The organism is Curtobacterium sp. PhB172 (genome assembly GCF_003752545.1).
Lineage (GTDB): Bacteria > Actinomycetota > Actinomycetes > Actinomycetales > Microbacteriaceae > Curtobacterium.
The window spans coordinates 288,358-371,001 of sequence record NZ_RKIF01000006.1; the positions used below are offsets into that span (position 1 = coordinate 288,358).

The 82,644-nt window shown below is 70.7% G+C and carries 71 protein-coding genes and 1 tRNA gene (1 of these 72 only partly in view); 57 read left to right on the forward strand and 15 right to left on the reverse strand.

The genetic code is table 11. From position 1 onward, the window contains the following. The 5 genes in view from pyrF to EDF42_RS05715 are tightly spaced (at most 27 nt apart) and all read left to right on the forward strand, a layout consistent with a single transcriptional unit that may run on beyond the window. Positions 1–238 carry the final stretch of an orotidine-5'-phosphate decarboxylase gene (pyrF, locus tag EDF42_RS05695; protein WP_260235145.1) on the forward strand. The gene continues 647 nt to the left of window position 1, outside the view, so the window shows 238 of its 885 coding nt (coding positions 648–885); the start codon falls outside the window, past its left edge; it ends in the stop codon at positions 236–238. After that, positions 235–1,173: a guanylate kinase gene (gene gmk, locus EDF42_RS05700; protein ID WP_123671710.1), complete on the forward strand. Its 939-nt coding sequence runs from the start codon at positions 235–237 to the stop codon at positions 1,171–1,173. The genes pyrF and gmk overlap by 4 nt, the downstream gene beginning before the upstream one ends. A 27-nt stretch (positions 1,174–1,200) precedes the next feature. Next, complete coding sequence (gene rpoZ / locus EDF42_RS05705; protein ID WP_114849971.1) at positions 1,201–1,464, forward strand: DNA-directed RNA polymerase subunit omega; 264 nt, start codon at positions 1,201–1,203, stop codon at positions 1,462–1,464. 5 nt (positions 1,465–1,469) lie between these two features. Further along, complete coding sequence (metK, locus tag EDF42_RS05710) at positions 1,470–2,681, forward strand: methionine adenosyltransferase (protein WP_111083919.1); 1,212 nt, start codon at positions 1,470–1,472, stop codon at positions 2,679–2,681. Positions 2,682–2,689: 8 nt separating this feature from the next. Beyond that, positions 2,690–4,696, forward strand: coding sequence for a primosomal protein N' (locus EDF42_RS05715; protein WP_123671711.1), 2,007 nt, complete (start codon positions 2,690–2,692; stop codon positions 4,694–4,696). Between the two features lie 80 nt (positions 4,697–4,776). Here the strand turns inward: EDF42_RS05715 and EDF42_RS05720 are convergent, their stop codons facing one another. Then, positions 4,777–5,232, reverse strand: coding sequence for a DUF4383 domain-containing protein (locus EDF42_RS05720; protein ID WP_123671712.1), 456 nt, complete (start codon positions 5,230–5,232; stop codon positions 4,777–4,779). Between the two features lie 96 nt (positions 5,233–5,328). Between EDF42_RS05720 and EDF42_RS05725 the strand changes: the two genes are divergently transcribed. Both EDF42_RS05725 and EDF42_RS05730 read left to right on the forward strand, forming a co-directional pair. Next, a complete protein-coding gene (locus EDF42_RS05725; protein ID WP_123671713.1) occupies positions 5,329–6,264 on the forward strand; it encodes a methionyl-tRNA formyltransferase in 936 nt (311 codons plus the stop codon). Then, a complete protein-coding gene (locus EDF42_RS05730) occupies positions 6,261–7,841 on the forward strand; it encodes an RsmB/NOP family class I SAM-dependent RNA methyltransferase (protein WP_260235146.1) in 1,581 nt (526 codons plus the stop codon). Before EDF42_RS05725 ends, EDF42_RS05730 begins: the two co-directional genes overlap by 4 nt. A 16-nt stretch (positions 7,842–7,857) precedes the next feature. On the opposite strand, the gene EDF42_RS05735 is transcribed toward EDF42_RS05730, so the two are convergent. Then, positions 7,858–8,511, reverse strand: a complete 654-nt coding sequence (locus EDF42_RS05735) for an NAD(P)-dependent oxidoreductase (protein ID WP_123671714.1) — start codon at positions 8,509–8,511, stop codon at positions 7,858–7,860. A gap of 62 nt (positions 8,512–8,573) precedes the next feature. On the opposite strand from EDF42_RS05735, the gene EDF42_RS05740 reads away from it, so the two are divergent. The 17 genes from EDF42_RS05740 (at position 8,574) to EDF42_RS05820 (ending at position 27,915) form a co-directional block, all read left to right on the forward strand. After that, positions 8,574–9,176, forward strand: a complete 603-nt coding sequence (locus EDF42_RS05740) for a TetR/AcrR family transcriptional regulator (protein WP_123339704.1) — start codon at positions 8,574–8,576, stop codon at positions 9,174–9,176. Positions 9,177–9,223: 47 nt separating this feature from the next. Continuing rightward, the gene (rpe, locus tag EDF42_RS05745) at positions 9,224–9,883 is read left to right on the forward strand and encodes a ribulose-phosphate 3-epimerase (protein ID WP_123339703.1); all 660 of its coding nucleotides are present in this window, start codon (positions 9,224–9,226) and stop codon (positions 9,881–9,883) included. Between the two features lie 59 nt (positions 9,884–9,942). Then, positions 9,943–10,206 (forward strand): phosphoribosyl-ATP diphosphatase, encoded by a 264-nt coding sequence (locus EDF42_RS05750; protein WP_111084162.1) that lies wholly within the window; start codon positions 9,943–9,945, stop codon positions 10,204–10,206. Positions 10,207–10,275: 69 nt separating this feature from the next. Further along, a complete protein-coding gene (gene hisG, locus EDF42_RS05755) occupies positions 10,276–11,115 on the forward strand; it encodes an ATP phosphoribosyltransferase (RefSeq protein WP_111083926.1) in 840 nt (279 codons plus the stop codon). Beyond that, a complete protein-coding gene (gene hisF / locus EDF42_RS05760; protein ID WP_243650048.1) occupies positions 11,112–11,897 on the forward strand; it encodes an imidazole glycerol phosphate synthase subunit HisF in 786 nt (261 codons plus the stop codon). Before hisG ends, hisF begins: the two co-directional genes overlap by 4 nt. A gap of 43 nt (positions 11,898–11,940) precedes the next feature. After that, positions 11,941–12,387, forward strand: coding sequence for a phosphoribosyl-AMP cyclohydrolase (gene hisI, locus EDF42_RS05765; protein ID WP_123339702.1), 447 nt, complete (start codon positions 11,941–11,943; stop codon positions 12,385–12,387). Then, positions 12,384–13,928, forward strand: coding sequence for an anthranilate synthase component I (locus tag EDF42_RS05770; protein ID WP_123671715.1), 1,545 nt, complete (start codon positions 12,384–12,386; stop codon positions 13,926–13,928). The genes hisI and EDF42_RS05770 overlap by 4 nt, the downstream gene beginning before the upstream one ends. Further along, positions 13,925–14,590: a Trp biosynthesis-associated membrane protein gene (locus tag EDF42_RS05775; RefSeq protein WP_123339700.1), complete on the forward strand. Its 666-nt coding sequence runs from the start codon at positions 13,925–13,927 to the stop codon at positions 14,588–14,590. Before EDF42_RS05770 ends, EDF42_RS05775 begins: the two co-directional genes overlap by 4 nt. Continuing rightward, complete coding sequence (locus EDF42_RS18860; RefSeq protein WP_159571188.1) at positions 14,587–14,826, forward strand: HGxxPAAW family protein; 240 nt, start codon at positions 14,587–14,589, stop codon at positions 14,824–14,826. Before EDF42_RS05775 ends, EDF42_RS18860 begins: the two co-directional genes overlap by 4 nt. A gap of 16 nt (positions 14,827–14,842) precedes the next feature. Beyond that, positions 14,843–15,628: an indole-3-glycerol phosphate synthase TrpC gene (trpC, locus tag EDF42_RS05785; RefSeq protein WP_123339898.1), complete on the forward strand. Its 786-nt coding sequence runs from the start codon at positions 14,843–14,845 to the stop codon at positions 15,626–15,628. A 64-nt stretch (positions 15,629–15,692) separates the two neighbouring features. Then, the gene (gene trpB, locus EDF42_RS05790; RefSeq protein ID WP_123339699.1) at positions 15,693–16,907 is read left to right on the forward strand and encodes a tryptophan synthase subunit beta; all 1,215 of its coding nucleotides are present in this window, start codon (positions 15,693–15,695) and stop codon (positions 16,905–16,907) included. Continuing rightward, positions 16,904–17,698, forward strand: coding sequence for a tryptophan synthase subunit alpha (trpA, locus tag EDF42_RS05795; protein WP_123671716.1), 795 nt, complete (start codon positions 16,904–16,906; stop codon positions 17,696–17,698). Before trpB ends, trpA begins: the two co-directional genes overlap by 4 nt. Before the next feature lie 98 nt (positions 17,699–17,796). After that, on the forward strand, positions 17,797–18,795 hold the full coding sequence (gene lgt, locus EDF42_RS05800) for a prolipoprotein diacylglyceryl transferase (protein ID WP_123294331.1): 999 nt from the start codon (positions 17,797–17,799) through the stop codon (positions 18,793–18,795). 202 nt (positions 18,796–18,997) lie between these two features. Beyond that, complete coding sequence (gene gltB, locus EDF42_RS05805) at positions 18,998–23,515, forward strand: glutamate synthase large subunit (protein WP_123671868.1); 4,518 nt, start codon at positions 18,998–19,000, stop codon at positions 23,513–23,515. A gap of 114 nt (positions 23,516–23,629) precedes the next feature. Beyond that, positions 23,630–25,087 carry a glutamate synthase subunit beta gene (locus EDF42_RS05810; protein WP_123671717.1) on the forward strand — a complete coding sequence of 486 codons (1,458 nt, stop codon included), beginning with the start codon at positions 23,630–23,632 and terminating at the stop codon, positions 25,085–25,087. 157 nt (positions 25,088–25,244) lie between these two features. Further along, positions 25,245–26,690 (forward strand): pyruvate kinase, encoded by a 1,446-nt coding sequence (gene pyk, locus EDF42_RS05815; protein ID WP_123294333.1) that lies wholly within the window; start codon positions 25,245–25,247, stop codon positions 26,688–26,690. Positions 26,691–26,820: 130 nt separating this feature from the next. Continuing rightward, on the forward strand, positions 26,821–27,915 hold the full coding sequence (locus tag EDF42_RS05820; protein WP_123671718.1) for a VIT1/CCC1 transporter family protein: 1,095 nt from the start codon (positions 26,821–26,823) through the stop codon (positions 27,913–27,915). A 3-nt stretch (positions 27,916–27,918) separates the two neighbouring features. Here EDF42_RS05820 and EDF42_RS05825 read toward each other — a convergent pair whose 3' ends face one another. Further along, entirely contained in the window at positions 27,919–28,458 is a 540-nt protein-coding gene (locus EDF42_RS05825; protein ID WP_165901426.1) for an HdeD family acid-resistance protein, read from the reverse strand. Positions 28,459–28,639: 181 nt separating this feature from the next. Between EDF42_RS05825 and EDF42_RS05830 the strand changes: the two genes are divergently transcribed. Genes EDF42_RS05830 through EDF42_RS05840 form a run of 3 tightly spaced genes read left to right on the forward strand, consistent with a single transcriptional unit; the run spans position 28,640 to position 31,810 of the window. Next, the gene (locus tag EDF42_RS05830) at positions 28,640–30,181 is read left to right on the forward strand and encodes an aldehyde dehydrogenase family protein (RefSeq protein WP_123671719.1); all 1,542 of its coding nucleotides are present in this window, start codon (positions 28,640–28,642) and stop codon (positions 30,179–30,181) included. Next, the gene (locus EDF42_RS05835; protein ID WP_111083940.1) at positions 30,181–30,579 is read left to right on the forward strand and encodes a DUF779 domain-containing protein; all 399 of its coding nucleotides are present in this window, start codon (positions 30,181–30,183) and stop codon (positions 30,577–30,579) included. Before EDF42_RS05830 ends, EDF42_RS05835 begins: the two co-directional genes overlap by 1 nt. 52 nt (positions 30,580–30,631) lie before the next feature. Continuing rightward, the gene (locus tag EDF42_RS05840) at positions 30,632–31,810 is read left to right on the forward strand and encodes a GAF domain-containing protein (RefSeq protein ID WP_123671720.1); all 1,179 of its coding nucleotides are present in this window, start codon (positions 30,632–30,634) and stop codon (positions 31,808–31,810) included. 79 nt (positions 31,811–31,889) lie between these two features. On the opposite strand, the gene EDF42_RS05845 is transcribed toward EDF42_RS05840, so the two are convergent. Continuing rightward, on the reverse strand, positions 31,890–32,372 hold the full coding sequence (locus tag EDF42_RS05845) for a hypothetical protein (RefSeq protein WP_123671721.1): 483 nt from the start codon (positions 32,370–32,372) through the stop codon (positions 31,890–31,892). Between the two features lie 147 nt (positions 32,373–32,519). On the opposite strand from EDF42_RS05845, the gene EDF42_RS05850 reads away from it, so the two are divergent. The 5 genes from EDF42_RS05850 to EDF42_RS05870 all read left to right on the forward strand — a co-directional run bounded on the left by EDF42_RS05850 (position 32,520) and on the right by EDF42_RS05870 (position 36,167). Next, entirely contained in the window at positions 32,520–33,203 is a 684-nt protein-coding gene (locus tag EDF42_RS05850; protein ID WP_243650050.1) for a response regulator, read from the forward strand. After that, a complete protein-coding gene (locus tag EDF42_RS05855; RefSeq protein WP_123671722.1) occupies positions 33,200–34,708 on the forward strand; it encodes a HAMP domain-containing sensor histidine kinase in 1,509 nt (502 codons plus the stop codon). Before EDF42_RS05850 ends, EDF42_RS05855 begins: the two co-directional genes overlap by 4 nt. Positions 34,709–34,720: 12 nt before the next feature. Continuing rightward, positions 34,721–34,802, forward strand: a tRNA-Leu gene (locus tag EDF42_RS05860). 182 nt (positions 34,803–34,984) lie between these two features. Further along, positions 34,985–35,590, forward strand: a complete 606-nt coding sequence (locus EDF42_RS05865; protein WP_071291723.1) for an ANTAR domain-containing response regulator — start codon at positions 34,985–34,987, stop codon at positions 35,588–35,590. A 106-nt stretch (positions 35,591–35,696) separates the two neighbouring features. Further along, the gene (locus EDF42_RS05870) at positions 35,697–36,167 is read left to right on the forward strand and encodes a GNAT family N-acetyltransferase (protein WP_123671723.1); all 471 of its coding nucleotides are present in this window, start codon (positions 35,697–35,699) and stop codon (positions 36,165–36,167) included. Between the two features lie 12 nt (positions 36,168–36,179). On the opposite strand, the gene EDF42_RS05875 is transcribed toward EDF42_RS05870, so the two are convergent. Together EDF42_RS05875 and EDF42_RS05880 are read right to left on the reverse strand one after the other, a co-directional pair. Next, positions 36,180–36,554, reverse strand: coding sequence for a VOC family protein (locus EDF42_RS05875; protein ID WP_123339689.1), 375 nt, complete (start codon positions 36,552–36,554; stop codon positions 36,180–36,182). A gap of 29 nt (positions 36,555–36,583) precedes the next feature. After that, entirely contained in the window at positions 36,584–36,952 is a 369-nt protein-coding gene (locus EDF42_RS05880) for a PaaI family thioesterase (RefSeq protein ID WP_111084165.1), read from the reverse strand. 100 nt (positions 36,953–37,052) lie between these two features. On the opposite strand from EDF42_RS05880, the gene polA reads away from it, so the two are divergent. The 7 genes from polA to EDF42_RS05915 all read left to right on the forward strand — a co-directional run bounded on the left by polA (position 37,053) and on the right by EDF42_RS05915 (position 47,625). Continuing rightward, positions 37,053–39,722 (forward strand): DNA polymerase I, encoded by a 2,670-nt coding sequence (gene polA / locus EDF42_RS05885; protein WP_123671724.1) that lies wholly within the window; start codon positions 37,053–37,055, stop codon positions 39,720–39,722. A 117-nt stretch (positions 39,723–39,839) separates the two neighbouring features. After that, on the forward strand, positions 39,840–41,519 hold the full coding sequence (locus EDF42_RS05890) for a DUF885 domain-containing protein (protein ID WP_123671725.1): 1,680 nt from the start codon (positions 39,840–39,842) through the stop codon (positions 41,517–41,519). A 160-nt stretch (positions 41,520–41,679) separates the two neighbouring features. Beyond that, on the forward strand, positions 41,680–43,158 hold the full coding sequence (gene rpsA, locus EDF42_RS05895) for a 30S ribosomal protein S1 (RefSeq protein ID WP_111083948.1): 1,479 nt from the start codon (positions 41,680–41,682) through the stop codon (positions 43,156–43,158). Positions 43,159–43,249: 91 nt separating this feature from the next. After that, a complete protein-coding gene (coaE, locus tag EDF42_RS05900) occupies positions 43,250–43,852 on the forward strand; it encodes a dephospho-CoA kinase (RefSeq protein WP_123671726.1) in 603 nt (200 codons plus the stop codon). Continuing rightward, positions 43,849–44,892, forward strand: coding sequence for a BPSS1187 family protein (locus tag EDF42_RS05905; RefSeq protein WP_148067627.1), 1,044 nt, complete (start codon positions 43,849–43,851; stop codon positions 44,890–44,892). Before coaE ends, EDF42_RS05905 begins: the two co-directional genes overlap by 4 nt. Positions 44,893–44,914: 22 nt before the next feature. Beyond that, positions 44,915–46,417 carry a class I adenylate-forming enzyme family protein gene (locus EDF42_RS05910; protein WP_123671728.1) on the forward strand — a complete coding sequence of 501 codons (1,503 nt, stop codon included), beginning with the start codon at positions 44,915–44,917 and terminating at the stop codon, positions 46,415–46,417. After that, positions 46,414–47,625, forward strand: coding sequence for an acyltransferase (locus EDF42_RS05915; RefSeq protein WP_123671729.1), 1,212 nt, complete (start codon positions 46,414–46,416; stop codon positions 47,623–47,625). Before EDF42_RS05910 ends, EDF42_RS05915 begins: the two co-directional genes overlap by 4 nt. Positions 47,626–47,879: 254 nt before the next feature. On the opposite strand, the gene EDF42_RS05920 is transcribed toward EDF42_RS05915, so the two are convergent. Beyond that, entirely contained in the window at positions 47,880–49,208 is a 1,329-nt protein-coding gene (locus EDF42_RS05920) for an MFS transporter (protein WP_123671730.1), read from the reverse strand. 193 nt (positions 49,209–49,401) lie between these two features. On the opposite strand from EDF42_RS05920, the gene uvrB reads away from it, so the two are divergent. The 11 genes from uvrB to EDF42_RS05975 all read left to right on the forward strand — a co-directional run bounded on the left by uvrB (position 49,402) and on the right by EDF42_RS05975 (position 63,615). Beyond that, complete coding sequence (gene uvrB, locus EDF42_RS05925; protein WP_123671869.1) at positions 49,402–51,474, forward strand: excinuclease ABC subunit UvrB; 2,073 nt, start codon at positions 49,402–49,404, stop codon at positions 51,472–51,474. After that, a complete protein-coding gene (locus EDF42_RS05930; protein WP_123671731.1) occupies positions 51,464–52,381 on the forward strand; it encodes an SDR family NAD(P)-dependent oxidoreductase in 918 nt (305 codons plus the stop codon). Before uvrB ends, EDF42_RS05930 begins: the two co-directional genes overlap by 11 nt. Before the next feature lie 49 nt (positions 52,382–52,430). Next, positions 52,431–55,457, forward strand: coding sequence for an excinuclease ABC subunit UvrA (gene uvrA / locus EDF42_RS05935; protein WP_228505224.1), 3,027 nt, complete (start codon positions 52,431–52,433; stop codon positions 55,455–55,457). Continuing rightward, positions 55,458–57,542, forward strand: a complete 2,085-nt coding sequence (uvrC, locus tag EDF42_RS05940) for an excinuclease ABC subunit UvrC (RefSeq protein ID WP_123671732.1) — start codon at positions 55,458–55,460, stop codon at positions 57,540–57,542. A gap of 103 nt (positions 57,543–57,645) precedes the next feature. Next, a complete protein-coding gene (gene rapZ, locus EDF42_RS05945) occupies positions 57,646–58,545 on the forward strand; it encodes an RNase adapter RapZ (protein ID WP_123671733.1) in 900 nt (299 codons plus the stop codon). A gap of 75 nt (positions 58,546–58,620) precedes the next feature. Beyond that, the gene (gene whiA / locus EDF42_RS05950; protein WP_111083957.1) at positions 58,621–59,601 is read left to right on the forward strand and encodes a DNA-binding protein WhiA; all 981 of its coding nucleotides are present in this window, start codon (positions 58,621–58,623) and stop codon (positions 59,599–59,601) included. Between the two features lie 280 nt (positions 59,602–59,881). Then, positions 59,882–60,886 carry a type I glyceraldehyde-3-phosphate dehydrogenase gene (gene gap, locus EDF42_RS05955; RefSeq protein WP_111083958.1) on the forward strand — a complete coding sequence of 335 codons (1,005 nt, stop codon included), beginning with the start codon at positions 59,882–59,884 and terminating at the stop codon, positions 60,884–60,886. A 3-nt stretch (positions 60,887–60,889) separates the two neighbouring features. After that, the gene (locus EDF42_RS05960) at positions 60,890–62,107 is read left to right on the forward strand and encodes a phosphoglycerate kinase (protein WP_123294371.1); all 1,218 of its coding nucleotides are present in this window, start codon (positions 60,890–60,892) and stop codon (positions 62,105–62,107) included. Next, positions 62,104–62,883, forward strand: coding sequence for a triose-phosphate isomerase (tpiA, locus tag EDF42_RS05965; protein WP_111084168.1), 780 nt, complete (start codon positions 62,104–62,106; stop codon positions 62,881–62,883). The genes EDF42_RS05960 and tpiA overlap by 4 nt, the downstream gene beginning before the upstream one ends. Before the next feature lie 108 nt (positions 62,884–62,991). Next, positions 62,992–63,243: a preprotein translocase subunit SecG gene (gene secG / locus EDF42_RS05970; protein ID WP_017887256.1), complete on the forward strand. Its 252-nt coding sequence runs from the start codon at positions 62,992–62,994 to the stop codon at positions 63,241–63,243. A 3-nt stretch (positions 63,244–63,246) separates the two neighbouring features. Then, on the forward strand, positions 63,247–63,615 hold the full coding sequence (locus EDF42_RS05975) for an RNA polymerase-binding protein RbpA (RefSeq protein WP_027465686.1): 369 nt from the start codon (positions 63,247–63,249) through the stop codon (positions 63,613–63,615). Between the two features lie 462 nt (positions 63,616–64,077). Here EDF42_RS05975 and pgl read toward each other — a convergent pair whose 3' ends face one another. The 6 genes from pgl to tkt form a co-directional block, all read right to left on the reverse strand. Continuing rightward, positions 64,078–64,848 carry a 6-phosphogluconolactonase gene (pgl, locus tag EDF42_RS05980; protein WP_123671734.1) on the reverse strand — a complete coding sequence of 257 codons (771 nt, stop codon included), beginning with the start codon at positions 64,846–64,848 and terminating at the stop codon, positions 64,078–64,080. Positions 64,849–64,946: 98 nt separating this feature from the next. Continuing rightward, on the reverse strand, positions 64,947–65,891 hold the full coding sequence (locus EDF42_RS05985; RefSeq protein ID WP_111083961.1) for a glucose-6-phosphate dehydrogenase assembly protein OpcA: 945 nt from the start codon (positions 65,889–65,891) through the stop codon (positions 64,947–64,949). Further along, on the reverse strand, positions 65,888–67,426 hold the full coding sequence (gene zwf, locus EDF42_RS05990; protein ID WP_111083962.1) for a glucose-6-phosphate dehydrogenase: 1,539 nt from the start codon (positions 67,424–67,426) through the stop codon (positions 65,888–65,890). The genes EDF42_RS05985 and zwf overlap by 4 nt, the downstream gene beginning before the upstream one ends. Before the next feature lie 22 nt (positions 67,427–67,448). Next, on the reverse strand, positions 67,449–69,047 hold the full coding sequence (locus tag EDF42_RS05995; protein WP_123671735.1) for a glucose-6-phosphate isomerase: 1,599 nt from the start codon (positions 69,045–69,047) through the stop codon (positions 67,449–67,451). Further along, positions 69,047–70,159 (reverse strand): transaldolase, encoded by a 1,113-nt coding sequence (gene tal, locus EDF42_RS06000; protein ID WP_123294374.1) that lies wholly within the window; start codon positions 70,157–70,159, stop codon positions 69,047–69,049. Before tal ends, EDF42_RS05995 begins: the two co-directional genes overlap by 1 nt. Positions 70,160–70,287: 128 nt before the next feature. Continuing rightward, positions 70,288–72,381, reverse strand: a complete 2,094-nt coding sequence (gene tkt / locus EDF42_RS06005; protein ID WP_123671736.1) for a transketolase — start codon at positions 72,379–72,381, stop codon at positions 70,288–70,290. Positions 72,382–72,826: 445 nt separating this feature from the next. Between tkt and EDF42_RS06010 the strand changes: the two genes are divergently transcribed. Continuing rightward, the gene (locus tag EDF42_RS06010) at positions 72,827–73,753 is read left to right on the forward strand and encodes a heme o synthase (protein WP_111083966.1); all 927 of its coding nucleotides are present in this window, start codon (positions 72,827–72,829) and stop codon (positions 73,751–73,753) included. 424 nt (positions 73,754–74,177) lie between these two features. Here the strand turns inward: EDF42_RS06010 and EDF42_RS06015 are convergent, their stop codons facing one another. After that, positions 74,178–75,155 carry a heme A synthase gene (locus tag EDF42_RS06015; protein WP_123671737.1) on the reverse strand — a complete coding sequence of 326 codons (978 nt, stop codon included), beginning with the start codon at positions 75,153–75,155 and terminating at the stop codon, positions 74,178–74,180. 252 nt (positions 75,156–75,407) lie between these two features. Between EDF42_RS06015 and sufB the strand changes: the two genes are divergently transcribed. The 5 genes from sufB to EDF42_RS06040 all read left to right on the forward strand — a co-directional run bounded on the left by sufB (position 75,408) and on the right by EDF42_RS06040 (position 79,601). Then, positions 75,408–76,826 carry a Fe-S cluster assembly protein SufB gene (gene sufB / locus EDF42_RS06020; protein WP_123339675.1) on the forward strand — a complete coding sequence of 473 codons (1,419 nt, stop codon included), beginning with the start codon at positions 75,408–75,410 and terminating at the stop codon, positions 76,824–76,826. Then, positions 76,827–78,092: a Fe-S cluster assembly protein SufD gene (gene sufD / locus EDF42_RS06025; RefSeq protein ID WP_123339674.1), complete on the forward strand. Its 1,266-nt coding sequence runs from the start codon at positions 76,827–76,829 to the stop codon at positions 78,090–78,092. It abuts the gene before it with no gap. Further along, positions 78,092–78,418, forward strand: coding sequence for a non-heme iron oxygenase ferredoxin subunit (locus EDF42_RS06030; RefSeq protein ID WP_123671738.1), 327 nt, complete (start codon positions 78,092–78,094; stop codon positions 78,416–78,418). The genes sufD and EDF42_RS06030 overlap by 1 nt, the downstream gene beginning before the upstream one ends. A gap of 71 nt (positions 78,419–78,489) precedes the next feature. Next, positions 78,490–79,272 (forward strand): Fe-S cluster assembly ATPase SufC, encoded by a 783-nt coding sequence (gene sufC, locus EDF42_RS06035; RefSeq protein ID WP_111083971.1) that lies wholly within the window; start codon positions 78,490–78,492, stop codon positions 79,270–79,272. After that, positions 79,272–79,601 carry a metal-sulfur cluster assembly factor gene (locus EDF42_RS06040; RefSeq protein WP_111083972.1) on the forward strand — a complete coding sequence of 110 codons (330 nt, stop codon included), beginning with the start codon at positions 79,272–79,274 and terminating at the stop codon, positions 79,599–79,601. Before sufC ends, EDF42_RS06040 begins: the two co-directional genes overlap by 1 nt. A gap of 220 nt (positions 79,602–79,821) precedes the next feature. Here the strand turns inward: EDF42_RS06040 and EDF42_RS06045 are convergent, their stop codons facing one another. Beyond that, positions 79,822–80,421 carry a biotin transporter BioY gene (locus EDF42_RS06045; protein ID WP_123294377.1) on the reverse strand — a complete coding sequence of 200 codons (600 nt, stop codon included), beginning with the start codon at positions 80,419–80,421 and terminating at the stop codon, positions 79,822–79,824. Between the two features lie 115 nt (positions 80,422–80,536). Here EDF42_RS06045 and EDF42_RS06050 point away from each other — a divergent pair, with 115 nt between their 5' ends. After that, entirely contained in the window at positions 80,537–82,135 is a 1,599-nt protein-coding gene (locus EDF42_RS06050; RefSeq protein WP_123294378.1) for an ABC-F family ATP-binding cassette domain-containing protein, read from the forward strand. Positions 82,136–82,644 lie beyond the last annotated feature (509 nt).

Sequence of the window (82,644 nt, forward strand, 5' to 3'; positions counted from 1 at the left end):
TCACCTCGACGACTTCGGCATCGACGCGGACGCGATCGGCACCGCGCCGGTGCTCGCCCCGGGCTTCGGTGCCCAGGGCGCCCGGATCGAGGACCTCCGTGCGCTGTACGGTGCGCGCGCCGAACAGGTGCTCGTCAGCGAGTCGCGCGGTCTGCTGACCGACGGTCCGGACGGGGTCGCGGCACTCGTGTCCGACCGCGCCGACCGGATCCGCGCCGCCCTCGGGGCCGCAGCATGACCACCGACGGCGACCGCACCGACGGCACCGACCTGCCGGCCCACCGCACGCCACCGCAGGTCGACCGCGTCGCGGCGGCCCAGGCAGCGGTCGCCGCGCGACGCGCCCGGGCTGCGGTCAAGTCTGCGATCGCGTCGGGGGAGCGCTCGGCGCTCGAGGTCGCACGGTCTGCATGGGATGACGCCCTCGTCGACACGACCTCGGCGGAGCGCTCGCTCCGGGTGCGCGACCTGCTCGTCAGCCTGTCCGGCATCGGTCCGGCACGTGCCGAGTCGATCATGGGCACGCTGCGCATCGCGCCGTCGAAGCGCCTCGGGGGCCTCGGCACCCGGCAGCGCACGGCCCTGGCCGACTGGCTCGCCGCCCGCGGTCGCAAGCGCGGTGCCTCGAAGCTCGTCGTCCTCGCCGGGCCGACGGCGGTCGGCAAGGGCACGGTGAGCGCGTACATCCGCGAGCAGTACCCGGACGTGAACCTCAGCGTCTCCGCCACCACCCGGAAGCCCCGCCCGGGCGAGGTCGACGGCGTGCACTACTACTTCGTCGACGACGCTGAGTTCGACCGGATGATCCGCGAGCGCGAACTGCTCGAGTGGGCCACGGTGCACAATTCGTACCGGTACGGCACCCCGCGGCCGCCGATCGACCGAGCGCTCGACGCCGGCGAGCGGGTCATGCTCGAGATCGACCTGCAGGGTGCTCGCCAGGTCCGTGACGCCATGCCCGAGGCCGTGCTCGTGTTCCTGCTGCCCCCGACGTGGGAAGAGCTGGTGCGTCGACTCATCGGCCGCGGCACCGAGTCGCCCGAGGAACAGGCGCGTCGACTCGACACCGCGAAGGTCGAACTGGCCGCCCAGGACGAGTTCGACGTCCGCATCGTGAACTCCGATGTCGGCACCGCGGCACGACAGGTCGTAGACTTGTTCTCTGCGCCCTGACGGGTGCACCGACGACGAGGAGACTCCATGGCCAACCCCCAGGGCATCATCGACCCGCCCATCGACGACCTGCTGAGCAAGGTCGAGTCGAAGTACGCGCTCGTCATCTTCGCTTCCAAGCGTGCGCGTCAGATCAACGACTACTACGCCGACCTGCACGAGGGCTCGCTCTTCGACAACGTCGGCCCGCTCGTCGACTCGACGATCGACGACAAGCCGCTGTCCGTGGCTCTCCACGAGATCAACGAGGACAAGCTCACCGTCACCAAGCAGCAGCAGCCCTCCGACTGATCCCGGTGACTGCAGCTGCTCTGCGCCTCTTCACGTCCGAGTCGGTGACCGAGGGGCACCCCGACAAGATCTGCGACCAGATCTCGGACAGCATCCTCGACGCACTGCTCACGGTGGACCCGCACGCTCGGGTCGCCGTCGAGACGATGGTGACGACCGGGCTCGTGCACGTCGCCGGCGAGGTCACGACCTCGGGCTACGTCGAGATCCCCAAGCTCGTCCGTGACGTCATCACGGGCATCGGCTACAACTCGTCGGACGTCTCCTTCGACGGCGCCACGTGCGGCGTCGAGGTGTCGATCGGTGCGCAGTCGCCGGACATCGCGCAGGGCGTCGACGAGTCGCTCGACTCCCGCACCGGCGCGGTCGACCCGCTCGACCGCCAGGGTGCCGGCGACCAGGGCATCATGTTCGGCTTCGCGACGAACGAGACCCCCGAGTACATGCCGGTCGCGATCTGGCTGGCGCACCGCCTGGCCGAGCGTCTGGCCGCCGTGCGCAAGTCCGGCGAGCTGGCGTTCCTGCGCCCGGACGGCAAGACGCAGGTCACCGTCGGCTACGACGGCGTCGTGCCGAAGACCGTCGAGACCGTCGTCCTGTCGACGCAGCACTCGCCGAGCGTCACGCTGGAGCAGCTCACCGCCGAGATCACCGAGCACGTGATCCGTCCGGTGCTCGACCTCGTCGACCTCGACTCCTCGCACGTCGACGTCATCGTCAACCCGACGGGTCGCTTCGAGATCGGTGGCCCCCAGGGCGACGCCGGACTCACCGGCCGCAAGGTCATCGTCGACACGTACGGCGGGGCCTCCCGTCACGGTGGCGGCGCGTTCAGCGGCAAGGATCCGTCGAAGGTCGACCGCTCGGCGGCGTACGCGCTGCGCTGGGTCGCGAAGAACGCGGTCGCCGCAGGCCTCGCCGACCGGCTCGAGGTGCAGGTCGCCTACGCGATCGGCCGCGCGAAGCCCGTCGGGCTCTACGTCGAGACCTTCGGCACCGGACACGTCGACGACGCCACGATCGAAGCCGCGATCCGCCAGGTCTTCGACCTGCGTCCGGCCGCGATCATCCGCGACCTCGACCTGCTCCGTCCGATCTACGCACAGACCGCGACGTACGGACACTTCGGCCGCGAGCTCCCCGGGTTCACCTGGGAGCAGCTCGACCGCGTCGAGGAACTCCGCGCCGCCGCAGGGCTCGTCACCGCCGCCGTCTGAGGCACCGCGTGACCACCGTCGCGCGCGTCGTCCTCGACTCGCCGCTCCCGCAGTTGGACCGTCTGTTCGACTACCGGGTGCCGGCCGAGCTCGAGGACGACTGCGTGCCGGGGGTCCGCGTGAAGGTCCCGCTCCGCACCGGGGCCCGGATGTCCGACGGCTACGTCGTCGAGATCGTCGACGAGGGCGACTACCCGGGTGAACTCAGCGCGATCGAGACCCTGGTGTCACCCGTCCCGGTCCTGGCGCCGGAGATCTGGAAGCTCGCCCGCGCCGTGGCCGACCGCGCCGCCGGTGTTGCGTCCGACGTCCTGCGCCTGGCCGTGCCGACCCGCCAGGTCCGCGCCGAGAAGGCCTGGCTCGCGCGCGACAACTCGTGGTCGCCGCCCCCGGTGTCCGCACCGCCGGTGACCGGCTACACCCCGGGCATGCTCGAAGGCGTGATCGCCGAGCACGATCGCGCTGCGGTCGCCGCGGTTCCCCACCCGGTGGCGCTGGCCGGGCCCACCAGCGACGAGGGCGACGGCGACTCCGATCCGATCTGGGTGCCCGGCTGGGCGGCGACCCTCGCCCAGGCCGCCGCCCACACGCTGGCGAGCGAGCAGTCCGCCGTCATCGCCGTCCCCGACTTCCGCGACGTGATCGACCTCGAGCGCGCGCTGCTCGCGGTGCTGCCGCCGGAACGGGTCGTGCGCTTCGACGCCAAGCAGACGAACGGGCAGCGGGCCAAGGCACTGCTGCAGGCGCGGACGCACCCCGTCGTCGCGATCGGCAACCGCACGGCGGTGTACGCACCGGCGACCGACCTCGGGCTCATCGCGATGTGGGACGACGGCGACGCCTCGTTCATCGAGCAGCGCGCGCCGTACGTGCACACGCGTGACGTCGCCCTCGTGCGGGCTGCGCAGTCGGGTGCCGCACTGCTGTTCCTCTCGCACGCCCGCAGCACCGACGTGCAGCGGCTCGTCGAACTGCACTGGCTGCAGGACGTCACGCCGTTCCGGGTGAAGACCCCGAAGGTCATCCCGACCGTGCAGCAGACCTCGGCCGAGGGGTACGCCGCGCAGGCACGCATCCCGAGCTCCGCGTGGCGTGCCGCGCGCGAGGCCAGCCAGCACGGCCCGGTGCTCGTGCAGGTCGCGAGCCCCGGGTTCGGCACCGGACTGGTCTGCGCAGAGTGCGGTGAGCGGGCGCACTGCCGGATCTGCGGCGGTCCGCTCGGCAGCCCGCATCGCGGTGCCACGCCGCAGTGCCGGTTCTGCGGTGCCCTCGCCGTGGGGTTCCGCTGCCCGACGTGTGGCAACGGCACCGTGAAGCCCGTGGGACAGGGTGCCCAACGCACCGCCGACGAACTCGGGCGGGCGTTCCCCGGCACCCGGATCGTGGTGGCCGACGGCTCGCGCCCGCTCGACGAGGTGCCCGCGCGGCCCTCCGTCGTCGTCGCGACCCGCGGTGCTGAGCCGAACGTGCCCGGGGGCTACGCGTGCGTCCTGCTGCTCGACGGCGAGAAGATGCTCGCGCGCGAAGGGCTGCGCGTGCAGGAGGACGTGCTCCGGTTCTGGACGAACGCCGCCGCGAAGGGCGCTCCCGGGGCCGAGGCGTACCTGGTCGGCATCGGCGGCAAGCTCGCGACGGCGATGGCGCTCTGGCGGCTCGACGGTCCCGCGCACGACGAACTCACCGATCGGCGCGAGCTGCACTTCCCGCCGGCGGTCCGCGTGGCGACGATGACCGGCACCGACGAGGCCGTGACCGCTGCGGTCGAGGCCCTCGAGGGAGCGACCGCCGGCCCGGTGCTCGGCCCGGTGCCCGTCGAGGACGACGCCCTGCCGGGCACGGTCCGGGCGATCGTGCGGTTCCCGTACGCCCACGGTGCCGAGGTCGCGGCGACCCTGAAGGCCGAGGTCATCCGGCGGTCGTCGACCCGGCGAGTGCTCAAGGGCGGCAATCGGCGTCGTGCGGCACCGACGCTGCGGGTCCGGCTGGACGACGCCGAGCCCTTCAGCGAGGTCTGACCCGGTCGACTCCGACGCAGAACGACACCCTCGACGTCGTACGACGACGAGGGTGTCGTTCCGAGTCCGCGGCAGCAGCGTCAGGCCCGCACGGCCCGCCCACCGACGCGCGGGAACACCACGCCGAGCGCGACCATCCCGACCGCGAGCACGAGGTGCAGCCAGTTGTCCGCCCAGTTCAGCGGCACGAAGTTCGCGCCGAACGAGTGCCCCGCGGTGAACAGCCCGTAGACCCAGAGCACGAAGTAGACGACTCCGCCGAGCACCAGGTACATCCGCGAACCGGTGGCGTACCCCGCCGCGAGCACCCCGACGACCCCGAACAACAGGTGCACGACGTTGTGCAGCACCGACACCTGGAAGACCCCGAGCAGCATCGCCATCGACCCGTGGCCGGCGCCCCCGAGGTCGCCCGTGGTCAGCCCGGGCACGAACCCGGCGATCCCGACGAGCAGGAACACGACGCCGACGAGCAGCGCGACCTTCTGAATACTGGACCCTGCGAAGCGGTCGGTGGACGTGGTGACGTCGGACATGTGAACCCCTCTCGTGCTGTGCCGCAGACCGTACCCACCCGGCGCGGGCCCGGTTCGGGTCAGTCCACCGAGCGCGCGCGTGGGAGGATCGAACCCATGCGTCTCGTCGTCGCCGGCAGCCCCGCTGCGGCCGTTCCCACCCTCCGCCGCCTGGCGGCGTCCGACCACGAGATCGCTGCGGTCCTCACGCGTCCGCCGACACCGCAGGGCCGGAAGCGGGTGCTGACGCCGACGCCGGTCGCGCAGGTCGCCGCGGAGCTCGGACTGCCCGTCATCGAGGCGAGCCGCGTGGACGACGACGTCACCGCGCGCATCGCCGCGCTCGACGTCGACCTCGGTGTCATCGTCGCCTACGGGGCGCTGCTCCGCCGCCCGGCGCTCGATGCCCCACGCCTCGGCTGGGTGAACCTGCACTTCTCCGACCTGCCGGCGTACCGTGGCGCCGCGCCGGTGCAGCGGGCCGTGATGGCGGGGCACACCCGCACCGCCGCGTCGGTCTTCCAGCTCGTCGAGGCGCTCGACGCCGGCCCGGTGTTCGCGGCGGACCCGTTCGAGATCGACCCGGAGGCCACCGCCGGCGAGGTCCTCGCCGCCATGGCCGAGTCGGGTGCCGAGACCGTCGCCCGGGTGGTCGACCACATCGCCGCCGGCACGGCCGTCGCGACCGAGCAGACCGGTGAGCCGACGCTCGCACCGAAGACGACCATCGACGACGGGCGCATCGACTTCGACGCTCCGGCTGCGGTCGTGCACGCCCGTCTGCGCGGAGTCACCCCCGAGCCCGGCGCGTACGCCCACCTCGGCGAGACCCGCGTGAAGCTGCTCCGCAGCAACCGCCTGACAGGAGGCCCCGCGGACCCCGCCCCGCACCTCGCGCCCGGTGCGCTGGCACTCCACGGCGGTCGGCTGCTGGTCGGGACCGGTGACACTCCGCTGGCGCTGCTCGAGGTGCAGCCGGCCGGCAAGAAGGCGATGGACGCCGCAGCCTGGGCCCGTGGCCTGGGCGAACTGGACGGGAAGGTCCTCGCATGAGCCAGCCGACGAACACCCGGGGCGCCCGCCGCGGTCCCCGCCCCGCGAACGCCCGTCGTGTCGCGTTCGACGTGCTCCGTGCCGTGCAGGTCGACGACGCGTACGCGAACCTGCTGCTGCCGACACGCATCCGTCGTGCCGGCCTCACCGCGCGCGACGCCGCGTTCGCCACCGAGCTCACCTACGGCTCGATCCGGATGCTCGGTCGCTACGACGTCATCATCGCGCTGGCGTCGGGTCGTCGGCCGGAGAACATCGAGGCCGACGTCCTCGACGTGATGCGGCTCGGCGCCCACCAGCTGCTCGCCATGCGCACCCCGACGCACGCCGCGGTCGACGCCACGGTCGAGCTCGCCCGCGAGGTCGGTGCCCGCCGTGCCACCGGCTTCGTGAACGCCGTGATGCGCAAGATCGCCGCGCGTACCGACGACGAGTGGGACGGGCAGATCACCGAGGGCCGTGGCGGCGACGCCCTGCTCGCCACGCGGTGGTCGCACCCGGTCTGGGTCGTCTCGGCACTGCGCGACGCCCTCGCCGCCGAACGCACCCGCGACGAGCTCGCCGCCCTGCTCGCCGCCGACAACGCCGCGCCCCGGGTGCAGCTCGCGGCGCTGCCCGGGCTCGCCACCGACGAGGACATCGCCACCGCGACGGCGCGCACGGTGCCGGACGCAGACGACGACGCCGATGCCGATGCCGCGTTCGCCGACGCGACGGGCGCGGCGGACGTGCCAGCGGCCCTGGTACCCGCCGACGACGAACCGGAGGCCGACGGCGCGACCGGCACCGTGCCTCCCGTCCGGACCGCCGACCCCGTGCCGGCCGCCGACGCCCTGCCGGTCTCGCCCGTCGGGATCCGCGGCATCTCCGGTGACCCCGCGCGCGTGCCGGGCGTCGCCGCCGGGCGCCTGCGCGTGCAGGACGAGGGCTCGCAGCTCGCCGCCCTCGCGCTGAGTCGGTCGTCCGCGGTGCGCGAGGGCGAGCGCTGGCTCGACATGTGCGCCGGCCCCGGCGGCAAGGCCGCGTTGCTCGCGGCCGAGGCGCAGCAGGGCGGCGCGACCCTCGTCGCGAACGAGCTCGTGCCGGCACGTGCCGGACTCGTGCGGAACGCCCTCGGGGTGTTCGGCGACCACGTCCGCGTCGTCGAGGGCGACGCCCGGCGCTACGGCCGCGACGGCACCGGGATGACCTTCGACCGCATCCTGCTCGACGCACCGTGCACCGGCCTCGGCGCCCTGCGTCGGCGTCCGGAAGCACGCTGGCGGAAGACCCCCGAGGACGTCCAGGAGCTCGCGGCGCTGCAGACCGAGCTGCTCGACGCCGCGGTCCGGGTGCTCGCACCGGGTGGGACGCTCGCGTACGTCACGTGCTCGCCGCACCTGGCCGAGACGCGCGGGCAGGTCGACGCGCTGATGGGGCGGCACGGGGGAGTCCTCGAGCAGCTCGACACCGCGACGATCGTGCGCGGCGTCGCCGCGCGCGACCCGGAGATCGCGGACGGCAACACGGCGCAGCTGTGGCCGCACCGGGTCGGCACCGACGCGATGTTCATCGCGTTGTTCCGTCGCGTGGGCTGAGCGCGTCGCCCGGCGTTCAGGCCGCTCGCCGGTAGGCGCTGCCGTCGCAGGTGTGCACGGCCGAGTCGTCGAACAGCGCCCGCAGGTTGTACGCGGCACAGTCCCGGAACGTGCCGATGCTGATCCACCGCGCCGACCGGCGGAGCTCGCCCTTCGTGGGACCGTCCGAGCCGATGCCGGCCCGGTGGACGGTCCAGGCGATGTCCTGCGCGTCGGCGTCGAGGTAGCGCATGACCGCCTCGTTGTCCGCGTGCTGGCCGCGGTAGTCCCGCGCGAGCGTCGACCGGACGACGCGGAGCACGGGGGCGAGCCGCTTGCCGGGAGGGGCGCTCAGCCCGCCGGCCTGGTACAGCAGGCGCCGGGTGCCGCTCCGGCGCATGGCGGGGACGAGGGCGCGGACGAACTGCGTGTTGACGGGTCGCTCGCGTTGCGCGGCGACGTCCCCGAGCATCACGACGACGCCCGTCACGCCGTCGAGCAGTGCATCGAGGTCGAGGTCGTCGGTGACCGAGCCCTGCACGACCTGCAGGTCGTCGTGCTGGACGGCCAGCTTCGACGGCGTCCGTGCGACTGCTCGGACGCGGTGCCCGGCGTCGAGTGCGAGTCGGGTGAAGTGCTGGCCGGTCTGGCCGGTCGCGCCGAACACGAGGAGGGTCTGTTCCGAAGGCATGTCGTCAAACTAGGCGTTGCCTAGAAAATAGTCAATGCCTAGTTCGGGAGTAGGATGTCCTCATGACCGAGCGGCCCTTCCACCACGGGAACCTGCGGGCGGTGCTCCTCGACGAGGCCGTGGCGGTGCTGCGGGAGTCCGGGGTCGACGGACTCTCGCTCCGCGACCTCGCCCGCCGCGCCGGGGTCAGTCACGGCGCCCCCCGGAGCCACTTCGTCGATCGGCAGGCGCTCCTCGACGCCCTTGCCGAACTCGGCTTCGACCGGTTGACCGCTGCCGTGCGCCGGGCACTGTCGGGTGCCGACGGGCTGGAGGACCGGTTCCGCCGGGTCGCCCTGGCGTACGTGGACTTCGCGATCGACGACGCGGCGCTGATGGACCTCATGTTCCAGGCGAAGACGACCGGCCGGACAGGCCCCGTGCAGGCTGCCGCGGAGTCGCTGTTCGCGGTGCTCGAGGGTGCCGTGGGAACCGCGACGACGGAGGACGACGGTGCGGACGCCCGTCTCCTCTTCAAGCTCCTGTTCGCGGCGACCATGCAGGGGATCGCCACCCTGGTCGTCTCGCACCGGATCGACCGGGCGCAGGGCGAACGGCTCGTCGACGCCGCGCTCGAGACGATGCTCGGCTCGGAGCTCGGCAACCGGGTGGTCGGCGGGCGCTGACGTCGCCGCGGAGCGGCCCGGCAGGCTCGCGCCGGTAGGCTTGCCCGGTGACGATCCGCATCTCGCCGAGCATCCTGTCCGCCGACTTCGCGAACCTCGAGAGTGAACTCCACCGCATCGAGACCGCCGACCTGGTGCACGTCGACGTGATGGACAACCACTTCGTGCCGAACCTGACGCTCGGGCTGCCGATCGTCCAGCGCCTGCAGCAGGTCTCCCCGGTGCCGCTCGACGTGCACCTCATGATCACCGACGCCGACGTCAACGCACCGAAGTACGCCGAGACGGGTGCGTCGAGCGTGACGTTCCACTTCGAGGCCGCGGACGACCCCGTGGCCACGGCCGCCGCGATCCGCTCGAACGGGGCCCGTGCCGCCGTCGCGGTGAAGCCCGGCACCCCGATCACGCAGGTGCTGCACCACCTCGACGCCTACGACATGATCCTGCTCATGACCGTCGAGCCCGGCTTCGGCGGCCAGTCGTTCATGCCGTCCGTGATGCCGAAGCTCGCCGACGCCCGTGCGGCGGTCGACGCCTCGGGGCTCGACGTGTGGCTCGAGGTCGACGGTGGCATCTCGGTGGACACCGTGCCCGAGGCCGTGCGCAGCGGCGCCGACACGCTCGTCGCCGGGTCGGCCGTCTACGGCGGTGAGCCCGCCGCGCGGATCACGGACCTGCGCGAAGCGGCCGCGCGGGCGCGGGCATGAGCGCGACCCGTCCGGACGGTACGTCGGAAGCGTCAGCGGAGACCGGTAGCCTGGACCGCGTGAAGACGTTCGACGACCTGTTCCAGGAGCTCACCGAGAAGGCGCGCACGCGCCCCGAGGGCTCCGGCACCGTCGCCGAACTGGACGCCGGCGTGCACCAGATCGGCAAGAAGATCGTGGAAGAAGCGGCCGAGGTCTGGATGGCGGCCGAGTACGAGGGCGACGAGCGCACCTCGGAGGAGATCTCGCAGCTCGTGTACCACCTGCAGGTCCTCATGGTCGCGAAGGGGCTGTCCCCGGCGGACATCTGGCGACATCTGTAGGACGCGCTCGGGCCCGCCCGTGCACCGACCTCGATCTGCCACGACCCCGACCAGAAAGCAGACCCCCTGATGCTCCGCATCGCCGTGCCCAACAAGGGCTCCCTGTCCGAGACCGCGTCCGACATGCTGCGCGAGGCCGGGTACGCCGGACGCCGCGACCCGAAGGCGCTGCACCTGCTCGACGAGCGCAACGGCGTCGAGTTCTTCTTCCTCCGCCCGCGGGACATCGCGACCTACGTCGGCTCCGGCGCACTCGACGTCGGCATCACCGGCCGTGACCTGCTGCTCGACTCCGGTTCCGAGGCGCACGAGGTCGACGCGCTCGGCTTCGCCGACTCCACCTTCCGGTTCGCCGGCACGCCGGGCCGGTACAGCACGCTGCAGGACCTCGACGGCGTCCGGGTCGCGACGAGCTACCCGGGCCTGGTCGGCGACTTCCTCGCTCGCCACGGGGTGACGGCGACGCTCGTCAAGCTCGACGGGGCCGTCGAGAGCGCCGTGCGTCTCGGTGTCGCCGACGCCGTGGCCGACGTGGTCTCCACGGGCAGCACGCTGCGGCAGGCCGGCCTCGAGATCTTCGGTCCGGTCATCCTCGAGTCGACCGCACTGCTGGTGTCGACCGACGAGACGATCCCGGGCATCGACGTGCTCCGCCGTCGACTGCAGGGCGTGCTCGTCGCGCGCGGCTACGTCATGCTCGACTACGACATCCCCACCGCGCTGCTCGAGCAGGCGACCGCCGTCGCGTCCGGCATCGAGTCGCCGACGGTGTCGCCGCTGCACGGCCGCGACTGGTCCGCCGTGCGCGTGATGATCCCGCGCGACGACGCGAACCTGATCATGGACGCCCTGTACGACCTCGGGGCCCGCGCCATCCTCGTCAGCCCGATCCACGCGGCCCGGCTGTGACCGCGGCAGCCACGGCGCCGGGCGGCGTGGCCGTCCGCGTCATCCCGTGCCTCGACGTCAAGGGCGGCCGGGTCGTCAAGGGCGTGAACTTCCTCGACCTGCAGGACGCCGGTGACCCGGTCGAGCTCGCCGCGCGCTACTACGAGCAGGGTGCCGACGAGCTGACGTTCCTCGACGTCGGTGCCACGGTCGAGAACCGCGCCACGATGTACGACACGGTCACCCGCACCGCCGAGCAGGTGTTCATCCCGCTCACGGTGGGCGGCGGCGTCCGTTCCGTCGACGACGTGTCCCGCCTGCAGCAGTGCGGCGCGGACAAGATCGGCGTGAACAGCGCCGCGATCGCCCGGCCCGACCTCGTCGGCGAGATCGCCGACCGGTTCGGCGCGCAGGCCGTCGTGCTGTCGCTCGACGTCAAGCGCTCCGACCGGACCGCGTCCGGCTTCGTGGTCACCACGCACGGTGGCCGCACCGAGACCGACATCGACGCGATCGCCTGGGCGCGCGACGCCGTCGAGCGGGGTGCGGGGGAGCTGCTCGTCAACTCCATCGACGCGGACGGCACGAAGAACGGGTTCGACCTCGAACTCGTCGCCGCGGTGCGGTCGGTCGCGCGGGTCCCGGTCATCGCCTCGGGAGGCGCGGGTCGGGTCGAGCACTTCGCCCCCGCCGTCGACGCGGGTGCGGATGCCCTCCTCGCCGCGTCCGTCTTCCACCGTGGCGAGATGACGGTGGGCGACGTCAAGGCCGCGCTGCGCGCGACCGGCCACGCCGTCCGCTGAACCGCCGCCGCCCGCTGATCCGCCGCCGTAGGCTAGGAGTCTCATGACCGACAGCACCAGCACCGACACCGACGCGGTCCTCGACCGCGCACGTTTCGGTGCGGACGGGCTGCTCCCCGCCATCGTGCAGGAGGAGTCGTCGAAGGACGTCCTCATGCTCGGGTACATGGACCGGGAAGCGCTCCGCCGCACCCTCACCGAGGGGCGCGTGACCTTCTGGTCGCGGTCGCGGAACGAGTACTGGCGGAAGGGCGACACGTCGGGGCACGCGCAGTACGTGCGCGACGCGGCGTTCGACTGCGACGCCGACACCCTGCTCGTGACCGTGCAGCAGGTCGGGGCCGCATGCCACACCGGAGCGCACCGCTGCTTCGACGTCGATCCGCTCGCGCCCGTGACGGCGTCGGCGCCGACGGCCGCGACCGCGTCCGGGCCGACGGACGCGACCGCGTCTGCCCCGGCCGACACGGCAGTGGAGGCGACCCGATGACGACCGCGACGATCTCCGAAGCGCCGCACACGACCTCCCGGCCGGAATTCGACGCCCTGCTGCGCGACCACCGCGTCGTCCCGGTGGTGCGCGCGCTCTACGCCGACAGCGAGACGCCGGTGGGTGTCTACCGGAAGCTCGCCGACGGCCGGCCCGGGTCGTTCCTGCTGGAGTCCGCGGGCCAGGGCGGCCTCTGGTCGCGCTGGTCGTTCGTCGGTGTGCGCAGCTTCGGCGTCCTCACGCAGGAGGGCGACCGCGCCGCCTGGATCGACACCGGCATCGACGCCGAACGTGCGGTCGGCTCGCTCGACGGCGAACCGCTCGAGGTCCTGGCACGCCTGCACGAGCGCTGGGCCACCCCGCGGGTGCCCGGCTCCCCGCCGCTCGTCGGCGGGACGGTCGGGTTCATCGGGTGGGAGGCCGTGCGTCAGCTCGAGCACCTGCCGAACGTGCCGCCTGCCGACTTCGACGTGCCCGGACAGGCGCTGTCCTTCGTGTCCGAGCTGGTCGCGCTCGACCACCGCACGGGACTCGTCCTGCTCGTCGCGAGCGTGCTGAACGACGGCACCGACGACGCCGACACGCTCTGGTCCGACGCCCAGCGCCGCCTGGACCGCCTGCAGGCCGACCTCGTCCAGCCGAGCGTCGCGACCGTCGCCGAGGCGTTCGAGATCGCCGAGCCGACGCCGACGCACCGTTCCACGCCGGACGAGTACATGGCCGCGGTGGAGCGCTCGAAGGAGTTCATCCGCGACGGCGACGTGTTCCAGGTCGTGATCTCGCAGCGCTTCGACCACGAGGTGACCGCCGACCCGCTCGACGTGTACCGGGTCCTCCGGACGTTGAACCCGAGTCCGTACATGTACTTCCTGGCCCTGGCGGACACCGCCGACGAGCGGTACTGGATCGTCGGCGCCTCGCCCGAGGCCCTGGTGAAGGTGCAGTCCGGCCGCGCCATCACGCACCCGATCGCCGGGTCGCGTCCACGTGGTGCGACGCCGGAAGAGGACGTCCGCTTCGGTGACGACCTGCTCGATGACCCGAAGGAACGCGCCGAGCACCTGATGCTCGTCGACCTGGCTCGCAACGACCTGCAGAAGGTCTGCGAGCCCGGTACCGTCGCGGTCACCGAGTTCATGACGGTCGAGCGGTTCAGCCACATCATGCACCTGGTGTCGAGCGTCGAGGGTGCGGTGCGCCCGGGGATGTCCGCCATCGACGTGTTCCGGGCGACGTTCCCGGCCGGCACCCTGTCCGGTGCGCCGAAGCCCCGCGCGCTGGAGATCATCGACGAGCTCGAACCGGCGAAGCGCGGTGCCTACGCCGGGGTCGTCGGCTACTTCGACTTCGCCGGTGACGCGGACATCGCGATCGCGATCCGGACGGCCCTGATCAAGGACGGCGTGGCACGCGTGCAGGCCGGTGCCGGCCTGGTGGCGGACTCCGACCCCGCCACCGAGCACGAGGAGACCATCAACAAGGCGGCGGCACCCCTGCGGGCCGTCGCCACGGCGAACCGGATGCGCGAGGTGCGCTCGTGAAGCGCTCGCGCCCGATCGTCGTCGTCGCCGGACTGCTCGTCGCCGGCATCATCATGCTCGCGTGGACGCAGACCTGGTTCACCGTGGACCTGCACGCCGGTGCCGCCGTCACCTCGACGGTCGACGCCGACGGGGCCGCGGTCGTGCCGCAGTACACCGCCCTGGCGATCGCGAGCCTGGCCCTGTTCCTCGCGATGACGATCGCCGGCCGGGTGCTGCGCATCGTGCTCGCGTGCGTCGAGATCCTGCTCGGACTCGGCGTCGTGGTCAGCGGCATCACCGCACTCGGTGACCCGGTCGCCGCGGCGAAGGGCGCCGTCGGCGCGGTGGCCGGGGTCAGCGACCTGACAGCCGTGCGCCGCGTCGTGTCCGGCGTCGACGTGTCGCTCTGGCCGGCCGTCGGCATCGCCGGTGGCGTCCTCGCCGTCCTGCTCGGTGTCGTCGTCATCGTCGTGCAGCGTGCGTGGCCCGGTCCGAGCCGGAAGTACGGGGCAGCGACCGCCGGAGCCGCCGCCGACGCGCGTGCCGCAGCCCCGGTCGTGCGCGACGCCGTCGTGGACTGGGACGACCTCAGTGCTGGGGTCGACCCGACCGACGGCACGGTAGGATCGGATGGGCGTCGGTCGACCGACGACGCCGGAGCAGAACGAGGAGCACCGTGAGCAACACTGAGCCCGCAGAACTCGGCGAAGGCCACTCGCCGGCCGCCTGGACCGCCGTCGTGATCATGCTGATCGGATTCGCGGCAGGCACGCTGTTCTTCTGGTTCGACCAGCCGTGGGGCGTCTGGGTCTCCGCTGCCGTCGTCGTCATCGGTCTGGTCATCGGCGCGGTCATGGCGAAGGCCGGCTACGGCGTGAACGGCCCGAAGTACGTCGCCAAGCACCACGCCGAGTAGGACTCGCATGCCGAACGTGCTCGAGACCCTCGTCGCGGGCGCGCTCGAGGACGCCGCCGCCCGTCGCGTCGACCGCCCGTACTCGGACGTCGAACGCGACCTCGACCGGGTGGCGTCGCCGCTCGACGCCCTCGCGTTCCTCGCCCCGGGCGACCGGGTGAAGATCCTCGCCGAGGTCAAGCGCGCCAGCCCGTCCCGTGGCTCGATGGCCCCCATCGAGGACCCGGCCGCCCTCGCTGCCGACTACGAGCGCGGTGGCGCGTCGACGATCAGCGTCCTGACCGAGGGGCGCAAGTTCCTCGGCAGCCTCGCCGACCTCGAAGCCGTCAAGGCCCGCGTGGGCATCCCCGTGCTGCGCAAGGACTTCATCGCCGACCCGTACCAGGTCGTCGAGGCCCGGGCCGCCGGAGCCGACGTCGTGCTGCTCATCGTCGCCGCGCTCGAGCAGCAGCAGCTGGTCGAGCTCCACACGCTGGCCGAAGAACTCGGCATGCGCGTGCTGGTCGAGGCGCACTCCGCCGACGAGGTCTCCCGTGGCCTCGACGCCGGTGCGCGGATCCTCGGCGTCAACGCCCGCGACCTCACCGACTTCTCGCTCGACCGCGACCTGTTCGGATCGCTCGCCGACCGCATCCCCGACGGGGTCGTGCGTGTCGCCGAGTCCGCCGTCGCCGGTCCCGCCGACGTCGCCCACTACCGCGCAGCGGGTGCCGACGTCGTCCTGGTCGGGGAAGCGCTCGTCACGGGTGCCGACCCCGCCGCCACCCTCGCGTCGTTCATCGAGGCCGCCGACCGCGGCTGAACGTTCCACCCGTCCGACCACCGGCACCGCCGGTCGCGTCGGACTCGTCCCGGGAAGACCCATCGTGACCTCACTCCGCGACCTGCACGGCCCGTACTTCGGTGACTTCGGCGGACGCTTCGTCCCTGAGTCGCTCGTCCTCGCGCTCGACGAGCTCGAGGCCGCCTTCCGCACGGCCTGGGCGGACCCGGCCTTCCGTGCCGAGCTCGACGAGCTCCAGCGCGACTACACCGGCCGTCCGTCGATCATCACCGAGGTGCCGCGGTTCGCGAAGCACGCCGGTGGTGCCCGCGTGATCCTGAAGCGCGAGGACCTGAACCACACCGGGTCCCACAAGATCAACAACGTGCTCGGCCAGGCGCTCGTGGCCCGTCGGCTCGGCAAGACCCGCCTCATCGCGGAGACCGGTGCCGGCCAGCACGGTGTGGCCACGGCGACCGCTGCGGCGCTGTTCGGCATGGACTGCGTCGTGTACATGGGTGCCGTCGACACCGAGCGGCAGGCGCTCAACGTCGCCCGGATGCGCCTGCTCGGCGCCGAGGTGATCCCGGTCGAGACCGGGTCGCGCACGCTGAAGGACGCCATCAACGAGGCACTCCGCGACTGGGTGGCGAACGTGGACTCGACCCACTACCTGCTCGGCACGGTCGCCGGCCCGCACCCGTTCCCCGAGATGGTGCGCGAGTTCCACAAGGTGATCGGTGAAGAGGCCCGGCAGCAGGTCCTCGACCGCGTCGGGCGTCTCCCCGACGCCGTCGCCGCGTGCGTCGGTGGCGGCTCGAACGCGATGGGGATCTTCGAGGCGTTCCTCGACGACGAGTCCGTCGCGCTGCACGGCTTCGAGGCCGGTGGCGACGGCGTGGAGACCGGTCGGCACGCCGCGAGCATCACGCTCGGTCGCGAAGGCGTCCTGCAGGGCGCGAAGTCCTACCTGATGCAGGACGAGGACGGCCAGACCATCGAGAGCCACAGCATCTCCGCCGGGCTCGACTACCCGAGCGTCGGGCCGGAGCACGCGTACCTGGCGTCGATCGGTCGCGCGCAGTACGCGCCGATCACCGACACCGAGGCGATGGAGGCGTTCCGGCTGCTCAGCCAGACCGAGGGCATCATCCCGGCGATCGAGTCGTCGCACGCGCTCGCGGGTGCGATGAAGCTCGGCAAGGAGCTCGGCCCCGAGGCCGTCGTGCTCGTGAACCTGTCCGGCCGTGGCGACAAGGACGTGGCGTCCGCCAGTCGCTACTTCGGCATCCTCGACGAGAACGCGGTGCAGCTGTGACCACGAACCAGACCGTCGCCACGACGATCGACACCGCCAACGCCGAGCGTGCCGGGGCCGTCGTCGGCTACCTGCCCGCCGGGTACCCGGACGTGCAGACCAGCGTCGACGCTGCCGTCGCCCTCGCCGAGAACGGCGTGGACGTCATCGAGCTCGGCCTGCCGTACTCCGACCCCGTCATGGACGGCCCGGTCATCCAGCGTGCGGCCGAGGAGAGCCTGGCGAACGGCTTCCGGGTCGCGCAGGTCTTCGACGCCGTGCACCAGATCACCGAGCGCGCCGACGTGCCGGTGCTCGTGATGACGTACTGGAACCCGGTCCTCCGCTACGGCGTGGACCGCTTCGCCGACGACCTCGTCGCCGCCGGTGCCGCCGGGCTCATCACGCCCGACCTGATCCCGGACGAAGCCGCCGAGTGGATGGCCTCGTCGGAGCGGACCGGCCTGGACCGCGTGTTCCTCGCGGCACCGTCCTCGTCCGACGCCCGGATGCAGCAGGCGGTGCAGGTGAGCCGCGGGTTCGTCTACGCCGTCTCGACGATGGGCGTCACCGGAGCACGGGCAGGCGTCGACGTCGCTGCACGCACCGTGGTGTCGCGGCTCCGTGACGCCGGCGTCGCGCGCACCTGCGTGGGCCTCGGCATCTCGACGGCCGAGCAGGTCGCCGAGGTCCTGGAGTACGCCGACGGCGCGATCGTCGGCTCGGCGTTCGTCCGCGCACTGGCCGACCTCGGGGTGCAGGGGGTCGCCGACCGCGCGGCCGACCTCACCACCGGCGCCCGCCGCTCCTAGTCCAGTTCCTGGCGGGCCCACGACCCGCGCTACAGTGAGCGGGGCCGACGACACGTCGACACCGCGCCCCGTCAGTTCCGAAAGGCGACCGTTCCTCCATGCCCCTCCTGAGCATCCCGAGCCCGAGCACCGCCTGGCAGTACTTCGACCTGACCGCCTGGCTGCGCGACGTGTTCGGTTGGTCGCTGCCGCTCGACTTCCGCATCCACGCGTACGCGATCTGCATCCTCCTCGGGATCGTCGCCGCGGTCCTGCTCGCGAACCGCCGCCTCAACGCCCGCGGCGTCGAGCGCTGGATCATCATCGACATCGCGATCTGGGCGGTCCCCGCCGGCATCATCGGCGGTCGGCTCTTCCACGTGTTCACGCACGTGTCCGACTACTTCGGCCCCGGCATCGACCCGCTGTCCTTCCTGTACATCTGGGAGGGCGGGCTCGCGATCTTCGGCGCCCTGATCCTCGGGTCCGTCGGCGCCTGGATCGGCTGTCGCCAGGTCGGCCTGCGCTTCACGTCGTTCATCGATGCGGTGGTGCCCGGGGTGCTGCTCGCACAGGCGTTCGGTCGGCTCGGCAACTACTTCAACCACGAGCTCTTCGGCATGCCGACCAGCCTGCCGTGGGGCCTGCAGATCGAGTCGACGAACGCCGCGTTCCCGAAGGGCCTGCCCGAGGGCACGCTGTTCCACCCGACGTTCCTCTACGAGATCATCTGGAACGTCCTGGGCGTCGTCGTCATCCTGCTGCTCGACCGCAAGTTCACGCTCCAGTGGGGCAAGGTCCTCGCCCTGTACCTGATCTGGTACGGCGTCGGCCGGTCCTTCCTCGAGTCGATCCGCGTCGACACGAGCGAGACCTTCGCGGGCATCCGCACGAACGTCTGGATGTCGTTCGCGGCCATCCTGCTCGGGATCGTCATCTTCATCGTGCAGACCCGTCGACACACCGGCAAGGAGCCGAGCCCGTACCTGCCCGGTCGCGAGCCGCGTCCGAAGTCCGATGTAGACTCCGACGACACCTTCTCGGAGCACGAGGACGACGACGAACGCCTCGTCGCCCAGGGCTCCGGAGCGGTCACGACTCCCACTGACCGCGCTTAGGAGCACTCCTCCCCGCCACAAGCGGGGCACGGGCACCAGTCCCGCCCGTCTGGGCGGAACGCACCACCGGGCCACCGCTGTCCCTGTTCCACTTCCTCGTGAGGACGGTTCCCCCATGGCGCTCCAGCCACTCCAGCCCTCGGCACCGAAGTCCCTCGTGCCGCCGCACCGGCGGTTCTCGGCGGTCCCCGACGCCACCGGCATGTACGACCCGGCGAACGAGAAGGACGCCTGCGGTCTCGCGATGGTCGCGACGCTGCGCGGGACGCCCGGCCACGACATCGTCGACGCTGCACTCGGCGCCCTCCGCAACCTCGAGCACCGCGGTGCCGTCGGTTCGGACGCCGGCACGGGCGACGGCGCGGGCATCCTGTGCCAGGTGCCGGACGAGTTCCTGCGCACCGTGGTGCCGTTCGACCTGCCGGCGGCGGGGGAGTACGCGGTCGGCACGGCCTACCTGCCGACCGACGAGGGCGACCGGCACGCCGTCAAGGGCGCCGTCGAACGACTGGCGCGCGAAGAGGGCCTGAAGGTCCTCGGCTGGCGCGAGGTCCCGGTGCGCCCCGAGGTGCTCGGCACCCTGGCTCGTGCGGCCATGCCGGCGTTCGAGCAGCTGTTCGTCGCCTCGGTGCGCCACGACGTGCACGGCGCCTCGTGGAGCGGGATCGCCCTCGACCGCCAGACCTACCGGCTGCGCAAGCGCGCCGAGCACGCGAACGACCTGTACTTCATGTCGCTGTCGAGCCGCACCATGGTCTACAAGGGCATGGTCACGACGCTGCAGCTCGAGCCGTTCTACCCGGACCTCAGCGACGAGCGCTTCGCGTCGAAGCTCGCGATCGTGCACTCGCGCTACTCGACCAACACGTTCCCGTCGTGGCCGCTCGCCCAGCCCTTCCGGACGATCGCGCACAACGGTGAGATCAACACGGTGCGCGGCAACCGCAACTGGATGCGCGCACGCCAGTCGCAGCTCGAGAGCGAACTGCTCGGCGACGTGGCACCGCTGCTGCCGATCGTCAGCCCCGGTGCGAGCGACTCGGCGTCGTTCGACGAGGTGCTCGAGCTCCTCACCCTGACCGGCCGGACGCTGCCGCACGCGGTGTCGATGATGGTGCCGGAGGCCTGGGAGAACCAGATCGGGATGGACCCGGAGCTGCGGGCGTTCTACGAGTACCACTCGATGCTCATGGAGCCGTGGGACGGGCCCGCCGCCATCACCTTCACCGACGGTTCGCTCGTCGGCGCGACCCTCGACCGCAACGGGCTGCGTCCCGGGCGCTTCCTCGTCACCGACGACGGGCTCATCGTCATGGGGTCCGAGACCGGTGTCATCGACGTGCCCGCCGCGAAGGTCGTCCGCAAGGGCCGTCTGCGCCCCGGCCGGATGTTCCTGGTGGACACCGAGGCCGGCCGCATCATCGAGGACGACGAGGTCAAGCAGGGCCTGGCGGCCTCCGGCCCGTGGGGTGCGTGGCTCGACGAGGGCCGCATCAACCTGAACGACCTGCCCGACCGCGAGCACATCGTGCACACCCCGGCATCGGTCACCCGCCGCCAGCGTGCGTTCGGCTACACCGAGGAAGAAGTCCGTATCCTGCTCCGCCCGATGGCGCAGGTGGGCGCGGAGCCACTCGGAGCGATGGGGTCCGACACCCCGATCGCGGTGCTCTCGCAGCGCCCCCGGCTGCTGTTCGACTACTTCACACAGCAGTTCGCCCAGGTGACGAACCCGCCGCTCGACTCGATCCGCGAGCAGGTCATCACCTCGATGGGCATGGGCCTCGGTCCGGAGCGCAACCTGCTGTCGGCCGGTCCCGAGCACGCGAAGCAGATCACGCTCGACTTCCCGGTGATCGACAACGACCAGCTCGCCAAGGTGCAGCACTTCGAGACGGAGTCGGGTCGGCACCTGACCGTCACGATCAAGGGCCTGTACCGCGTCGACGCCGGCAAGAAGGCGATGCAGAAGCGCATCGCCGCCGTGTGCGACGAGGTCGACGCCGCCATCGAGTCGGGCAAGCAGTTCATCGTGTTGTCGGACCGCGACGGCAACGCCGAGCAGGCGCCCGTGCCGAGTCTGTTGCTGCTCGCTGCCGTGCACCACCACCTGATCCGCACCGAGCAGCGCATGAAGGTCGGCCTGATCGTCGAGGCCGGCGACGTGCGCGAGGTCCACCACGTGGCGTCCCTCATCGGGTACGGCGCGTCGGCGATCAACCCGTACCTCGCGATGGAGACCTGCGAGAACCTGGTCCGTGCTGGCATGATCACCGGGATCACCCCGGAACAGGCCGTCAAGAACGTGATCAAGGCGCTCGGCAAGGGCGTCCTGAAGATCATGTCGAAGATGGGCATCTCGACGGTGTCGAGCTACGCCGGCGCCCAGGCGTTCGAAGCCGTGGGGCTCAGCCAGGAGTTCGTCGACAAGTACTTCACCGGCACGTCGTCGATCCTCGGCGGGGTCGACATCGACGTCATCGCGAAGGAGAACGCCGAGCGGCACGCCCAGGCGTACCCGCAGGACGGCGCGGTCCTGTCGCACGAGCGGCTGCAGACCGGCGGCGAGTACCAGTGGCGTCGCGAAGGCCCCCCGCACCTGTTCAACCCGGACACCGTCTTCCGGCTGCAGCACGCCACCCGTGCCCGCCGCTACGACATCTTCCGTGAGTACTCGAGCGCCGTGGACGACCAGTCCGAGGAGCTCATGACGCTGCGCGGGCTGTTCCGCTTCAAGCACGGGGCGCGTAAGCCCGTCGCGCTCGACGAGGTCGAGTCGATCGAGTCGATCGTCAAGCGCTTCAACACCGGCGCGATGTCGTACGGCTCCATCTCGAAGGAAGCCCACGAGACGCTCGCGATCGCGATGAACCGCCTCGGTGGCCGCTCGAACACGGGCGAGGGCGGCGAGGACGTCGACCGACTGCTCGACCCCGAGCGCCGCAGCGCGATCAAGCAGGTCGCCTCCGGGCGGTTCGGCGTGACGAGCATGTACCTCACCCACGCCACCGACATCCAGCTGAAGATGGCGCAGGGTGCGAAGCCCGGCGAGGGCGGCCAGCTGCCCCCGCAGAAGGTGTACCCGTGGGTCGCACGCACCCGGCACGCCACCGCCGGCGTCGGCCTCATCTCGCCGCCGCCGCACCACGACATCTACTCGATCGAGGACCTCAAGCAGCTGATCTTCGACGTGAAGCGCGCCAACCCGGCCGCCCGCGTCCACGTGAAGCTCGTGAGCCAGTCCGGCATCGGCGCGGTCGCGGCCGGCGTGACGAAGGCCCTGGCCGACGTCGTGCTCGTGTCCGGACACGACGGTGGCACGGGCGCGTCCCCGCTCAACTCGCTCAAGCACGCCGGCACCCCGTGGGAGATCGGCCTCGCCGAGACGCAGCAGACGCTCATGCTGAACGGCATGCGCGACCGCGTCGTCGTGCAGGTCGACGGTCAGATGAAGACCGGGCGCGACGTCGTCGTGGCAGCCCTGCTCGGCGCCGAGGAGTACGGCTTCGCCACCGCTCCGCTCGTCGTCGAGGGCTGCATCCTGATGCGCGTGTGCCACCTCGACACGTGTCCGGTGGGGGTCGCGACGCAGAACCCCGAGCTCCGCAAGCGCTTCTCCGGCAAGCCCGAGTTCGTCGTGAACTTCTTCGAGTTCATCGCGCAGGAAGTGCGCGAGCTCCTCGCCGAGCTCGGCTTCCGCACCCTCGACGAGGCGATCGGCCGGTCCGACGCCCTCGACGTCGACCGTGCCCTCGAGCACTGGAAGGCGTCAGGACTCGACCTCGAACCGGTCCTCGCAGGACCGCACTTCGAGGACGCCGAGCCGCGTCGCCACCAGCGTGAGCAGGACCACGAGCTCGAGCAGCACTTCGACGTGGGGCTGATCCAGCAGACCGCCGACGTGCTCGACCACGGCGGCTCGATCGCGCTCGACCTGCCCATCCGCAACACCGAACGCGCGGTCGGCACGATGCTCGGCCACGAGGTCACCAAGCGGCACGGCGAGCACGGGCTGCCCAGCGGCTCGATCGACGTCACGCTGCGCGGTTCCGCCGGGCAGTCGCTCGGCGCGTTCATGCCCGCCGGCATCACCCTGCGCCTCATCGGCGACAGCAACGACTACGTCGGCAAGGGCCTGTCCGGTGGCGAGATCATCGTGCGGCCGGACGCCGGCTCGGGCTTCGACCCGGCGGAGAACGTCATCGCCGGCAACGTGATCGGCTACGGCGCGACCCAGGGCAGCATGTTCATCCGCGGCATCGTGGGCGAGCGCTTCCTGGTGCGCAACTCGGGGGCGACCGCAGTGGTCGAGGGCGTGGGCGACCACGCGCTCGAGTACATGACTGGCGGGCTCGCGCTCATCCTGGGCGAGACCGGTCGGAACCTCGGCGCCGGCATGTCCGGTGGCACCGCGTACGTCCGTGGTCTGCGCGAGGAGCACGTCAACACCGATGCCCTCGCGACCGGTGAACTCCGACTCGAGGCGCTCGACAGCGCCGACGTCGAGATCGTCACCGACCTGCTCACCCGGCACGCCGAGGAGACCGGTTCGACGCTCGCGTCCGACCTGCTCGAGTCCGGCGACCTGAGCGACTTCGTCAAGGTGCTGCCGCGTGACTACGCGGCGGTGCTCGAGACCCGTCAGCGCGCCGTCGACGAGGGGCTCGACCCCGACGGCGACGTCGTGTGGAATCGAATCATGGAGGTGACCGGTGGCTGAGCGTCACGCACGTGTGGAACCGGCAGCGCCCAACACGACCACGGAGGTGACTGGTGGGTGAGCGTCACGCACGTGTGGAACCGGCAGCGCCCAACACGACCACGGAGGTGACCGGTGGGTGACCCCAAGGGATTCCTCAAGGTCCAGGAACGCGAACTGCCGGCACGGCGCCCCGTGCCCGTCCGGCTCATGGACTGGAAAGAGGTCTACGAGCAGCAGGAGTCGGGTGCCCTCAAGCGCCAGGCCGGCCGCTGCATGGACTGCGGCGTGCCGTTCTGCCACCAGGGATGCCCCCTCGGCAACCTGATCCCGGAGTGGAACGACCTGACCTGGCGCGGTGAGGGCCGTCAGGCGATCGAGCGGCTGCACGCGACGAACAACTTCCCGGAGTTCACAGGCCGGCTGTGCCCCGCTCCGTGCGAGTCCTCGTGTGTGCTCGGCATCAACCAGCCGCCCGTGACGATCAAGCAGGTCGAGGTCTCGATCATCGACGAGGCGTTCCAGAACGGCTGGGTCACCCCGCACCCGCCGGAGCGCCTGACGGGCAAGACCGTCGCCGTCGTCGGCTCCGGCCCCGCCGGGCTGGCCGCCGCGCAGCAGCTCACGCGCGCCGGGCACACCGTCGCCGTCTACGAGCGCGACGACCGCATCGGTGGGCTGCTCCGCTACGGGATCCCGGACTTCAAGATGGAGAAGCGCCAGATCGACGCGCGCCTGTCCCAGATGCAGGCCGAGGGCACCCGCTTCCGTGCGGGCGTCGAGATCGGCCGCGACATCACCTGGGACGACCTGAAGTCGCGCTACGACGCGGTCGTCGTCGCCACCGGCGCCACGGTGCCGCGCGACCTGCCGATCCCGGGGCGCGACCTCGAGGGCGTGCACTTCGCGATGGACTACCTGGTCCAGCAGAACAAGGCGAACGCCGGCACCCGGGTCGACAACCAGCTGACCGCCGAGGGCAAGCACGTCGTCGTGATCGGCGGCGGTGACACCGGTGCGGACTGCATCGGCACCGCGCACCGGCAGGGCGCCCTGAGCGTGACGAACCTGGCGATCGGCAAGCAGCCGCCGCTGGAGCGTCCGTCCGAGCAGCCGTGGCCGATGTTCCCGACCGTCTTCGAGGTCACGAGCGCCCACGAAGAGGGCGGCGAGCGGCACTTCCTCGCCTCGACCGTCGAGTTCCTGGCGAACGAGGCCGGCGAGGTCCGGGCGCTCCGGGTCGCCGAGACCGAGTACCTCGACGGTCGTCGCGTGCCGAAGGCCGGCTCCGAGCGTGAGATCCCCGCAGACCTCGTCCTCGTCGCGATGGGCTTCACCGGTCCGGAATCCGACACGATCGAGCCGCAGCTCGGTCTGCCGACGACGGTGTCCGGTGCGCTCGACCGCCGTGCCGACTACACGACGAACGAGGCGGGCGTGTTCGTCGCCGGTGACGCCGGCCGCGGGCAGTCCCTGATCGTCTGGGCGATCGCCGAGGGCCGTGCCGCGGCGGCGAAGGTCGACGAGTACCTCGAGGGCTCGACGATCCTGCCGGCGCCGGTGAAGGCGACCGACCGAGCGATGTCCGTCTGAGATGACCGATCGCCGCATGACCAACCACCACCAGATGCTCACCCCCCGGTGAGCGAGGGGCCACCAGCACTCGATAAGGTGCTGGTGGCCTCGCTTCGTTCCGCGCGGCCCCACAGCGCGGAAACCAGAGCATCATCCACCACCACGAAGGAATCCATTGAGACGCGCAAAGATCGTTTCGACGCTCGGACCGGCAACGTCGGACTACGAGACCGTCAAGGAGATCATCGAAGCGGGCGTCGACGTCGCCCGACTCAACCTCAGCCACGGTGACTACAGCGTCCACGAGGCCAACTACGTGAACGTCCGTCGCGCTGCCGAGGAGCTCGGCAAGCCGGTCGCGATCCTCGTCGACCTGCAGGGTCCGAAGATCCGTCTGGCAAAGTTCGCCGACGGCCCGCACGACCTGGCGGTCGGCGACGTGTTCACGATCACGACCGAGGACGTCCCCGGCTCCAAGGAGATCTGCGGCACGACGTTCAAGGGCCTGCCCCAGGACGTCAAGCCCGGCGACCCGCTGCTCATCGACGACGGTCGGGTCCGCCTGCGCGTGCTCGACACCGACGGCGTCCGTGTCCGCACCGAGGTCGTCGTCGGCGGCACGGTGTCGAACAACAAGGGCATCAACCTGCCCGGCGTCGCAGTGAACGTCCCGGCGCTGAGCGAGAAGGACGAGGCCGACCTCCGCTGGGGCATCCGCCAGGGCGCCGACCTCATCGCGCTCTCGTTCGTCCGCAACGCCTCGGACGTCGTCCGCGCGCACGAGATCATGGACGAAGAGGGCAAGCGCCTCCCCGTCATCGCGAAGATCGAGAAGCCGCAGGCCGTCGACGCGCTCGAGGAGATCATCGACGCCTTCGACAGCATCATGGTCGCCCGCGGTGACCTCGGCGTCGAGCTCCCGCTCGAGGCCGTCCCGATCGTGCAGAAGCGCGCCGTCGAGCTCGCGCGCCGCATGGCGAAGCCGGTCATCGTCGCGACCCAGATGCTCGAGTCGATGATCTCGTCGCCGATCCCGACCCGCGCCGAGACCTCCGACGTCGCGAACGCCGTCCTCGACGGTGCGGACGCAGTCATGCTCTCGGGCGAGACCAGCGTCGGCGAGTACCCGGTGCAGACCGTCCGCACGATGGCCCGCATCGTCGAGTCGACCGAGGACCACGGCCTCGAGCGCATCGCGCCCCTCGGCACGAAGCCGCGCACCCTCGGCGGCGCGATCACCCTCGCCGCGGTCGAGATCGCGGAGTTCACCGAGGCCTCGTACCTCTGCGTGTTCACCGAGTCCGGCGACTCGGCGCGCCGCATGTCGCGTCTGCGCCACGGCCTGCCGATCATCGCCTTCACCCCGAACGAGGCCACGCGTCGCCGCATGGCGCTCACCTGGGGTGTCCGGTCCTTCCTGGTCGAGCGCAAGACCCACACCGACGAGCTCTTCTCGCAGGTGGACGACGTCCTGCTCGAGAACGGCCTGGCCGCCCCCGGCGACCGCGTCATCGTGACGGCCGGTTCGCCTCCCGGGATCGAGGGCTCGACGAACGACCTGCGCGTGCACCGGGTGGGCGACGCCCACGCCGAGGCCGCTCCGGCCTACGTGCGGGACTGATCCGCAGGATCCCGACGCCGGCAGGGCGCGGACAGGAGGCACGGCGCACGAACACGCGTCGCTTCCGGTCCGCGCCCTGCCGCGTCTCCACGGCCCTGGTGGTGACCACCGGTGGGCCGCAGGCGGCAGGATGGCTGCTGTGAGCCTCCAGACCGAACACCCGGCGCCGCGCGCCGACGTCCGCCGCTGGCGCCGCTACCTGGCCGACGAACGCGCCGAGGGCGCGGTCTACCGCAACCTGGCCGCGCGGCGGTCCGGCGAGGAACGCGAGATCCTCGCCGCGCTGGCCGAGGCCGAGGGACGGCACGAGCAGCACTGGCTCGACCTGCTCGGTGACGACGTCGGACGTCCGCAGCGGGGCAGTCTGCGCACCCGGGTCCTCGCGACGCTGGCGAAGCGGTTCGGGTCGGTGTTCGTCCTCGCGTTGATGCAGCGCGCCGAGGACCGCTCGCCGTACGCCGACGACGACGACGCGACCGCGAGCATGGCCGCCGACGAGCGCATCCACGGCGAGGTGGTGCGCGGGCTCGCGAACCGCGGTCGGATGCGGTTGTCGGGCACGTTCCGCGCGGCGGTCTTCGGCGCCAACGACGGACTCGTGTCGAACCTGGCTCTCATCATCGGCATCAGCGCGTCGGGCGCCGACCGGCACTTCGTGCTGCTGAGCGGCATCGCGGGCCTGCTGGCCGGCGCCCTGTCGATGGGTGCGGGGGAGTACGTGTCGGTCCGGTCGCAGCGCGAGCTGCTCGAGGCGTCCGCACCGCACCCCGAGGCCGGCCGCGCCGTGGCGGACCTCGACGTCGACGCGAACGAGCTGGCCCTGGTGTACCGCGCCCGCGGGATGGCCGAGGCCGAGGCGACCGAGCACGCGGCGCAGGTGCTGTCCGGCATCGGTGAGCGACACCCGTCGACCGGTCCGGTCACCGTCACCGACGACCACGAGGCGGTGGGCAACGGTCTGAGCGCCGCGGTGTCGAGCTTCCTGTTCTTCGCGTCGGGCGCGATCATCCCGGTGCTGCCGTTCCTGTTCGGCATGCAGGGGTGGGCGGCCATCGCGGTCGCCGGCACACTCGTCGGTCTCGCCCTGCTCGGCACCGGTGCGATCGTCGGCGTGCTGAGTGGAGCGTCGCCGGGCAAGCGGGCGTTCCGGCAGCTGGCGATCGGGATCGGCGCCGCCGTCGTGACCTACGCGCTCGGGCTGCTGTTCGGCACCGGTTCCGCCTGACGCCTACCGGCGGACGGCGGCTCGCGGCGGGAGCAGCAGCAGGGCTGCGGCACCGACGACGATGAGGGCGATGCCGGCGAAGACCATGAACACGGTGAGCGCGAGGCCGGGTGCGACGAGCACGACGACGCCGCCGAGGATCGACAGCACGCCGCTCACCAGCGTCGGCACCCGGGACGACCCGGGGTGGCCGACGAATCCGCCCACGATCGACACGATGCCCTCGATCACGAAGCCGACCCCGGCGAGCACGGCGTAGACGACCAGGGGGATCGCGGGGTCGAGCAGCGCGACGAGTCCGGCGACCGCGACGAGCGCACCGACGATCCCGGAGGTCCACCGCCACACCGTCGGCGTCCCGTGCCCGCGCGCCGCAGCCACGACCCGCAGGGCGCCGGCGACGACGAGGTACACGCCGAACAGCAGCGCCACGAGGACGAGCGACGGCCGGGGCCACACGATGGCGACGATCCCCAGGGCGATCGCGACGACCGCCGTGACGACGACGAACACCCGGAACGTGCGGACGGCACGAGAATCCACGGACACTCCTCCTGATCGGACCCGCTGGAGTCCCGAACGCTACCCGGCCGACGGCGAGCCCGTGCGGTCCTCGGTCGAGCGGGCGTGAGCCCGTGCAACCGGATGCAACCCCCGCGGTCGTACGGTGCGAGCAGCACGCGAACCGTGCGTGCCCCGACAGCGTCGTCGAAAGGCCACCACCATGACCATCGCACCATCGCCCACCAGCTACGCCGCACCCGGCGAACCGGGCTCCCTCGTGCAGTACCGATCGCGGTACGACCACTTCATCGGCGGCGAGTACGTCCCGTCGGCGAGCGGGCAGTACTTCGAGAACCCCACCCCCGTCACCGGCAAGGTCTTCACCGAGGTCGCGCGCGGTGACTCCACCGACGTCGACCGTGCGGTGGCGGCGGGCTGGAAGGCGTTCCCGACCTGGGGGCGGACGAGCGCCGCCGAGCGCGCGGTCATCCTCAACAAGATCGCCGACCGGATGGAGGAGCACCTCGAGATGCTCGCCGTCGCCGAGACGTGGGAGAACGGCAAGCCGATCCGCGAGACCCTCGGCGCCGACATCCCGCTCGCGATCGACCACTTCCGGTACTTCGCCGGAGCGATCCGCGCGCAGGAGGGCTCGGCCGGCGAGATCGACCACGACACCGTGGCGTACCACTTCCACGAACCGCTGGGCGTCGTCGGACAGATCATCCCGTGGAACTTCCCGATCCTGATGGCCGTGTGGAAGCTCGCGCCGGCCCTGGCCGCGGGCAACTGCGTCGTGCTGAAGCCCGCCGAGCAGACCCCGGCGTCGATCCACGTGCTCGTCGAGCTCATCCGCGACCTCCTGCCCGCCGGCGTGCTCAACGTCGTCAACGGCTTCGGCATCGAGGTCGGCGCACCACTCGCCCAGCACCCGGACATCCGGAAGATCGCGTTCACCGGCGAGACCACCACCGGTCGGCTGATCATGCAGTACGCCTCGCAGAGCCTCATCCCGGTGACGCTCGAGCTCGGCGGCAAGAGCCCGAACGTGTTCTTCCCCGACGTCGCCGCCGAGAAGGACTCGTTCTACGACAAGGCGCTCGAGGGCTTCACCTTCTTCAACCTCAACCAGGGCGAGGTCTGCACGTGTCCGTCCCGGGCGCTCGTGGCGCAGGAGATCTACGACGGGTTCGTCGCCGATGGCCTCGACCGGGTGCGCGCCGTCAAGCAGGGCCACCCGCTCGACCTGTCCACGATGATCGGCGCCCAGGCGTCGAACGACCAGCTCGAGAAGATCCTGAGCTACATCGACATCGGCAAGCAGGAGGGCGCGAAGCTGCTCACGGGTGGCGAGCGCGCGGACCTCGGCGGGGAGCTCTCCGGCGGGTACTACGTCACGCCGACGGTGTTCGAGGGCGTGAACTCGATGCGGATCTTCCAGGAGGAGATCTTCGGTCCGGTCCTCGCGCTGACGTCCTTCAGCGGCTACGACGACGCGATCGCCACGGCCAACGACACGCTCTACGGACTCGGTGCCGGGGTGTGGAGTCGCGAGGCCACCACGCTGTACCGCGCCGGCCGTGACATCCAGGCCGGACGCGTGTGGTCGAACACGTACCACCAGTACCCGGCGGGAGCGGCGTTCGGTGGGTACAAGCAGTCCGGCATCGGGCGCGAGAACCACAAGATGATGCTCGACCACTACCAGCAGACGAAGAACCTGCTCGTGTCCTACGCCGACGGTCCGATGGGCTTCTTCTGATGCCCGACACCGCACGCGTGGCGGTCACGCCGGCGGCGGGGGAGCTCCTGCGCACCCTCGCCGCCCGGCACGGCCCGCTGATGTTCCACCAGTCGGGCGGCTGCTGCGACGGCTCGAGCCCGATGTGCTACCCCGTCGGCATGTTCCGGACCGGCTCCGGCGACGTCCTGCTCGGGGCACTCGAGGTCGACGGCATCGACCCCGTCGAGGTGTACATGTCGGTGTCGCAGTTCGAGTACTGGAAGTACACGCACTTGACGATCGACGTCGTCGACGGGCGGGGCGGCGGCTTCTCGGTCGAGAGCCCCGAGGGCAAGCGGTTCCTGACCCGGTCGCGGATGTTCGACGACGCCGAGCTGGCGGATCTCGGCCTGGTCCCGGTCGCGCACCGGACGTAGGCTGGCCGTACTCGTCGCGACGGTGCGGCGGGTGGGGTCGATCGGAGGACGCATGCGCGCACCCGACCGGCTCCGCCCGCTCGTCGCCGCGTCCTGGCGACGGTCTGCAGCGGTCGACCCGGACGGCGTGCCATCGCTCGCGCTCGGTGACGACGAACTCGACGCCGCCCGCCGGGACGGCCCCCTCGCCATCCTGCTGCCCGTGGTCCGGCACCTGCTGCTCGACGACACCCGGTCCGCCGGCTGCGTCCTCGCCGTCGGCGACGCCTCCGGTCGACTCGTGTGGGTCGACGGCGCGCGGACGGCCCGACGTGCTGCCGAGGACATGGGCTTCGTCCCCGGCGCCGACTGGGCCGAGGACCGCGTCGGCACGAGCGCGCCCGGTACCGCTCTGCGGCTCGACCGGCCGGTGCAGATCCGCTCCGACGAGCACTACGCCAACGCCGTCAAGCCGTGGTCCTGCAGCGCCGTGCCCGTGCACGACGCTCACGGTGCCACCGTCGGCGTGCTCGACCTGACGGGCGATGACCGGGCCGTCGAACGGCACACCCTCTCGCTCCTCGCGGCCACGGTCGCCGCCGCCGAGGCGCAGCTCGCCCTGGCCGCGAGCCGGTTCCCGGCGTCCGCCGCGTCGACGCCGCGCGCGCCCGGCGCAGAGCTGTCGGTCCTCGGCACCGACACCGCCGTCCTGCGCGTCCACGACCGCCGGGTCCGCCTGTCCGCGCGGCACTCCGAGCTCCTGGTCGTCCTCGCCGCCCACCCCGACGGGTTGGCGGCCGCCGACCTCGCGCACGCCGTGTACGGCGACGCCGGCGCCGTCGTGACGCTGCGCGCCGAGGTGGTGCGGCTCCGACGGGTCCTCGCGGAGCACGCGTCGGGCGTGACCGTGACGTCGCGACCGTACCGGGTGACCGGGATGGCGACCGACGTCGACACCGTGCTGTCCGCGCTCGACCGCGGGGCGCGCCTCCAGGCCGTCGACCGGTACACCGGACCGGTCCTGCCGGGGTCGGCTGCGCCGGGGGTGGACGCCGTGCGCGACCTGGTGCGTGGTCGGTTCCGTGAGTCGGTCGTCGCGGACGGCAGCGTCGAGGCGCTGCTCGCGTGGGCGCGGACGCCGGACGGGGCGGCGGACGCGCGCGTGCTCCGCGCGCTGCTCGCGGTCCTGCCGCGGCGGTCGCCGCGACGAGCCGGTCTCGTGGCGGCGATCGAGGCGCTCGAGGGTCCCTGAGTCGGTCGGGACGACCCGGCCTGGAGGCGCGCCCCGCGCGGTCGAGACCGCCGACGGCGCGCGCCTCCCGGCCTGGTGATCAGGAACCGGTGGTCGGCGCCGGGGTCGTGGTCGCGTCGGGAGCCGACGGGGTGGGTGCCGTGGGCTTCGCACCGTCCTTCGGCGGGGTGGGTGCGGTGGGCTTCGTGCCGTCCTTCGGCGGGGTGGGTGCCTTCCCCTCGTCGCCCTTCGGCGGCGCGGGCATCTTCGCGGGGCCGCCGGCCTTCGGCAGCGCCGCGCAACCGGGCGCCGTCGCGGGGCCGCCCTCGGGCGGAGCGGGCAGCGTCGCGGCGTCGCCGTCGGCCGGAGCCGGAGCCGGTGTGGTCGCGCTGGTCGGAACACCGCTCGGTGCGCCCGTCGGGGTGCTCGGCGCCGGGGTGGTCGTCGCGGCGTTCGCCGTGGCGATGCCGAACCCGCCGAGCACCAGGACCGCGGCCGCGGCCGTGCCGATGCCGATCCGTCGCAGGAGGGCACCGCGTCGCGGGGTGGCAGTGGTGGTCGAGTCGTCTCGTTCGTCGCGCATGGGGGATCCGTTCCGTGTCCGGGCGGATCCGGGTGATCCGCCACTGGAGACGACGCTCGAGTCCGAATCTGAAGCATGCCTGAAGCACAGGGGTTCTCCAGCGTCCTCCATGCTCGGTGGCCGCCGGAGCGCCCTACGGTGTCCGCCGTGCCTGTTCCCGCTCGAATCCTGGTCGTCGACGACGACGACTCCATCCGGACCTCCGTCGCGACGACCCTGCGTGCCGAGGGCTTCCTCGTCGCCGAGGCGTCCGACGGACGCGACCTCGTCGAGGACCTCCGCCGCGCCGCGCCCGACCTCGTCCTGCTGGACTGGATGCTGCCAGGGCCGAGCGGCATCGTGCTCGCCGGCCGGGTGCGCTCCACCTCGGACGCCGCCGTCGTGATGATGACCGCGCGGGACGAGCTCGACGAGCGGTTGCGCGGGTTCGCCGAGGGCGCCGACGACTACGTGGTGAAGCCGTTCGCGATGGCCGAGCTGGTGGCGCGGGTGACGGCGGTGCTCCGGCGGCGCGGGCGGATCCCGTCGGTCGTCGAGGTCGGCGACCTCGTCCTCGACCCGGACGCCGCCACCGCTCGGCGTGCCGGTGTCCTGCTCGACCTCACCGCGACCGAGTTCCGCCTGCTGCGGTTCCTCGCCGAGAGCCGGGGCCGCACGGTGTCGAAGGGGCAGATCACGACGCAGGTGTGGGGCTACGACGACGTCGCGGCGAACGTCGTCGAGGTCCACCTCAGCGCCCTCCGACGGAAGATGGAGGCGCACGGGCCGCGGCTCGTGCACACCGTCCGCGGCATCGGGTACCGGCTGAGCGACGAGCGGACGGCGGCGTGAGGGTCCACGACGGTGCGCTCCGCACGACCTCGTTGCGGCTGCGCACGGTCGTCGCGATCGTGGTCCTGCTCGCGGTGCTGCTCGCCGGGCTGGCGGTCGCCGTCGAGGTGCTGCTCGGCATCCGGCTGCGCGCCCAGGCCGAGGACCGGCTCCGCGACCGCGCATCTGCCGCCGCGGCGCTCGTCGGGACCGTCGACGCCGAGGACCTCGCCGACCGGCTCTCCGCGCAGGGCCTGTCGGTGCGCATCGTCCAGCCGGACGGCGGGGCCGTCGAGGCCGGTCCGACACCGGACCAGCTCCGGACGGGGCCACCGGACCCGGGAGGGCTGCCGGCGACGGTGCCGCGGGGCAGCGGGCTCGTCGGCGGGACCACACCCACGGCCGCGGCGACGCCCACGACCACCGAGGACGGCGCCACGGTCACGTCGTCGTCCGTGCGCGAGGACGACGGGGTGCTCACCCTCGTGAGCCGACTCGACGACGGCACGCGCATCACCCTGACCGCCGGGACCCGCGACGTGCAGGACACCCTGGTGCAGCTCGGCTGGGTGATGGGCGGTGCCTCCGCGGCGTTCCTCGGGGTCGCCGTCCTCGGGGTGGTGCTCGTCGTCCGGCGGTCCCTGCGGCCGCTCGACGAGATGGCGACGACCGCGCGGTCGATCGCGGGCGGCGACCGCGGACGGCGACTCCGGCCCTCGCGGCAGGACACCGAGATCGGCCGCGTCGCCGTCGCCCTGGACGAGATGCTCGATGCCGTCGAGGGCGCGGAGCGCGAGGCCGTCGCCGCGGAAGCACGGGTCCGCTCGTTCCTCTCCGACGCCGCGCACGAGCTGCGGACGCCGGTGGCCGGGGTCCGGGCAGCGGCCGACACCCTCGTGCGCGACGGTGGCGGCGACGTCGCCACGCGCGAGGTGCTCGCCGTGCACGTCGTCCGCCAGGCCGACCGAGCCGCGCGGCTCATCGAGGACATGCTCACGATGGCCCGGCTCGACCGGGGGATCGAGCTCGACCGACGACCGGTGGACCTCGGTGCCTTCCTCGTCGCGGAGGGCGACCGGCTGCGGGTGCGGCTGCCGTCCGTCGCACTCGAGGTCGTGGTGCCCGAGCGGCCCGTCTCCGCCGACGTCGACGCCGAGCGGCTCGCCCAGGTCGTCGGCAACCTCGTCGACAACGCCGCCCGAGCAGCGGGGCCCGCTGGCAGGATCGTCGTCTCCCTCGACGATCCGGGGGCCGGCCCCGTGGTCCGGGTGGCGGACGACGGTCCGGGCATCCCGACCCAGGACCGCGCGCGGGTGTTCGACCGACTCGTCCGGCTCGAGGCCGCTCGCGACGCCCGGTCCGGCGGGGCCGGACTGGGTCTGCCGATCGCACGGGGCATCGCCGAGGCGCACGGCGGGTCCCTGCAGCACGCCGAGGTCGGCGTGGACGGCGAAGCCGGCGTGCTCGGCGGTGCCGTGTTCGAGCTGCGGCTGCCAGCGGCGGTCGAGGGGCGGGGGTCCTGCTAGCCTGGAGGTCTCGCGAGTGTGGTGGAATCGGCAGACACGGGGCACTCAAAATGCTCTGCCTCACGGCGTGCGGGTTCAAGTCCCGCCACTCGTACAACGCAGGCTCACGGCGTGCGGGGCGGTTCGGTACCGCGTCCCGCCACTCGTGAAACGCAGGCTCACGGCGTGCGGGGCGGTTCGGTACCGCGTCCCGCCACTCGTACAACGCGGTTGTTCTGTCCACGGATCGCCGTGTGCTGACATGAAGCACTTCTGACGTCTAGTAGGCTTGCGGCTGTGAGTGACACAGAAGCAACTGCAACAGCACCGCGCCGCGTCGTCGTCGCCGAGGACGAGTCGCTCATCCGCCTCGACATCGTCGAGATCCTCCGCGACAACGGGTTCGACGTGGTCGGCGAGGCCGGCGACGGCGAGACCGCCGTGCAGCTCGCCACCGACCTCCGCCCCGACCTCGTCGTGATGGACGTCAAGATGCCCCAGCTCGACGGCATCTCCGCAGCCGAGAAGCTGTCCAAGAACCACATCGCTCCGGTGGTCCTCCTCACGGCGTTCAGCCAGAAGGACCTCGTCGAGCGTGCGACCGAGGCCGGCGCGCTGGCCTACGTGGTCAAGCCGTTCACCCCGAACGACCTGCTCCCCGCGATCGAGATCGCCCTCTCGCGGTACCAGCAGATCATCACGCTCGAGGCCGAGGTCGCCGACCTGGTCGAGCGCTTCGAGACCCGCAAGCTCGTCGACCGTGCCAAGGGCCTGCTCAACGAGAAGATGGGCCTCACCGAGCCCGAGGCGTTCCGCTGGATCCAGAAGGCCTCGATGGACCGCCGTCTGACCATGCACGACGTCGCCAAGGCGATCATCGAGCAGCTCAGCGCCAAGAAGTAGCACCACCCGTCGCTCACACCAGCGCCGTCGGACCCCCGGTCCGGCGGCGCTGCTGCGTTCCCGGGCGCGCGGGGCGGTGGAGGCGACCACCTGGCAGGCTGGAGCCGTGGACGACGTGGTGATCCGGGCCTCCCGGCCTGACGACATGCCGGCGGTGGCCGACCTGCGGTGGCGGTGGAGTGTCGGCGAGGGCGGCGCCGAGCCGGCCGCGACGCCGGACGACTACCGCGCGGCGATGACGGCCTTCGCACTCGAACACCCGGACACGCACCGGTGCGTGGTCGCGGAGTGCGACGGTGCGGTGCTCGGGATGGCGTGGCTCGGACTCGTCGCCCGGCCGCCGACCCCGGACCGGCCGGGCCGACGCCTGACCGCCGACGTGCAGACCGTCTACGTGCACCCGGACCTGCGCGGGCTCGGCGTCGCCGGACGACTCGTCACCGCGCTGCTCGACATCGCGGACGACCTCGGTGTCGAGCGGACCTCGGTGCACTCGAGTGTGGACGGAGAGCGGCTCTACCGACGGCTCGGCTTCGGCGACGCACGGCTGCTGCTGCAGCGTCCGCCCGAGGACTGAGCGTTCGGTGCCTCAGCCGCGCGCGGGCAGCTGCTGGAGTGTCCAGGCGTTGCCGTCGGGGTCGGTGAAGAAGACGAAGCGACCCCAGGCCAGTTCGTCGACACCGATCGCGTGCACGCCGAGCCCCTGCAGGTGGGCGAGGGCCTCGTCGGCGTCGGGCACCACCACCTGGACGGACTTCAGCGACCCGGGCTGGACGTCGGGGGACATGATGCCCTCGCCGAACGCGATCGAGCACGCCGATCCGGGTGGGGTGGCCTGCACGAACCGCACGTCGTCGGACACGCGCTGGTCGTGGTCGATCGTGAAGCCGATGCGTTCGTAGAACTCGCGGGCCCGGTCGACGTCGCTGACGGGGACCATGACGAGTTCGATCTTCCAGTCCATGACGGACTCCCTGCGTCGGTGCGAGGGGTTCAGCGTGCCTCGCGGATGAGGTTGGTGATGCGGACGGTGGAGCAGCGGCGCCCCTGGTCGTCGGTGAGCACGATCTCGTGCGTGGTGAGCGTGTTGCCGAGGTGGATCGCGGTGCAGACACCGGTGACGGTGCCGGACGTGGCGCTGCGGGTGTGCGAGGCGTTCAGCTCGATGCCGACGGCGTAGCGGCCCTCGCCGGCGTGCACGTTGGCGGCCATCGAACCGAGGCTCTCGGCGAGGACGACGTAGGCGCCCCCGTGCAGCAGGCCGACCGGTTGACGGTTGCCCTCGACCGGGATGCTGCCGACGGCGCGGTCGGCCGACATCTCGGTGATGACCATGCCCATCTTGTCGGCGAGCTCGCCCATCCCGCGGGCCGCGAGCCGCTCGTCGACGTTCCCGGTGATGGTGGCTTCGTCGGTCACGCGCTCGAACTCCCGTGTCGGATGGCGTCGGTAGGCTGTCCGGGTGTCGGACTCCGCAAAGCCTACCCTCATGGTCATCGACGGCCACTCGCTCGCCTTCCGGGCCTTCTACGCGCTGCCGGTCGACAGTTTCGTGAACCGCGACGGGCAGCACACGAACGCCATCCACGGCTTCATCTCGATGCTGCTCATGCTCCTGCAGCGCGAGAAGCCGACGCACCTGGCGGTGGCGTTCGACATCTCCCGGTTCTCGTTCCGCACCCGTGAGTACGAGGCGTACAAGGGCACCCGCTCCGAGACCCCGGCCGAGTTCAAGGGGCAGATCCCGCTGCTGCAGCAGGCGCTCGAGGCGATGGGCATCACCACCGTGACGAAGGAGGACTACGAGGCCGACGACATCCTCGCGACCCTGTCGTCCCAGGGTGCTGCGCAGGGGTACCAGGTGTACGTCGTCTCCGGTGACCGCGACGCCATCCAGCTCGTCAACGACGACGTGACGCTGCTGTACCCGTCGGTCCGTGGCGTGTCCGAGCTCACCCGGTACGACCGCGACAAGGTGTACGAGCGCTACGGCATCGAGCCGCACCAGTACCCGGACATCGCCGCGCTCGTCGGCGAGACCAGCGACAACCTGATCGGCATCGACAAGGTCGGCGAGAAGACCGCGGTCAAGTGGGTCACGCAGTACGGCTCGCTCGAGGGGGTCCTCGAGCACGCCGACGAGATCAAGGGTGTCGTCGGCAACAACCTGCGCGAGCAGCAGGACCGTGCCGTCCGCAACCGCCGGCTGAACCGCCTGGTCACCGACGTCGACCTGCCCGTCGGTCCGGCCGACGTCGCGCTCCGTCCCCTCGACGAGACCGCCGTGCGCGAGCTGTTCGCCAAGCTGCAGTTCCGCACGCTGCTCGACCGCGTCTTCAAGGTCGCCGGCTCCGGTGAGCCGTCCGAGCAGCCGGCCGAGGGCGGGGTGACGGACGGTGCCGCGACCCCGCCGTCGGTGAAGACCCTGATCGACGAGGAACTCGGGTACTGGCTCGAGCGACGCAACGCTTCCGAGGCGGCGAACGGCTACGGCGTCGCGGTCGAGGTCATCGACGGCCGACTCAGCACCATCGGCATCGCCACGCACGACGACGCCGTCCAGGTGCCCGGTGGCAGCGGCGCGAAGGACTACGAGCAGCTGTCGGCGTGGTTCGCCTCCGACGCTCCGAAGCACTTCCACGACGCCAAGACCGCGATCAAGGTGCTCGCGACCGCGGGCTTCGTCGTGAACGGCATCGCCGGCGATGCCCGCATCACGGGGTGGCTGGCCCAGCCCGGCAAGCAGGGGCAGCCGCTGGCCGACCTCGTCTACCAGGAGCTCGGCGAAGAGCTCCCCACCGCCGACCCGAACCAGCTCGTGCCGGAGACCGACCCGGTGAACGTCGGCGTGCACGCCTGGTTCGTCCTGCGGGTCACCACGGCGCTCCGTGCCCGGATCGACGAGTCGTCGCTCAAGGTCCTCGACGACATCGAGCTCCCGCTGGTGTCGGTGCTCGCGAGCATGGAGACGATCGGTGTCGGCATCGACCGCCCGGTGCTCACGGGGTTGTCGAAGGAACTGGGGGAGCGTGCTGCCGACCTGGCGCAGCAAGCGTTCGCCGAGATCGGGCACGAGGTGAACCTCGGGTCCCCGAAGCAGCTGCAGGAAGTGCTGTTCACCGAGCTCGCGATGCCGAAGACCCGCAAGACGAAGACCGGGTTCTCGACCGACGCCGCGAGCCTGGCCGACCTGCAGGAGCAGCACCCGCACCCGTTCCTCGGCCTGCTGCTGCAGCACCGCGACGCCACGAAGCTCCGCCAGATCGTCGACACGCTCGACGCGGCGATCGTCGACGGGCGCATCCACACCCGGTACGAGCAGACCGGCAGCAGCACCGGCCGCATCTCGTCCACCGACCCGAACCTGCAGAACATCCCGGTGAAGACCGCGGTCGGACGCCGGGTCCGGTCGGCGTTCGCCGTCGCGGAGCCCTACACGACGCTCATCACGGCCGACTACTCGCAGATCGAGATGCGCATCATGGCGCACTTGTCCGGCGACCCCGGTCTCATCCAGGCCTTCAACGAGGGCGAGGACCTGCACCGCTTCGTCGGCGCCCGGGTGTTCGGCGTCGAGCCGGCCGAGGTCTCCGCCGAGATGCGCACCAAGGTTAAGGCGATGTCGTACGGCCTGGCCTACGGGCTGAGCGCGTTCGGGCTGTCGAAGCAGCTCCGCATCGAGCAGTCCGAGGCCCGGACGCTCATGACCGAGTACTTCGCCCGCTTCGGCGCCGTGCGCGACTACCTGCGGAACGTCGTCGAGCAGGCGCGCGAGGACGGCTACACCGAGACGATCTTCGGTCGTCGCCGGCCGTTCCCGGACCTGAAGAGCCCGAACCGCGTCCTGCGCGAGAACGCTGAGCGCGCTGCGCTGAACGCGCCGATCCAGGGCTCGGCGGCCGACATCATGAAGATCGCGATGCTCGGCGTCGACCAGGACCTGCGCGACGGCGGACTCGATTCGCACCTGCTGCTCCAGGTGCACGACGAGCTCATCCTCGAGGTCGCGCCCGGCGAACAGGACCGCGTCGAGGAGATCCTGCGCACCCGGATGGGCAACGCTGCCGAACTCACCGTGCCGCTCGACGTCTCGGTCGGTCTCGGCGCGAACTGGGAGAGCGCAGCGCACTGACCGCGGGTCGCGACGCGACCACAGAACGGACGGGAGGCCCGGTGCCAGCTGGCACCGGGCCTCCCGTCCGATGCGCGCCCGGCCGACGGCGCCTGCCGACGTGGGTAGGGTCGGAGCATGAGCGAAGAGCGTCCCGTCCGCCAGCAGACCGCCGTCGACCACGTGGCCGAGGGATGGGTCGCCGCCCTCGTCGACCTCGACCCGACGACGGCCACGTACATCGGTGTGCCGGGTCGCACGGGGGAGTACGGCGACACCTCGCCCGCCGGCGCGGCCGCCCTGGCCGACGCGGCACGGGCCGCCAAGCGCACGCTCGACGCCGCGGCCGCGGTGGACCCCGTCGACGAGGTCACGAAGGCGGACCTCGGCGCCGAACTCGACCTGGTGCAGGAGTCGTACGCGCGGAAGCTGCACCTCCGCGACCTCAACGTGATCGCGAGCCCGGCCCAGTCCGTCCGCGAGATCATCGACCTGATGCCGACGGCGACCGAGTCGGACTGGCACGACGTCGCCAGCCGACTGCACGCGCTGCCGGACGCGCTCGAGGGCATCCGCGAGACCCTGCTCGAGGGCACGCGCGAGGACGTCACCCCGGCGAAGCGGCAGGTCGCCCTGGTCGCGGAGCAGGCCGCCCGCAACGGTGCCGAGGACGGCTTCTTCCGCCGGCTCGCCGAGGGTGCGGCGTTCGACGACGGCTCTCCCGTGCCGGACTCGCTCCGTGCCGAGCTGACCCGCGGGGCCGAGGTCGCGTCGGCCGCGTACCGGAGCCTCGGGCAGTTCCTCGAGCACGAGCTGCTGCCGCTCGCCACCCCGGTCGACGCCGTCGGGCGTGAGGCCTACGAGCTGCACTCCCGCCGGTTCCTCGGTGCCGTCGTCGACCTCGACGAGACGTACGAGTGGGGCCTCGAGGAACTCGCCCGCATGCGTGACGAGCAGGAGCGGATCGCGGACCGGATCGAGCCGGGTGCGAGCGTGGCCCGGGCGATCGAGGTGCTGGACACCGACCCGTCGCGGATCCTGCACGGCACGGACGCCCTGCAGCGCTGGATGCAGGAGACGAGCGACGCCTCCGTCGCGGCGATGGCCGGCACGTACTTCGACATCCCCGACCCGATCCGCCGGCTGGAGTGCCGCATCGCCCCGACGCAGGAGGGCGGGATCTACTACAGCGGGCCGTCCGACGACTTCTCGCGCGCTGGCCGGATGTGGTGGTCGGTGCCCGAGGGCGTCACCGAGTTCGGCACCTGGCGCGAGAAGACGACCGTCTACCACGAGGGCGTCCCCGGCCACCACCTGCAGATCAGCCAAGGCGTCTACAACCGCGGTGAACTGAACACGTGGCGCCGCCAGCTGTCCGGCTCGTCCGGACACGTCGAGGGCTGGGCGCTCTACGCCGAGCGCCTGATGGAGCAGCTCGGGTTCCTCGACGACGACGGCGACCGGCTGGGCATGCTCGACGGCCAGCGCATGCGTGCCGCGCGCGTGGTGCTCGACATCGGCGTGCACCTGCAGAAGACCAACCCGGACGGCGGCGGCTGGACGTGGGAGTACGCCCTGGACTTCATGCGCGAGAACGTCAACATGGACGACGCGTTCGTGCAGTTCGAGGTCGCACGGTACTTCGGGTGGCCCGGACAGGCGCCGTCGTACAAGGTGGGCCAGCGCGTGTGGGAGTCGATCCGCGACGAGGTCGCCGCCCGCGAAGGCGCCGACTTCGACCTGAAGTCGTTCCACCGTCGTGCGCTCGCCCTCGGCAGCATCGGTCTCGACACCCTGCGGAGTGCGCTGCTCGGCTGACGCGCGGGAGACACGCCCGGTTGTGGGGGCTCCGCCGGTGCGGTTAGACTTGTGCGGCGCAATCCGCGCCACTCAATCAATCGCCACGGCGGTGCACCACGGGGGTCTCGACTCCTCACCCGCCACGGCCCGACTCATGTCCGTTCGGAGCAATCTCTACATGACAACCACTACGACCAAGGCTCCTAAGCAGGTCGCCATCAACGACATCGGTTCGGCTGATGACTTCCTGGCCGAGGTCGAGAAGACCCTGAAGTTCTTCAACGACGGTGATCTCATCTCCGGCACCGTCGTGAAGATCGACCGCGACGAGGTCCTCCTCGACGTCGGTTACAAGACCGAGGGCGTCATCCCCTCGCGCGAGCTCTCGATCAAGCACGACGTCGACCCCAACGAGGTCGTCAAGGTCGGCGACGAGGTCGAGGCCCTGGTCCTCCAGAAGGAGGACAAGGAAGGCCGCCTCATCCTGTCCAAGAAGCGTGCGCAGTACGAGCGCGCATGGGGCGACGTCGAGAAGATCAAGGAGTCCGACGGCGTCGTGACCGGCACGGTCATCGAGGTCGTCAAGGGTGGCCTGATCGTCGACATCGGTCTCCGCGGCTTCCTCCCCGCCTCGCTCATCGAGCTCCGTCGCGTCCGCGACCTCACGCCGTACCTCGGCCAGGAGATCGAGGCGAAGATCCTCGAGCTCGACAAGAACCGCAACAACGTGGTCCTGTCGCGCCGTGCGCTCCTCGAGCAGACGCAGTCCGAGTCCCGGACCACGTTCCTCAACAACCTGCACAAGGGCCAGGTCCGCAAGGGCATCGTGTCCTCGATCGTCAACTTCGGTGCGTTCGTGGACCTCGGCGGCGTCGACGGTCTCGTCCACGTCTCCGAGCTCAGCTGGAAGCACATCGAGCACGCCAGCGAGGTCGTCGAGGTCGGTCAGGAAGTCACCGTCGAGATCCTCGAGGTCGACCTGGACCGTGAGCGCGTGTCGCTCTCGCTCAAGGCGACGCAGGAGGACCCGTGGCAGGTCTTCGCCCGCACCCACGCGATCGGTCAGATCGCACCGGGCAAGGTCACGAAGCTCGTCCCGTTCGGTGCCTTCGTCCGCGTTGCCGACGGCATCGAGGGCCTGGTGCACATCTCCGAGCTCTCGAACAAGCACGTCGAGCTCGCCGAGCAGGTCGTCTCGGTCAACGACGAGGTCTTCGTCAAGATCATCGACATCGACCTCGACCGTCGCCGCATCTCGCTCAGCCTCAAGCAGGCGAACGAGGGCGTGGACCCCGAGGGCACCGAGTTCGACCCGGCGCTCTACGGCATGCCGACCGAGTACGACGACAAGGGTGACTACAAGTACCCGGACGGCTTCGACCCGGAGACGAACGAGTGGCTCGAGGGCTACGACACCCAGCGCACCGAGTGGGAGGGCCAGTACGCGGCCGCCCAGGGTCGTTGGGAAGCCCACAAGGCGCAGGTCGCGAAGACCATCGCCGACGAGGAAAAGGGTGGCTTCGACCTCCCGGCCGGCGCTTCGACGTCGTCCGCTTCCTCTTCGTCGTCGTTCTCGAGCGAGACCGGTGGTGCAAGCCCCCTCGCCGACGACGCTTCGCTGGCGGCGCTCCGCGAGAAGCTCAGCTCGACCAACTGATCGAGCGAGTCGCACTGACCGGAAGCCCGGCATCCCCCAGGGGGTGCCGGGCTTCCGGCGTTTCCACGCTGCGGGTCGTTAGCCTGTCGCAGTGCGCATCATCGGTCTCACGGGCGGCATCGCCGCGGGCAAGTCGACGGTCTCCAAGCGTTGGGCGGAGCATGGCGGCATCGTCGTCGATGCCGACCGGCTGGCACGGGACGCCGTCGCACCCGGCAGCCCCGGGCTCGCGCAGGTCGCCGAGCGGTTCGGCTCCTCGGTGATCTCGGCCGACGGCTCGCTCGACCGTCCCGCGCTCGGCGCGATCGTGTTCTCCGACCCGGCGGCACGCAAGGACCTCGAGGCGATCACCCACCCCGAGGTCTGGCGGCTCGCCCAGCGTGCCTTCGACGCGGCCGAGGCTGCCGACCCGGACGCCGTCGTCGTGTACGACGTGCCGCTGCTCGCCGAGGCCCGCGGATCCCGCCCGCTCCGGTTCGATGCGGTCGTGGTCGTCGACGCCCCTGCCGCGCAACGCATCGAGCGGCTGGTCGAACACCGTGCGATGGCCCGCGACGAGGCCGAGCGCCGAGTCGCCGCACAGGCGAGCGACGCCGACCGTCTCGCCCTCGCCGACCACGTCGTCGACGCGACGGGCACACTCGACCAGACGATCCGGTCGGCCGACGAGGTGTGGTCGCGGATCACCTCGTGAAGCACCGGCTGCTGCTCGTCCTCGCCGCGATCGTGCTCGTCGCGATCGGCGGCGGAGCGCTGTTCGCGGCGAACCTCCTCGGTGCGCAGCGCATCGAGGACGACGGACGCGTCCCGACGATCGACCGATCGCACGCCGCCGCGCCGCCATCGGGCGACGAGCGCGGACCCGAGGGGGAGTTCCACCGGTTCCGGCTCGGTACCGTCAACGGCGAACGGCTCACCCCGAACCGCGACGACTTCGCCGCCCGCACCGCGGCCGGCGGCCCCCTGCTGCTGTTCCTGCCCGCGACGCGGTCGCGGCCGGCGGAGTACCAGCGGTTCCTCGGACAGGCCCTCGCCGACGGCTACCACGTGCTCGGGCTGGACTACTGGAACCTCGGTCGCACCCTGTCCGGCACGTGCGAGGCCGACGCACGCTGCTACGGCATGGTGCAGCGCAACCGGTTCGACGGCACCCGCCAGTCCGAGTTCAGCTCGGTGACGCCCGCCGGGTCGATCGTGTCGCGCTTCCGTGACGCGGTGGCCTACCTCGACGACCACGACCCCGACGGCGGGTGGGGCCGCTTCGTGCAGGGCGACGACGACATCAACTGGCAGGACATCGTCGTGGCCGGACACTCCCAGGGCGGTGGCGAGGCGGCGTACATCGCGCACATCCGGTCGGTGCGCGGCGCGCTGATGTTCTCGTCGCCCGTCGAGTCACGCGGTCCGTCGCACGCGGCCTGGATGAACCGTCCCGGCAAGACCCCCGTCGCCCGGATGTACGCCGTCGACGACGTCCGCGACGCCTTCGGCCCGCGGATCACCGGGTCGTGGCGGGTCCTCGGGCTCGACGGCGTCGACGGCCCCTTCCGGACGGACACCGATCCACCGCCCGCCGGCGCGGACCCGCACGCGATCCTGACCGACGTCCGGGGCCGGGGGAAGGCGCACTCGTTCATCATCAAGGACTCCACGCCGCTCGGACCGGACGGGGACCCCCGGATGGCCGCGCTCTGGCAGTGGATGCTGCACCGGTTCCCCTCTGACGGCTCATAGGCTCGCGCAATAGCCTCTGCTGGTGCAGCCCGTCGACGGAGAACCCGACCTGCGCTCGCTCATCCGCGGCCGCGCGGCGGATAGCACCGAGCGCCCCTACCTGGAGGACGCCCGTTCCGCGCGCGTCCTGACCTACCGAGCGCTCGAGGACGCCGTGACCGCCTGGTCGGCGACGTTCGACGCGATCGGCGTGCCCGCTTCCGGAGCCGTCCTCGTCGACGTCGGCGACCCCCTCGCGTTCGCCGTGGTGCACCTGACCGCCGTGGCGACCGGGCGCCGTGCCGTCCCGGTCGACACCGGACAACCGGCAACCGAGCCGGCCCGTCTCGCCGACCTGATCGGCGGGGCCTCGATCGTGGTGTCGGACCGCGCCGTGGACGGGACCGTCCCCGGGGTGCCCGCCAGCGGGATCGACGCGGCCACGTTCCTCCCGGCCGCCGTCCGTGACGGTGACGTGCCCACGCAGAGCCCGGACGCACCGGGCGAGGGGTCCGTGGTGCTCTTCACGTCCGGGTCGACCGGCGCTCCGAAGGGCGTCGAGCTGCCGGAGTCGCAGCTGCTGTTCGTCGCGCGGGCGGTCGCGCGGCACAACGGGTTGACCGGCCGCGACCGCGGGTTCAACTCGCTGCCGTTGTTCCACGTCAACGCCGAGGTCGTCGGCCTGCTGGCGACGCTCGTCGCCGGGGCGACGCTCGTGCTCGACGTGCGCTTCCGGCGGACCGGGTTCTGGGAACTGCTCGCCGAGCGGCGCATCACCTGGCTGAACGCGGTGCCGGCGATCCTCGCCGTGCTCGCGAAGACCGGGCCACTGGACTTCCCGGAGGGCCTCCGGTTCGTCCGGAGTGCTTCGGCACCGCTGCCGGACCCGGTGCGGACGGCGCTCGGAGACGTCCCGCTCGTCGTGAGCTGGGGGATGACCGAAGGTGCGTCGCAGATCACCGCGACACCGTTGGACGCGCCTGCTCGCCCGGGGACCGTCGGTGTGCCCGTCGGGTCCGAGGTGCAGGCACGCGACGAGGACGGCGCCGCCCTGCCCGCCGACGAGGTCGGTGCACTGTGGGTGCGCGGCCCGGGGATCGTCGGGCGCTACCTGTTCGGGCGCGCGGCGGACCGCTTCGACGCCGACGGTTGGCTGAGCACGGGAGATGTGGGGTCCGTCGCTGCGGACGGCTGGGTCTCGCTCGCCGGACGCTCCGACGACGTCATCAACCGCGGCGGCGAGAAGGTGTACCCCTCCGAGGTCGAGGACGTCCTGCTCGGCGACCCCCGGGTGCTCGAGGCCGTCGTGGTCGGGCGGCCGGACGACGTGCTCGGGGCCGTCCCGGTGGCGTACGTGATCCTGCAGCAGGAAGCAGCCGACGAAGCGGACGCCGCTGCGCTCGTCGCCGACCTGACCGCGCGCGCCGAGGCCCACCTGACCCGCTTCCGCCGCCCCGTCGAGATCATCGTGGTCCCCGACCTGCCGCGCGCGCCCACCGGCAAGGTGCAGCGGGCGAAGGTGCGGACGATGGCGCAGCCGTCGTGACCGGCGCCCAGCCGCAGCCGCAGGCCCAGCCGCAGCCGCAGGCCCAGCCGCGGCCGCAGGTCCAGACCCCGACCCGGACCGCTGCGGGCAAGCCACGCCACCTGTACGAGGTCGACGTCCTCCGGATCCTGACCTTCGCCTGCGTCATCGGCGTGCACACCACCAGCCACACCGCCGCGTCCGACGACGTCGGCCTGAACGTGCTGCTCGCCCTGCTGCACTTCACGCGGCTCGTCTTCTTCTCGCTGACGGCGTTCGTGCTCGTCTACAGCTACACGTTGCGGCCGCGGCCGATGGCGCAGTTCTGGCCGAAGCGGTTCCTGCTCGTCGGTGTGCCGTACCTGGCGTGGTCGTTCGTGTACGTCGGCTCGAGCTGGCTCCTCAGCAGCACCCGTCGGGGCGACGTGCCCGACCTCGTGCGGACGCTCGCCGAGGGCATCGTCACCGGCTCGTCCTGGTACCACCTGTACTTCCTGCTCGTGACCATGCAGGTGTACCTGCTGCTGCCGGTCATCGTGTGGCTGGTCCGGAAGACCCGCGGGCACCACGTCACGACGCTCGTCGTGGCGCTGGTGGTGCAGCTCGTCGTGTTCGCCGGGTACAAGTACTTCCCGGCGAGCGACGCCTGGCTGCACGGCTACCAGAAGCAGTTCTTCTTCTCGTACGTGTTCTTCATCGTCTCCGGGGCGATCGCCGCCGACCACGCCGACGCGTTCCTCCGGTTCATCCGGGTGCACCGCCGGGCCGTGCTCTGGGCCTTCGCTGGCGTCGGCGCACTGACGCTCGCCGTCTGGGCACTCCAGGTCGCCCTCGGCCAGTCGCTCTACGCCGCCGGCACGCCACTGCAGCCCATCGAGGCCGTGTGGAGCACCGCGGTGTTCGTCGGCTTCCTGGCGATCGGAGCGCGCTGGGCAGACCGTCGGCGCCCCGGCAGCCCGGTCGCGCGCTTCGTCGACTACGCCTCGGACCGGTCGTTCGGGATCTTCCTGAGCCACCCGTTCCTCATCTGGATCCTGCTGTACGGCGACAGCTGGCTCGAGGCCGTGGTGCCGCGGCCGTGGCTGACGCTCGTCACGTACCTGCTCGTGGTGGTGCTGTCCGTGGCGGTCACCGAGGCGTTCCGGTGGACCCCGCTGAGCGTGCCGCTCACCGGTCGGCCGTCGCTCGCGTCCCGCGCCCAGCGTCGGGCGCGCAGCCCGCAGCGCTGACCCGTGCGTTCCCGTTCCTGCTTGCTGTCCGCGACGGCGGATCCGCTTCGGGGTGGTGGACGCGCTTCGCGGCGGACGGGAGGCGCGGGTCGGCCTGGACCCGGGCCTCCCGTCCGCCGGCCGGGGACCACCAGGGCCCCGCGCACGTCCCGTGGGTCCCGTTGCGGACAGCGGAATCGGGCGTACCTGGTCGTACCTTTCGACCAGGTACGCCCGATCCGGCACGGCGCGCCGCTGACAGCGCGCGTTGCGGGTCAGGCGGCGCGCTGTTCGGCGGCGGGGGTGCCGACCTCGAGGACACCGTTCGTCGACGTGAGCCGCTGCGGCTTCATGAACCACGCGACGACCGCCGCGGCGCCGAGCAGCACGCACGACAGGGCGAACGGCAGCTGCCAGCCGGACGCGTCGATGAGCAGCCCGAAGACGATCGGGGAGACCACGCCGGCGATGCCGAAGCCGGTGTTCATGAAGCCGGACGCGGTGCCGGACCACTGCGGGGCGACGTCCATCGGGATCGCCCAGAGGTTCGCGTTGCAGAGCTCCAGGAAGAAGAACGACAGCGCGAGCGAGATCGTCGCGACGAGCAGGCCCTGCCCGATGACGAGCGGGACGAGGCAGACGAGCGAGCCACCGAGTCCGATCACCAGGACGGTCCGGCGGGCGTTCCGGGTGTTGCCGCCGCGGTGGATGATCCGGTCGCTGAGCATGCCGCCGACCGTGTCCCCGACGACGCCGGCGAGCAGGATGAGCGTGGTGAACAAGGCGAAGTCGCCGATCTCGAGTCCGTAGGTCGAGCTGAGGAACGTCGGCAGCCACGTGAGGAACACCCAGAGGGTCCAGCCGTAGCCGAAGTCGACGAAGGTCACCGGCAGGATCTGCCGCGCCATCTGCCGCCACGGCACCGGCGGACGGGTCGCACGCGTCTCGACGGGCGGGAGCTCGTCGATCTCGACCTGCGTGATGCCCTTCGTGGACTCGGGCTTGTCGCGGAACCAGACGAACCAGACGATGCCCCAGGCGAAGGACAGGACCGCCGTGGCGAAGAACGCCCACCGCCAGCTGCCCGTCGAACCGATCACCCAGGCGACGAGCAACGGGGCCAGCGCGTTCCCGAGCCGGGCCGCGGAGTGCACCACGCCCTGGGCGAATCCGTTGCGGTCGCGGGGGATCCAGCGGGTCATGGCCTGGGTCGCGGTCGGGAACGCCGCGGCTTCGCTGAGCCCGAGGAGCGCCCGGGCCGCGAACAAGGTCCAGAAGCCGACGGCGAAGCCGGTCCACAGTGTCGCGACGCCCCACACCACGGTGATGACGAAGAGGGCCTTGCGCGGTCCGAACTTCTCGCTGATCGTGCCGCCGAAGACCTGCAGCAGCGCGTACGGCAGTGAGAACGCGGACACGATCAGACCCGCGGTGGCCTCGTTGAAGCCGAACTCCTCGGTGATGTGCGGCAGCGCCGTCGAGATGTTCGTCCGGTCGATGTACGAGATCGCGTACATGAAACAGAGCAGGAGGAGCACTCGTCCGCGGATGCGACCGCGGAACGGGGTGCCCTTCGTCGGTGCGGCGGGGGTCGCCGTCGTCATGGGGCCTCTTCGGGTGTGGCTCGTGCTGGCTCGTCGGGGACGTACGGAGCGATCGGGTTGCTGAACGGACCGGACGCTATGCCCGCTGGTTATCAGCGGACTTGGAGGCTGCTTGGCGAGGACGATACGCCCAGGGCGAGCAGGGGCGCCGGTGTCAGGGGTGCCGACTACCGTTGCGGGCATGGGTGTTGCGATCGAACCGACCCGAGCGGTACGTCCGTTCGAGGTCATCAGCGAGTACACGCCGAGTGGCGACCAGCCAGCGGCCATCGCCGAGCTCGCCGGGCGCATCAACGCCGGTGAGACCGACGTCGTGCTGCTCGGTGCGACCGGTACGGGCAAGTCGGCGACGACCGCGTGGCTCATCGAGCAGGTGCAGCGGCCGACGCTCGTGCTCGCGCACAACAAGACCCTCGCCGCCCAGTTGGCGAACGAGTTCCGCAGTCTGATGCCGAACAACGCGGTCGAGTACTTCGTGTCCTACTACGACTACTACCAGCCCGAGGCGTACGTCCCGCAGACGGACACCTTCATCGAGAAGGACTCCTCGGTCAACGCCGAGGTCGAGCGGCTCCGGCACTCGACGACCAACTCGCTGCTCAGCCGGCGCGACGTCGTCGTGGTGTCGACGGTGTCCTGCATCTACGGCCTCGGCACACCCGAGCAGTACATGAACGCCTCGGTGGCACTGCACGTCGGGCAGACGATCTCGCGCGACCAGCTCGTGCGCAAGTTCGTCTCGATGCAGTACCAGCGCAACGACGTCGACTTCGCCCGCGGCACCTTCCGCGTGCGCGGCGACACCATCGAGATCATCCCGATGTACGAAGAGCACGCCATCCGGATCGAGATGTTCGGCGACGAGGTCGAAGCGCTCTCGTCCCTGCACCCGTTGACCGGCAACGTGATCGACGACCTGCCCGCCGTGTCGATCTTCCCGGCGTCGCACTACGTCGCCGACACCGACGTCATGCACCGCGCGATCGTCGACATCAAGGCGGAGCTCGCCGAGCGCCTGGCCGAGCTCGAGGGACAGGGCAAGCTGCTCGAGGCTCAGCGGCTCCGCATGCGCACGACCTTCGACATCGAGATGATGGAGCAGATCGGCTTCTGCTCGGGCATCGAGAACTACTCGCGGCACATGGACGGCCGCGTCGCGGGCGAGGCACCGCACTGCCTCATCGACTACTTCCCCGACGACTTCCTCATCGTCATCGACGAGTCGCACGTCACGGTGCCGCAGATCGGCGCGATGTACGAAGGCGACGCCTCGCGCAAGCGCACCCTGGTCGACCACGGGTTCCGCCTGCCGAGCGCGCTCGACAACCGTCCGCTGCGGTTCGAGGAGTTCCTCGACCGCGTCGGGCAGAAGGTCTTCCTGTCGGCGACGCCCGGTCGGTACGAGCTCGGCATCACGGACAGCGTCGTCGAGCAGATCATCCGCCCGACCGGCCTGGTCGACCCCGAGATCGTGGTGAAGCCGAGCGACGGCCAGATCGACGACCTGCTCGAGGAGATCAAGCAGCGCGTCGACAAGGACGAGCGCGTGCTCGTCACGACGCTGACGAAGCGCATGGCGGAAGAGTTGACCGACTTCCTCGGCAACGCCGGTGTGCGGGTGCGGTACCTGCACTCCGACGTCGACACGCTCAAGCGCGTCGAGCTCCTGACCGAACTGCGACAGGGCGTCTACGACGTGCTCGTCGGCATCAACCTGCTGCGAGAAGGCCTCGACCTGCCCGAGGTGTCCCTGGTGGCCATCCTCGACGCCGACAAGGAAGGCTTCCTGCGGTCGTCCACGTCGCTCATCCAGACGATCGGTCGAGCAGCCCGCAACGTGTCGGGCCAGGTGCTCATGTACGCCGACAAGATGACCGACTCGATGAAGACCGCGATCGAGGAGACCGATCGTCGTCGCGAGAAGCAGGTCGCGTACAACCTGGAGCGCGGCATCGACCCACAGCCGCTCCGCAAGAAGATCGCCGACATCACCGAGGTGCTGCAGCGCGAGAACGACGACACCAAGGCGCTGTTGCAGGGCCGTCCCGGCGCCGATGGCCGCCGCTCGCCCACGCCGAACCTGAAGCGGGGCGGCATCGCGGGCGAGGGCGCGACCCAGCTCGAGGCGACGATCGGCGACCTGAACGACCAGATGCTGCAGGCCGCGGCCGAGCTGAAGTTCGAGCTCGCCGCGCGACTCCGTGACGAGGTGCAGGACCTGAAGAAGGCGCTGCGGCAGATGGAGTCGGCCGGGCATGTCAGCTGACGGTCGCCGCACGGTCGTCGTCACCGGGGCGAGCGCGGGCCTCGGGTACCACGCGGCCGAGCAGCTCGCCGCGTCGGGGCACCGGGTCGTGCTCGCGACTCGCGACCGCGGTCGGGCCGCAGCGGCGGAACAGAGCATTCGCCGGCACGTGAACGGAGCCTCGTTGGCGCACGTGCACCTCGACCTCGCCGACCTCGACTCCGTCCGTGCCGCCGCCGACGAGCTCGCGGCCCTCGAACCGGACGGCGTCGACGCGATCGTGAACAACGCCGGTGTCGTCGGGGCCTCGACCCCGAGCACCACTGCACAGGGCACCGAGCTGCAGATCGGCACGAACCACCTGGGACACTTCGCCTGGACGGCGCTGACGATGCCGCTGCTCGAACAGCGTGGCGGTCGCGTCGTGCACCTCGGGTCGATCGCACACCGGTGGGCCAGGCTCGACACGGGTGACCCGTTCCGCGTCGGCCACTACTCCAGCTACCGGCAGTACGGCCGCAGCAAGCTCGCAGTGATGCTGTTCGGCTTCGAACTCGCCCAGCGGTTGGCGGATGCGGGCTCGTCCGTCGCCAGCGTGGTCGCGCACCCCGGGCTGTCGCTCGACGCCCTCTCTCCGGAGCGCCCGGACGTCGCGCCGTCCCGCCCGGAACCCGCGTGGACCCGGCCGGCGCAGCGGCTGTACGCCCAGGGCAAGGACGCCGGTGCCGAGCCCCTCGTGCACGCTGCGGTCGCCGCGGACGTGCGCTCGGGGGAGTACTGGGGCCCGGCCGGGTGGATGCAGCTGCGCGGACCCGCAGCCGTGGTCCGTGCCGAGCCGCGCGCCCACGACCGGACCGCCGCCGCTCGGCTCTGGACGGCCAGCGAGCGTCGTTCCGGGGTCGCGTTCGCTCTCGACGCACTCGTCTGACCACCGACTCGCGGGCGGATGTCGGACCCCTTTCGTAGAATCGACGGCGATGACAATCACCTCTGACCGCGGCACCGCGACCTCGGGCCGGAACGCCTTCGGCGAGCCGACCGACCCCCACCTCCCCGGCGTGACCGTCCCGACCGGCTCCTCGACGCTCAGCGTCCGCGGGGCCCGGGTGCACAACCTCCGGAACGTCGACCTCGAGATCCCCCGTGACTCCCTCGTGGTGTTCACCGGCCTGTCCGGATCCGGCAAGTCGTCGCTGGCCTTCGACACGATCTTCGCCGAGGGGCAACGACGCTACGTCGAGTCCCTGTCCGCCTACGCGCGGCAGTTCCTCGGCCAGGTCGACCGGCCCGACGTCGACTTCATCGAAGGGCTGTCGCCCGCGGTGTCGATCGACCAGAAGTCGACGAACCGCAACCCGCGGTCGACGGTGGGCACGATCACCGAGGTCTACGACTACATGCGTCTGCTCTGGGCGCGCATCGGGGTGCCGCACTGCCCGACGTGTGGCGAGGTCATCAGCAAGCAGACCGTGCAGCAGATCGCCGACCAGCTCATGGAGTTCGAGTCCGGCACGCGCTTCCAGGTGCTCGCCCCGGTGATCTCCAAGAAGAAGGGCGAGTTCGTCGACCTCTTCCAGGAACTCGCGGCGTCCGGCTACGCCCGCGCGATCGTCGACGGTGAGCGCATCCAGCTCAGCGACCCGCCGAAGCTCAAGAAGCAGGTCAAGCACGACATCTCGGTGATCGTCGACCGTCTGGTGTCGAACGAGGACATCCTCGGTCGGCTCACCGACTCGCTCGAGACGGCACTGCGCCTGACCGGTGGCACCGTCGGCATCGACCTGGTCGACCACGACGGCCCCGGTGCGGTGCGCACCTACTCCGAGAACCTGTCGTGCCCGAACAACCACCCGCTCGCGCTGACCGAGATCGAGCCCCGCACGTTCTCGTTCAACGCGCCGTTCGGTGCCTGCCCGGAGTGCTCCGGGCTCGGCACGCGCATGTCGGTGGACCCGGACCTGGTGCTCGGCGACCCCGATGCCTCGCTGCGCGACGGCGTCCTGCTGCCCTGGACCGGCGCGAGCGGGCTGTACTCGTACTTCGAGAAGCTCCTCGCCGGCCTCGGCAAGGACCTCGGGTTCACGCTCGACACCCCGTGGAGCCAGCTCGACGCCTCGGTGCAGGCCGCGATCCTCACGGGCAAGGACTTCCAGGTGTCGGTGTCCTGGCGCAACCGGTTCGGCCGCGAGATGCGCTACACCAGCGGGTTCGAGGGCGTCATGCCCTACATCGAGCGCAAGTTCGCCGAGGCCGAGTCGGACTCGCAGCGCCAGCGCTTCCAGGGCTACCTGCGCGAGGTCCCGTGCCCGGTGTGCGAGGGCACACGCCTCAAGCCCGAGGTCCTGGCGGTCACGGTCGACGGCCGCAGCATCGCCGACGTCACCGACATGTCCCTCGACAACGCGTACGCGTTCATGGACACCCTGACGCTCACCGACCGCGAAGCGCACATCGCCGCGGCGGTCCTGCGCGAGATCCGGGCGCGCCTCGAGTTCCTGCTCGAGGTCGGCCTGAACTACCTGACCCTGGCGCGCGGCGCCGGCGGGCTCTCCGGTGGCGAAGCACAGCGCATCCGTCTCGCGACGCAGATCGGCTCCGGCCTGACCGGCGTGCTGTACGTGCTCGACGAGCCGAGCATCGGGCTGCACCAGCGCGACAACCGCCGCCTCATCGACACCCTGGTCAAGCTCAAGGACCTCGGCAACACGCTGATCGTCGTCGAGCACGACGAGGACACCATCCGCACGGCCGACTGGGTCGTCGACATCGGCCCCGGGGCCGGCGTCAACGGCGGCAACGTCGTGCACTCGGGCTCGTACGAGGGCATCATCGCGAACCGCGAGTCGGTGACGGGCGACTACCTCGCCGGTCGTCGTGCGATCGAGGTCCCCGCCGAGCGTCGCAAGGTCAACCTGAAGCGCACCATCAGCGTGCAGGGCGCACGGGCGAACAACCTCAAGACGATCGACGCCGACTTCCCGCTCGGGGTGTTCACCGCCGTCACCGGCGTGAGCGGGTCGGGCAAGTCCACCCTGGTCAACGACATCCTGTACAAGGTGCTCGCGAACCAGCTCAACGGTGCGCGGCACATCGCCGGCAAGCACACCCGCGTCAAGGGTCTCGACCAGCTGGACAAGGTCGTGCACGTCGACCAGGCCCCGATCGGCCGCACGCCGCGGTCGAACCCGGCGACCTACACGGGGGTGTTCGACCGGATCCGTCAGCTGTTCGCCGAGACACCCGAGGCGAAGACCCGTGGCTACCAGCCCGGTCGGTTCAGCTTCAACGTCAAGGGCGGCCGGTGCGAGAACTGCTCCGGCGACGGCACGATCAAGATCGAGATGAACTTCCTGCCCGACGTCTACGTCGCGTGCGAGGTCTGCGGCGGCGCGCGCTACAACCGCGAGACGCTCCAGGTCCACTACAAGGGCAAGAGCATCTCCGAGGTCCTGGACATGCCGATCAGCGAGGCGGCCGAGTTCTTCGAACCGATCTCCGCGATCCACCGGTACATGGCGACGCTCGTCGACGTGGGCCTCGGGTACGTCCGTCTCGGCCAGAGCGCGACCACGCTCTCCGGCGGCGAGGCGCAGCGCGTGAAGCTCGCCACCGAGCTGCAGCGCCGCTCGAACGGCCGGACCGTCTACGTGCTCGACGAGCCGACGACGGGTCTGCACTTCGAGGACGTCCGCAAGCTGCTCATCGTGCTGCAGAGCCTGGTCGACAAGGGCAACACCGTCATCACGATCGAGCACAACCTCGACGTGATCAAGTCGGCCGACTGGGTCATCGACATGGGCCCAGAGGGTGGCGCCGGCGGCGGTACGGTGCTCGCCACCGGCACCCCGGAGCACGTGGCCGACGTTCCGGAGAGCTTCACGGGCGTCTTCCTGCGCGAGATCTTCGACGCACAGGACGCCCGGGTCGGCAAGCAGCAGGCGGTGGAGGCCCGCACGGCGAGCCGACCGGGCAAGTCGACCAAGCAGAAGGCGGGTGCACGGTAGGTGGCGGACACCGTTCCGTGGCGTCCGAAGGCGGGGGAGATCCCGACCGACCCGGGCGTCTACCGCTGGCGTGACGAGGCCGGCCGGGTGCTCTACGTCGGCAAGGCGAAGAACCTCCGCGCCCGGCTGAGCAACTACTTCGCACCGCTGCCGACGCTGCACGAACGCACCCGGCGCATGGTGCTGACGGCCCGCAGCGTCGAGTGGACGACGGTCGGCTCCGAGATCGAGGCACTGCAGCTCGAGTACACCTGGATCAAGGAGTTCGACCCGCCGTTCAACGTCAAGTTCCGTGACGACAAGTCGTACCCGTACATGGCGATCACCATGGCGGACGAAGCCCCACGGGTGATGGTCACGCGGAACCGGAAGATCAAGGGTGCGAAGTACTTCGGGCCGTACCCGAAGATCTGGGCGGTGCACGACACCATCGACCTGATGATCAAGGTGTTCCCGATCCGCACCTGCTCGGACTCGTCGTACAAGCGCGCGATGCAGACGGGCAAGCCCTGCTTCCCCGGGCAGATCGGCAAGTGCGGCGGTCCCTGCTCGCAGCGCGTCACCATCGAGGAGCACCGTGCGCTCGTCGAGGAGTTCGTGCGGTTCATGAACAGCTACGACCGCCGGGTGATCACCGAGCTGCGCCAGCGCATGGGCGCCTCGGCCGACGCCATGCAGTACGAACAGGCGGCGAAGTTCCGCGACCAGGTCGAGGCGCTCGAGGCCGTGCTCGAGAAGTCCGCCGTGGTGCTCCGCGACTCGGTGGACCTCGACCTGTTCGGCATCGCCGAGGACGAACTCGCCGCCGCCGTCCAGCTGTTCTCGGTCCGTGGCGGGCGCATCCGCGGTGTCCGCGGGTGGGTCGTCGACAAGGAGCTCGACATCTCGACCGGTGACCTGGTCGAGCAGATCGTGCAGGGCGTCTACGCCGACAACGAGCTCACGCCGGCCGCCGTCGCCGAGGAACCCCCGCGCGAGGTCGTGGTGCCGACCCTGCCCGACGACGCCGACGCGTTGCAGCAGTGGCTCAGCGAACGACGGGGCGGCCGCGGCACGAAGCTCAGCACGGCGCAACGCGGTGACCGGGCAGGCCTGGCCCGCACGGCCGCGCAGAACGCCGCCCAGGCGCTGATGCTCTACAAGACGAAGCGGTCCGCCGACTACACGACGCGCTCCGCGGCCCTCGCCGACATCCAGGACGCCCTCGGCATGACCGAGGCCCCGCTCCGCATGGAGTGCTACGACATCTCGCACCTGCAGGGCACGAACGTCGTGGCGTCGATGGTGGTGTTCGAGGACGGCCTGCCCCGCAAGGACCAGTACCGCCGCTACACGATCGCCGAGACCACCGACGACACCGACAGCATGTACCAGGTGCTCACGCGGCGTCTGGCGCGCCTCGACGAGGACGCCGACCTGCCGGACGTCCCCGACGTGACGAGCGCCGAGGTGGTCGAGGGCTCCAAGCCCTCGAAGCGGTTCGCCTACCGTCCGCAACTGCTCATCGTCGACGGTGGACAACCCCAGGTGCAGGCCGCCAAGCGCGCGCTGGACGAAGCCGGGGTGCACGACATCGCGCTGGTCGGCATCGCGAAGCGTCTCGAGGAGCTCTGGCTGCCCGACGACGACTTCCCGGTGATCATGCCGCGCAACTCCGAGGCGCTCTTCCTCATCCAGCGCATCCGCGACGAGGCGCACCGGTTCGCGATCACGCACCAGCGCACCCGCCGCAAGCGCGACGTGCGGTCCCGGCTGTCGGAGATCCCCGGGCTCGGGCCGTCGCGGGTGAACGCGCTGCTCAAGCACTTCGGGTCCGTGGCACGGCTGCGCGAGGCCACGGCCGACGAGATCAGCGAGGTGAACGGCGTCGGTCCGGCGACGGCCGCGGCGGTCGTCACGAAGCTGCAGCAGACCCCGACGAGCGCGCCGGCCACCAGTGCGGCGAGCCCGACGAGCGCGCCGGACGACGGGACGGACCCGACGGACACCGCGGACCCCGCGGGCCCTGCGGACACTGCGCCGCTCCCAGGAGGCCCGGTGCGGGTCCCCGACGTGACCCACGACGGTCCGCAGCTGCCCACGTGACGCATCCCGTGCCTCCCGACACCTGTCGGGCGATACCCTGGTCCCGCAGCCGAGACCTCCCCGGGCGACGCGCCCGGGCCGCCACGACGGAGCCCACTCCCAGATGACCGACAGCGCCACAGCGACCGCGCACGCGTCGCAGCACGACATCCTCATCGTCACCGGCATGTCCGGGGCCGGGCGTTCGACGGTCGGCAAGGCCCTCGAAGACCTCGGCTGGTACGTCGTCGACAACCTGCCGACGCAGATGCTGGCACCGCTCACCGAACTGGCCGACCGCGCCGGCGAGAAGATCCCGAAGATCGCCACGGTCGTCGACGTCCGCGGCGGACGGTTCTTCACGGACCCGGAGCACGCGGTCGAACAGGTGCGGTCGACCACGTCCGCACGGGTCCGGGTGCTGTTCCTCGAAGCCGACGACGCCGTCCTGGTGCGGCGCTTCGAGCAGGTCCGACGACCCCACCCGCTCCAGGGCGAGGACACCCTGCTCGACGGCATCGCGCGCGAGCGGACCCGGTTGGCCGGGCTGCGCGAGGCATCCGACATGGTGATCGACACCTCGGACCTCAACATCCACCAGCTCGCGAACACCGTCACCGAGCAGTTCGCCGACGATCACTTCGTGGGTGTTCAGGTGACGCTCATGAGCTTCGGGTTCAAGTACGGACTGCCCGCCGACGCCGACATGGTGGCCGACGTCCGGTTCCTGCCGAACCCCTACTGGGTCCCGGAACTCCGGGCCCACACGGGCCTCGACCAGCCCGTCTCGGACTACGTCCTGGCCCAGGCCGGAGCCCGTCCGTTCGTCGATCGGTACGTCTCCGTACTCGAGCCGGTGCTCGAGGGGTACCAGCGCGAGAACAAAAGACACGCTACGATCGCCATCGGCTGTACCGGCGGGAAGCACCGCTCGGTCGCCATCGTCGCCGAGTTGGCGAACCTCCTCCGCGGGATGCCTGGCGTCGCCGTGCGTGTGAAGAACCGAGATCTCGGCCGGGAGTGACCGTCCCTCCGGCCGCTCCCCACGTACGTGCCGCCGGAATCGCGGGACCACCAGATGAACGTTAGGAATGATGCTGTGCCGTTGACTGCCGAGGTCAAGGACGAACTGGCCAGGGTCGCCGTGAACCGCAACACGGTCCGCGCCGCCGAACTCGCCACGATCCTCCGGTTCGCGGGTGGCCTGCACGTCATCTCGGGCCGCATCGCGGTCGAGGTGGAGCTCGACACCCGGATCATCGTGCACCGGGTCCGCAAGGACCTCGCCGAGCTGTACGGCGTCCGCAGCGAGGCATCGGTGGGCTCGTCCGCGTCGTCCCGTCGTGGCACCCGCTACCTGGTCCGCGTGCTCGAGGCGGGGGAGACCCTCGCACGCCAGACCGGTCTGATGGACGCCCGGCGCCGTCCCGTCCGCGGGCTGCCGAACCGGCTCACCACGGGCAACCGCGAGGACCTCGCCGCGATCTGGCGCGGTGCGTTCCTCGCCTCCGGCACCCTCACCGACCCGGGCCGGGCTGCAGCGCTCGAGGTCACGTGCCCCGGCAACGAGGCCGCCATGGCCCTCGTCGGTGCCGCGTCGCGTCTCGGCGTCGCCGCGAAGGGCCGCGAGGTCCGTGGCGTCCACCGCGTCGTCATCCGCGACGGCGAGGCCATCGGCCAGATGCTCACGGTGATGGGCGCCGCCCGCACCACCGCCGACTGGGAGGAGATGCGGCAGCGCCGCGAGGTCCGTGCGACCGCGAACCGCCTCGTCAACTTCGACGACGCCAACCTCCGCCGCTCGGCGCAGGCCGCCGTCGCCGCCTGCGCCCGCGTCGAGCGCGCGCTCGAGATCCTCGGCGACGAGGTCCCCGACCACCTGCAGTACGCCGGCGCGCTGCGCCTGCAGCACCGCGACGCGTCGCTCGACGAGCTCGGCCAGCACGCCGACCCGCCCATGACGAAGGACGCCATCGCGGGTCGCATCCGCCGACTCCTCGCCATGGCCGACAAGCGCGCGTCCGACCTCGGCATCCCCGGGACGGAAGCGAGCGTCCCCGAGGAGCTCGAGGGGGTCTGAGACGGGTCGTCCGACCTGCATGACGGGAGGCGCGGTGCCAGCTGGCACCGCGCCTCCCGTCCGTTCTGTGGTCGACTTCGCGGGCCGCACCGACGCCCGTCAGGACACCGTGCGGGACCGTCCGGACGGACCGTCATCCGGCACGGTCTGGCAGGGTCCGACTGCTAGGGTCGTTACGGCGACGTTACGGGGCGTATCGTCCACCACACGCGGGCCCGACAGGGCCAGCGCCCTCCGAAAGCAGCGCCCCTCGGGCGCTCCACACCCACCAGGAGATCCATTGACCGTCAAGATCGGTATCAACGGCTTCGGCCGTATCGGCCGCAACTTCTTCCGGGCCGCCCTCGCGAAGGGCTCCGACCTCGAGATCGTGGCGGTGAACGACCTCACCGACAACGCCGCGCTGGCGAACCTGCTGAAGTTCGACTCCATCACGGGTCGTCTCGGCGTCTCCGTCGAGCTCGACGGCGACAACATCGTCGTCGACGGCAAGGCCATCAAGGTCCTCGCGGAGCGCGACCCCGCCAACCTCCCCTGGGGCGAGCTGGGCGTCGACATCGTCATCGAGTCGACCGGCTTCTTCACCAAGGCCGCCGATGCGCAGAAGCACATCGACGCGGGTGCCAAGAAGGTCATCATCTCCGCCCCGGCCACCGGTGACGACGTCACCATCGTCCTCGGCGTGAACGAGGACCAGTACGACCCGGCGAACCACAACATCATCTCGAACGCGTCCTGCACCACGAACAGCCTCGCGCCGCTGGCCAAGGTGTTCAACGACAAGTTCGGCATCGAGCGTGGCCTCATGACCACGATCCACGCCTACACCGCCGACCAGAACCTGCAGGACGGACCGCACAAGGACCCCCGTCGTGCCCGTGCGGCCGCGCTGAACATCGTCCCGACCTCGACCGGTGCCGCCAAGGCCATCGGCCAGGTCATGCCGGAGCTCGCCGGCAAGCTCGACGGCTTCGCGCTCCGCGTCCCGGTCCCGACCGGCTCGATCACGGACCTCACCCTCGAGACCAAGTCCGAGGTCACCGTCGACGAGATCAACGCCGCGTACAAGGAAGCTGCAGAGGGCCCGCTCAAGGGCATCCTGCTCTACAGCGAGGACCCGCTGGTGTCGACCGACATCACGACGGACCCGCACTCCTCGATCTACGACTCCGGCCTGACCAAGGTCATCGGCGGTCTCGTGAAGATCACCTCGTGGTACGACAACGAGTGGGGCTACTCGAACCGTCTCGTCGACCTGACCGAGTACGTCGGCGAGCGTCTGTAACACATGGCCCTCCGCACCCTCGAGGACCTCGGCGACCTCGCCGGCAAGCGCGTCGTCGTCCGTTGTGACCTGAACGTCCCGCTCAAGGACGGCACGATCACGGACGACGGCCGCGTGCGGGCGTCCCTGACGACCCTCAACACCCTCATCACCGCCGGCGCGCGCGTCATCGTGATCTCCCACCTGGGCCGACCCGACGGGGAACCCAAGCCGGAGTTCTCGCTCGCGCCGGTCGGCCAGCGGCTCTCCGAGCTGCTCGGCAAAGAGGTCACGTTCGTCGGCGAGACCGTCGGCGACGAGGCGACCGCGGCCGCCGAGGCCCTCGAGGACGGTGACGTCCTGCTGCTCGAGAACCTCCGGTTCAACCCGGAGGAGACCTCGAAGGACGCTGCCGCGCGTTCCGCGTTCGCGGACCGCATCGCGGCACTCGGTGACGCCTTCGTCTCCGACGGCTTCGGTGTCGTGCACCGCAAGCAGGCCTCGGTCTACGAACTCGCGTCCGCGCTGCCCAGCGCAGCCGGTTCGCTCATCGAGACCGAACTGCGGGTGCTCGAGCGCCTGACCTCCTCGCCGGAACGGCCGTACACGGTCGTGCTCGGTGGCTCGAAGGTCAGCGACAAGCTCGGCGTCATCGACCACATCCTGCCCAAGGTCGACACGCTGTGCATCGGCGGCGGCATGCTCTTCACCTTCCTCGCGGCCCAGGGCCACGGGGTGGCGAAGTCGCTGCTCGAAGCCGACCAGCTCGACGTCGTCCGCGAGTACCTCTCGCGGGCGAAGGAGCTCGGCGTGACGATCGACCTGCCGACCGACGTCGTGGTGGCCTCCGGGTTCTCCGCCGACGCGGCACACGAGACGGTGGCGGCCGACGCGATCGAGTCGTCGTCGTTCGGCACCGACGGCATCGGCCTCGACATCGGTCCGGAGACGGCGGCGCGGTTCGCGTCGGCGGTGTCCGGTTCGAAGACGGTGTTCTGGAACGGCCCGATGGGCGTGTTCGAGTTCCCGGCCTTCGCCGCCGGCACGAAGACCGTCGCCAAGGCCCTGACCGAGGTCGACGGCCTCGGTGTGGTCGGCGGTGGCGACTCCGCCGCTGCGGTCCGTTCGCTCGGCTTCTCGGACGACCAGTTCGGGCACATCTCGACCGGTGGCGGTGCGAGCCTCGAGTTCCTCGAGGGCAAGTCGCTTCCCGGTCTCGAAGCACTGGGGTGGTCCGCATGACCCGCACGCCGTTGATCGCCGGCAACTGGAAGATGAATCTCGATCATCTCCAGGCCATCGCCACGGTCCAGAAGCTCGCGTGGACCCTGAAGGACGCCCGCCACGACTTCGACGACGTCGAGGTCGCGGTGTTCCCGCCCTTCACCGACCTGCGGAGCGTGCAGACGCTCATCTCGGCCGACAAGCTGCCGATCCACTTCGGTGCGCAGGACCTGTCGCAGTACGACTCCGGTGCCTACACCGGCGACGTCTCCGGCGCGTTCCTGTCGGCGCTCGACGCGCAGTACGTCATCGTCGGACACTCCGAGCGGCGCACGCTGCACGGTGAGACCGACGAGGTCGTCGCCGCCAAGACCGCCGCGGCCGTCAAGCACGGCCTCGTGCCGGTCGTCTGCGTCGGCGAGACCGGTGAGCAGCGCGAACAGCGCGGCGCCGGCGTCGTGCCGGTCGAGCAGCTCCGTGTCGTGCTCGACGCCGTGCAGCCGTCCGACATCGTCGTCGCCTACGAGCCCGTCTGGGCGATCGGTTCCGGCCAGGCAGCCACGGCCGAGCAGGCGCAGGACGAGTGCGCCGCGATCCGTCGCGGCATCGCTGCTGCCTGGGGCGACCAGGCCGCTGCCGACACGCGCGTCCTGTACGGCGGTTCGGTCAAGTCCGGCAACATCGCCGGGTTCCTCCGCGAGCCCGACATCGACGGCGCCCTCGTCGGCGGCGCATCCCTCGACGTGCAGGAGTTCGCGGCGATCGCCCGGTTCCGCCAGCACGTCGGGCTGTAGCCACACCTGCTGGCGTCGGGCTGTAGTCCGCACCACTCCCGTCCATGTACCGGCCGTGCCCCGCGCGGCCGGTACACTGGTACGGCTGACTGACACGAAAGGTACGTCGTGGCGATACTCTCCGTCGTGCTGCAGGTCCTGCTCGCAATCACGAGCCTCCTGCTCACGCTCCTCATCCTCCTGCACAAGGGCCGCGGTGGCGGCCTCTCCGACATGTTCGGTGGCGGCGTGACGAGCAACCTCGGGGCGTCCGGCGTCGCCGAGCGCAACCTCAACCGCATCACGGTGATCCTCGGTCTGGTCTGGATCGTCTCCATCATCGTGCTCGGTCTCATCAACAAGTTCACGGCGGGGGTCTGATCCATGGCTAGCGGAGGCAGTGCAATCCGGGGGTCCCGCGTCGGCGCAGGACCGATGGGCGAACAGGACCGTGGGGTCCAGGCCGAGCGTGTGGCGATCTCGTACTGGGACGCCCTCGGCAACGAGGTCGTGCGGTACTTCGCCGCGAACCTCCCGGACGAAGAGATCCCCGAGACGGTCGATTCGCCGTCGAGCGGGCTCCCCGCCGGGCGCGACAAGGAGAACCCTCCCGTGGTCTCCAAGACGGAGCCCTACAAGACGCACCTCGCGTACGTGAAGGAGCGTCGCACCGAGGAAGAGGCAGCGCAGCTCCTCGAGGACGCGCTCCAGCAGCTCCGCGAGCGTCGCGGGACCGCGGCCAAGAAGGCGTAGCGCCCACACACATTGACGAAGGCCCCCGCACCGCGATGGTGTGGGGGCCTTCGTGCGTCGCGGGGGTTCTTGGGCTCCACAGGGCGCGTGCGTCCCGCCGAGGTTCCACGACATGCCGCGTGCGTCCCGCCGAGGTTCCACGACATGCCGCGTGCGTCCCGCCGAGGTTCCACGGCCAGTCGGTGTGAGCGCCGAGGTTCCGAAATCTCGGAACCTGCGGGAGTCGGCGGTGAGGGCGGCCACCGCGGCACGACAGCTCGACGGGCCGGCGGTGCAGCAGCGTGTGGGCGTCGCCGAGGTTCCACGACATGCCGCGTGCGTCCCGCCGAGGTTCCACGGCCGGCCGGTGCGAGCGCCGAGATGCCGAGATTTCGGAACCTCGGGGGCAGGGGAGCGACGGCACGACGGACGGGAGGCCCGGTGCCAACTGGCACCGGGCCTCCCGTCAGGCAGGACGCGCGTCTAGTACGTCGACGCGATGAGGTTCTCGGGGACGTCGCGCGCGGCGTCCTGGTCCACGAAGAAGACGGTGCGCTTGCGCCCCTGGACGCCGCCCACGGGGACGTCCTCGACGGAGGCGCCCGCCAGGGCGAGCCCGAGGACCGATGCCTTCTCGGCACCGGACAGGATGACCCACACGCGCTGCGAAGCGTTGATCACCGGGTAGGTGACCGTCAGACGCTGCGGCGGCGGCTTGGGGGAGTCGTCGACCGACACGACGGTGCGGTCGGTGACCGTGAGCTGCGGGAACTCGGGGAAGAGCGACGCGGTGTGCCCGTCGGGGCCGACACCGAGCAGCGTGATGTCGAAGCGCGGAGCGACGGCACCCTCGTACGCGGCGTCCTGCAGCTCGCGCTCGTACTGCAGCGCGGCCGCTTCGATGTCGATGCCGGCGTCGGACGCGGGCATCGGGTGGATGTTCGACTCCGGGATTTCGACGTGGTCGAAGAAGTCGGTCTGCGTCCCCGTGGTGTTGCGGTCGGCGTCACCGGCCGGCACCCAGCGCTCGTCGACCCACCAGACGTGGACCTTCGACCAGTCGACGCTCTCGCGCGCCGGCGACTGGCCGATCGCGGCGAGGACGAGGGACGACACCGAGCCACCGCTGATCGCGATGTCGGCACGCTCCTGCTCGTCGAGCACGTCGATGATCTTGGTGATGAAGCGTGCGGCGACCGAAGCGCCGAGGGCCTGCTTGTCCGGGTGCACGAGCACCCGCCGTTCGTTGGTCACGTGACTCCCGTGTTCGTGGCGGCCGACCGGTCGTACGACCGCCTTCGGTCCGGTCGGGCCGCCTGCACCAGACAGGCGGCCCGACCGTTGTGGGGTGCTCAGCGGGCGATGGTCTCGCGCAGCTGGGGAACCCCGTGCTTGACGACGTCTCCGAAGAGGACGTCCGGGTCGAGTCTACGGAGTTCCTCGGCCAGGCAGTCACGCAGGTTGCGGCGTGGCAGCGACAGGTCGTGCGTGGGCTGACCGGGCATCGAGAGCGTCGCGACGTCCACCAGGGAACGCTCGAGGTCGATGGTGCCCGACTCGCGCACGAGCTTGACGCCGTGGATGCCGCTCGAGCCGGTCGCACGCGGCGACGTGGTGACCGTCACCGGCACCTCGAGCTGGAGCTGCAGCCACGCGGCGAGCAGGATCGTCGACGGGCTGTCCGACGCACCCGTCACCTCGACGCCGGTGATCGGCTCGTACGGCGGCTGGTCGAGCGCCGCGGCGAGCTGGTTCCGCCACAGGGTCAGTCGGGTCCACGCGAAGTCGGTGTCGCCCGGCACGTACGAGGCACCGAGCGCCTCGATCGCGCCGTTCGGGTCCTTCTGCGCGGCGGCGTCGGTGATCCGGCGCTGGGCGATGCGGCCCAGTGCCGAGGCCGACGGCTGCGACGGCGCGGTCTGCGGCCACCAGGCCACGACCGGGGCGTCCGGCAGGAGCAGGCCCGTGACCAGGCTCTCCTCGTCGGTCGCGGTCTCGCCGTAGGCGCGGAGGACGATGACCTCACTGGCGCCCGCGTCGCTGCCCACGCGGATCTGTGCGTCGAGACGGCCGGGCGACTTCGTGTCGCCGTCGTTCTTCGACACGATGATCACGCGCATCGGGTGCTCGCGGGACGCCTCGTTCGCCGCCTCGATCGCTTCTTCCTCGTGGCCGAGGGCCGTCGAGATGATCAGCGTCAGGACACGACCGAGGGCGACGGCGCCGCCCTCTTCGCGGATGTGGACGAGCTTCTTCTGGATCTTCGAGACCGTGGTGTTCGGCAGGTCGATCTTCATGGACGCCTCCAGGTCCGGCCGTCGCGGGCGAGCAGGGCATCGGCGGACGCCGGACCCCACGTGCCGGGACGGTACTGCTCGGGCTGGCCCTGCGTGGCCCAGAACTCCTCGATCGGGTCGAGGATCTTCCAGGACAGCTCGACCTCCTGGTGCCGCGGGAACAGCGGCGGATCACCGAGGAGCACGTCGAGGATGAGTCGCTCGTACGCCTCGGGGGACGCCTCGGTGAAGGCGTGGCCGTACCCGAAGTCCATCGTCACGTCGCGCACCTGGGTGCCGACGCCGGGGACCTTCGAGCCGAACCGGAGCGTGACGCCCTCGTCCGGCTGGACGCGGATCACGAGCGCGTTCTGCCCGAGGGGGGACTGCGAGTTGCCGTAGACGTCCTCGGGGACGCGCTTGAAGACGATCGCTATCTCGGTCACACGGCGCCCGAGCCGCTTGCCGGCGCGCAGGTAGAACGGGACGCCCTGCCAGCGACGGGTCGCGATGTCGAGCTTGATCGCGGCGTACGTCTCGGTGCCGGACTCCGGGTTCATCCCGGCCTCGTCGAGGAATCCGAGCACCTTCTCGCCGCCCTGCCAGCCGCCGGCGTACTGTCCACGCGCCGTGGCGGTCGACAGGTCCTCGGGCAGCCGCACGGCGGACAGCACCTTCTCCTTCTCGGCGCGCAGGTCGGCAGCCTTGAACGAGACGGGCTCCTCCATCGCGGTGAGCGCGAGGAGCTGCAGCAGGTGGTTCTGGATGACGTCGCGCGCCGCGCCGATGCCGTCGTAGTACGCGGCACGTCCGGCGACGCCGATGTCCTCGGCCATCGTGATCTGCACGTGGTCGACGTAGTTCGAGTTCCAGATGGGTTCGTACATCTGGTTCGCGAACCGGAGCGTCAGCAGGTTCTGGACGGTCTCCTTGCCGAGGTAGTGGTCGATGCGGAACACGTCGTCGGGCGCGAAGACGCTCTCGACGATCGCGTTCAGCTCGCGCGCGGTGCGGAGGTCGGAGCCGAACGGCTTCTCGACGACCACGCGGCTCCACGAGCCCTCGCGCTTCGCGGTGAGGCCGGACAGCTTCAGCTGCTCGGTCACCACCGGGAACATCTTCGGCGGGATGGACAAGTAGAACGCGTGGTTGCCCAGCGTCCCGCGCTCGGCGTCCAGGTCGTCGACGGTCTGCTTGAGCTGCAGGAACGCCTCGGGGTCGTCGAACGAGCCCTGGACGAAGCGGATGCCCTGTTCGAGCTGACGCCAGACGTCCTCGTCGAACGGGGTGCGGGAGTGCTCCTTGACGGCGTCGTGCACGAGCTGGGAGAAGTCTTGGTCCTCCCAGTCGCGACGGGCGAAGCCGACGAGCGCGAACCCCGGGGGCAGGAGCCCCCGGTTGGCCAGGTCGTAGACCGCCGGCATCAGCTTCTTGCGTGACAGGTCGCCCGTCACGCCGAAGATGATGAGCGTGCTCGGTCCCGCGATCCGGTTCAGTCGACGATCCGTCGGCAGCCGGAGCGGGTTGTGCTCCGGGGTGATTGCCACCGGTGACATGAGTCGGTGAACTCCTTACGAGTCAGTGGGAGACGGCGGAGGCGATGGCCGCGGTGGCGGCGCGCACGTCCGACGTCGTGAGGGTGAGGACCGGGCGGCCGTGCTGCGCGAGGACACTCGCGTCACCCGCTGCCTGGGCCTGGAGGAGCTGGCCGAACGTGAACGGCCGACCCGGGATCGCCAGGTCGTCCGGTTCGTCCGCCACGATCTGCAGGAACACTCCCGTGGCGGGTCCGCCCTTGTGGTACTGCCCGGTCGAGTGCAGGAACCGCGGGCCGTACCCGAAGGTGACCGGCCGACGCGTGCGCGCCGCCAGGGCGTCGCGGAGCGTCTCGAGGTCACGGTTCGTGGTGCGGTCGACGTACGCCTGCACCGCCACGTAGCCGGTGGCGTCCAGTTCGGACAGGAGGCCCGTCACGGCTTCTGCGAGCGTCGTCCCGACCGGCAGTCCGGGCGTCGCGGAGACGGCGATGCCGTCCTCGGTGAACGCGGGTTCCGCAGGCGCGGGACGGTCGTCGAGCAGCGCACGGGTCGCGACCTTGGCGGCCTCGACGTCGGGCTGGTCGAACGGGTCGATGCCGAGCAACCGCCCGGCGACCGCGACGGCGTACTCCCAGACGAGGATCTGACCACCGAGCGTCCCGGTGATCTCGACCTCGCCCTCGGCGACGTGGCGCTCGTCCTCTCGCGAACCGACCAGGCGGACGACCTGGACGTCCGGCAGGGCTGCGGAGACCTCGGGGGAGTCGGCGTGCAGCACGACGGGGAGCAGACCACGTCCGCTCTTGCCGGTCGACTCCGCGATCAGCTGCTCCACCCAGTCGCCGAACCCGACGATGTGGGTGCCGTCCGGCACGATGGCGATCTTGTCGCGCAGCGGGTCGGTACCGGCGAGGACCGCACCGAGCACGAGCCCGGGGTTCTCGTCGAGGTCGACCGACAGCAGCGCGGAGATGGCGTCGGCCTCGTCCAGCAGCTCGGCGATGTCCGCTCCGGCGAGACCGGAGGGCACCAGCCCGAACGCGGTGAGCGCGGAGTAGCGGCCGCCGACGGTCGGGTCGGCGGTGAAGACCCGGTAGCCGGCGTCGATCGCGGCGGCCTCGAGCGCGGAGCCCGGGTCGGTGACGACGACGATGCGGCCGCTGGGGTCGATGCCCGCGTCGCGGAACGCCTGCTCGTAGACGCGGCGCTGGGAGTCGGTCTCGAGCGTGGAGCCGGACTTCGACGAGACGACGAGCACGGTGCGCTCGAGGTCCGTCGTGACGGCGGCGCGGACCTGCGCGGGATCGGTCGAGTCGAGCACCGTCAGCGGGACGCCGGCGGTGCGCGTGATGACCTCCGGCGCGAGCGACGAGCCGCCCATGCCGGCGAGGACGACGTGGTCGACCCCTTCGGCACGGAGCGACTCGCGCAGCGCGGTGATCTGGGCGACGAGCGGGCGGGAGACCGAGACGGCCTCCACCCAGCCGAGGCGCTTGGACGCCTCGGCCTCGGCGTCCGGTCCCCACAGCTCGGGGTCCTGGGCGGTGATGCCCGAGGCCACCAGGTCAGCGACGAGCCGCGGGACCACCGAGTCGATGGCCCGCGCGGCATCGCCGCTGGCAGCGATGGAAACCGTCACTACTTGGCGCCCTCGAGCGCGGTCTTCACGGTGTCGACGAGCTCGCCCCACGAGACGTTGAACTTGTCCACGCCCTCCTTCTCGAGCAGCGCCACGACGTCGTCGTAGTCGATGCCCTGCGCGGCGAGCTGGTCGAGGACCTGCTGCGCGGCGTCGAAGGTGCCGGCGATGGCGTCGCCGTGGATCTCACCGTGGTCGAACGTGGCGTCGAGCGTCTTGCCCGGCATCGTGTTCACGGTGTTCGGGGCGGCGAGCTCGGTCACGTAGAGCGTGTCGGGCAGCGACGGGTCCTTGACGCCGGTCGAGGCCCAGAGCGGACGCTGCGTGTTCGCACCGGCCTCGAGCAGGCCGAGGGCGCGCTCGGAGGCGAACGCCTCGGTCCAGACCTGGTAGGCGAGCTGCGCGTTGGCGATGCCGGCCTTCGACTTCAGGGCCTTGGCCTCGTCGGTGCCGACGGCGTCCAGGCGCTTGTCGATCTCGGAGTCGACGCGCGACACGAAGAACGAGGCGACCGAGTGGATCTTCGACAGGTCGTGACCGGCGGCCTTGGCCTTCTCGAGCCCACCGAGGTAGGCGTCGATGACGGCGCGGTAGCGCTCGAGCGAGAAGATCAGGGTGACGTTGACGGAGATGCCGGCGCCGATGACCTCGGTGATGGCCTCGAGACCCTCGACCGTTGCGGGGATCTTGATGAGGACGTTCTCGCGGCCGACCTTCTCGAACAGGAACTTGGCCTGCTCGATGGTCTTGGCGGTCTCGTGGGCGAGGCCCGGCTCGACCTCGATCGAGACGCGGCCGTCGAAGCCCTTGGTCTCGTCGTAGATCGGCTTGAACACGTCGGACGCGTTGGCGACGTCCTGCGTGGTGATCTCGAAGATCGCCTCGGTCACGTCGGTGCCGGCGGCGGCCAGCTCCTTGACCTGCGCGTCGTAGCGCTCGCCCTTGGCGAGGGCCGACGCGAAGATCGTCGGGTTGGTGGTCACGCCGACGACGTTCTTCTGCGCGATGAGGTCGGTGAGCTTGCCGGTCTCGAGGAGCTCGCGGGACAGGTCGTCGAGCCAGATGCTCACGCCGACCGCGGAGAGGGCGGCAGTGGGGGTGTTCTCAGCCATGTGTTTCTCTTCTTTCCTTCATCGGCCTGATGGCCGGGGTCTGGGGGACCGGGGGGCGCGTGGCGGAGCCGAACCGCGCCTCCCGGCAGAAGGGCCGGGTCCGGCGAACCGGACCCGGCCCCTGCGGGTCAGGAAGCCGCGATGGATTCCTTCGCGGCGGCCACGACGTGTTCCGTCGTGAAGCCGAACTCCTTGAAGAGCGTCTGGTAGTCGGCCGAGGCACCGAAGTGCTCGATCGAGACGCTGCGGCCCTTGTCGCCGACGATGTCGCGCCAGCTCATGGCGATGCCGGCCTCGACCGACACGCGAGCGGTGACGTCCTTCGGGAGCACCTGGTCCTGGTAGTTCTCGGACTGGGCGCGGAACCACTCGATGGACGGTGCGCTCACGACGCGGGCGTTGATGCCCTCGCCCTTGAGCTGCTCACGGGCCTCGACGGCGATCTGGACCTCGGAACCGGTCGCGATGAGGATCACGTCCGGGGTGCCGTTCGGCGCCTCGGCCAGGATGTACGCACCCTTGGCGACGTTCTTCGCCGAGGCGAAGACCTCACCGGAGGCGTCGCCCTCGCCACGCTCGAACACCGGCAGGTTCTGACGGCTCAGCGCGATGCCGGCCGGGCGGTCGGTGTGCTTGAGCATCTCGAGCCAGGCGTACGCGACCTCGTTGGCGTCGGCGGGGCGGACCACGTCGAGACCCGGGATCGCACGGAGCGACGAGACCTGCTCGATCGGCTGGTGCGTCGGGCCGTCCTCGCCGAGGGCGACGGAGTCGTGGGTCCAGACGTAGATCGCCGGGGCGCCCATGAGCGCGGCGAGACGGACTGCCGGACGCATGTAGTCGCTGAAGATCAGGAACGTGCCGCCGAAGGGGCGGGTGTTCCCGTGCAGGACGATGCCGTTGAGGATCGAGCCCATGGCGTGCTCGCGGATGCCGAAGTGCAGCACGCGGCCGTACGGGTCGGTGCTCCACGTCGACGTCGAGGCCTCGGCCGGACCGAAGGACTTGGCGCCCTCGATCGTGGTGAGGTTCGACTCGGCGAGGTCGGCCGAGCCACCCCAGAACTCGGGCATCAGCGGCGCGATGGCGTTGATGACCTTGCCGGAGGCGGCACGGGTCGAGACGGCCTTGTCGGTCGGGAAGACCGGCAGTGCTGCCTCGAGGTCCGCGGGGAGCTCCTTGGCGTTGACGCGGTCGAACAGCGCCTTCTTGTCGGCGTTGGCAGCAGCCCACGCGTCGAAGGTCTTCTGCCACTCGGCGTGCTGCGCCTGGCCCTTGGCGACGGCGCCGCGGGTGTACTCGAGGACCTCGGGGGCGACCTCGAAGGTCTTCGCGGTGTCGAAGCCGAGGACCTCCTTGAGGCCCTTGATCTCGTCGGCGCCGAGCGCCGAACCGTGGATCTTGCCGGAGTTCTGCTTGGTCGGCGACGGCCAGCCGATGATCGTCTTGAGGACGATGAGCGACGGCTTGTCGGTGACCTGCTGGGCGGCCTCGATCGCGGCGTGGAGCTCCACGGCGTCCTCGGAGTACTCGCCGGTCTTCTTCCAGTCGACGATCTGGACGTGCCACCCGAGCGCCTCGTAGCGCTCGGGGACGCTCTCCGAGAACGCGATGTCGGTGTTGTCCTCGATCGAGATCTGGTTCGAGTCGTAGAACGCGATCAGGTTGCCGAGCTGCTGACGGCCGGCGAGCGAGCCCGCCTCGTTCGTCACGCCCTCCTGCATGTCACCGTCACCGGCGATCACGTAGGTGAAGTGGTCGAACGGCGACTGGCCGGCCGGGGTCTCCGGGTCGAACAGGCCGCGCTCGAAGCGCTGGGCGTAGGCGAAGCCGACCGAGGACGCGAGGCCCTGGCCGAGCGGGCCGGTGGTGATCTCGACACCGTCGGTGTGGCCGTACTCCGGGTGACCCGGGGTCTTCGAGCCCCACTTGCGCAGGTGCTGCAGGTCGTCGAGCTCGAGGCCGTAGCCGTGCAGGTAGAACTGCACGTACTGCAGGATCGAGGCGTGACCGGCGGAGAGGATGAAGCGGTCGCGGCCGATCCAGGTGGAGTCGCTCGGGTCGCGACGCATCACCTTCTGGAAGAGCAGGTGTGCGAGCGGCGCGAGGCTCATCGCGGTGCCGGGGTGACCGTTGCCGGCGGCCTCGACCGAGTCGGCGGCGAGAACGCGGGCCGTGTCGACGGCCTTCCGGTCGATGGCGTCCCAGGTGAATTCAGCCACTTGGATGTTGACCCTTCTTGATGCGACATGTGCGAGGGCTCGTGCCATCGCACGGACATGTGGCCATCCCGGGGCCGAGTCGTGTCGCCGTCTAGCGGCGGCCGACCGGCTCATCGCGGCCGACGTCATCGGGGCGCGCACTGCGGGAGGGCAGGTCCAGCATAGTGACCAGCCACTCAGAAGGGGTTCAGGTGACGCCCGATGTTCACGAGTCGGGTCACCCGGGCCCTCGTCCGCCGGGCGTGTCGTGCTCCGCGGCTCGTCGTTCTGCACGGGATGTCTGCACGGGATGGGGGAGCGGGGCATCATCGCGGCGCTTCCATCACGTAAACTGTCGACGACCCGTGGACATTCCGGGTCAGCGCATGCCCGGACGCCGCCGCAGTCGTCCACCGAGTGTGCGAGCTGATGCGAACAGACTGAGGTTCCCTTGCCGACTGCCACCGTGACCAGGCCCGACACCGATCGACCCCGATCGACGCTGTCCCGCAAGGTCCGTGCGTACGTCTCGTTGACCAAGCCGCGGGTCATGGAGCTGCTGCTCGTGACCACCGCGCCGACCATGTTCCTGGCCGAGCGTGGCGTGCCGGACCTCTGGCTCGTGTTCTGGACGATGCTGGGCGGGGCGATGTCCGCCGGCTCGGCGTCGGCCTTCAACTGCTACATCGACCGTGACATCGACCGCCTGATGAAGCGGACGAGCACCCGCCCGCTGGTGACCGGTGAGCTCTCGGACCGCGAAGCCCTCGTGTTCTCGTGGATCCTCGGCGTCCTGTCGACGGCGGTGCTCGGGTTCCTGGTGAACTGGCTCGCCGCGGCCCTGAGCGTCATCGCGATCCTCATCTACGTGTTCGTCTACACGCTGTGGCTCAAGCGCCGCACCCCGCAGAACATCGTGTGGGGCGGCTCGGCCGGCTGCATGCCCGTGCTCATCGGCTGGGCGGGCGTCACCGGTTCCCTCACCTGGGCCCCGGTCATCCTCTTCATGGTGATCTTCCTCTGGACGCCGCCGCACTACTGGCCGCTGTCGATGAAGTACCGCGACGACTACGACGCCGCCGACGTCCCGATGCTCGCTGTGGTCCGTGGCCGCACCGTCGTCGGCCTGCAGGTCGTGCTGTACGCCTGGGCGACGCTCGTCTGCTCGCTCCTGCTCATCCCCGTTGCGCACATGGGCCCGCTGTACACCGTGGTCGCACTGGCCGGTGGCATCTGGTTCGTCGTCGAGTCGCACCGGCTGTACTCCCGGGCGATCCAGCACGTCGAGCACGTGCAGCCGATGCGTGTGTTCCACAGCTCGATCACGTACCTGACGCTGCTCTTCATCGCCGTGGGCATCGACCCGCTGCTGCCGCAGGTCTTCACCTTCTAGGCACTGCGGGCCGCCACTGGGCGACGTCGTACGACGATCTCGATGTCGTACGACGTCGCCTTCGTCGTCGGTGCGCGTGCGCATCGGTTGCGGGCGCGGGGTTGCGACGTCCTCGACGTCGTACGACGTCGAGGACGTCGTTCCGGGTCAGCGCGCGACCGGGCGCGGCCGTGGGTGTGCGCACGGGGCGGACGGGAGGCCCGTGGCGGCGCCGCCACGGGCCTCCCGGCCGACGGGTGCCTGCTCGGGCGCGGGGCGCACGCGTCCAGCGACGATCCACCGGTCGATCGTCGCGTGGACTGACGGATCATGCGCACGTACCCGATGCGTGTGCGACGAACGACACCCCACGAGTCGATCGACTCGTGGGGTGTCGCAGAACGGGTGTCGGAGACGGGCGCAGCGGGCGCGACGCGCCCGGGCGTCAGGCGGCGTCGAGTGGCTCGCGCACGGCCTCGCGACCGGCGCTTGCGCGCGTGGCGAGCACGACCGCCGTGGTGGCCCCGACGAGCAGCCCGGCGAGCACCATGTGCGTGCCCACCAGCCCGACGGGCAGGCCGGTGCGGGCCTGGGTCAGGCCGACGGCGATCTGCAGGAACTCGACGACGAGCAGCAACAGCGCCCACTTGCTCGAGATCCGGAGCCGGACGGCGCCGACGACGAGCACGAGGGTCAGCGCGAACAGGGCGTACGCGGGCCAGGCGTGCACGTGTTCCATGACCGCGGGGTCGAAGCCCGTGCGGTGCAGCATCCCGCCGTCGACGGCCTCGTCGGCACCGGCGTGCGGGCCGCTGCCGGTCGTCAGGATGCCGACGAGCACGGTGACCACGACGGCGGCGACGGTTCCGCGGACGACGCCGGTGTACCAGCCGGGCACGAGGCGGTGGCTGGTGCGGGGGCCGTGCATCGTCCGGTAGACCAGGGCCGCGGTGACCGAGGTCAGGGCGGCGGACACGACGAAGTGCAGCCCGACGACGAACGGGTTGAGGTTCGTGAGCACGCTGAGCCCACCGATGACGGCCTGGACCGGGATCGCGACGCCCTGAGCGAACGCGAGCCAGAACAGTTCGGGGCGCGTGCGGAGCATCCGGACGACGGCCAGGAACATCACGATCGCCACGATGACGAGCACGAAGGTGAGCAGTCGGTTGCCGAACTCGATGATCCCGTGGATGCCCATCTCGGGCGTGGAGACGAGCGAATCGGCCGTGCACTTGGGCCAGGTGGGGCATCCGAGGCCCGACGCCGTCAGGCGGACGAGGCCGCCGGTGCCGATCAACACGACCTCGACCACGAACGAGGCCCACGCCAGCGCGATGACCCGGCGGTCGACGACCCGGGGGAGTGACCACCACCGTGCGGTCCGGAGATCCTGGTCGACGGGGGGTCCGACGCGAGTCACGAGGGTGGTGCCTTCCTGTTGTTCCGTGCAGTGAACCTGTAGGATTCGAGGGTTCAGCAGCAGTCAAGTCTAGGCAGGCGCCGGCTCCGAATGGGCCGAGATCGCCGATCGATCCAGGGATTGCGTGGAACCATTGTCGTTGCGAGGGAGCAGCACCGTGTCCGCCTGTCGGCGGTCTGCGGTGGAATGGCGTCCAGACGCCACGGGTTGACACCTGAAGACGCTGCCCCGCGAGAAGGAAACGAGGAGACCATGTCCGACGTGCTCATCGACCGTCCCGAGCTCGAAGGGCTCGGGCAATACGAGTTCGGCTGGTCCGACTCCGACTCGGCCGGGGCCTCGGCCCGCCGTGGGGTCTCGGACGAGGTCGTCACCGACATCTCGAACCTCAAGCACGAGCCCGAGTGGATGCTCAAGAACCGGCTCAAGGGCCTGCAGCTCTTCGGCCGCAAGCCGATGCCGACGTGGGGTGCCGACCTGACGGGCATCGACTTCGACAACATCAAGTACTTCGTGCGCTCGACCGAGAAGCAGGCGCAGTCGTGGGAGGACCTCCCCGAGGACATCCGCGCGACGTACGAGAAGCTCGGCATCCCCGAGGCCGAGCGCCAGCGCCTCGTCGCCGGTGTCGCCGCGCAGTACGAGTCCGAGGTCGTGTACCACCAGATCCGCGAGGACCTGGAGCAGCAGGGTGTCATCTTCATGGACACCGACACCGCGCTCCGCGAGCACCCCGAGCTGTTCCAGGAGTACTTCGGCACCGTGATCCCGGCCGGCGACAACAAGTTCGCCGCGCTGAACACGGCCGTGTGGTCGGGCGGCTCGTTCGTCTACGTCCCCAAGGGCGTCCACGTCGAGATCCCGCTCCAGGCCTACTTCCGGATCAACACCGAGAACATGGGCCAGTTCGAGCGGACGCTGATCATCGCGGACGAGGACTCCTACGTCCACTACATCGAGGGCTGCACCGCCCCGATCTACAAGTCGGACTCGCTGCACTCGGCCGTCGTCGAGATCATCGTGAAGAAGAACGCCCGCGTTCGGTACACGACGATCCAGAACTGGTCGAACAACGTCTACAACCTCGTGACCAAGCGTGCGATCGCGCACGAGGGCGCCACGATGGAGTGGATCGACGGCAACATCGGCTCCAAGGTGACGATGAAGTACCCGTCGATCTACCTCGCCGGTGAGCACGCCAAGGGCGAGACCCTGTCCGTCGCGTTCGCCGGCCCCGGCCAGCACCAGGACGCCGGCGCGAAGATGATCCACATGGCGCCGTACACGACGTCGTCGATCGTCTCGAAGTCGATCGCCCGTGGGGGTGGTCGTGCCGGCTACCGCGGCGAGGTCCGGGTGGACCCGTCGGCCCACCACGCGGCGAACACCGTGCGGTGTGACGCGCTGCTCGTCGACACGATCAGCCGGAGCGACACGTACCCGGCGATCGACATCCGCGTCGACGACGTCCAGCTCGGGCACGAGGCCACGGTCTCGCGCGTGAGCGAGGAGCAGCTCTTCTACCTGATGTCCCGCGGCATGGCCGAGGACGAAGCGATGGCGATGATCGTCCGTGGCTTCATCGAGCCGATCGCCCGCGAGCTCCCGATGGAGTACGCGCTCGAACTCAACAAGCTCATCGAGATGAGCATGGAAGGATCCGTCGGCTAGATGTCCAGCACCACCCCTCCCCACATCGACCAGCCGATCGAGCCCGCGGCACCCGCCCAGGGCGCCGAACAGCACGGCGCCGGAGCCCACTCCGACGGCGGCTGGGACGCCCCGGACAAGAAGATCCCGGTCCAGACCCGCTCCGAGCGGTTCCAGTCCGGCGACCTCGAGGCGTTCCCGACCGTCACCGGCCGCGAGGTGAACTGGAAGTTCGCGCCCCTGGCGAAGCTCCAGCCGCTCCTCGACGGCGGTCTCGACGGATCCGCCTACCGGTTCCTCGCCCGCCAGTCCGACGGTGCCGACGTCGAGTGGGGTCGCAGCGACGACCCCCGCGTCGGGACCGCCGGTCTGCCCGAGGACCGTGCAGCGGCCGCTGCGTGGACGGCGCGCGACGCCGTCCTCGCCGTCACCATCACGGCGACCGAGGCGCACGAGTTCATCACCATCACGCGTTCCGACTTCGGCACGCAGCCCCGAGCGGCGCACACGGTCATCACGGCTGAGCCGCACGCCCAGGGCATCGTCGTGCTCGACAACCGCGGCAGCGCACTGCTCAGCGAGAACATCGAGATCGTCGTGCAGGACGGCGCACGCCTGACCGTCGTCAGCCTCCAGGACTGGGACGACGACGCGGTGCACGTCTCGACGCACTTCGCCGAGGTCGGCCGCGACGCCTTCCTGAAGCACGTCGTGGTCTCGCTCGGCGGCGACGTCATCCGGGTCAACCCCTCGACGCACCTCGGTGCGCAGGGCGCCGACACCGAGATGTACGGCGTGTACTTCGCCGACGCCGGTCAGTACATCGAGCAGCAGGTCTACGTGAACCACGACGCGCCGAACACGCGCGGTCGGGTCAACTACAAGGGCGCGCTGCAGGGCAAGGGCGCGCACACCGTGTGGATCGGTGACGTGCTCATCGGTCGCGCCGGTGACGGCACCGACTCGTACGAGCAGAACCGCAACCTCGTGCTGACCGACGGCACGCGTGCCGACAGCATCCCGAACCTCGAGATCGAGACGGGCAACATCGAGGGCGCCGGCCACGCGAGTGCGACCGGTCGCTTCGACGACGAGCAGCTGTTCTACCTGCAGGCCCGCGGCATCCCCGAGGAAGAAGCGCGTCGTCTCGTCGTGCTCGGCTTCCTGGTCGAGGTCATCCAGAAGATCGGTGCGCCCGAGCTCGAGGAACGACTCATCGCCGCGGTCGAGCAGGAGCTCGCCGAGGGCCGCTCGGTGATCGTCGCGCCGGCGGAGGCCGACGCCTGATGCCCACGAAGGTCTGCGCGGAGTCCGAGATCGCGGTGGACAGCCCCATGCGCGCCGTCGTCGACGGCACCGCGGTGGCCATCGTGAAGGACTCCTCCGGCACCGTGCACGCCATCGGTGACACCTGCACCCACGGGGACATCTCGCTGGCCGAGGGGTTCATCGAGGCCGACACGCTCGAGTGCTGGGCCCACGGCTCCCGCTTCTCGCTCGCCACGGGGAAGCCGCAGAACTTCCCGGCGTACGAGCCCGTCCCGGTGTTCCGGGTCGAGGTGCGCGAGGGCGACGTCTACGTCGACGTGCACGATCCCGTCCCCGTCGACTGACTCCGCCTCCCGGCCCCCACACTTTCCGCGGCCCGTCCGCGACACGACAGAAAACCGAAGGAACCCACGCAATGTCCACTCTGGAAATCCGCGACCTCCAGGTCTCGATCGACACCGATCAGGGCACCAAGGAGATCCTCAAGGGTGTCGACCTCACGATCAACGAGGGCGAGATCCACGCGATCATGGGGCCGAACGGCTCCGGCAAGTCCACGCTGGCGTACACGATCGCCGGGCACCCCCGGTACAACGTCGTCGGTGGCTCGATCACCCTCGATGGCGAGGACGTCCTCGCGATGAGCGTCGACGAGCGCGCCCGTGCCGGCATGTTCCTGGCGATGCAGTACCCGGTCGAGATCCCCGGCGTGACGGTGTCGAACTTCCTCCGCACCGCCAAGACGGCGATCGACGGCGAAGCCCCCGCCCTGCGCGGCTGGATCAAGGAGCTCCGCCAGTCGATGGCGGATCTCAAGATGGACTCGTCGTTCGCCGAGCGCAACGTCAACGAGGGCTTCTCCGGTGGCGAGAAGAAGCGCCACGAGATCATGCAGCTCGAGCTCCTCAAGCCCCGCTTCGCCGTGCTCGACGAGACCGATTCCGGCCTCGACGTCGACGCGCTGAAGATCGTGTCCGAGGGCGTGAACCGTGCCAAGGCCGCGACCGGCCTGGGCGTGCTGCTCATCACGCACTACACGCGCATCCTGCGCTACATCAAGCCGGACTTCGTGCACGTGTTCGTCGCGGGCAAGGTCGCCGAGCAGGGTGGCCCGGAGCTCGCCGACCGCCTCGAGAACGAGGGCTACGACCGCTACGTCCAGGCCGCGGCGGCGTCCGCCGCAGAGGCGCAGGCCTGATGATCGCGGCACTCGCCCCGGAGAAGTTCGACGAGGTCGTCGAGGGCCTGAAGGAGGTCCAGGACCCGGAGCTCGGCGTCAACATCGTCGACCTCGGCCTGATCTACGACCTGGCCTGGGACGACGAGGCCTCGGCGCTCGTGATCAGCATGACGCTGACGAGTGCCGGCTGCCCGCTGACCGACGTCATCGAGGGCGACACCGCGAACGCGCTCGACGGCATCGTGGACGCCTTCCGCATCAACTGGGTCTGGATGCCGCCGTGGGGTCCGGAGCGGATCACCGACGACGGGCGCGAGATGATGCGCGCGCTCGGGTTCGCGATCTAGTCGCGACCACATCGCAGACGGGAGGCCCGGTGCCAGCTGGCACCGGGCCTCCCGTCTGTCCGTGGTCGCGCCGCGCGCGGGGCGCGACACGCCGCTCACGTTCGCCGAGGTTCCACGGACGGACGCAGAAGCGGCCGGGGTTCCGAGATATCGGAACCCCGGCCGCCGGAGCCGGGCGTGTCGACCGTGTCGACCGTGTCGACGACGAACGCACCGCGCGTCAGCGGCGGCCGAGCGCCTTCCACGCGAGCGGCACGATGCCCGCGGCGATGAGCGCCTTCGCGATCCCACCGACGATGAACGGGTACAGGCCGGCGGCGAGCACCGACTGCAGGTCGTTCGGTGCGCCGAGCTGCCCGAGCACGACTGCCAGGTACGGCAGGCCGGTCACGAACGGGATGGCACTCGCGAGCAGCATCGCGACGGCTGCGCGCCCGAAGTGCCGGTCCCAGTTGCGGCGGGCAAGCCAACCGACGACACCCGCGGCGGGGATGAACCCGATGACGTAGCCGAAGCTCGGCACGGCCAAGGCCTGCAGGCCGCCGGTCATGTCGGCGAAGAACGGTGCGCCCGCCAGGCCGGCGACGGCGTAGACGAGCAGCGAGAGCATGCCGCGTCGGGCACCCAGGGTCGCACCGACGAGCACGACGGCGAGCGTCTGCCCGGTGATCGGGACCGGCCACATCGGGACCTCGAGCTGTGCCATCGCAGCGGTGAACAGGGCTCCGCCGGCGACGAGGGCGGCGTTCGTGGCCAGCCCGTGCGTCCGCAGACGATCGGCGAGGACTGCGCGGGGAGCGAACCCGGTGGCGTTCGTCATGGATTCTCCTAGAATGGACTGCTGGTCCCGTTCGGAACCATCGGTCCCGTCAGCGTAGCGGTGCACCTCACGCACACGTCGTTGTGCAAACCCACCAACTGATTGGACGTCCACTGTGCTTGCCGTGCACGAACTCGAGATCCGCGTCGGAGCTCGTCTCCTCATGGAAGACGTGTCCTTCCGTGTCGAGAAGGGCGAGAAGATCGGACTCGTCGGCCGCAACGGCGCGGGGAAGACGACGATGACCAAGGCCCTCGCGGGCGAGACGCAGCCAAATGGCGGCACGATCGACCGCGGTGGTGAGATCGGCTACCTGCCGCAGGACCCCCGCTCCGGTGACCCGGAGGAGACCGCGCGCAAGCGCATCCTCGATGCCCGCGGGCTCGGTGAGCTCGTGGAGGGCATCCGCCTCGCCACGCTCGACATGGCGAGCGAGGACACCGCCGTCGCCGAGAAGGCGATGCGCCGGTACAGCCGACTCGACGACCAGTTCAACGCGCTCGGCGGCTACGCGGCCGAGGCCGAGGCGGCGTCGATCGCGTCGAACCTCAAGCTGCCGGACCGCATCCTCGACCAGCAGCTCAAGACCCTGTCCGGTGGTCAGCGTCGTCGCATCGAGCTCGCGCGCATCCTGTTCTCGGACGCCGAGACGATGATCCTCGACGAGCCGACGAACCACCTCGACGCCGACTCGGTCGTGTGGCTGCGCGAGCACCTGAAGACCTACCCCGGCGGCGTCATCATCATCTCCCACGACGTCGAGCTCGTGGAAGAGGTCGTCAACCGCGTGTTCTACCTCGACGCCAACCGCCAGACCATCGACATCTACAACATGGGCTGGAAGCTCTACCAGCGCCAGCGTGTTGCTGACGAGGAGCGTCGCCGCAAGGAGCGCGCCGGCGCCGAGAAGAAGGCCGCGACGTTGAAGGACCAGGCCGCTCGGTTCGGTGCGAAGGCCTCGAAGGCCGCCGCGGCGCACCAGATGGTCGCGCGTGCCGACAAGCTGCTCGCGGGCCTCGAGGACGAGCGCGTCGCCGACCGGGTCGCCAAGATCCGCTTCCCCACGCCGGCCCCGTGCGGTCGCACCCCGCTGATGGCCGAGGGGCTGTCGAAGTCCTACGGGTCGCTCGAGATCTTCGCGGGCGTCGACCTGGCGATCGACCGCGGTTCGCGCGTCGTCATCCTCGGGTTCAACGGTGCCGGCAAGACGACGCTGCTCCGGATCCTCGCGGGTGCCGACTTGCCCGACACCGGTGAGATCCAACCCGGCCACGGTCTGCGCATCGGGTACTACGCGCAGGAGCACGAGAACATCGACATCAACCGCACCGTGATCGAGAACATGGTGTCGGCGTCGACCGACCTCAACGAGACCGAGGCCCGTCGCGTGCTCGGTTCGTTCCTGTTCACCGGGGACGACGGCTACAAGAAGGCCGGGGTCCTGTCCGGTGGCGAGAAGACCCGTCTGTCGCTCGCGATGATCGTGGTCTCAGGCGCGAACGTGCTGCTGCTCGACGAGCCGACGAACAACCTGGATCCGGCGTCGCGCGAGGAGATCCTCAATGCCCTCGCCGGGTTCGAGGGCGCGGTCGTCCTGGTGTCGCACGACGCCGGTGCCGTCGAGGCGCTCAACCCCGAGCGCGTGCTGCTGCTGCCGGACGGCACCGAGGACCACTGGAACAAGGACTACGCGGAGCTCATCGAGCTCGCCTGACGCCGGTCGGTCGGCAGGGCAGCCGGGCGGCCAGGCGGAGCCTGTCCGCACGGCCGTCCGGTGCGGCGTTGTGGGCTGGGTGCGCGCTTGCAGTGGGGCACGGTGCGCGGAAGCGCGCACGGGGTTACGAGGTGCGCACGGTGCGGCCTGGAGGCGGGACGCCGGTCGTGCGCCGTGCCTCCTGTCCGCACGGTGCCGGGTTCGCCGTCCGGTGCGGCGTTGCGCGCTGGGTGCGCGCTTGCAGTGGGGCACGGTGCGCGGAAGCGCGCACGGGGTTGCGAGGTGCGCACGGTGCGGCCTGGAGGCGCGGTGCCGGTCGTGCGCCGTGCCTCCCGTCCGCACGGTGCCGGGTTCGCCATCCGGTGCCGCGTTGCGCGCTGGGTGCGCGCTTGCAGCGGAGCACGGTGCGCGGAAGCGCGCACGGGGTTGCGAGCTGCGCACGGTGCGGCCTGGAGGCGCGGTGCCGGTCGTGCGCCGTGCCTCCCGTCCGCACGGTGCCGGGTTCGCCA

Coding starts and splice junctions, on each gene's coding strand:
- gmk (WP_123671710.1), top strand. CDS start 235: ATGACCACCGACGGCGACCGCACCGACGGCACCGACCTGCCGGCCCAC.
- rpoZ (WP_114849971.1), top strand. CDS start 1,201: ATGGCCAACCCCCAGGGCATCATCGACCCGCCCATCGACGACCTGCTG.
- EDF42_RS05720 (WP_123671712.1), bottom strand. CDS start 5,232: ATGTCCGACGTCACCACGTCCACCGACCGCTTCGCAGGGTCCAGTATT.
- EDF42_RS05725 (WP_123671713.1), top strand. CDS start 5,329: ATGCGTCTCGTCGTCGCCGGCAGCCCCGCTGCGGCCGTTCCCACCCTC.
- EDF42_RS05730 (WP_260235146.1), top strand. CDS start 6,261: ATGAGCCAGCCGACGAACACCCGGGGCGCCCGCCGCGGTCCCCGCCCC.
- EDF42_RS05735 (WP_123671714.1), bottom strand. CDS start 8,511: ATGCCTTCGGAACAGACCCTCCTCGTGTTCGGCGCGACCGGCCAGACC.
- EDF42_RS05740 (WP_123339704.1), top strand. CDS start 8,574: ATGACCGAGCGGCCCTTCCACCACGGGAACCTGCGGGCGGTGCTCCTC.
- hisG (WP_111083926.1), top strand. CDS start 10,276: ATGCTCCGCATCGCCGTGCCCAACAAGGGCTCCCTGTCCGAGACCGCG.
- hisI (WP_123339702.1), top strand. CDS start 11,941: ATGACCGACAGCACCAGCACCGACACCGACGCGGTCCTCGACCGCGCA.
- EDF42_RS05770 (WP_123671715.1), top strand. CDS start 12,384: ATGACGACCGCGACGATCTCCGAAGCGCCGCACACGACCTCCCGGCCG.
- lgt (WP_123294331.1), top strand. CDS start 17,797: ATGCCCCTCCTGAGCATCCCGAGCCCGAGCACCGCCTGGCAGTACTTC.
- gltB (WP_123671868.1), top strand. CDS start 18,998: ATGTACGACCCGGCGAACGAGAAGGACGCCTGCGGTCTCGCGATGGTC.
- EDF42_RS05820 (WP_123671718.1), top strand. CDS start 26,821: ATGGCTGCTGTGAGCCTCCAGACCGAACACCCGGCGCCGCGCGCCGAC.
- EDF42_RS05830 (WP_123671719.1), top strand. CDS start 28,640: ATGACCATCGCACCATCGCCCACCAGCTACGCCGCACCCGGCGAACCG.
- EDF42_RS05835 (WP_111083940.1), top strand. CDS start 30,181: ATGCCCGACACCGCACGCGTGGCGGTCACGCCGGCGGCGGGGGAGCTC.
- EDF42_RS05840 (WP_123671720.1), top strand. CDS start 30,632: ATGCGCGCACCCGACCGGCTCCGCCCGCTCGTCGCCGCGTCCTGGCGA.
- EDF42_RS05845 (WP_123671721.1), bottom strand. CDS start 32,372: ATGCGCGACGAACGAGACGACTCGACCACCACTGCCACCCCGCGACGC.
- EDF42_RS05875 (WP_123339689.1), bottom strand. CDS start 36,554: ATGGACTGGAAGATCGAACTCGTCATGGTCCCCGTCAGCGACGTCGAC.
- EDF42_RS05880 (WP_111084165.1), bottom strand. CDS start 36,952: ATGGGCGAGCTCGCCGACAAGATGGGCATGGTCATCACCGAGATGTCG.
- EDF42_RS05890 (WP_123671725.1), top strand. CDS start 39,840: ATGAGCGAAGAGCGTCCCGTCCGCCAGCAGACCGCCGTCGACCACGTG.
- rpsA (WP_111083948.1), top strand. CDS start 41,680: ATGACAACCACTACGACCAAGGCTCCTAAGCAGGTCGCCATCAACGAC.
- EDF42_RS05920 (WP_123671730.1), bottom strand. CDS start 49,208: ATGACGACGGCGACCCCCGCCGCACCGACGAAGGGCACCCCGTTCCGC.
- EDF42_RS05930 (WP_123671731.1), top strand. CDS start 51,464: ATGTCAGCTGACGGTCGCCGCACGGTCGTCGTCACCGGGGCGAGCGCG.
- uvrA (WP_228505224.1), top strand. CDS start 52,431: ATGACAATCACCTCTGACCGCGGCACCGCGACCTCGGGCCGGAACGCC.
- rapZ (WP_123671733.1), top strand. CDS start 57,646: ATGACCGACAGCGCCACAGCGACCGCGCACGCGTCGCAGCACGACATC.
- EDF42_RS05960 (WP_123294371.1), top strand. CDS start 60,890: ATGGCCCTCCGCACCCTCGAGGACCTCGGCGACCTCGCCGGCAAGCGC.
- tpiA (WP_111084168.1), top strand. CDS start 62,104: ATGACCCGCACGCCGTTGATCGCCGGCAACTGGAAGATGAATCTCGAT.
- EDF42_RS05975 (WP_027465686.1), top strand. CDS start 63,247: ATGGCTAGCGGAGGCAGTGCAATCCGGGGGTCCCGCGTCGGCGCAGGA.
- EDF42_RS05985 (WP_111083961.1), bottom strand. CDS start 65,891: ATGAAGATCGACCTGCCGAACACCACGGTCTCGAAGATCCAGAAGAAG.
- zwf (WP_111083962.1), bottom strand. CDS start 67,426: ATGTCACCGGTGGCAATCACCCCGGAGCACAACCCGCTCCGGCTGCCG.
- tal (WP_123294374.1), bottom strand. CDS start 70,159: ATGGCTGAGAACACCCCCACTGCCGCCCTCTCCGCGGTCGGCGTGAGC.
- sufB (WP_123339675.1), top strand. CDS start 75,408: ATGTCCGACGTGCTCATCGACCGTCCCGAGCTCGAAGGGCTCGGGCAA.
- sufD (WP_123339674.1), top strand. CDS start 76,827: ATGTCCAGCACCACCCCTCCCCACATCGACCAGCCGATCGAGCCCGCG.
- EDF42_RS06030 (WP_123671738.1), top strand. CDS start 78,092: ATGCCCACGAAGGTCTGCGCGGAGTCCGAGATCGCGGTGGACAGCCCC.
- sufC (WP_111083971.1), top strand. CDS start 78,490: ATGTCCACTCTGGAAATCCGCGACCTCCAGGTCTCGATCGACACCGAT.
- EDF42_RS06040 (WP_111083972.1), top strand. CDS start 79,272: ATGATCGCGGCACTCGCCCCGGAGAAGTTCGACGAGGTCGTCGAGGGC.
- EDF42_RS06045 (WP_123294377.1), bottom strand. CDS start 80,421: ATGACGAACGCCACCGGGTTCGCTCCCCGCGCAGTCCTCGCCGATCGT.